This is a genomic window from Streptomyces sp. NEAU-YJ-81, from assembly GCF_017592595.1.
GTDB lineage: Bacteria > Actinomycetota > Actinomycetes > Streptomycetales > Streptomycetaceae > Streptomyces > Streptomyces hygroscopicus_B.
Window position 1 is genome coordinate 57,672 of the sequence record NZ_JAGFNO010000022.1, and the last position, 114,523, is coordinate 172,194.

The 114,523-nt window shown below is 72.2% G+C and carries 99 protein-coding genes, 2 pseudogenes and 1 riboswitch (2 of these 102 only partly in view); of the genes and pseudogenes, 59 read left to right on the forward strand and 42 right to left on the reverse strand.

Annotated features, from left to right (window positions below; genetic code table 11):
• Window positions 1–635, reverse strand: the 5' portion of a protein-coding gene (locus J5X86_RS34350; protein WP_208520599.1) for a toll/interleukin-1 receptor domain-containing protein. Its footprint begins 100 nt before the window's first position; 635 of the gene's 735 nt are visible here — the first part of the coding sequence; it begins with the start codon at window positions 633–635; its stop codon lies off the left edge, out of view.
• A gap of 15 nt (window positions 636–650) precedes the next feature.
• Window positions 651–1,940, reverse strand: coding sequence for a helix-turn-helix domain-containing protein (locus J5X86_RS34355; RefSeq protein WP_208520707.1), 1,290 nt, complete (start codon window positions 1,938–1,940; stop codon window positions 651–653).
• A 202-nt stretch (window positions 1,941–2,142) separates the two neighbouring features.
• Between J5X86_RS34355 and J5X86_RS34360 the strand changes: the two genes are divergently transcribed.
• Window positions 2,143–4,308, forward strand: coding sequence for a primosomal protein N' (locus J5X86_RS34360; protein ID WP_208520600.1), 2,166 nt, complete (start codon window positions 2,143–2,145; stop codon window positions 4,306–4,308).
• A gap of 475 nt (window positions 4,309–4,783) precedes the next feature.
• Here the strand turns inward: J5X86_RS34360 and J5X86_RS34365 are convergent, their stop codons facing one another.
• Window positions 4,784–5,296 carry a hypothetical protein gene (locus tag J5X86_RS34365; RefSeq protein WP_208520601.1) on the reverse strand — a complete coding sequence of 171 codons (513 nt, stop codon included), beginning with the start codon at window positions 5,294–5,296 and terminating at the stop codon, window positions 4,784–4,786.
• 283 nt (window positions 5,297–5,579) lie between these two features.
• On the opposite strand from J5X86_RS34365, the gene fmt reads away from it, so the two are divergent.
• The 3 genes from fmt to J5X86_RS34380 all read left to right on the forward strand — a co-directional run bounded on the left by fmt (window position 5,580) and on the right by J5X86_RS34380 (window position 10,143).
• Window positions 5,580–6,512, forward strand: a complete 933-nt coding sequence (fmt, locus tag J5X86_RS34370) for a methionyl-tRNA formyltransferase (protein ID WP_078639840.1) — start codon at window positions 5,580–5,582, stop codon at window positions 6,510–6,512.
• A gap of 100 nt (window positions 6,513–6,612) precedes the next feature.
• A complete protein-coding gene (locus J5X86_RS34375; RefSeq protein WP_208520602.1) occupies window positions 6,613–8,628 on the forward strand; it encodes an ABC transporter ATP-binding protein in 2,016 nt (671 codons plus the stop codon).
• Between the two features lie 45 nt (window positions 8,629–8,673).
• Complete coding sequence (locus tag J5X86_RS34380) at window positions 8,674–10,143, forward strand: RsmB/NOP family class I SAM-dependent RNA methyltransferase (RefSeq protein WP_208520603.1); 1,470 nt, start codon at window positions 8,674–8,676, stop codon at window positions 10,141–10,143.
• Between the two features lie 73 nt (window positions 10,144–10,216).
• On the opposite strand, the gene J5X86_RS34385 is transcribed toward J5X86_RS34380, so the two are convergent.
• Window positions 10,217–11,161, reverse strand: a complete 945-nt coding sequence (locus J5X86_RS34385) for a serine hydrolase (RefSeq protein WP_208520604.1) — start codon at window positions 11,159–11,161, stop codon at window positions 10,217–10,219.
• A gap of 197 nt (window positions 11,162–11,358) precedes the next feature.
• On the opposite strand from J5X86_RS34385, the gene rpe reads away from it, so the two are divergent.
• Complete coding sequence (gene rpe / locus J5X86_RS34390) at window positions 11,359–12,033, forward strand: ribulose-phosphate 3-epimerase (RefSeq protein ID WP_208520605.1); 675 nt, start codon at window positions 11,359–11,361, stop codon at window positions 12,031–12,033.
• Window positions 12,034–12,168: 135 nt separating this feature from the next.
• Window positions 12,169–13,158, forward strand: coding sequence for a sugar-binding transcriptional regulator (locus tag J5X86_RS34395; protein WP_203348700.1), 990 nt, complete (start codon window positions 12,169–12,171; stop codon window positions 13,156–13,158).
• 78 nt (window positions 13,159–13,236) lie between these two features.
• On the opposite strand, the gene J5X86_RS34400 is transcribed toward J5X86_RS34395, so the two are convergent.
• From J5X86_RS34400 to J5X86_RS34410, 3 genes are all read right to left on the reverse strand, one after another.
• Window positions 13,237–14,532 carry a lanthionine synthetase C family protein gene (locus J5X86_RS34400; RefSeq protein WP_243982178.1) on the reverse strand — a complete coding sequence of 432 codons (1,296 nt, stop codon included), beginning with the start codon at window positions 14,530–14,532 and terminating at the stop codon, window positions 13,237–13,239.
• A gap of 17 nt (window positions 14,533–14,549) precedes the next feature.
• On the reverse strand, window positions 14,550–17,690 hold the full coding sequence (locus J5X86_RS34405) for a lantibiotic dehydratase (RefSeq protein WP_208520607.1): 3,141 nt from the start codon (window positions 17,688–17,690) through the stop codon (window positions 14,550–14,552).
• Between the two features lie 101 nt (window positions 17,691–17,791).
• Window positions 17,792–17,950, reverse strand: coding sequence for an FDLD family class I lanthipeptide (locus J5X86_RS34410; protein WP_208520608.1), 159 nt, complete (start codon window positions 17,948–17,950; stop codon window positions 17,792–17,794).
• A gap of 476 nt (window positions 17,951–18,426) precedes the next feature.
• Here J5X86_RS34410 and J5X86_RS34415 point away from each other — a divergent pair, with 476 nt between their 5' ends.
• Complete coding sequence (locus tag J5X86_RS34415) at window positions 18,427–19,890, forward strand: GuaB1 family IMP dehydrogenase-related protein (RefSeq protein ID WP_208520609.1); 1,464 nt, start codon at window positions 18,427–18,429, stop codon at window positions 19,888–19,890.
• A 104-nt stretch (window positions 19,891–19,994) separates the two neighbouring features.
• Here J5X86_RS34415 and J5X86_RS34420 read toward each other — a convergent pair whose 3' ends face one another.
• Window positions 19,995–20,645 (reverse strand): DUF2637 domain-containing protein, encoded by a 651-nt coding sequence (locus J5X86_RS34420; protein WP_374229318.1) that lies wholly within the window; start codon window positions 20,643–20,645, stop codon window positions 19,995–19,997.
• Between the two features lie 107 nt (window positions 20,646–20,752).
• The gene (locus tag J5X86_RS34425; protein WP_208520611.1) at window positions 20,753–20,959 is read right to left on the reverse strand and encodes a hypothetical protein; all 207 of its coding nucleotides are present in this window, start codon (window positions 20,957–20,959) and stop codon (window positions 20,753–20,755) included.
• Window positions 20,960–21,258: 299 nt separating this feature from the next.
• On the opposite strand from J5X86_RS34425, the gene J5X86_RS34430 reads away from it, so the two are divergent.
• The 4 genes from J5X86_RS34430 to J5X86_RS34445 all read left to right on the forward strand — a co-directional run bounded on the left by J5X86_RS34430 (window position 21,259) and on the right by J5X86_RS34445 (window position 26,043).
• Entirely contained in the window at window positions 21,259–22,731 is a 1,473-nt protein-coding gene (locus J5X86_RS34430; protein ID WP_208520612.1) for an amino acid permease, read from the forward strand.
• A 10-nt stretch (window positions 22,732–22,741) separates the two neighbouring features.
• A complete protein-coding gene (locus tag J5X86_RS34435) occupies window positions 22,742–23,197 on the forward strand; it encodes an Lrp/AsnC family transcriptional regulator (protein ID WP_078639830.1) in 456 nt (151 codons plus the stop codon).
• A 254-nt stretch (window positions 23,198–23,451) separates the two neighbouring features.
• Window positions 23,452–24,252 carry a carbon-nitrogen hydrolase family protein gene (locus tag J5X86_RS34440; protein ID WP_208520613.1) on the forward strand — a complete coding sequence of 267 codons (801 nt, stop codon included), beginning with the start codon at window positions 23,452–23,454 and terminating at the stop codon, window positions 24,250–24,252.
• An 81-nt stretch (window positions 24,253–24,333) separates the two neighbouring features.
• Window positions 24,334–26,043 carry an NAD(P)/FAD-dependent oxidoreductase gene (locus J5X86_RS34445; protein ID WP_208520614.1) on the forward strand — a complete coding sequence of 570 codons (1,710 nt, stop codon included), beginning with the start codon at window positions 24,334–24,336 and terminating at the stop codon, window positions 26,041–26,043.
• A gap of 73 nt (window positions 26,044–26,116) precedes the next feature.
• On the opposite strand, the gene J5X86_RS34450 is transcribed toward J5X86_RS34445, so the two are convergent.
• The gene (locus J5X86_RS34450) at window positions 26,117–26,815 is read right to left on the reverse strand and encodes a DUF5995 family protein (protein WP_208520615.1); all 699 of its coding nucleotides are present in this window, start codon (window positions 26,813–26,815) and stop codon (window positions 26,117–26,119) included.
• Between the two features lie 89 nt (window positions 26,816–26,904).
• Window positions 26,905–27,789, reverse strand: a complete 885-nt coding sequence (locus J5X86_RS34455; RefSeq protein ID WP_208520616.1) for an NAD(P)-dependent oxidoreductase — start codon at window positions 27,787–27,789, stop codon at window positions 26,905–26,907.
• A gap of 129 nt (window positions 27,790–27,918) precedes the next feature.
• On the opposite strand from J5X86_RS34455, the gene J5X86_RS34460 reads away from it, so the two are divergent.
• Window positions 27,919–28,776, forward strand: coding sequence for a helix-turn-helix transcriptional regulator (locus J5X86_RS34460; RefSeq protein WP_208520617.1), 858 nt, complete (start codon window positions 27,919–27,921; stop codon window positions 28,774–28,776).
• A 12-nt stretch (window positions 28,777–28,788) separates the two neighbouring features.
• On the opposite strand, the gene J5X86_RS34465 is transcribed toward J5X86_RS34460, so the two are convergent.
• Window positions 28,789–30,171: a uracil-xanthine permease family protein gene (locus J5X86_RS34465; protein ID WP_208520618.1), complete on the reverse strand. Its 1,383-nt coding sequence runs from the start codon at window positions 30,169–30,171 to the stop codon at window positions 28,789–28,791.
• Window positions 30,172–30,292: 121 nt separating this feature from the next.
• On the reverse strand, window positions 30,293–31,339 hold the full coding sequence (locus J5X86_RS34470; RefSeq protein ID WP_208520619.1) for a LacI family DNA-binding transcriptional regulator: 1,047 nt from the start codon (window positions 31,337–31,339) through the stop codon (window positions 30,293–30,295).
• 128 nt (window positions 31,340–31,467) lie between these two features.
• Here J5X86_RS34470 and J5X86_RS34475 point away from each other — a divergent pair.
• Window positions 31,468–31,758, forward strand: a pseudogene (locus J5X86_RS34475) (SDR family oxidoreductase); the annotation flags it as partial.
• Between the two features lie 146 nt (window positions 31,759–31,904).
• Here J5X86_RS34475 and J5X86_RS34480 read toward each other — a convergent pair.
• The 7 genes from J5X86_RS34480 to J5X86_RS34510 all read right to left on the reverse strand — a co-directional run bounded on the left by J5X86_RS34480 (window position 31,905) and on the right by J5X86_RS34510 (window position 40,146).
• Window positions 31,905–32,753: a sugar phosphate isomerase/epimerase gene (locus J5X86_RS34480; RefSeq protein ID WP_208520620.1), complete on the reverse strand. Its 849-nt coding sequence runs from the start codon at window positions 32,751–32,753 to the stop codon at window positions 31,905–31,907.
• A gap of 143 nt (window positions 32,754–32,896) precedes the next feature.
• Window positions 32,897–33,796 (reverse strand): sugar phosphate isomerase/epimerase, encoded by a 900-nt coding sequence (locus J5X86_RS34485; protein WP_208520621.1) that lies wholly within the window; start codon window positions 33,794–33,796, stop codon window positions 32,897–32,899.
• Window positions 33,793–34,740, reverse strand: coding sequence for an NAD(P)-dependent oxidoreductase (locus tag J5X86_RS34490; RefSeq protein WP_208520622.1), 948 nt, complete (start codon window positions 34,738–34,740; stop codon window positions 33,793–33,795). The genes J5X86_RS34485 and J5X86_RS34490 overlap by 4 nt, the downstream gene beginning before the upstream one ends.
• Before the next feature lie 4 nt (window positions 34,741–34,744).
• Entirely contained in the window at window positions 34,745–35,962 is a 1,218-nt protein-coding gene (locus J5X86_RS34495; protein ID WP_208520623.1) for a Gfo/Idh/MocA family protein, read from the reverse strand.
• Window positions 35,959–36,768 (reverse strand): HpcH/HpaI aldolase/citrate lyase family protein, encoded by an 810-nt coding sequence (locus J5X86_RS34500; protein WP_208520624.1) that lies wholly within the window; start codon window positions 36,766–36,768, stop codon window positions 35,959–35,961. The genes J5X86_RS34495 and J5X86_RS34500 overlap by 4 nt, the downstream gene beginning before the upstream one ends.
• The gene (iolD, locus tag J5X86_RS34505) at window positions 36,765–38,729 is read right to left on the reverse strand and encodes a 3D-(3,5/4)-trihydroxycyclohexane-1,2-dione acylhydrolase (decyclizing) (protein WP_208520625.1); all 1,965 of its coding nucleotides are present in this window, start codon (window positions 38,727–38,729) and stop codon (window positions 36,765–36,767) included. Before iolD ends, J5X86_RS34500 begins: the two co-directional genes overlap by 4 nt.
• Window positions 38,730–38,772: 43 nt before the next feature.
• On the reverse strand, window positions 38,773–40,146 hold the full coding sequence (locus tag J5X86_RS34510) for an aldehyde dehydrogenase family protein (RefSeq protein WP_374229319.1): 1,374 nt from the start codon (window positions 40,144–40,146) through the stop codon (window positions 38,773–38,775).
• A gap of 366 nt (window positions 40,147–40,512) precedes the next feature.
• On the opposite strand from J5X86_RS34510, the pseudogene J5X86_RS34515 reads away from it, so the two are divergent.
• Window positions 40,513–41,419 (forward strand): annotated as a pseudogene (locus tag J5X86_RS34515) (2-hydroxy-3-oxopropionate reductase).
• A 104-nt stretch (window positions 41,420–41,523) separates the two neighbouring features.
• Here J5X86_RS34515 and J5X86_RS34520 read toward each other — a convergent pair.
• Window positions 41,524–42,399, reverse strand: a complete 876-nt coding sequence (locus J5X86_RS34520) for an isocitrate lyase/phosphoenolpyruvate mutase family protein (RefSeq protein ID WP_208520627.1) — start codon at window positions 42,397–42,399, stop codon at window positions 41,524–41,526.
• Between the two features lie 94 nt (window positions 42,400–42,493).
• Window positions 42,494–43,726: an MFS transporter gene (locus J5X86_RS34525; protein WP_208520628.1), complete on the reverse strand. Its 1,233-nt coding sequence runs from the start codon at window positions 43,724–43,726 to the stop codon at window positions 42,494–42,496.
• Window positions 43,727–43,838: 112 nt separating this feature from the next.
• On the opposite strand from J5X86_RS34525, the gene J5X86_RS34530 reads away from it, so the two are divergent.
• The 11 genes from J5X86_RS34530 to J5X86_RS34580 all read left to right on the forward strand — a co-directional run bounded on the left by J5X86_RS34530 (window position 43,839) and on the right by J5X86_RS34580 (window position 55,661).
• Window positions 43,839–45,065 (forward strand): ROK family transcriptional regulator, encoded by a 1,227-nt coding sequence (locus tag J5X86_RS34530; protein ID WP_208520629.1) that lies wholly within the window; start codon window positions 43,839–43,841, stop codon window positions 45,063–45,065.
• A 128-nt stretch (window positions 45,066–45,193) separates the two neighbouring features.
• The gene (locus tag J5X86_RS34535; protein ID WP_208520630.1) at window positions 45,194–46,498 is read left to right on the forward strand and encodes an alginate lyase family protein; all 1,305 of its coding nucleotides are present in this window, start codon (window positions 45,194–45,196) and stop codon (window positions 46,496–46,498) included.
• A gap of 684 nt (window positions 46,499–47,182) precedes the next feature.
• Window positions 47,183–47,313: riboswitch (FMN riboswitch) on the forward strand.
• 154 nt (window positions 47,314–47,467) lie between these two features.
• Window positions 47,468–48,577, forward strand: a complete 1,110-nt coding sequence (gene ribD, locus J5X86_RS34540; protein ID WP_208520631.1) for a bifunctional diaminohydroxyphosphoribosylaminopyrimidine deaminase/5-amino-6-(5-phosphoribosylamino)uracil reductase RibD — start codon at window positions 47,468–47,470, stop codon at window positions 48,575–48,577.
• Window position 48,578: 1 nt separating this feature from the next.
• Window positions 48,579–49,271, forward strand: coding sequence for a riboflavin synthase (locus J5X86_RS34545; RefSeq protein ID WP_208520632.1), 693 nt, complete (start codon window positions 48,579–48,581; stop codon window positions 49,269–49,271).
• Window positions 49,268–50,599, forward strand: a complete 1,332-nt coding sequence (locus tag J5X86_RS34550; RefSeq protein WP_243982179.1) for a bifunctional 3,4-dihydroxy-2-butanone-4-phosphate synthase/GTP cyclohydrolase II — start codon at window positions 49,268–49,270, stop codon at window positions 50,597–50,599. Before J5X86_RS34545 ends, J5X86_RS34550 begins: the two co-directional genes overlap by 4 nt.
• Before the next feature lie 62 nt (window positions 50,600–50,661).
• Window positions 50,662–51,147, forward strand: a complete 486-nt coding sequence (ribH, locus tag J5X86_RS34555) for a 6,7-dimethyl-8-ribityllumazine synthase (RefSeq protein WP_078639815.1) — start codon at window positions 50,662–50,664, stop codon at window positions 51,145–51,147.
• A 24-nt stretch (window positions 51,148–51,171) separates the two neighbouring features.
• On the forward strand, window positions 51,172–51,456 hold the full coding sequence (locus tag J5X86_RS34560) for a phosphoribosyl-ATP diphosphatase (RefSeq protein WP_043235886.1): 285 nt from the start codon (window positions 51,172–51,174) through the stop codon (window positions 51,454–51,456).
• Between the two features lie 48 nt (window positions 51,457–51,504).
• Window positions 51,505–52,353 (forward strand): ATP phosphoribosyltransferase, encoded by an 849-nt coding sequence (gene hisG, locus J5X86_RS34565; protein WP_208520633.1) that lies wholly within the window; start codon window positions 51,505–51,507, stop codon window positions 52,351–52,353.
• 58 nt (window positions 52,354–52,411) lie between these two features.
• Entirely contained in the window at window positions 52,412–52,867 is a 456-nt protein-coding gene (locus J5X86_RS34570; protein WP_208520634.1) for a PH domain-containing protein, read from the forward strand.
• A gap of 314 nt (window positions 52,868–53,181) precedes the next feature.
• The gene (locus tag J5X86_RS34575) at window positions 53,182–54,555 is read left to right on the forward strand and encodes a hemolysin family protein (protein ID WP_208520635.1); all 1,374 of its coding nucleotides are present in this window, start codon (window positions 53,182–53,184) and stop codon (window positions 54,553–54,555) included.
• The gene (locus J5X86_RS34580) at window positions 54,552–55,661 is read left to right on the forward strand and encodes a hemolysin family protein (protein WP_208520636.1); all 1,110 of its coding nucleotides are present in this window, start codon (window positions 54,552–54,554) and stop codon (window positions 55,659–55,661) included. Before J5X86_RS34575 ends, J5X86_RS34580 begins: the two co-directional genes overlap by 4 nt.
• Window positions 55,662–55,832: 171 nt before the next feature.
• On the opposite strand, the gene J5X86_RS34585 is transcribed toward J5X86_RS34580, so the two are convergent.
• Together J5X86_RS34585 and J5X86_RS34590 are read right to left on the reverse strand one after the other, a co-directional pair.
• Window positions 55,833–57,722: an AAA family ATPase gene (locus J5X86_RS34585; protein ID WP_208520637.1), complete on the reverse strand. Its 1,890-nt coding sequence runs from the start codon at window positions 57,720–57,722 to the stop codon at window positions 55,833–55,835.
• Window positions 57,723–58,121: 399 nt separating this feature from the next.
• Complete coding sequence (locus tag J5X86_RS34590; RefSeq protein ID WP_208520638.1) at window positions 58,122–58,751, reverse strand: uridine kinase; 630 nt, start codon at window positions 58,749–58,751, stop codon at window positions 58,122–58,124.
• Between the two features lie 172 nt (window positions 58,752–58,923).
• Here J5X86_RS34590 and J5X86_RS34595 point away from each other — a divergent pair, with 172 nt between their 5' ends.
• Complete coding sequence (locus J5X86_RS34595) at window positions 58,924–60,345, forward strand: peptidase C39 family protein (protein WP_208520639.1); 1,422 nt, start codon at window positions 58,924–58,926, stop codon at window positions 60,343–60,345.
• A gap of 57 nt (window positions 60,346–60,402) precedes the next feature.
• Here J5X86_RS34595 and rfbB read toward each other — a convergent pair whose 3' ends face one another.
• Complete coding sequence (gene rfbB / locus J5X86_RS34600) at window positions 60,403–61,392, reverse strand: dTDP-glucose 4,6-dehydratase (RefSeq protein ID WP_208520640.1); 990 nt, start codon at window positions 61,390–61,392, stop codon at window positions 60,403–60,405.
• Window positions 61,389–62,645, reverse strand: coding sequence for a helix-turn-helix domain-containing protein (locus tag J5X86_RS34605; RefSeq protein WP_208520641.1), 1,257 nt, complete (start codon window positions 62,643–62,645; stop codon window positions 61,389–61,391). The genes rfbB and J5X86_RS34605 overlap by 4 nt, the downstream gene beginning before the upstream one ends.
• Window positions 62,646–62,780: 135 nt before the next feature.
• On the opposite strand from J5X86_RS34605, the gene J5X86_RS34610 reads away from it, so the two are divergent.
• From J5X86_RS34610 to J5X86_RS34635, 6 genes are read left to right on the forward strand one after another with little or no spacing between them, the layout of a single operon-like run.
• Window positions 62,781–63,896 carry a radical SAM protein gene (locus J5X86_RS34610; protein WP_208520642.1) on the forward strand — a complete coding sequence of 372 codons (1,116 nt, stop codon included), beginning with the start codon at window positions 62,781–62,783 and terminating at the stop codon, window positions 63,894–63,896.
• On the forward strand, window positions 63,889–65,967 hold the full coding sequence (locus J5X86_RS34615) for an AMP-binding protein (protein ID WP_208520643.1): 2,079 nt from the start codon (window positions 63,889–63,891) through the stop codon (window positions 65,965–65,967). Before J5X86_RS34610 ends, J5X86_RS34615 begins: the two co-directional genes overlap by 8 nt.
• Window positions 65,964–66,680 carry an SDR family NAD(P)-dependent oxidoreductase gene (locus J5X86_RS34620; RefSeq protein WP_208520644.1) on the forward strand — a complete coding sequence of 239 codons (717 nt, stop codon included), beginning with the start codon at window positions 65,964–65,966 and terminating at the stop codon, window positions 66,678–66,680. The genes J5X86_RS34615 and J5X86_RS34620 overlap by 4 nt, the downstream gene beginning before the upstream one ends.
• A 36-nt stretch (window positions 66,681–66,716) precedes the next feature.
• Window positions 66,717–67,937, forward strand: a complete 1,221-nt coding sequence (locus J5X86_RS34625) for a DegT/DnrJ/EryC1/StrS family aminotransferase (protein ID WP_308124808.1) — start codon at window positions 66,717–66,719, stop codon at window positions 67,935–67,937.
• Window positions 67,934–68,983, forward strand: a complete 1,050-nt coding sequence (locus tag J5X86_RS34630) for a Gfo/Idh/MocA family protein (protein ID WP_208520645.1) — start codon at window positions 67,934–67,936, stop codon at window positions 68,981–68,983. Before J5X86_RS34625 ends, J5X86_RS34630 begins: the two co-directional genes overlap by 4 nt.
• Complete coding sequence (locus J5X86_RS34635; RefSeq protein ID WP_208520646.1) at window positions 68,980–69,927, forward strand: glycosyltransferase family 2 protein; 948 nt, start codon at window positions 68,980–68,982, stop codon at window positions 69,925–69,927. Before J5X86_RS34630 ends, J5X86_RS34635 begins: the two co-directional genes overlap by 4 nt.
• Here the strand turns inward: J5X86_RS34635 and J5X86_RS34640 are convergent.
• From J5X86_RS34640 to J5X86_RS34650, 3 genes are read right to left on the reverse strand one after another with little or no spacing between them, the layout of a single operon-like run.
• Window positions 69,903–70,565, reverse strand: a complete 663-nt coding sequence (locus J5X86_RS34640) for a PIG-L family deacetylase (RefSeq protein ID WP_208520647.1) — start codon at window positions 70,563–70,565, stop codon at window positions 69,903–69,905. The two genes, J5X86_RS34635 and J5X86_RS34640, sit on opposite strands and share 25 nt — an antisense overlap.
• A complete protein-coding gene (locus J5X86_RS34645; RefSeq protein WP_208520648.1) occupies window positions 70,565–70,993 on the reverse strand; it encodes a type II 3-dehydroquinate dehydratase in 429 nt (142 codons plus the stop codon). Before J5X86_RS34645 ends, J5X86_RS34640 begins: the two co-directional genes overlap by 1 nt.
• The gene (locus J5X86_RS34650; RefSeq protein ID WP_208520649.1) at window positions 70,986–71,669 is read right to left on the reverse strand and encodes an HAD family hydrolase; all 684 of its coding nucleotides are present in this window, start codon (window positions 71,667–71,669) and stop codon (window positions 70,986–70,988) included. Before J5X86_RS34650 ends, J5X86_RS34645 begins: the two co-directional genes overlap by 8 nt.
• A 107-nt stretch (window positions 71,670–71,776) precedes the next feature.
• On the opposite strand from J5X86_RS34650, the gene J5X86_RS34655 reads away from it, so the two are divergent.
• The 14 genes from J5X86_RS34655 (at window position 71,777) to J5X86_RS34720 (ending at window position 87,158) form a co-directional block, all read left to right on the forward strand.
• Window positions 71,777–73,327 carry an alkaline phosphatase family protein gene (locus J5X86_RS34655; protein WP_208520650.1) on the forward strand — a complete coding sequence of 517 codons (1,551 nt, stop codon included), beginning with the start codon at window positions 71,777–71,779 and terminating at the stop codon, window positions 73,325–73,327.
• Between the two features lie 165 nt (window positions 73,328–73,492).
• Window positions 73,493–73,759, forward strand: a complete 267-nt coding sequence (locus J5X86_RS34660; RefSeq protein ID WP_093466233.1) for an acyl carrier protein — start codon at window positions 73,493–73,495, stop codon at window positions 73,757–73,759.
• A 15-nt stretch (window positions 73,760–73,774) separates the two neighbouring features.
• A complete protein-coding gene (locus tag J5X86_RS34665) occupies window positions 73,775–76,072 on the forward strand; it encodes a beta-ketoacyl-[acyl-carrier-protein] synthase family protein (protein ID WP_208520651.1) in 2,298 nt (765 codons plus the stop codon).
• Complete coding sequence (locus J5X86_RS34670) at window positions 76,069–77,451, forward strand: alkaline phosphatase family protein (RefSeq protein ID WP_208520652.1); 1,383 nt, start codon at window positions 76,069–76,071, stop codon at window positions 77,449–77,451. Before J5X86_RS34665 ends, J5X86_RS34670 begins: the two co-directional genes overlap by 4 nt.
• Window positions 77,448–78,089: a hypothetical protein gene (locus tag J5X86_RS34675; RefSeq protein ID WP_208520653.1), complete on the forward strand. Its 642-nt coding sequence runs from the start codon at window positions 77,448–77,450 to the stop codon at window positions 78,087–78,089. The genes J5X86_RS34670 and J5X86_RS34675 overlap by 4 nt, the downstream gene beginning before the upstream one ends.
• Window positions 78,064–78,870, forward strand: coding sequence for a sulfate adenylyltransferase subunit CysD (gene cysD, locus J5X86_RS34680; RefSeq protein ID WP_208520654.1), 807 nt, complete (start codon window positions 78,064–78,066; stop codon window positions 78,868–78,870). The genes J5X86_RS34675 and cysD overlap by 26 nt, the downstream gene beginning before the upstream one ends.
• A 10-nt stretch (window positions 78,871–78,880) precedes the next feature.
• Entirely contained in the window at window positions 78,881–80,146 is a 1,266-nt protein-coding gene (locus J5X86_RS34685) for a GTP-binding protein (RefSeq protein ID WP_208520655.1), read from the forward strand.
• Window positions 80,143–81,486 carry an alkaline phosphatase family protein gene (locus tag J5X86_RS34690; RefSeq protein WP_208520656.1) on the forward strand — a complete coding sequence of 448 codons (1,344 nt, stop codon included), beginning with the start codon at window positions 80,143–80,145 and terminating at the stop codon, window positions 81,484–81,486. Before J5X86_RS34685 ends, J5X86_RS34690 begins: the two co-directional genes overlap by 4 nt.
• The gene (locus J5X86_RS34695; protein ID WP_208520657.1) at window positions 81,480–83,309 is read left to right on the forward strand and encodes a B12-binding domain-containing radical SAM protein; all 1,830 of its coding nucleotides are present in this window, start codon (window positions 81,480–81,482) and stop codon (window positions 83,307–83,309) included. The genes J5X86_RS34690 and J5X86_RS34695 overlap by 7 nt, the downstream gene beginning before the upstream one ends.
• Window positions 83,303–84,178 carry a hypothetical protein gene (locus J5X86_RS52110; protein ID WP_208520658.1) on the forward strand — a complete coding sequence of 292 codons (876 nt, stop codon included), beginning with the start codon at window positions 83,303–83,305 and terminating at the stop codon, window positions 84,176–84,178. Before J5X86_RS34695 ends, J5X86_RS52110 begins: the two co-directional genes overlap by 7 nt.
• Window positions 84,175–85,683, forward strand: a complete 1,509-nt coding sequence (locus J5X86_RS34705) for an MDR family MFS transporter (protein ID WP_208520659.1) — start codon at window positions 84,175–84,177, stop codon at window positions 85,681–85,683. The genes J5X86_RS52110 and J5X86_RS34705 overlap by 4 nt, the downstream gene beginning before the upstream one ends.
• Before the next feature lie 11 nt (window positions 85,684–85,694).
• On the forward strand, window positions 85,695–85,952 hold the full coding sequence (locus tag J5X86_RS34710; protein ID WP_059145788.1) for a helix-hairpin-helix domain-containing protein: 258 nt from the start codon (window positions 85,695–85,697) through the stop codon (window positions 85,950–85,952).
• Window positions 85,949–86,773, forward strand: coding sequence for a class I SAM-dependent methyltransferase (locus J5X86_RS34715; RefSeq protein ID WP_208520660.1), 825 nt, complete (start codon window positions 85,949–85,951; stop codon window positions 86,771–86,773). The genes J5X86_RS34710 and J5X86_RS34715 overlap by 4 nt, the downstream gene beginning before the upstream one ends.
• 37 nt (window positions 86,774–86,810) lie before the next feature.
• On the forward strand, window positions 86,811–87,158 hold the full coding sequence (locus tag J5X86_RS34720; protein WP_208520661.1) for an MmcQ/YjbR family DNA-binding protein: 348 nt from the start codon (window positions 86,811–86,813) through the stop codon (window positions 87,156–87,158).
• Window positions 87,159–87,189: 31 nt separating this feature from the next.
• Here the strand turns inward: J5X86_RS34720 and J5X86_RS34725 are convergent, their stop codons facing one another.
• Both J5X86_RS34725 and J5X86_RS34730 read right to left on the reverse strand, forming a co-directional pair.
• Window positions 87,190–87,963, reverse strand: coding sequence for a class I SAM-dependent methyltransferase (locus J5X86_RS34725; protein WP_208520662.1), 774 nt, complete (start codon window positions 87,961–87,963; stop codon window positions 87,190–87,192).
• 41 nt (window positions 87,964–88,004) lie between these two features.
• Window positions 88,005–88,763 carry an NAD(P)-dependent oxidoreductase gene (locus J5X86_RS34730; RefSeq protein WP_208520663.1) on the reverse strand — a complete coding sequence of 253 codons (759 nt, stop codon included), beginning with the start codon at window positions 88,761–88,763 and terminating at the stop codon, window positions 88,005–88,007.
• Between the two features lie 119 nt (window positions 88,764–88,882).
• Here J5X86_RS34730 and J5X86_RS34735 point away from each other — a divergent pair, with 119 nt between their 5' ends.
• Complete coding sequence (locus J5X86_RS34735; protein WP_208520664.1) at window positions 88,883–90,199, forward strand: nucleotide disphospho-sugar-binding domain-containing protein; 1,317 nt, start codon at window positions 88,883–88,885, stop codon at window positions 90,197–90,199.
• Window positions 90,200–90,235: 36 nt separating this feature from the next.
• Here J5X86_RS34735 and J5X86_RS34740 read toward each other — a convergent pair whose 3' ends face one another.
• A complete protein-coding gene (locus J5X86_RS34740; RefSeq protein ID WP_208520665.1) occupies window positions 90,236–91,579 on the reverse strand; it encodes a hypothetical protein in 1,344 nt (447 codons plus the stop codon).
• A 334-nt stretch (window positions 91,580–91,913) separates the two neighbouring features.
• Between J5X86_RS34740 and J5X86_RS34745 the strand changes: the two genes are divergently transcribed.
• Window positions 91,914–93,122 (forward strand): pyridoxal phosphate-dependent aminotransferase, encoded by a 1,209-nt coding sequence (locus J5X86_RS34745; protein ID WP_208520666.1) that lies wholly within the window; start codon window positions 91,914–91,916, stop codon window positions 93,120–93,122.
• 90 nt (window positions 93,123–93,212) lie between these two features.
• Here J5X86_RS34745 and J5X86_RS34750 read toward each other — a convergent pair whose 3' ends face one another.
• Complete coding sequence (locus J5X86_RS34750; RefSeq protein ID WP_059145793.1) at window positions 93,213–93,575, reverse strand: VOC family protein; 363 nt, start codon at window positions 93,573–93,575, stop codon at window positions 93,213–93,215.
• Window positions 93,576–94,026: 451 nt separating this feature from the next.
• Between J5X86_RS34750 and J5X86_RS34755 the strand changes: the two genes are divergently transcribed.
• The 3 genes from J5X86_RS34755 (at window position 94,027) to rfbA (ending at window position 96,250) form a co-directional block, all read left to right on the forward strand.
• Window positions 94,027–95,001, forward strand: coding sequence for a methyltransferase (locus J5X86_RS34755; protein WP_208520667.1), 975 nt, complete (start codon window positions 94,027–94,029; stop codon window positions 94,999–95,001).
• Window positions 95,002–95,006: 5 nt separating this feature from the next.
• Window positions 95,007–95,234 (forward strand): hypothetical protein, encoded by a 228-nt coding sequence (locus J5X86_RS34760; protein WP_208520668.1) that lies wholly within the window; start codon window positions 95,007–95,009, stop codon window positions 95,232–95,234.
• A 116-nt stretch (window positions 95,235–95,350) separates the two neighbouring features.
• A complete protein-coding gene (gene rfbA, locus J5X86_RS34765; RefSeq protein ID WP_208520669.1) occupies window positions 95,351–96,250 on the forward strand; it encodes a glucose-1-phosphate thymidylyltransferase RfbA in 900 nt (299 codons plus the stop codon).
• Between the two features lie 16 nt (window positions 96,251–96,266).
• On the opposite strand, the gene J5X86_RS34770 is transcribed toward rfbA, so the two are convergent.
• From J5X86_RS34770 to J5X86_RS34785, 4 genes are read right to left on the reverse strand one after another with little or no spacing between them, the layout of a single operon-like run.
• On the reverse strand, window positions 96,267–97,499 hold the full coding sequence (locus J5X86_RS34770) for an ABC transporter permease (protein ID WP_208520670.1): 1,233 nt from the start codon (window positions 97,497–97,499) through the stop codon (window positions 96,267–96,269).
• A complete protein-coding gene (locus J5X86_RS34775) occupies window positions 97,496–98,281 on the reverse strand; it encodes an ABC transporter ATP-binding protein (RefSeq protein WP_208520671.1) in 786 nt (261 codons plus the stop codon). The genes J5X86_RS34770 and J5X86_RS34775 overlap by 4 nt, the downstream gene beginning before the upstream one ends.
• Window positions 98,278–99,354 carry a peptidoglycan-binding protein gene (locus J5X86_RS34780; RefSeq protein ID WP_208520672.1) on the reverse strand — a complete coding sequence of 359 codons (1,077 nt, stop codon included), beginning with the start codon at window positions 99,352–99,354 and terminating at the stop codon, window positions 98,278–98,280. The genes J5X86_RS34775 and J5X86_RS34780 overlap by 4 nt, the downstream gene beginning before the upstream one ends.
• Window positions 99,351–100,004 (reverse strand): hypothetical protein, encoded by a 654-nt coding sequence (locus J5X86_RS34785; protein ID WP_208520673.1) that lies wholly within the window; start codon window positions 100,002–100,004, stop codon window positions 99,351–99,353. The genes J5X86_RS34780 and J5X86_RS34785 overlap by 4 nt, the downstream gene beginning before the upstream one ends.
• 133 nt (window positions 100,005–100,137) lie before the next feature.
• Here J5X86_RS34785 and J5X86_RS34790 point away from each other — a divergent pair, with 133 nt between their 5' ends.
• From J5X86_RS34790 to J5X86_RS34800, 3 genes are read left to right on the forward strand one after another with little or no spacing between them, the layout of a single operon-like run.
• A complete protein-coding gene (locus J5X86_RS34790; protein ID WP_208520674.1) occupies window positions 100,138–100,824 on the forward strand; it encodes a response regulator transcription factor in 687 nt (228 codons plus the stop codon).
• Window positions 100,821–102,308 (forward strand): HAMP domain-containing sensor histidine kinase, encoded by a 1,488-nt coding sequence (locus J5X86_RS34795; RefSeq protein ID WP_208520675.1) that lies wholly within the window; start codon window positions 100,821–100,823, stop codon window positions 102,306–102,308. Before J5X86_RS34790 ends, J5X86_RS34795 begins: the two co-directional genes overlap by 4 nt.
• Entirely contained in the window at window positions 102,305–102,802 is a 498-nt protein-coding gene (locus J5X86_RS34800; protein WP_208520676.1) for a hypothetical protein, read from the forward strand. The genes J5X86_RS34795 and J5X86_RS34800 overlap by 4 nt, the downstream gene beginning before the upstream one ends.
• 86 nt (window positions 102,803–102,888) lie before the next feature.
• Here the strand turns inward: J5X86_RS34800 and J5X86_RS34805 are convergent, their stop codons facing one another.
• Both J5X86_RS34805 and J5X86_RS34810 read right to left on the reverse strand, forming a co-directional pair.
• Window positions 102,889–103,521 carry an endonuclease gene (locus J5X86_RS34805; protein WP_208520709.1) on the reverse strand — a complete coding sequence of 211 codons (633 nt, stop codon included), beginning with the start codon at window positions 103,519–103,521 and terminating at the stop codon, window positions 102,889–102,891.
• A gap of 63 nt (window positions 103,522–103,584) precedes the next feature.
• Window positions 103,585–105,309, reverse strand: coding sequence for a CdaR family transcriptional regulator (locus J5X86_RS34810; protein WP_208520677.1), 1,725 nt, complete (start codon window positions 105,307–105,309; stop codon window positions 103,585–103,587).
• Window positions 105,310–106,018: 709 nt separating this feature from the next.
• Between J5X86_RS34810 and J5X86_RS34815 the strand changes: the two genes are divergently transcribed.
• Window positions 106,019–108,265, forward strand: a complete 2,247-nt coding sequence (locus J5X86_RS34815) for a bifunctional diguanylate cyclase/phosphodiesterase (RefSeq protein WP_243982180.1) — start codon at window positions 106,019–106,021, stop codon at window positions 108,263–108,265.
• 378 nt (window positions 108,266–108,643) lie between these two features.
• Here the strand turns inward: J5X86_RS34815 and J5X86_RS34820 are convergent, their stop codons facing one another.
• On the reverse strand, window positions 108,644–109,000 hold the full coding sequence (locus tag J5X86_RS34820; RefSeq protein WP_243982181.1) for a DUF779 domain-containing protein: 357 nt from the start codon (window positions 108,998–109,000) through the stop codon (window positions 108,644–108,646).
• A 141-nt stretch (window positions 109,001–109,141) separates the two neighbouring features.
• Entirely contained in the window at window positions 109,142–110,707 is a 1,566-nt protein-coding gene (locus tag J5X86_RS34825; RefSeq protein ID WP_208520712.1) for an FAD-dependent monooxygenase, read from the reverse strand.
• Between the two features lie 111 nt (window positions 110,708–110,818).
• Here J5X86_RS34825 and J5X86_RS34830 point away from each other — a divergent pair, with 111 nt between their 5' ends.
• The 3 genes from J5X86_RS34830 (at window position 110,819) to J5X86_RS34840 (ending at window position 112,413) form a co-directional block, all read left to right on the forward strand.
• A complete protein-coding gene (locus J5X86_RS34830; protein WP_208520678.1) occupies window positions 110,819–111,541 on the forward strand; it encodes a TetR/AcrR family transcriptional regulator C-terminal domain-containing protein in 723 nt (240 codons plus the stop codon).
• 87 nt (window positions 111,542–111,628) lie between these two features.
• Window positions 111,629–112,093 carry a hypothetical protein gene (locus J5X86_RS34835; RefSeq protein ID WP_014056315.1) on the forward strand — a complete coding sequence of 155 codons (465 nt, stop codon included), beginning with the start codon at window positions 111,629–111,631 and terminating at the stop codon, window positions 112,091–112,093.
• The gene (locus tag J5X86_RS34840; protein WP_078639757.1) at window positions 112,090–112,413 is read left to right on the forward strand and encodes a transcriptional regulator; all 324 of its coding nucleotides are present in this window, start codon (window positions 112,090–112,092) and stop codon (window positions 112,411–112,413) included. The genes J5X86_RS34835 and J5X86_RS34840 overlap by 4 nt, the downstream gene beginning before the upstream one ends.
• Window positions 112,414–112,422: 9 nt before the next feature.
• Here J5X86_RS34840 and J5X86_RS34845 read toward each other — a convergent pair whose 3' ends face one another.
• On the reverse strand, window positions 112,423–113,460 hold the full coding sequence (locus tag J5X86_RS34845) for a hypothetical protein (protein ID WP_208520713.1): 1,038 nt from the start codon (window positions 113,458–113,460) through the stop codon (window positions 112,423–112,425).
• A 539-nt stretch (window positions 113,461–113,999) separates the two neighbouring features.
• On the opposite strand from J5X86_RS34845, the gene J5X86_RS34850 reads away from it, so the two are divergent.
• A protein-coding gene (locus J5X86_RS34850; protein ID WP_208520679.1) for a MerR family transcriptional regulator crosses the window boundary here: on the forward strand, window positions 114,000–114,523 show its 5' portion. 433 nt of this gene lie beyond the right edge of the window; only the first 524 of its 957 coding nucleotides appear in the window; the start codon lies at window positions 114,000–114,002; its stop codon lies beyond the right edge, outside the window.

The window sequence follows — 114,523 nt, forward strand, 5'->3', positions numbered from 1 at the left end:
TTGAGCTGGATCCCGCTGCCCGTGTGGAGGGGGCCGTTGGACTCCTGGACGAATGTTCCGACCGTTCCGTGCACGGTGCCGATCCCGCCGCGCTGGTCGTGGTTGCCCCCACCGGGCTCCGGGGCCGCCTTCCGCGTCGGTGCCCGCTTGTCGAGGTCCGCCAGCCGCGGTACCTGTGTGACGAGCCGGTCGGCCAGTCGGTCGATGTCGGTCCCCGGGCTGCGTAACGAGAACCGTTCGTACTGGCACTCGGCCAGCTTCCGTAGCGGCGTCGGCAGCCGGCGCGGGTCGAGCTGCTCCATTTTCCGTCCCAGGAGGACCGGAACGACGAGCACCCCGTGGGCGAACGCCTCCTCGATCTCCCGCCGCACCCAGTCCTTGGGGTTGTTCAGCGCCCGGCGTTCCGGTCGGTCGCGCTCCGGCGCGTCAAGCCACAGCTCGCCTATGAGCGCGAGCAGGACACTGCTCCGCTGAACGCCGCTCAACATGGTGTCGATGTAGTTGGCGCCGGGACCGATGGACTTGGTGGCACGGAATACACTTTCGGTCCCGAATCGTGCCGAGAGCTTCTCGTCGAAGATGAAGGCGGCTTCCTTCCCGTCCTTGGTGCGGTAGTTGAGAAACACTTCTTCCATGGCGCTGGGCCCTTCCTAAGCAGCTGTGGCGGTCAGAACGGCGGACAGGTCCGGGCTGAGAGAGCGGACCGAGGCGTTTCGCGGATGGCGTCCCAGGACGCGGGCGAGACGGCGCAGGTCGGCTCCGATCGTCGCGGAGTGCACGAGCCCGACCGACCCGAGGAGGCCGCGTGTCAGCTCGCAGGCGTGGTCGATCTCCCCCGCCGTGGCATGGGCCAGAGCGAGCCGGACGCCGTACCGGGACCGGGAGCGCAGCGCGTGTCCCGCGAGCTTGGCCGTCTCCTGGCCCAGGGTCTCGGCGGCTTGCTGGGGCCGACCCAGCTCGTACAAGCACCAGCCGGTGAACATGGACACGACGTCGGTCAGCTGTGAGGTGCCGATCACCGGCGCGTCCTGCTCCCTGGCATCGAGGGCCAGCAGCTCACGGGCCTGATCCAAACTGCGCATACAGGCTCCGTAGTCTCCGGCCACGGCATGGCTCTGAGCCAGCTTCTGTGCGGCCAGGCCCTGGACACGCGGTGGTGCGTCGCTGTCCCGCGCGGCCTCGGCCAGCGCGATGGCCTTGGCCACGTCGCCTGCGAAGAGGCTGATCAGCGCGTGGCGGACGAGGCCGTACGTGGCGAGACCTTGGTCCTCGCACGCTGTGGCCAGTGCCACTGCCCGGTCGGTCCACCAGAGTGCGGCCTCGTCGTTCCCGGACTCCTGTGCCATCCAGCCCGTGTATTCGGCGTACCGGGACGCGAGTACCAGCAGCTCGCGGCGCGCGCGGGGGCCGGAACAGGAGGCCAACTGCTCCAGGGAATGGGTCTGGGCGATCAGCGACGGCAGCACCGCCCCTGGCCCCGCTGCCTGGCCGAGCTGCCGGAACTGGACGAATAACGCCTTGGAGGCGTCGACCAGGCTCATGCCGCCGGCCTCGGCCGACAGACGAATGCCATCGACTCCCATCGCGAGGAAGGAGGAAGCTCCCGCCGCGATGACCTGGCGGCGGTCCATCTGTTGGAAGGAGCTCGATCCGTTTTTGCCCAAGCGCATCAACCACACCTCACCGTCCTGGCTGGAATCCGGTACGGCGCGGGCTGCCGGAGCCTGGTTGGGCACCAGGTCGGCCAGCGCGCCTCCGGCCTTCAATTGCGTGTCACAGAGCCTGGCCAGCTCCGGTGTGGGGCGCTTGAGCCCCCGCTCCACCTTGCTCAGCTGGCCCTTGCTGTAGTGCACCAACTTGCTCAGCCGCTCCAGCGAAAGCTCCGCTGCGAGACGTCGCCTGCGTAGCTCTCGCCCGAACTCGTGCGACTGCTCCAGCACATCGACCTCCGTGACCGTCCACCGGAGCAGCCAGCGGCCATCGCGTGTCAGATTGCGGCCGGGCAGCACGATGGAACAAGGCGAAATGGGGGGTTTCCCGTTTCCTCTTGGCAGGGAAGTGCAATCGGCCCGGCCTGTCGAGATGGCCGAGCGGTGGCCGGACACCGCGTCCCTGTCGGTGGCTTCTGGTAGGACTGAAGCTGTGAGCAGGGACAACGAGCGGCCGAAGGATCCGGCGGAGGCGTCGGAAGGGGAGCAGCTCGCGCTCATTCGGGAGACCGTGCGCAAGGCCAAGGGGGAGCGGGCCAGGCCGCGGACCTGGCGGGGGGCCAAGCTGGCCGGGGAGCTGCCCGTGGCGCGGGTGCTGGTCGACAAGGGGCCGGTCCACCTCGACAAGCTGTGGGACTACGCGGTGCCGGCCGAGATGGACGCCGAGGCCCGGCCCGGGGTGCGGGTGCGGGTGCGGTTCGGGGCCGGGACGGGGAAGGTGCGCGAGGGGCGGCGCGAGGGCGGCGGGCTGCTCGACGGGTACATCATCGAGCGCGTCGCCGAGTCCGACTATCGGGGCCCGCTGGCCGCCCTCGCGCAGGTGGTCTCCCCGGAGCCGGTGCTGGGGCCGGGGCTGCTGGCGCTGTGCCGGGCGGTCGCCGACCGGTACGCCGGATCGCTCGCCGATGTGCTGCAGTTGGCCATGCCCAAGCGCAACGCCCGCGCCGAGGGCGAGCCGTCACCGCCGCCGCTGCCCCCGCCGGAGCCGCCCGCGCCCGGGAGCTGGGCGCGCTATCCGGCCGGGCCCGGGTTCCTGGAGGCGCTTGCCCGCGGTGACCGGCCGCGGGCCGTATGGACCGCGCTGCCCGGGCCGCACTGGCCCCGGGAGTGGGCCACCGCCGTGGCCGCCACACTCGCGTCCGGGCGCGGGGCGCTCGTCGTCGTCCCTGACGGGCGGACCGCCGAGCGGGTGGACGCGGCGCTCACGGAGGTGCTCGGCGGCCCGGGGCGGCATGTGCTGCTCACCGCCGACCTCGGACCCGAGGAGCGCTACCGCCGCTGGCTGGCGGTCAGCCGGGGCTCGATCCGGGCCGTGGTGGGCACCCGGGCGGCGATGTTCGCGCCGGTCCGGGACCTCGGGCTGGTGGGGATCTGGGACGACGGGGACCGCAGCCACAGCGACGACCGGCTGCCGCAGCCGCACGCGCGCGATGTGCTGCTGCTGCGCGCCGTCCATGAGAAGACGGGCTTTCTGCTGGGCGACCTGGGCCGCACCGTCGAGGCCGCCCAACTGGTGGAGAACGGCTGGGCCCGGCCGCTCGAGGCCGACCGCGAGCAGGTCCGCGCGGCCGCCCCGCTGATCCGTACGGTCGACGAGGGCGAGGTGGCCCGGGATATGGAGGCCCGTGCCGCCCGGCTGCCCACACTCGCCTGGCAGACCGTACGGGAGGCGCTGACCCGGGGCCCGGTGCTGGTGCAGGTGCCGCGCCGGGGCTATGTGCCGAAGCTGGCCTGTGAGCGCTGCCGGGAGCCCGCGCGCTGTGCGCACTGCTCGGGCCCGCTGGAGGCGCGGGACGCGGACCATCTGGTGTGCGGATGGTGCGGGCGGGACGAACCCGCCTGGCATTGCCGTGAATGCGGGGGCGTCCGGCTGCGGGCCTCCATAGTCGGCGCCCGGCGCACCGCCGAGGAGCTGGGCCGCGCCTTTCCGGCCGTGCCCGTGCGCACCTCCGGCCGTGACCATGTGCTGACGTCCGTCCCCGACCGTCCGGCGCTCGTCGTGAGCACGCCGGGCGCCGAGCCGGTCGCCGAGGGCGGTTACGCCGCGGCGCTGCTGCTCGACGGCTGGGCCCTGCTCGGCCGCCCCGACCTGCGCGCCGGTGAGGACGCGCTGCGCCACTGGCTGGAGGCGGCCTCGCTGGTCCGCGGCCACGGGGACGAGGGGAGTGACGGCCGGGGCGGCACCGTGGTGATCATGGCCGAGCCGACGCAGCGGCCCGTCCAGGCGCTGGTGCGCTGGGACCCGGCCGGGTATGCGGCGCGTGAGCTGGCCGAGCGGTCCCAGCTGGGCTTTCCGCCGATCTCACGGATGGCGGCGGTGACCGGCCCCGCGGAGGCGGTGGCCGAGCTGATCGCATCGGCCGGGCTGCCCGAGGGGGCCGAGACACTGGGCCCGGTCCCGCTGCCCCCGGCGCCTCCCGGACGTCCGCGCCGCCCCGGAGACCCGCCGCAGGGCGAGGTCTGGGAGCGCGCGCTGCTGCGGGTACGCCCCGGCCAGGGCAGCGCCCTCGCGGCGGCCCTCAAGGAGGCGAAGGCGGGCCGTTTGGCGAGGGGGGAGAAGGACCCCGCGGTGCGGGTGGATCCCCTGGATATCGGCTGACCTCGGCTGAGCCGGGTCTGGGCCTTGGCTGACCTCGGCCCCGGTCTGGGCGTTGGCCGACCTCGGCTGCTCCCCGGCCGGGGGTGCGCTCCGGGCGCCGCGGGGTGTCCGGGGGCCGCAGGGTCTCCGGGTGCTGGGGCTTACTGGCCGGGGGCGCCCTCCGGAGTGACCGGGTAAGCCGTAGGTGCCGTAGTGCCTCCGGGTGCCGCAGGCCGGGTGCTGGCGTCTTCCGGCGCTCGGTTCTTCTGGCCTGGGGCGCCCCCCGGCGGCAGCCAGGGCGAGTGGCAGGGTGCCGCAGAGTCTCCGGGTGCTTGGGCTTACTGGCCGGGGCGCCCCAGGGGGACGGGGCAAGCCGAAGGGCGCCGTAGAACATCCGGGGGCTTGGTTCTTCCGGCCGGGGGCACCCTCCCAGCGGTAGCTGGGGGAGGCTGAGGCGCCCCGGAGGCGAACCGAGCCTCAAAAAAAGGGGGTCCAGTCAGCCGTGGCGGGGGCTGGGGAAGGGGCTGGGGCGGGGGTCCTCGCGGAGGGACGGCGTCGACTGCGGCGGGACCGTGCGCGCGGCGGGCACCGAGGGTACGGCGGCGGGCTCGGCCGGGCGGCCCGGGGACGCTTCGCCGGCCTCGGGCGCGTTCTGCGCGGCGGCCCGGCGCGAGCCGTAACGGCGGTGCACCGCCTGCTTGGTGACGCCGAGCGCCGAGCCCACCGCGTCCCAGGAGAAGCCCAGCGAGCGGTCGAAGTCGACAGCGGCGGTGACCAGCGTCTCGACGCTGTCGCGCAGTTCCTGGGCGAGCCGCACGGTGGGGGCCGGAGCGCGTCCGTAGACCACGAAACCGGCGGACGGGCCGGTGCGCCGGGGGCGGTAGACATTGCCGAGTTGGGCGGTGAGCGTGCGCAGCGCGTCCACCTGCCGGCGGACCCGCTCGATGTCCCGGACCAGGAGGTGCAGGCTGGCCCGTGCCTGGGCGTCATGAGTTGCGTGGTCGGCCATGTACAAGCCTCTCGAACCGGCGTTGACGGGGGATGGGGGGTGAGGGGGACGGGAGGGGGCTGGTGCTGGATGGGGGAAGTCGAGCGGGCGGCGGGAAACGCATCGGGCCGCGGCAGCGGCCCGATGCGGTCAATCTGCCTTGACCAACGCGGCACCCGCCCGTCGGTCACGGTCCGGGGCGTGCGGGAGTCCGCCCGTACGCCCCCTCGGCCGGCGGACCATAGACTTCAGAGGCTGTTCGACGTTCCGCCGTATCCGCTGTGTGAGAGGTAGTTCGCCACCCATGAGGCTCGTGTTCGCCGGTACCCCCGAGGTCGCCCTGCCCGCTCTGGACGCGCTGATCGCGTCGGAGAAGCACGAGGTGGTGGCCGTGGTGACCCGTCCCGACGCGCCCGCCGGGCGCGGTCGCCGGATGGTGGCCAGCCCGGTCGCCGAGCGGGCCGAGGAGGCGGGTATCGAGGTGCTCAAGCCCGCCAGGCCGCGCGATCCGGAGTTCCTCGCCCGGCTCGGCGAGATCGCACCGGACTGCTGCCCGGTGGTGGCCTACGGCGCGTTGCTGCCCAAGGCGGCGCTGGAGATTCCTGCGCACGGCTGGGTCAATCTGCACTTCTCGCTGCTCCCCGCGTGGCGGGGCGCGGCACCCGTGCAGCACTCCGTGCTCGCGGGCGACGAGATGACCGGCGCCTCGACCTTCCAGATCGAGGAAGGGCTGGACTCCGGGCCGGTGTTCGGGGTGGTGACGGAGGAGGTGCGGGCCACCGATACCAGCGGCGATCTGCTGACCCGGCTCGCCTTCGCCGGTGCGGGGTTGCTCGAAGCGACGATGGACGGCATCGAGAACGGCACCCTGCTCCCGGTGCCGCAGCCGGCCGAGGGCATCTCGCTCGCCCCGAAGATCACCGTCGAGGACGCGGAGATCGACTGGACGGCGCCCGCGCTGCGCGTCGACCGGCTGGTGCGGGCGTGCACCCCCGCCCCGGGTGCGTGGACCACCTTCCGTGAGGAGCGGCTGAAGGTCGTCTCGGCGCGGCCGGTGGCGGACCGTACGGATCTGGAGCCCGGCCGGCTGGCCGCGACCAAGAAGGCCGTGTACGTGGGCACGGGCAGCCATGCCGTCGAGCTGACGTGGGTGCGGCCGCAGGGCAAGAAGCCGATGCTCGCGGCGGATTGGGCGCGTGGGGTGCGGATCGCGGAGGGCGAGCGGCTCGGGGCCTGAGCAGGGCTGAAAGGCGGCCATCGGGCGCGCCGGGGCGGCGGATGTTGACTTCAACCTAAGTTGAAGTCCTACGTTCCTCACGAGACCTCGGAGGTACGTGATGGACATCGAAGTGACCGCCTGGCATTCCCTGTATCAGGCGTCCAATGCCAGCGACGACCGGCGGCCCTTCTCCCGCGAGACACTGCGCCGTATCGGCGCCTTTGCCCGTCCGCACCGCCGTCGGCTGCAGCTGTTCCTGGTGCTGAGCACGGTCACGGCGGTGCTCGCGGTGGCGACGCCGCTGCTGGCCGGCCGGGTGGTGGACGCGATCGTCCACCATTCGGGACAGGACACGGTGCTCGGGCTGGCCGGGCTCATCGCCGCGATCGCCGTGGCGGAGGCGGCCCTCGGGCTGCTGACCCGCTGGCTGTCGGCGAACATCGGCGAGGGGCTGATCCTCGATCTGCGCACCTCCGTCTTCGACCACGTCCAGCGGATGCCGGTGGCGTTCTTCACCCGGACCCGCACCGGTGCGCTGGTCAGCCGGCTCAACAACGACGTCATCGGCGCGCAGCGGGCGTTCAGCGACACCCTCTCCGGGGTGGTCGGCAATATGGTGACGCTGCTGCTCACCCTGGTCGTCATGATCGGGATCTCGTGGCAGATCACCCTGCTGACGCTGGTGCTCCTCCCCGTTTTCCTGCTGCCCGCGCGCCGGGTGGGCGGACGGCTGGCGAAGCTGCGCCGCGAGGCGGCCGCGCACAACGCCGCGATGAGCACCCAGATGACCGAGCGCTTCTCCGCGCCCGGGGCCACCCTGGTCAAGCTCTTCGGCCGGCCCGCCGACGAGTCCGCCGAATTCGCCGCGCGGACCCGGCGGGTGCGGGACATCGGGGTGCGGACCGCGATGGTCCAGGTCTCCTTCGTGACCGCCCTGACCCTCGTCTCCGCCCTGGCCCTCGCCCTGGTCTACGGCCTCGGCGGCTGGTTCGCGCTGCACGGGCGGCTCGACCCCGGCGCCGTCGTCGCGCTCGCGCTGCTCCTCACCCGGCTGTACGCGCCGCTGACCGCGCTGGCCGGGGCGCGGGTCGAGGTCATGAGCGCGCTCGTCAGCTTCGAGCGGGTCTTCGAGGTGCTCGACCTCGAGCCGCTGATCAAGGAGAAGCCGGACGCTCGGGAGGTCCCCGACGGGCCCGTGTCCGTCGAGTTCGACCGCGTGGACTTCGGCTACCCGGCCGCGGACAAGGTCTCCCTCGCCTCCCTGGAGGAGGTCGCCACCCTGGACACCCGCGGTGGTGTCCAGGTCCTGCACCAGCTTTCCTTCCGGGCCGAACCGGGCCAGATGGTCGCGCTGGTGGGCTCATCCGGCGCCGGGAAGTCGACCATCGCGCAGCTACTGCCGAGGCTTTACGACGCCGATGGCGGCGCCGTACGGCTCTCCGGGGTGGACGTCCGCGATCTGACCGCCGATTCGATCCGCGCCACTCTCGGCATGGTCACGCAGGACGGCCATCTCTTCCATGACTCGATCCGCGCCAATCTGCTGCTGGCCCGGCCGGAGGCCACCGACGAGGAGCTGTGGGAAGTGCTGCGCCGGGCCCGGCTGGAGGGGCTGATCGCGTCCCTGCCGGACGGCTTGGAGACCGTCGTGGGCGAGCGCGGCTACCGGCTGTCCGGCGGTGAGCGCCAGCGGCTGACCATCGCCCGGCTGCTGCTGGCCCGGCCCCGGGTGGTGATCCTCGACGAGGCCACCGCGCATCTGGACTCCACTTCGGAGGCGGATGTGCAGGAGGCGCTCGGCGAGGCGCTGGAGGGGCGCACCGCGGTGGTGATCGCCCACCGGCTGTCCACAGTTCGGGCGGCGGATCTCATTCTCGTCGTCGAGGGCGGGCGGATCGTGGAGCGCGGTACGCACTCCGCGCTGCTGGCCGCCGGAGGGCGCTACGAGGAGCTGTACCGCACCCAGTTCGAGCAGCCGGCCGCGATGGGCGACGGATTCGCCGTGGACGGAGCGAGCGCACCCGGTATGGGCGCGACGGCGACGGCCGTGGACGCAGCGAGCGCACCCGGCACCAGCGCCAAGGTCACGGCCCTGGACGGCGGCCCCACGGCCGCCGGGGCCCCGGCGACGTAGGCTGGGTCCCTTCAAGCCCGATCCGTCCCCCGGAGCACATTTCCCGTGACCGACCAGCCCCGTCGTCGCCGTCCCCACGCCCCGAACCGGCCTGGCAAGCCCTACCGCCGCCCGCAGAAGGACCCCGTGCGGATCCTCGCCTTCGAGGCGCTGCGGGCGGTCGACGAACGGGACGCGTACGCCAACCTCGTTCTCCCGCCCCTGCTGCGCAAGGCGCGGGAGAGCGCGGAGGCCGGCGGGCCGCGGTTCGACGCCCGGGACGCGGCGCTCGCCACCGAGCTGGTCTACGGCACCCTGCGCCATCAGGGCACCTACGACGCGATCATCGCCGAATGCGTGGACCGCCCGCTGCGCGAGGTGGATCCGCCCGTGCTCGACGTGCTGAACCTCGGCGCCCATCAGCTACTGGGGACCCGTATCCCCACGCACGCCGCCGTCTCGGCGAGCGTCGAGCTGGCCCGGGTGGTGCTCGGCGACGGACGGGCCAAGTTCGTCAACGCCGTGCTGCGCAGGATCGCCGCCCACGACCTGGACGGCTGGCTGGAGCGGGTCGCCCCGCCCTACGACGAGGACCCCGAGGAGCATCTGGGCGTCCGCCACTCGCATCCGCGCTGGGTCGTCTCCGCCCTGTGGGACGCGCTCGGCGGCGGCAGCTCCGGGATCGAGGAGCTGCTGGCCGCCGACAACGAACGGCCCGAGGTCACCCTCGTCGCCCGGCCCGGCCGGTCCACGGCCGGGGAGCTGCTGGACGCCGTCGGCGAGGGGGCCGCGGTACCGGGCCGCTGGTCCCCGTACGCGGTGCGGCTCACCGAGGGCGGGGAGCCCGGGGCGCTGGAGGCGGTGCGCGAGGGGCGCGCCGGGGTCCAGGACGAGGGCAGCCAGTTGGTGGCCCTCGCGCTGGCGAACGCGCCGCTGGAGGGGGAGGACCGGCGCTGGCTGGACGGCTGCGCGGGCCCCGGCGGCAAGGCCGCGCTGCTCGCCGCGCTCGCCGCGGAGCGCGGCGCCGCGCTGCTGGCCGCCGAGAAGCAGCCGCACCGGGCCCGGCTGGTGGCCAGGGCCCTGGCGGGCAACCCCGGCCCGTACCAGGTGATCGCCGCGGACGGCACCCGGCCGCCGTGGCGGCCCGGCGCCTTCGACCGGGTGCTGGTGGATGTGCCGTGCACCGGGCTCGGTGCGCTGCGCCGCCGCCCCGAGGCGCGCTGGCGGCGCCGCCCCGAGGACCTCGACGGCTTCGCCCCGCTGCAGCGCGGGCTGCTGCGGGAGGCCCTGGCCTCGGCGCGGATCGGCGGCGTGGTCGGCTATGCGACCTGTTCCCCGCATCCGGCCGAGACCAGGGCCGTGGTCGAGGACGTCCTCAAGGGGCGTGGCGGCCCGGCCGTCTCCGCGGAGTGGATCGACGCCCGTCCGCTGCTGCCGGGGGTGCCCGAGCTGGGCGACGGCCCGGACATCCAACTGTGGCCGCACCGGCACGGTACGGACGCCATGTATCTGGCCCTGCTGCGCCGCACCGGCTGACCGCACCCGTTCATCACGCGGGTTCCCGGAGTGAGCGGCCCCGGGGCGTCGCACGGCCGCGGTGAGCGGCGCGTCAGTCCTTCGGGACCGCCGGAAGCGCTTCCTGCGGCCGGTCGGTCGGGGCGTAGACGGCGGCCGCGTGGGCGGTGGGGTCGAGGTCCTTGTGCACCGCGCGCGCCACCGCCTCGATGGTGGCCACGCCCGCCTTCATGGTGCGGTTGTCCTGGGTGAGCACGGTGAGGGTGTAGTCGTGGCCGCCGCCGGTGAAGGCGCCGATGCTGTGCACCCGCCAGCCGTGGGCGGACCGCTCCAGCCAGCCGTTCTTCACCTGGATCCGCACCCCGCCCGGGGCACCGGCCGGGGTGCCCCAGCGCTGTTCGCGGATGACCTTGCCCATCAGCGAGAGGATGTAGCGGCGGGAGGCGTCGGTCAGCACCGTGTTCGGGTGGGTGATCAGGTCCAGGAGCCGCTCCTGGTCGTTCGCGGTGATCCGGGTGAGGCCCCAGTAGCCGTTCTTGCCGGGCACGGTGGCGTCCATGCCCGCAGCCCGCAGGAACGCCTTGACCCGGGAGGCTTTGAGCTTCTTCCACAGCTTGCTGGTCGAGGCGTTGTCCGACTTGGTGATCATGGCCTTGGCGAGGGTCTTCTCGCTCTTGGTCAGCGGCCGGTGGTGCCGTTGCGCGTCCCACAGCAGCGTCCCCAGGACCGTCGCCTTCACCACGCTCGCGGAGTCGAACCGCTGGTTCGCGCGCAGGGTGCAGCGGGTGTGGGTGGCGTGGTCGCGGAGGCTGATCGCGGTGGTGCCGGACCGGCCGCGCAGCGCCGCGGCGATGTCCTTGGACAGCTTGCCGGCCAGCCCGGACTGGTGCGAGACGCAGACCGGCCGCGGTGCCGTGGCCGCGGCGGAGGCGGGCCCGGCCCCGGCGACCGGCGATACGACGACGGCCGCGGTCAGCGCCGCGCACACCGCGGTGCGGGGATGCCGGGATGGATGCCGGGGTATTCGATCGCTCGTCATGGTGGGTTGCCTGTTTGTACGTGATGTCTAGGGGTTTCATCCGACTTCTACATGGTCCTGGCTCCGTCGCCGTGCGTCGATCGGAGCGGTCGATCGCGGAGCGGTCGATCGGAGCGGAACCAAGTGATCACGGCGGTGCGGGCCGTTGCGATGATCCCGGCTCCATGGGCCGGCGCCGACCGTGGGAGGCTGGTGGCATGGCCTCGCAGATCAACCCCAGCATTCTGTCCGCAGACTTCTCCCGCCTCGCGGATGAGGCGAAGGCGGTCGAGGGTGCCGACTGGCTCCACGTCGACGTCATGGACAACCACTTCGTCCCCAACCTCACCCTCGGGGTTCCGGTGGTCGAGTCGCTGGGCAAGGCCACGGAAACCCCGCTGGACTGCCATCTCATGATCGACGACCCGGACCGCTGGGCGCCGCAGTACATCGAGGCGGGCGCCGGTTCCGTCACCTTCCATGTGGAGGCCGCTGCCGCGCCGGTGCGGCTGGCGCGCGAGATCCGGGCCAAGGGCGCGCGGGCCTCGATGGCGCTCAAGCCGGCCACGCCCATCGAGCCGTACGAGGATCTGCTGCCCGAGCTGGACATGCTGCTGGTGATGACCGTGGAACCCGGCTTCGGCGGCCAGGCGTTCCTCGACATCATGCTGCCGAAGATCCGCCGCACCCGGCAGCTCATCGACAAGCATGGACTCCAGATGTGGCTCCAGGTGGACGGCGGGGTCTCGGCCGCCACCATCGAGCGGTGCGCCGAGGCGGGCGCCGATGTGTTCGTGGCGGGCTCGGCCGTCTACGGCGCCGACGACCCGGCCAAGGCCGTACAGGCACTGCGCCAGCTCGCCGAGAAGGCAACCGGTACCCCCGGAACATGAGGCGACGTAGCTACCGGTCGGTGAACTCAAGGGTGAAGGGCGAACCAACTCCGCCGTTTCTGACAGGATGAACGGTGAGTCCGGACAGTGAATAGTGAGGAGACCGCGGTGTCGACGGGCCGTTCAGCCACGCGGATGGGACCCGCCGAACTGGTGCAGGCGGCGGCCATGGCGCGCCGCTTCTACCTCGAGGGCAAGTCCAAGATCCAGATCGCCGAGGAGTTCGGCGTCAGCCGCTTCAAGGTCGCGCGGGTGCTGGAGACGGCGCTCGAGCGCGATCTGGTGCGCATCGAGATCCGGGTTCCCGCCGAGCTCGACGCGGAGCGCTCCGACGCCCTGCGCGCCCGCTACGGGCTGCGCCACGCGGTCGTCGTGGAGTCGCCGGCCGACGCCGAGGCGGACACCCCGGACCCGGAGAACCTCGGCGAGGTCGCCGCGGACCTGCTGGGCGAGCTGGTGACCGAGGGGGATGTGCTGGGGCTGGCCTGGGGGCGGTCCACGATCCACATGGCGGCCGCGCTGCACCGGCTGCCCCCGTGCACCGTCGTCCAGCTCACCGGCGTGTACGACGCGGGCACGGCCGAGCGCGGCTCGGTCGAGGCGGTGCGCCGCGCCGCCGCCGTCTCGGGCGGGGAGGCGCACCCCATCTACGCGCCGATGCTGCTGCCGGACACGGCCACCGCGGACGCCCTGCGCGGCCAGACCGGTATCGCCCGCGCCTTCGAGTACTTCGACAAGGTCACCGTGGCCTGCGTCTCCATCGGCTCCTGGGAGGCCGGGATCTCCACGGTCTACGACATGCTGACCGAGAAGGAGCGGGCCCACTACGAGAGCCTGGGCGCCGCCGCCGAGATGTCGGCCCACCTCTTCGACGCCGAGGGCCGCCGCATCGGCCGCGACCTGGGCGAGCGCTGCATCACCGTGGAGGCCGACCGGCTGCGCCGGATCCCCGAGGTGGTGGCCATCGCCGGTGGCCGCCGTAAGGCCGAGGCGATCGGGGCGGTGCTGAGGTCCGGCCTGGTCACCAGCCTGGTCACGGACACCGCCGCCGCGGACTACCTGCTCGCCGAAACCACCCCCGCAGCCCACCCCGCCCTGGACCGCGCCGACCCGGACGGCGTGTAGCGGGCCGGTCGCGGCGGGCAAGGGGGAAACGGCGGGCAAGGGGGAAACGGCGAGCGGCCCGCCGCTCGCCGTATCGGATCACGCCAGAAGCAGGGCGGCGTCCCACGGCACCTCACCGTCGGCGGTTCCGGCGGGCGGCGTGCTCCGGCCGAGCAGGACGAGGGCGACGCCCGCCGCGCCCTCCAGGAACGTCGGCGCGTCCAGCGGCTCCGGCCGGAGGGGTAGCACCGGCGCGGTGGGAAAACCGAAGGCCGTGCCGGGGTCGAAGCGGGCGCACAGCCGCTCGGCGATCTCGTCCGCCCGCGCGGACAGCGACGCGTCGTCCAGCTCGTCGGCCATACGCCCGGTGATCCGGGCCAGCCCGGCGAGGCCGTGGCACAGTCCGGGATCGTCCAGCCCCCGCGGTCCGTCGGGGCGGGCGAAGACCGCCCTCATCGCCTCCGCCGCGGTATGCACCCACGCGTCCTCGCCCAGCGCGACTCCGGCGAGCTGCAGCGCGCGGGCGATTCCCGGAGCGCCGTAGCACCAGCTCGCGCGCCCCGGCCCCAGGGCGGGCCGGGTGGGCGCCACCTCCTGGTCGGCGGAGACCGTACCGGGCCATCCGGGGCCCGCGTCCGGGCCCTCCTGGCGCCAGCTCATCAGCCACCGGGCGATACGGCGGATGGCCGTGTCGTGGCCGGGGACGCGCAGCCCGCGCGTCCAGCACAGGGACAGCAGCGCGAGCGGCCCGGCGATGCCGTGGGCGAGGCCCAGATCGAGCACCCACTCCCGCCGCCGCGGGTCCACCGCGGCGGGCCACGGGGGGCTGAACCAGCCGGGTAGCGGCCCGGCCCCGGCCTTGACGGGCTCGGTGAGGGCGACGAGATACCGCAGCACGTCGTGGACGGCTTCGGGGTCGGACGGCTCGGCGAGGAAGTACCGGCCGAGGCCGGTCACACCGGAGACGACGTCGAAGTGTTCCCGGTCCGCCCCGGCGACACCGGATTCCATTCGCTCGTACTCGGCGTCGAGGACCGTTGCGAGGCGATGCCGCAGGGTCGCGTCCACTCGGCCCCGTACGGTGGCGTAGTCCCGGGGCGAGCGGGTGGCGTGCTTGGCGGCGAAGCCGAGACTGCCCAGGCCCGTGATCAGCCCGGGACCTCTGGCACCGGCGTACCCGGCCTCCGCCGCCAGCAGGGCGTGGACGGTCGGGCGCAGGCCCGGATCGTTCCTGCTCAGCTCGCTGAGGAACAGCGCCGCCCCCGAGGCACCCATGCCGAGCCCGGCAGCGGAAAAGTCCCCGGTGCCGGTGTTGGTGACGTGGTCGCGGATACGGGCGCCGATCTCGGCCACCACCGTGTCGGGATCCCACCGCCCGGCTGGTGCCGCCGTCATCCGAGATGTCTCCGTCGTCATCCGAGATGCCTCCGTCGTCCGTGGTCGGCCTGGGCGAGGCCACGCGCCACCGCCAGCGAACGGCCTTCGGAGGTGCGTGAGGTGCCGATCAGCCGGTTGTGGTGCATATGCAACACGCTCGCCAGCACCGATGGGTCGGCGGCCACGGAGGCATAGGCGCGCATGGCGGCCGCCCTGGCGTCGAGGGCGGTGAGCGCGGCGGCAGCGCCCTCGGCGGGGAACGTGGCCCGGAGCCCGCCGTCCAGCAGGCGGAGTGCCGCCGCGCGGCGTTCCCGGAAGTAGGCGTGGTGCTCCTCGTCCCGCGGGTCGCGCAGCCACCAGTCGGTCCACCGGTCGCCGTGGACCTGGCGGGTGAGGTCGAGGTAGTTGGCGGCGGCGAGCACCTGCGGCTCGACGCCGACCGCGTCGGCCGCCCGCAGGCGTAGCTGTTCGAGGGCGGCCACGCTGTCGTGGTGGAAGACCGTCTCGGCGGCCTCGATGGCCTCGTGGCCGCCGTAGCGAAGGGTTTCGGGTTCATAGCCGTCGATGACGAACGCCCCGGCCAGGCGCAGGTCGCGCAACTGCTCCACCCAGTCGAGGACGCCCGGTGTCAGCTCGCCGTGGAGCGTCGCGGGGTCGCCGTGGAAGCGCAGCCGCAGATGCGCTCCGGCCGGATCGGCGTAGCGGATGAAGAACCAGCGGTCCACCGCGGGCGGCAGAGCCGCCAGCAGCCGGGGCAGGTGCTCGGCCAGCACCTCGTCCTGGCGGTTGGCGTAGGTGTAGAGCCTGCCGTAGAGCCACTCGCGGCTGTGCCGCGGGACGGGCGGACCGACCGGGCGGATCCGCCGCGCCGGGGCCCGGACGGCCGGGGACTCGCCGGTCGCCGGGCGGGAGGGCAGCAGCGGTATCACCAGTTCGCTGCTGAACGCCCCCGAGTCGGTGGCGAGCCAGCCGTCGCCCGCCCCCGCGTCCTCGGGAGTCTCGTACGCCGTCACGTCCTTGCTCCGGCCGAGCTCGCGGCGCAGCACCATGCGGTGGAGCGGGGCGGTCAGGTCGAGCTCCACCCGGTGGTCGCCTCCGCCGACGGCGACCCGGTCGGGCACGTTCCAGCGCGCCCGCCAGCCGTCCAGACGGCGCTCCCACTCCGCGTCGGAGAGGGAGGAGTCGAACAGGCCGGGGTCGGTCAGCCGCCATCGGGCGGGGGCGAGGACCGTCCTGCCGAACCGGACGCGGGGCAGGTGAGGAAGGGTGGAGAGACGCCCCCATGTCCATACGCACGAAGGCCAGCTCCCCATCGTCGGCACCTCGCGCAGCAGACGGACCGCCGCGGGGGCGCGCCGCGGGTCGAGCATGGTCACAGCCCGCGGGTTGATCTCCTGTCCGGTCGAGGCGTCCACGAGATACAGCCGGTCCGGGTCTGCGGCCAGTGCGAGATCGCCCACGCCCCGCACGGCGGGCGAGGCGCGGTCCGCGAAGCAGCCCACCGCGACCCGCTCGGTCCAGAACGGCCGAACGCGGGCCACATTGGCGTCGCGCCCTCTCAGGGGCAGGAAGTCCAGGTGCGCCTGGAGCGCGCCGTCCCGGGCCGAGTCGGCGGCGGAACTGCGCGCCAACTCGCCTACCTCCTCCACGTCGTCGAGGAGGTAGGCGAACCGGCCGAAGAGCGCGCCCGGTGCCGGCGATCCCGTCGACGGGGAGAGCACGAGCGTGAAGTCGCCCTCGTCGAGGGATCGCCGCGAGGGGGCGGTCAGATGGGCGCAGAGTTCCAGCGCGGCCGGGGGCGGTGCTCCGGAGCCGCGCAGCCGGTCGAGCGCCGCGTCGTCGAGCACCACCTCGCGGTCGCCCGACGCGATCGCGGTGAGGGCCAGCTCGGCCAGGAACTCGTTCCGGGCCCGGTCGCGTTCGCTCGGCTCACCGGCTTCCGCCGTGCGCCGTTCGCTTTTGGGATGGTCGTAGCCGGCGGGCGGGCCCAGGCCGGTGTGCGGGTCGAGGACGTCGGCGAGCGGCACGGCCCGGCCGGTGCCGTAGCGTTCGACGAACGCGTCACGGTACTCCCGCAGCTCCGGCGTCGGCATCGTGTCGGGTGCGGCGAGACACAGCGCCGTGGCCGCGCGCTCCGCCTCCCGCAACACCTCCCGGTCCAGGGTGACTTCGGCGTCCAGCCGCATGTCGACCTGGACCGGCCGGTCATCGGCGCGCAGACCGCCCATCGCGTCCAGGGCCTTCTCCCAGCGGCCGAGCCCCGCGCCGAGGCGTTCCGCGCCGTATTCGTCCAGCAGGTCGCCGATGACGGCCAGTTCGCCTGCCCTGTCGGCCTGGCCCACGGACTTGAGGACCTCCACCGCGTACCGCAGCGGGTCCGTCTCGCCGAGCGGGGGGCGTAACTCGGTGAGGAGGAAGCCCTGGCGGACGAGTTCGACGAGAAGCCCCTCCTTGGCGGACACGGGGACGTTCGGGTACGCCTCGTCGAGGGTCTTCAGCAGGTCCCCGGCCGGGCAGGGGTGCCGGGTGGCGGCGAGGATGGTCCGCACGGCCGCCGTGTGGCGTACGGAGATCTCCTGGGCGGTCCGCCCATCGCGCTGCCGTTCGTCGGTGGCCGACTCATCGGAGCCGGCGGGGTCCTTCGCGTCGTAGCCGCAGGGGAGCACCCAGCGCTGCCCGCGTGCGAAGCCCAGGTCGTTCGCCACGACGCGCAGCGCCCGCAGTACCTCGAGGTCGCCCTCCCAGGCGGTGAGCACGCCGGTCAGCCAGCCGCCGTCCGGGCGCACCGCCTTGCGGTGCCGGGTGCCCAGCCGGATCCGGCAGCCCGCCTCGCCGAAGGACACCGGGGCGACGCCCGCCAGGAGTCCGAAGGGGGTGGCGCGGCTGGCGCCCCGCAGGACGTAGCGCGTCGCCGAGAGGGTGAGCTTGCGCAGGGCGCCGGATTTCATCGGCGCGCCCGCGCGCAGCGCCTCGACGGTGCGGTGCAGTGAGGGGCTGGAGACGGCGAGGGCCTCCTCGACCCGTTCGTCGGAGAGGAGCGCGTCGATGTACCGGCGGACCTGCTCGCGGTCGCGCGGGTCGAGGTGTGCGCGGGTCTCGGGGGCCGAGTGGGGAAGGAGGGGGACGCGGAGCATCCCGGTGGGCTCCGCGTGGAACATCGCGTGGTCTCCGGACATGGGGTCGTCTCTCCCGTTCACGCTCGGCACCGCCGAGAATTCCGCCGTCGGCGAGCCGCGCGGGGCCCGGGCTCGGCCCGGGCCCCGCGCGGTCCTGGCTACTAACAGGCCGGCGCGGCGACGGTGCACCAGAGGATGGACGCCGCGGGCGTGCCGGTGGAGGCGCTGTGCGCGGCCGTCGGCTCGTCGAGCTCGACACGCACGTCCAGGTCGAACTCCGACATCTCCTTGGCCGACTCGGCCGGTACGGCAACAGACATGGTCAACTCCTTCGGTAGAGGGGCGACGGCAGCCGTTCGCACCCAGTGCCGCTCATACACACCTCAGCGGATGGGGCATGCGCGGCTCCCGTTCGCGGTTGGCACGCGGGGCACTCGGTCGAGCGCCCCACCCGTCCTGTGTACGTGCACAGCCAGTGATTCCGGAACTTCGGAGAGCTAGATCTAAGGGTTGCCTCAGAAAGTCGCGGGCGGTGGAACGAACGGCCGTGATCGCGCTCTCTTACGGCTCCTGGCCGGGCCCCGACCGCTCGCGGACGCGCCCAGCAGTGCTCCGCCGTATGGGGTCACTCGCCCTCGGGCGGGCGCTCGGGTAACGTTTCGACGTAAGGCAGGTTGCCTGTCGGCACCGGAGCAGCCCCCGCAGCGCCTCTTTGGAGGACTCTACGAATGCGGGGGTGTTTTGTTGTGCCGCTGCGGGAGTGACCTGCGTCGTTTCGCGTGAAAATGTGAGACTCATGCGTTTCCTCGAGCCCGGTACGGGGCGCCACGTGGAATCTTCCCCGGTTCCCTACGACCTGACGTACGACGATGTGTTCATGGTGCCGAACCGCTCCGCGGTCGGCTCCCGCCAGGGGGTGGACCTGGCCTCACCCGACGGCACCGGCACCACCATTCCACTCGTCGTCGCCAACATGACCGCGATCGCCGGCCGCCGCATGGCCGAGACAGTCGCCCGTCGCGGTGGCCTCGTCGTCATTCCGCAGGACATCCCGATCGACGTCGTCACCGACGTGATCCGCTGGGTCAAGAGCCGCGATCTGGTGCTGGACACCCCGATCGTCCTCGCCCCGACCGGCACCGTCGCCGACGCGCTGTCGCTGCTGCCCAAGCGGGCACACGGCGCGGGCGTGGTGGTCGAGGACGGGCGTCCGGTGGGCGTGGTGACCGAGTCCGACCTGACCGGCGTGGACCGCTTCACCCAGCTGTCCGAGGTGATGTCGCGCGAGCTGATGGTGCTCGACGCCGACATCGACCCCCAGGAGGCGTTCAACCGCCTCGACGCCGCCCACCGCAAGCTCGCCCCCGCCGTCGACGCGGACGGGAAGCTGGCGGGCATCCTGACCCGCAAGGGCGCGCTGCGCGCGACGCTCTACAAGCCCGCGGTGGACGCGGGCGGCCGGCTGCGGATCGCGGGCGCCGTCGGGGTCAACGGCGATCTGGAGGGCCGTACGAAGGCGCTCCTGGACGCCGGGGTGGACGCCCTCGTCGTGGACACCGCCCACGGCCACCAGGAGTCGATGATCACCGCGCTCAAGGCGGTCCGCGGCCTGGGTCCGCGAGTGCCGGTGGTGGCGGGCAACGTGGTCGCCGCCGAGGGGGTGCGCGACCTCATCGAGGCCGGTGCCGACATCGTCAAGGTCGGCGTCGGGCCGGGCGCGATGTGCACCACCCGCATGATGACCGGCGTGGGCCGGCCGCAGTTCTCCGCGGTGCTGGAATGCGCCGCCGAGGCGCGGAAGTTCGGCAAGCACATCTGGGCGGACGGTGGCATCCGGCACCCCCGCGACGTCGCCATGGCGCTCGCGGCCGGGGCGTCCAACGTCATGGTCGGCTCCTGGTTCGCGGGGACGTACGAGTCGCCCGGCGACCTCCAGCACACCGCCGACGGCCGGCCGTACAAGGAGAGCTTCGGCATGGCGTCGGCACGCGCGGTGCGCAATCGCACCAGCGACGAGTCGGCGTACGAGCGGGCCCGCAAGGGATTGTTCGAGGAGGGGATCTCCACCTCGCGGATGTTCCTGGACCCGGCCCGGCCGGGAGTCGAGGACCTGATCGACTCGATCATCGCGGGCGTGCGCAGCTCCTGCACCTACGCGGGCGCCGGGTCGCTGGAGGAGTTCCACGAGCGGTCCGTGGTGGGTGTGCAGAGCGCCGCGGGCTACGCGGAGGGCAAGCCGCTCCACGCAAGCTGGGACTGAGGCTCAGGAGTTCGGCTCGCCCCGGAGGCGAACCGAGCCCCCGAACACCACAACCCCACTCGGCTCGGGTGAGTGGGGTTGTGGTGGTGTGTCGCGGCGGGGTCTCACCTCGCCACTCCGCGCTCGCCCCGGGTGCGGGGCAGCGCGTGGCGCGGCGGGCTGGTGAGGGTGATCTGCCGGACCAGCTGGTGGAACGAGACCAGCGCGGCGACCGGGGGAAGACCGGCCACGGCCATGCTGGGCGCGTTCCTCGGGGCGTGTGCGACGCACAGGAACACCGCGATGGTGGAGAAGAGCACCACCACGGCCCATGAGTGCGCCGCGCCCCGGCGGTGCAGGGCGGCCCGCAGCACCGACAGCGAGGCGACCAGCCAGGGTCCGTAGACCAGCAGGGGCCACCACGCCGCCATGGACTCCGAGGTGCTCGGGGAGGCCAGATAGCGCAGTGGGCGGTAGGAGATCATTCCGCCGAGCACGCTCAGCATGGCGACGATGACCGTGGTGACCGCCGCGAAGATCAGGCTGATCACATGCAGCCACGGCAGGGTCGGCAGCCGGAAGCGGACCCGGCGGCGCTTGCCGCGCCCCCGCACATGCGTGGGGGAGGGGGTGTGGAGGGGAGCGACCGGTCCGATGGGGCCGGTGGTGTGCACCGACTCCTCGGGGGAGGTCGTCTGGAGCAGCCGGGCCAGGTCTCCCTCCAGGTCCCAGCGGCCCTCGATGGTCTCCGGGTCGGGCAGGGGGAAAGGATTCATCTCATAATCGGCTGCCGCCTCGTACCGCTCCCCGGGAGGGGGCGCGGGGGCGTGCCGGTGGCCGGTGGGTGGGGGCCCGTAGCCGCCCGGCCTCGGCTCGGTGTACGTCATGCCTTGACGCCCGGTTCCGGCGTATCGGACCGCTGGAGGAAGTCCGTCTCGATCCGGCCCAGCGCCCGGATGAAGTCCTCCCAGACTCTCGCGCAGTATTCGAGCGGGTAGCGCTCGCTGTCACCCCCCTGGTCTCGGGGCCGGAACACGGGTTCGGCACTGAGCTGGGAGTGATCGGGTGGTTGCAGACTGTCAGTGGTCACGTCCCCACCAACGACCGCTAAAATGGTGCAGTATCGCGGCATTCGGGTGAAACGAGCGCTGACTCGCGCAGTGTCTCGCAACGATTCCCCGCCGAGCGCCCCCGCGCGCAACGTTGCCACGGGTATGCGCAACCATGGTCCATTACGGCCGTCGGCGGACGGCTCATAGGGTCTTGCGCTGACGTGGAGTGGCGGGGACCGACTGCTCGGCGATTCCCACCTGCGGGTTTGCTTTCGGGCACCCGTATGTCCGCAGTCGGTCGCCACCACCCGATGGCAGCGATTAAGGAGCCACCCCTGTGTTGGAGCACGGCGCAGCACCGCCCGCCACCCAGCAACCGGAACCAAACCCTCCGGTCGGCGGGCTGGGCGCCCGGCTGATGCGGCGCAAGCCGGTGGAGCGGCTGGTCGCCGAGGGCGGCCAGGGTGAGGGCGGCAGCCTGCGGCGCTCCATGGGCATGTGGCAGCTCACCATGATCAGCATTGGGGCCACCCTGGGCACCGGCATCTTCGTGGTGCTCGGCGAGGCCGTGCCGGACGCCGGTCCCGCGGTCATCGTGTCGTTCGTCATCGCCGGGCTCACCGCGCTGTTCTCCGCGCTGTCGTACGCCGAACTGGCGGGCACCATCCCCGTCTCCGGCTCCTCCTACTCCTACGCCTACGCCACGATGGGCGAGCTGATCGCCTGGGTCTGCGGCTGGTGTCTGATCCTGGAGTACGGCGTCTCGGTGGCGGCCGTCGCCGTCGGCTGGGGCGAGTACCTCAACGAACTGCTCGACGGCACCCTCGGCGTGACCATCCCCGACGCCCTGGCCGCCCCGCCCGGGGACGGCGGGATCTTCAATCTGCCCGCCCTGCTCGTGGTGCTGCTGGCCATGGCGTTCCTGCTGGGCGGCGCCAAGGAGAGCGCCCGCGCCAACACGGTCATGGTGGCGGTGAAGATCGCGGCGCTGATCCTCTTCTGCGCCGTCGCCTTCACCGGCATCCGGGCCGGCAACTACACCCCGTTCATGCCGCTGGGTATGGCGGGCGTCAGCGCCGCCGGCGCCACCCTCTTCTTCTCCTACATCGGCTTCGACGCCGCCTCCACGGCCGGTGAGGAGGCCAAGAACCCCCAGCGCGACCTGCCCCGCGCGATCATGCTCTCGCTGATCATCGTCACCGCGCTGTACTGCCTGGTCGCCGCGGTCGCGGTGGGTGCCCTGCCGTGGAAGAAGTTCTCGGGCTCCGAGGCCGCGCTCGCCTCGATCATGAAGGATGTCACCGGACAGGACGCCTGGGCCGTGCTGCTGGCCGCCGGAGCGGTCGTCGCGATCGCCTCCGTGGTGCTGACCGTGCTCTACGGCCAGACCCGCATCCTCTTCGCGATGTCCCGGGACGGGCTGGTGCCCAAGGTTTTCTCCACCGTCCACGCCAGGACTGGTGTGCCCCGCGCCAACACCGTGATCGTCTCGCTCTTCTGCGGGGTCCTGGCCGCCGCGATCCCGCTCGGCCAGCTCGCCGACGCCACCAGCATCGGCACCCTCTTCGCCTTCGCGCTGGTCAACATCGCCGTGATCGTGCTGCGCCGGACCCGGCCCGATATGCCCCGCACCTTCCGGGTGCCGCTGTCCCCGCTCTTCCCGGTGATCGGCTTCGCGCTGTGTCTGTGGATGATGGGCAGCCTGCAGTTCGTGACCTGGGTGGTCTTCGGCTGCTGGATGGCCGTCGGCCTTGTGCTGTACTTCGCATACGGCTTGCGCCGATCCCGACTGGCCACAGCAGAGAAGTGATTGCCCCCCAGTGCGACTGAATGATCTCGACGAACGCATCGTCCACGCCCTCGCCGAGGACGCCCGCCGCTCCTACGCCGACATCGGCGAGCTGGTCGGACTGTCCGCGCCCGCCGTCAAACGACGGGTGGACCGGCTGCGCGCGGAGGGAGCCATCACCGGCTTCACGGTGCGGGTCGACCCGGTGGCGCTGGGATGGGAGACCGAGGGCTTCATCGAGCTCTACTGCCGCCACAACACCTCGCCGGACGCCATCCGCCGGGGCCTGTCGCGCTATCCCGAGGTGGTGTCCGCGTCGACCGTCACCGGTGACGCGGACGCCGTCGTCCAGGTCTTCGCCTCCGATATGCGCCACTTCGAGCGGGTGCTGGAGCGGATCGCGGGGGAGCCGTTCGTGGAGCGCACCAAGTCCGTGCTGGTGCTCTCGCCCCTGCTGCGAAGGTTCAGCTCGGGGGCGCCGACGTAGGCGCTCCGCTGGGTGCGCAGTTCGGGGCGCCTGCCCTGAGCTGCTGTTGGTCGGCTGCCGCGCCGTCGTGGCTGGGCGCCCCGACGCGGCGGAGCCGCACAGCCCCGCGCCCCTGCGGGGCGTGCGCAATGAATCGACGCGCACCGATCCCCATGCGCCATGAATCGACGCCGGACGCAACGAAGCCGTCTTGTTGGGCGATCCGGAGGCAACGTACTGTTTTTATACCCGTACCCCTCCCCTCAAGGTCTGCCATGTCGCCGCTGCGCACCGCTCTGCTCCAGAACTCCGGTCACCCCGGCGATCCCGCCGGAAACCTCAAGGTCCTCGACGAGGCCGCCGCCGGCGCGGCCGCCGACGGGGCCGGGCTGCTGGTCACCGCGGAGATGTTCCTCACGGGATACGCGATTGGCGGCGGCGGCGTACGGGAGCTGGCCGAGCCCGCCGACGGGCCGAGCGGCCGGGCCGTGGCCGAGATCGCCGCGACGCACGGTCTCGCCATCCTCTACGGCTACCCCGAGAGCCACGCGGGCGCCGTGTACAACTCCGCACGGCTCGTGGGCGCGGACGGCACCGAGCTGGCCAACTACCGCAAGTCCCATCTCTACGGCTGCTTCGAGCGGGCGTCGTTCACCCCCGGTGAGACGCCCGTCGTCCAGGCCACCATCGGCGAGCTGACCGTCGGCATCCTGATCTGCTACGACGTGGAGTTCCCCGAGAACGTACGGGCCCATGCCCTGGCCGGGACCGATCTGCTGCTGGTGCCCACCGCGCAGATGCACCCCTTCGAGTTCGTCGCCGAATCCGTGATTCCGGTGCGGGCCTTCGAGAGCCAGATGTACATCGCGTACGTCAACCGCAGCGGCGTCGAGGGCGAGTTCGACTTCGTCGGCCTGAGCTGTCTGGCCGGGCCCGACGGCGCCACCTGTCTGCGCGCCGGCCGCGGCGAGGAACTCCTCCTCGGCGATGTCGCCCCCAAGCTGCTGACCACCTCGCGCCGGATCAACCCGTATCTGCGGGACCGCCGCCCCGGTCTGTACTCCTCCCTCGGCTGATCCGTCCTCACCTGATCAGTCCGGCCCCCTGCCGTACCCGAAACACGCTCTTCGCACCAACCAGCAAGGAATCCGTACCCCATGACGTCCACGGTGCCCACCGCCGTCCATGACGAGCAGGAAACGCGGGCCCATCAGGCCCTTCCGCCCATGACCATGTTCGGCCCGGACTTCCCCTACGCCTACGACGACTTCCTCGCCCACCCGGCGGGCTTGGGCCAGATACCCGCGACCGAGCACGGTGGCGAGGTCGCGGTCGTCGGCGGCGGTCTCTCCGGCCTCGTCACCGCGTACGAGCTGATGAAGATGGGCCTGAAGCCCGTGGTCTACGAGGCCGACCGGATCGGCGGACGGCTGCGCACCGTCGGCTTCGACGGCTGTGACGATTCGCTGACCGCCGAGATGGGCGCGATGCGCTTCCCGCCGTCCTCCACCGCCCTCCAGCACTACATCGACCTGGTGGGCCTGAAGACCCAGCCGTTCCCCAACCCGCTGGCCCCCGACACCCCCTCGACCGTCGTCGACCTCAAGGGCGAGTCCCACTACGCCCGCACCATCGACGATCTGCCGCCGGTCTACCGCGAGGTGGCCGACGCCTGGAACGCCTGCCTGGAGGAGGGGGCGGACTTCTCCGACATGAACCGCGCCATCCGCGAGCGGGACGTCCCCCGGATCCGGGAGATCTGGTCGCGGCTGGTCGAGAAGCTGGACAACCAGACCTTCTACGGCTTCCTGTGCGACTCCGCGTCCTTCACCTCCTTCCGGCACCGGGAGATCTTCGGCCAGGTCGGCTTCGGCACCGGCGGCTGGGACACCGACTTCCCCAACTCCATCCTGGAGATCCTGCGGGTCGTCTACACCGAGGCCGACGACCACCACCGCGGCATCGTCGGCGGCAGCCAGCAGCTTCCGCTGCGGCTGTGGGAGCGCGAGCCCGAGAAGATCGTCCACTGGCCCCAGGGCACCTCGCTGTCCTCGCTGCACGGCGGTGAGCCCCGCCCGGCCGTGACCCGGCTGCACCGGGCCGCGGGCGACCGCGTCGTGGTGACGGACGCGAGCGGCGACATCCGCTCGTACCAGGCGGTGGTCTTCACCGCGCAGTCCTGGATGCTGCTCTCCAAGATCGACTGCGATGACTCGCTCTTCCCGATCGACCACTGGACGGCGATCGAGCGCACCCACTACATGGAGTCCAGCAAGCTCTTCGTGCCGGTGGACCGGCCGTTCTGGCTGGACAAGGACGAGATCACCGGCCGGGACACGATGAGCATGACGCTCACCGACCGGATGACCCGCGGCACCTATCTGCTGGACGACGGCCCGGACCGGCCCGCCGTCATCTGCCTCTCCTACACCTGGTGCGACGACAGCCTCAAGTGGCTGCCGCTGTCGGCGAACGAGCGGATGGAGGTCATGCTCAAGTCGCTCTCGGAGATCTATCCGAACGTCGACATCCGCAAGCACATCATCGGCAGCCCGGTCACCGTGTCCTGGGAGAACGAGCCGTACTTCATGGGCGCGTTCAAGGCCAATCTGCCCGGCCACTACCGCTACCAGCGCCGGTTGTTCACCCACTTCATGCAGGACCGGCTGCCCGCCGACAAGCGGGGCATCTTCCTCGCGGGCGACGACATCTCCTGGACGGCGGGCTGGGCCGAGGGCGCCATCCAGACCGCGCTCAACGCCGTGTGGGGCGTGATGCACCGCTTCGGCGGCTCCACCGACCCGAAGAACCCCGGGCCGGGCGATCTGTACGACGAGATCGCGCCCGTGGAGCTCCCCGAGGACTGAGCCGGTCCCAGGGCTGTTACGCCGACGGCAGGTCGTCAGGCCGTCGGCGGGCCGCTACGTCGTCGGCGGGCCGTTACGCCGCCGGCAGAGGGGTGAGCAGAAAGCGCCCGACCAGACCCACGGTCGCGTCGACGCGCTCCGCGAACTCCTCCGCCAGTTCCGGCACCCCGCGCAGCCCCCACAGCGCGCGGAACGCCGCCCATGCGGCGTCCCGCGCCTTCTCCAGGCTCCAGGAGCCGACGAGATGGGTGAGCGGATCGGCCACGTCCAGCAGGTCGGGGCCGGGCATCAGCTCCTCCCGGATCCGCTCCTCCATCCCCGTGAGCAGCGCGCCGATCCGGTCGAAATCGCCCTCCAGGGCGTCCGGTTCGAGGTCCCGGGCCCGGCAGGTGTCCAGCAGCGCGAGCGCCAGGTCATGGCCGATATGGGCGTTGATCCCGGCAAGCGCGAACTGCACCGGGCGGACCGCCGGATGGCGCCGGAGCTGGAACAGGGGCCGCCAGCAGGCGGGCGGCCGCCCGCCCGTGACCACCGCGTCGACCGCCGCCAGATAGCGCTCGGCGAACCGCACGTCCAGCTCCTCGGTGGCGGACGGGTCGTGGAAATACCCGTCCGTGAGCCGGCGGCCGACCTCCTCGGTGACCGACAGATACACCCCGTTGAAGACCGCCACCCCATCCCTGGGCGGCAGCGCCGCGCCGAGCGCGCTCATGCGCGCCACGACGCTCTGCACGGTGCGCGGCGCGAGCCGCGTGGGCGTGGGCATCGTCATGGACGCCAGGGTGGCAGGCCGGACCGGGTGCGGTCCTGCCGTACGCCGCCGCTTCCCCTGGACGGTCTAACGCCCCGTCAACCGGCGTATCACAGCACTCCCGCGTCGCGCGCCGTCCAGATCGACGGATACAGCGGCCGCCAGCCCAGCTCATCGCGGAGCCGCAGGTTGGAGGTGATCCCGGACCAGGGGTCGTCGTCCGTCCGCCCGGTCATGCCCTCGGGCAGCGGCACACCGCCGATCCCGTGCAGTTCGACGACGGTCGCCGGGGCGTCGTCGACGATGTTGTACTTGCGGCCCGACACCGAGCCGCCGGCCGTGCCGCCCGGTGCGCGCAGCAGCCGCAGCAGCGCCTGCGTCGCATCCGCGTGGTGGACCATGGCGAGCCGCTGGCTCCCGGCCCAGTTTCCCGCGAGCGCCAGGAAGTTCGACACATGCGGATCGCCGTCCCCGTACACGAAGGCCAGGCTGCCGATCCGCAGATCGAGGCCGTGCTCGCGGTGCAGCGCCAGCAACTCCCGCTCCGCCTCCGCCTTCGAGGCGGGGTAGGCGCCCCACAGCAGACCGCCGGGCACGCTCTCGTCGTCCTCCGTGAACGGCCGGCCGCGTGAGGCGCCGTACACCAGATTGGTGCTGACCTGGAGGAACCGGCTCGTCCCGGCCTCGACCGCGGCCCGTCCGAGAGCGACCGCCGCGTCCCGGTTGACCGCCCACGCCTCCTCGTCCGGCACCCCGCGGAAGGCCGCCGCGATGTTGACCACCGCATGCACCCCCTCCATGGCCCTCCGCAGATCCTTCTCCTCGCGCAGATCGCCCACCGTGAGCTGCGCGCCCTGGGCCGCGAAGGGCGCACCGCGCTCCTCGTCGCGCACCAGCACCCGTACCTCGGTACCGGCCGCGGGCCGCTCCAGCAGCCGCTTGGTGAACCGCCGTCCCACCTGGCCGGTCGCACCCGTCACCAGAATCAAGGGCATCAGCATCCGCCTTTCGTCTCGTTCGCTCGGCCTCAGCCTGCGACGGCCTCGGCGGGGCCGGGAGAGACCTCCCCATCCAGGGATCGGCAGACCCTGGATACGCGACGCGGGCGCGGCGACCATGGGAGTGTGCATCGATCGGAACTCGCCGACTTCCTGCGCCGCTGCCGCGCCCGCCTCGGCCCCGCCGAGGTGGGCCTGACGCCCGGCCCCCGGCGCCGTACGCCCGGACTGCGCCGGGAGGAGGTGGCCCAGCTCGCGGGCATGTCACCGGACTACTACACCCGGCTGGAGCAGGCCCGCGGCCCGCGCCCGTCCCGCCAGATGCTGACCGCGCTGGCCCGGGCGCTGCGGCTCACCGACGACGAGCGCGACTATCTCTTCCACCTGGTGGGGGAGGAGCCGCCGCGCGACCGCAGTACCTCGGGGCATGTGCGGCCCGGTCTGCTCAGGGTGCTGGACCGGCTGTACGACACCCCGGCCCAAGTGATCACCGACTGGGGCGAGGTGCTGGCGCAGAACGCGATGGCGGCGGCGCTGGTCGGCGACATCACGGCCCGGCCGCCCGGCGACCGCAATATCGTCCGGAGCTTCTTCGCCCGGCCCGACGACACCTCCGGCGTCCCCGGGATCTTCCCGAGCGAGGAGCTAGCGGAGCACGCCCGGCTGCATGTGGCCACCCTCAGGGCCGTGCTCGCGGCGCGTCCCGACGACCCGGGCCCGGCGGCCCTGGTGGCCGAACTGCTGTCGGCCAGCGCGGAGTTCGCGGCGCTGTGGGAGGACCATGAGGTGGCCGTACGGCACTCCACGGTCAAGCGGTTCATCCACCCGGTGGTGGGCGCGATGGAGCTGGACTGCGAGGTCCTGCTGAGCTCGGAACACGCCCAGCGGCTGATCGTCCATACCGCCCGCCCCGGCACCGAGTCCGCCGAGCGGCTCGAACTGCTCCGGGTGCTGGGCCTGCAGGACCTCGCCCCGCAGGGGTGAGTCCGCCAGCGGTCAGGCCGGGCGGTCGTCGTCGTATCCGCTGGTGCCCGCGTCCAGCAGGGGCTCCTGTGGCTTCAGATGGGCCGGGGCCAGGGCGCGCAGGACGTGGTAGCCGAGCAGCACCACGATCGTGCCGAGCGCGATCCCGCCCAGCTCGAAGTTCTGGCCGATCTTCAGGCTGACGCCGCCGACGCCGATGATGACGCCCGCCGCGACCGGCACCAGATTGAGCGGATTGCGCAGGTCCACCTTGTTGTGCACCCAGATCTGCGCACCGAGCAGCCCGATCATGCCGTAGAGGATGACGGTGATCCCGCCCAGCACCCCGCCCGGCACGGCCGCCACCACCGCGCCGAACTTCGGGCACAGCCCGAAGAGCAGCGCGAAGCCCGCGGCGGCCCAGTACGCGGCGGTGGAGTACACCCGGGTGGCCGCCATGACCCCGATGTTCTCGGAGTACGTCGTATTGGCCGGGCCGCCGACCGATGTGGAGATCATGGTCGCCGCGCCGTCCGCGGCGATCGCCGTGCCCAGTTGGTCGTCGAGCGGATCGCCGATCATCTCGCCGACCGCCTTCACATGCCCGGCGTTCTCGGCGATCAGCGCGATCACGACCGGCAGCGCCACCAGCACCGCCGACCAGTGGAAGCTGGGCGCGTGCAGGGACGGCAGACCGATCCAGTCCGCCTTGCCCACACCGGACAGATCCAGCCGCCAGTGGTCGGTGACCCGTCCGCTGCCGTCGATCGAGTGGATCCTGCCGAAGACGCGGTCGAAGACCCAGGACACCGCATAGCCGAAGACCAGCCCCAGGAAGATCGCGATACGTGACCAGAAGCCCCGCAGACAGACCACCGCCGCCCCGGTGAGCAGCATCGTCAGCAGCGCGGTCCACTGATCGGCGGGCCAGTACGTACCGGCGGTCACCGGCGCGAGATTGAACCCGATCAGCATGACCACCGCGCCGGTCACCACCGGCGGCATCGCCGCGTGGATGATCCGGGCGCCGAATTTCCGCACCGCCAGACCGCTCAGCAGCAGCACCCCGCCGACCACCAGGATCGCCCCGGTGACGGCGGCGCTGCCGCCGCCCTGCGCCCTGATCGCGGCGGCCACGCCGACGAAGGACAGGCTGCACCCCAGATAGCTGGGGATCCGGCCGCGGGTCGCCAGCAGAAAGAGGATGGTCGCGACGCCGGACATCATGATCGCGAGGTTGGGGTCGAGCCCCATCAGCACCGGGGCGACGAAGCTGGCCCCGAACATGGCCACGACATGCTGTGCGCCGAGTCCCGCCGTCCTCGGCCATGACAGCCGCTCATCCGGCTTGACGACGGCGCCGGGGGCGGGGGTACGCCCATCACCGTGCAGGGTCCAGCGCACGCCGAGGCCCATGACTGCTCCACTTCATCGCTACGGGGAATTCGCAGCAATGTTAGTTGGCCGAAATTGTGCGCCGTGCAGCTATGTGGGGATGCCCTCGGTGACGTCCTTGCGCGAAGGCTCACAGCGGCTTTCAGGGAACGACCGGCACGGACGGAGCGCCTGGTGGCAGGTTGAACGGCGTGACCACCTGGATCGCCGAGGGCAGCGCGGGGCCGTCGTCGGGGAGTGCCTTGTGGGCGCGCATGATGATCTGGCAGGTGCGGCGCATGTCCTGGCGCAGGTCGTGGTGGAGGACCGCGGAGAGGCGGTGCTCGCGCAGCAGGCGGGTGTTGTCGTGGTCGAGGTCGTGGGCGATGAACACCGCGCACTCCCGCCCGAGCGTCTCGAAGGCGTGGAGGGTCGCGAGGTTGCCGCCGCCCACGGAGTAGACGGCGATGATGTCCTGGTCGCGCTTGAGTGCCTCGAGAACGAGGTCGTGCTGGGTGGCGTCGAGGCCGTCGCTGTCGGTGACCTCCACCAGGGAGCGTCTGGGCTCGGCGAGACGCATGGCGCTGCGGAAACCCATCTCGCGTTCCTCCTCGCCCCTGAAGGAACCGCGGCTGATAGTGGTGAGCACGTTGCCGGGCCGCTTGCCCAGCCACTGTCCGAGGAGGTAGGCGGCGGTGGTGCCCGCCGCGCGGTTGTCGATGCCGACGTACGCCAGGCGGGCGCTGTGGGGCAGGTCGGTCACCAGAGTGACGACCGGGATGCCGGCCGCGACCAGGCGGCCGACCGCGGCCGCGATCTCCGGCTCGTCGGGGGCCTTCAGTATCACGCCCTGCGAACCACGCTTCGCGATCTTGTCCAGGGTTGCGATCAGCTCCTCGGGAGGGCATGCCTCCCGGAAGTGGAAGCGCGAGCGCACGAGAGCGGGATGCAGGGAGGGCAGTTCGGCTTCGAGTGCGTCCCGTACCGCGGTGGAGAACCGCTCCGGAGTCTGCATCACGATGTCGATCATGAAGGTGCGGCCCCCGAGCCGGACCTGGCTCTGCTGGCGGTCCAGGTCCTTGATGGCCTCATGCACCTCCCTGATCGTGCTCTCCGTCACGTTGCCCCGCTCATTGAGGACGCGGTCGACCGTGGCCGTGCTCAGTCCGGCCTGGCGGGCGATTTCCCTGATCGGGTAGCGGTGTCGCATGACTGATCCCAAAAGCTGATGATGAATTTTTGATGCATTGATAAGCATTGAATGATGGGTTCGGGTTCTCAAGACTGGCAGAAACCCACGGACCGCGAAAGGCTCGGCCGAGCGGATTGAACAGAACGTCGCGCTCTACGGCAGCGATCGGCTCCGCTCTCGTCTTCACCGGCCGTCGGGCCGAGGCCGGCGAGAAGCTCGCCGAGGACACGGGCGGGCGCTTCGTGCGGGCGGACCTTCCCGATCCGGCGCAGGCGCGCAACAGCGCCGTACAGGCCGTGGACGCTCATGGGCGCATCGACTGCTTCGTCAACGCGGCGGGGCTGACGCGCAACGCGTCCCACGCGCACCGCTGGGACCGGATCCGGATCAACGGCCTCAACATCGGCTGGACGGACACCGAGGGCGAGGACGCCACACACCTTCGTCATGGACCGCTTCGCCGCCGCCTAGCGCGCCGAACTCACCGCCCCGTACGACTTGACGAGGTGCGCAGCTGGAAACGCAGCTGGAAACAGGGGTGGTGGGGACGACCGTTGGTCCGTCCCCACCACCCCTGCGGCATTTACCTCACCAGCGTCGCGGCAGTCCGGTACGCCGCTGCGGCGGCCTCCCGCACCGGCAGCGCACGGTGCGTGTCGGAGAGGATCTCCACACCCCAGGGGCCGGTCCAGCCGGCGGTACGGAGCGCGGTGATGATCCCCGGGAGGTCGAAAGAGCCCTCTCCGCACAGGCGACGGCGCCGGACAGTGTCCTCGAAAAGAGTGCCGACGACCTCGCTGTCGGCGTCGTTGAGCTCCACGCCCACGATCCGTGACCCGGGTACGACCGCCAGGTCGGCGGGTGGGGTGTGGGCGCGCTCGGTGTGCCAGACGTCGATGATGAGGCCACCCGCCGGGTGACCGGCGGTCTCGACGAGCCGGAGTCCGTCGTGCACGGTCTTGAGGTTGGACCAGGGCAGGAACTCGATCCCGAGCCGGGCGCCCACCCCGTCGGCCTGTGCCGCCAGCGTGGCGAACTCCTCGGCCCAGGTGTCGAGGTCCCAGGGCTCGTCCGCCACGTCGGGCCCGATCTTGAGGGTGCGTGCGCCGAGTGCCTCGATGGCGCTCAGGAGGCCGCTACGGACGGCGTCCGACGCGGCCCGCCGGGGTCCGTCGGCCCACCAGTCGGTCAGCAGCTCCAGCTCGATGTGGCTGATCCCGTTGTCCTCGAAGAGGGACCGGATGCCGGCGAGCCCGTATGCGCGCTCGGCCTCCACCAGGTCCGCGTACAGCAGCCCGAAGCCCGTGAACCCGGCGTCGCCCGCCGCTTCCGCACGTTCCCGCAGGCTCAGCGGACTGCGTTGGTCATCCTGATCGGGAGCGGCGTCGCCCGCAGTGGTCCAACACGTGGCCAGAAATTCGTCAGCGGTCATTTATATTTCCTGGATTCCTCGTGTTCGGAAAAAGGAGCCGGCACGCAACGAATGGCAATTCCAAGAACGGACAGCAGGTCGCCCCGGAATTCTTGGATGCCCCGCGCGTGCCGGTCAATCCCTCAGAAGACATCAAATACACATCAGGCCCGTGCAGGCGCGATACCACGCAGCACCGTGCGCAGATGCTCGGCGCTGGCCCACACATCGTCGACCGGCGCCTTTTCCTTGGGCTCCTCGGTCAGGATGGTGTCCTGTTCCAGGACGTACCAGCCGTCGTAGCCGCGTGCGCTGAGGTGGGCGACGATGGCCTGGACGTCCACGTCTCCCGCTCCCAGCGGGAGGTACATGCCCTTGCGTACGGCCTCGGTGTAACCGAGGTGTCCGGACTGGACCTTGGCGGCGAGGGAGGTGTCCACGTCCTTCATATGGGTGTGGGCGATCCGCTCGGGCGCCTGGCGGGTGAGCTCGGCCGGGTCGGTGCCGCCGATGAGCAGGTGCCCGGTGTCGAGGCAGAGCGAGATGGCCGAGTGCTCCAGGACGCGCCGGACCTCGTCGCCGTTCTCGATCATCGTGCCGACGTGCGGGTGCAGGACGGCACGTACGCCGCGTTCGGCGGCGAGCCGGGTCAGCCGGTCGAGGTTGGACAGCAGCAGCTTCCAGCCGTCGGCGTCGAGTTCGGGGCGGGAGTCGTAGCCGTCCTGGCCGGTGACGGCGGACAGGACGAGGACTTCCGCGTTCGAGGCGGCGTAGCTCTCCAGAAGCTGTTCGGTCTCGGGCAGCGGGTCGTGTCCGGGCACGTGCAGCAGCAGTGGGGTGAAGCCGCCGACCGCGTGGAGGTCATGGTGGGCGAGAACCCGGGCCATGGCGTCCGGCCGGCCGGGCAGGAAGCCTTCGGGGCCGATCTCGGTGGCGGACAGGCCGACTTCGCGCATCTCGTTCAGCACCCGCTCGGGCGTCAACTGGTAGCCCCAGCCGGGGACTTCGCATACGCCCCAGGAGATGGGCGCGCCGGCGATCCTGTTCAGAGGTGACGTGGTCATGCCGTGGCCTTTCGATGGTTCCAGTCGGGGTCGGCGAGCGCGGCCGGCGGGCGGCCCGCGAGGACGTCCGCGACACCGCGGGCGGCGTCGACGAAGGTCAGGGTCATCGCCCGGCGCGTCATGCCCATCAGATGGGGGGTGAGGACGACGTCGGGGTGGTCGAACAGCGGATGGTGACGGGCCGGCTCGGGGTCGAACACGTCCAGTCCGACGCCCGACAGCCGGCCCGACTCCAGGGCGGCCAGGGTGGCGTCCGGGTCGAGCAGGCCACCGCGGCCGCAGTTGACCAGGATCGCCCCCGGTTTGACGCGGGACAGCAGCCGCTTGTTCACGAGGTGCCGGGTGCCCTCGACAAGCGGCGTGTGCAGGGTGAGCACATCGCTCGACTCGGCCAGCTCACCGAGGTCGGCGCAGGCGAACTCCGGCGGTGGAGGGCTGAACGGGTCGTGGGCGAGCGTCCGCATGCCGAAGGCGGCGGCGAGTTCGCCCACTCGGCGGCCGATGCGGCCGTAGCCGACGATCCCGAGGGTGGCGCCGTCCAGGTCGCCGACCGGTACGGCGTTCCGCTCGGCCCAGCGGCCGTCCCGTACCAGGTCGGTCAGCGGTCTCAGCCGCTTGGTCAGGTGCAGGGCCATGGCGAAGACGCCCTCGGCCACGGCCCGGCTGCCGCTGCCCGGGGTGATGACCACGGGGATGCCACGGGCGGATGCCGCCGCCACGTCGACCAGGTCGACGCCGACACCGGTGCGGGCGATGACCCGCAGCCGTGGCGCCCGCCGAAGGAGGTCCTCGTCGACCCGCCGGTCGGCGCGGACGATGGCGCCCTCGGCGACCGCGAGGTCATCGGGCGTGGGATCGGTGACGAAGGTGACCCGCTCCCCGAGGACGGGGCCCACCGTGTCGGCATCGACGGGGCCCAGAGCCACTACGACGTGCTCGGACATACGATCAACTCCGCGCCGGATGACCGAAGGCCGCCCCCGGCACCGCGGGCACCGGCTGCCAGGAGCCGCTCGCCGCGGAGGCCGCCGCCGTCGCGATCACCTCGGCGACGGCGTGGGCGTCCTCGATCGTCGAGTTGTGGTGCTCGATGCCGGCCACGGCGGCCAGGAACTTCTTGGCCTCGATCACCTTGAGGTCGTCGTAGCCCATGCTGTTGCCGGGGCCGGGCTGGAAACTCGCGTAGTCGCCCATGTGGCCGTTGCCGAGCACGGTGGTGTAGCCCTGGTGCGGGCCACTGCGGCCGAGGGCGATGCGCAGCTCGTTCATGCGCTCGAAGTTCCAGGTGACCGAGCCGTCGGTGCCGTAGATCTCGAAACCGATGCCGCACTGCGGGCCGACGATGACGCGGGACGCCTCCAGGGTGCCGACGGCGCCGCCCCGGAAGCGGGCCAGGGCGGCGCTGTAGTCGTCGTTCTCCACGGCCGCCATCTCACCGTCCTCGATCACCGCGAAGTGCGTGCCCGAGCCCATGGGCAGAATCGGGCGCTCGGTGTAGACGGTGCTGGTGAGGGCGGAGACCTCGTCGATCGGGGCGACGACGTAGCTGACGAGGTCCACGACATGGCTCATCAGGTCGCCGAGCGCGCCGTGCCCGGCCAGGTCCCGCTTGAAGCGCCAGGACAGGGCGCCCTTGGGCTCGGAGGCGTAGCCGGAGAAGAAGGTGGCGCGCACGTTGGTGATACGGCCCAGGCGCCCCTCGGCGATCAGCTCGCGGGCCCGCTCCACGGCGGGGGCGTGCCGGTAGTTGTAGCCGATGGAGGTGACGACTCCCGCCGCGCGGGCCGCGGCGGCGACCTCGGCGGTCTCCTCGGCACCGCGCCCGACGGGCTTCTCGATCCAGAACGGCTTGCCGGCCTTCGCGGTGGCGATGCCGATCTCGTGGTGGAGGAGGTTGGGCGCGCAGATCGAGACGACCTCGACGTCCGGGTCGTCGAGGACGGCGCGGTAATCGGTTGTGGCCTTCGCGTAGCCGAGGACGTCACGGGCGTAGGCCGCGCGGTCCTCGGCTGTGTCGGCGGCGTGCACCAGGCGGGGCTTGATGCCCAGCTCGGGGTAGACGGACGGCAGGGCCTGGTAGGCGCGGCTGTGGAGCTTGCCCATCCAGCCGACGCTGATCAGTCCGACGCCGATCTCGCGTGCGGCGCCCGGGGTGGTGGGGGTCATGATCGTGTCTCCTGGGAGTCCGGGGAGTCCTGTGGCCGGGGCCGGGCCCGGCCGAGCGCGGCGGACAGGGCCGTCGCGAGCAGGGTCGAGTCGGAGCCGATGGCGATGAACGTCCAGCCCTCGGTCCGTTTCGCGGCCGCGGCCGCCCCGTCGGGGACGAGGAGTCCGCATGCCTTGCCATGCGCGGCAGCGGCCTCCCGGACGCGCTCCAGAGCTTCTCGATAGACCGGTGCGGTGAACTCGCCGGGCACACCGAGGTCGTGGCTGAGGTCACGGGGGCCGACGAACAGGACGTCGACGCCGTCCAGCGCCGCGATCGCCTCGACCTCCGCCAGGGCGCTCGCCGACTCGATCTGGACCACACAGAGGATCTCGCCCTCCCGGTCCAGAGCCCCGGCATCGAGTCCGAAGCGGCACGCCCGGTTGTAGGTGGCCACGCCCCGATCCCCCGCAGGCGGGTACCTCAAGTGCCGTAGCGCTTCCCGGACTTCGGCCACCGTGTCGAGGCGGGCCAGCATGATCCCGGCGGCGCCCAGGTCGAGGACGCGGCCGATGCGGATACGAGCCGCGGACTCCACCCGTACGACGGTCGGGACGCCGTAGGCCGCCGCCACGGGGACGGTCGCACGGGCCTGCTCCTCTCCCCCCGCACCGTGTTCGAGGTCGAGCAGCAGCCAGTCGGCCCCGGCGGCGGCGCACACCTCGGCCGTGACCGCGGAAGCGGTGCCCACGAAGGTGCCCAAGGTGACCGCACCGGACGCGAGCCGGGTGCGCAGTCGGCCGTGATCCAAGGGAGAGCGGCTCATCCGTACCACCTCTGGGACGCCAGACCCGCTTCGTACTCGCCGCGCAGCCGCGCGACCGCTTCCTGCTCGGAGACCTCGGCCGGGGCCACGTCCCACCACACACCGGCGCCGGGAAGGTCGGCGTGCGGGATCACGGGGACCACCAGGACGACGGGGCCGTCGTGGTCGCGGGTCTCGGCCAACGCGGTACGCACCTCGTCGGCGGTGGTGGCGCGGATCGCACGGGCCCCCAGGCCCGCCGCGGTCCGGACGAGGTCGACCTGGAGATAGTCGCCTTCCAGGCGGGCGGGCTTGCCGGAGCCGATCTCCAGGCCGCCGTCGCGGTAGCGGAACTCGTTGCCGAACTCCCGTCCGCTGCGCAGCATCTGGAGCCGGTGGATGACCTGGTAGCCGTGGTTCTCCGGGATCACGATCGTGACCGGGAGCCGCTCCTGGGCGGCCGTGACCAGCTCGGTCGGCGCCATGAGGAAGGTTCCGTCGCCCAGCAGGGACAGCACCCGCTTCGACGGGTCCGGCTCGGCGAAGCGGACACCGATCGCGGCGGGCAGCTCGTAGCCCATGCAGGAGAATCCGAACTCCAGGTGGGCGAACCGGCCTTCGGTGGCGTCCCACACCTTCAGCAGGTCGCCGGGCGGACCGCCGGCGGCGGCGATGATCGTGTCGCCGGACCGCGCGTGCTCCTGGAGCAGGCCGATCAACTGTCCCTGGCTGAGGACCGCGTCGGTGTCGCGTACGACATCGGAGTCCTCGGGCAGCGACGCGAAGTCGAAGGAGGCGTCCGGGTCGAGCGCGGCGGCGCGTTGCTCCTGCCACCGCTCGTCGAGGACGCGCACCCTCTCCTGCCAGCTGGCCGGGGTGGTGGTGCCGTTCGCCCGTACGGCGTCCGTCAGCGCGGCCAGCGCCCGCTGGGCATCGGCCACGATGCCGGTCGCGCCCAGGCGGCCCGCGTCGTTGACGTTGACGTTGATGCTCGCGAAGCGCACGTCCGGGTTGTGGAAGATGGAGTGCGAGGCGGTGGCGAAGTCCGTCAGACGCGAGCCCACGGTGAGCACGAAGTCGGCTTCCCGGGCAAGGGCGTTGACCACCGGAGTGCCCTCGAGGCCGATGCCGCCGAGCTGCCACCAGGCACGGCGCTGGATGGCGCCCTTGCCCGCGAATGTCTCCGCGACGGGGACGCCCGCCGCGTCGGCGAGTGCCTCCAACTCCTCGGTGGCACCCGAGTGCACGACCCCGCCACCGGCGATGATCAGCGGCTTCTCCGCCTCGGCGAGCATCCGCGCCACCGCCGCGACCTCGTCGGCGTCCGGCGCCGGGCGGCGGATCGGCCAGTCGCGCTCGGCGAAGAACTCCACCGGGTAGTCGTAGGCGTGGGACTGGATGTCCTGCGGGAGGGAGACGACGACCGCGCCGGTGTCGACATGGGTGAGGGCCCGCATCGCCGCGGGCAGCGCGGTCAGGAGCTGCTCCGGCCGGGTGATGCGGTCGAAGAAGCGGGAAACGGGCCGGAAGGCATCGTTCACCGAGGCGTCGGCCTCCACCGGGTGTTGCAACTGCTGGAGTACGGGCCCCTGGTGACGGGTCGCGTAGGTGTCGCCCGGCAGCAGCAGGACAGGCAGCCGGTTGACGGTGGCGAGGCCCGCCCCGGTCACCATGTTGAGCGCGCCCGGGCCGATGGAGGCGGTCACGGCGAGGGCGGCGTGCCGCTTGGTCGCCTTGCCGTAGGCCGTCGCGATGTGGACCAGTGCCTGCTCGTTACGGCCCTGGACGAAGGGGAGTCGGTCGCTGAGCTGGTCGAGGGCCTGGCCGAGGCCGGCCACGTTGCCGTGGCCGAAGATGCCCAGCGCGGCCGGTATGAGGCGGCGGCGGTGGCCGTCGGCCACGGAGTACTGCCGGGACAGGTAGGTGACGACGGCCTGGGCGACGGTGAGGCGCACCGTGCGCCGCTGCGTCCGGTCGGTCATGAGTCGGCTCCTGATCGGGGGTGGGTACGGGGACGCGGCCGGGTCACCAGGGGCGGCCGTGCAGGACGACGGTCTTGGCCTCGGTCATCTCGCTGACCGCGGCGCGGGGGCCTTCCTTGCCGTAACCGCTGCCCTTCAGACCGCCGTACGGCATGAGGTCGGCACGCCACAGAGGCGTCCAGTTGATGTGGACGGAACCGGCGTCGATCTCCCGGATGGCCCGGACCGCGCCGGCCACGTCGGAGGTGAAGATGCCGGCGCCGAGGCCGTAGGCGGTGCCGTTGGCCTGGGCGATGGCGGACTCCCAGTCGGCGGCCGGGCTGACGGCGACCGCCGGGCCGAACAACTCCTGCTGGCTGAAAGGGGAGTTGGGATCGACATCGGTCACGACGGCCGGGGTCACCACGGCACCGTCGCGCTCGCCACCGGTCAGGACGCGTGCGCCGTCCGCCCCGGCCTGTGCGATGGCCCGCTCCACCCGTTCCGCCTCGGCGGTCGTGATCAGGGAGCCCATGGTCGTGTCGGGGGACGACGGGTCCCCGGTCCGGATGGCCCGGACCTTGGGGACGAGGGCGTCGAGGAAGTCCGCGGTGATCTCGGGGTGCGTGATCACTCGCTGGACGGAGATGCACACCTGCCCGGCGTTGACGTAACCGCCCAACGCGACGGCACCGGCGGCCAGTTCGAGATCGGCGTCGGGCAGTACGACGACCGGGCAGGAGGCGCCCAGTTCGAGGGAGAGCTTCTTCACCCCGGCGACCCGCGCGATGTGCTCGCCGGTCTCCGTGGATCCGGTGAAGGAGATCTTCCGTACCCGGGGGTCGGTCACCAGGGCGTCCCCCAGCACCCCGCCGGAGCCGACGAGCACCGAGAGCACGCCCTCGGGAAGCCCGGCGTCCACGAAGCACTCGGCGAGCTCCAGCGCGGTCAGCGGTGTCGCGGTGGCCGGCTTGAGGACGACCGCGTTGCCCGCCGCGAGCGCGGGCGCCAATTTGTGGAGCACGAGCAGTGCGGGGTAGTTGAACGGCGTGATGGCCACCACGACCCCGCACGGCTGGCGCAGCGTGAAGCCCACCTTGTCCTGGCCGGTGCCGCCGTTGGCGTCCAACGGCAGCGTCTCACCGTAGAGCTGGGTGCCCTCGAAAGCCGCGAGACGGATCAGGTCCCCGGATCGCGACGCCTCGCCGGTGGCCTCGGTGATGGTCTTGCCCGATTCCGAGCTGATGGTCTGCGCGATCATGGCGGCCCGCTGGTCGGCGAGCTCCGCCGCACGCAGCAGGATCGTCATCCGCTCATGAGCGGGGGTACGCCGCCATACCCTGGCACCCCGCTCCGCCGCCGTCAGGGCCGCCTCGACGTCCTCGGGGCCGGCCACCCCCACGGTACCGACGGTCGAGCCGTCGAAGGGCGACGTCACATCCCGGGTCCGTCCCGACCCTGCCGACGCTTGCCACTGGCTTCCGATGAGTAGTTCCGCGGGCGCCATCGCCTTCTCCCTTCCGAAACCGTCAAGGCTGGTCCGTGACTCTCCGAGGAGTCCCGAAAGACCTCTCACAAGGTCGGAGAAGTACTGATCAGCCAACGGCCAGCCCGTTCACATGGCCGCAACGGTAGGCGGGCCGCGGGGCATTACTGAAGGGGTGGAACCCATCATTACCACGTCATTGAACCCATCATTTTTCCCTCATCGGTGCCGTCGGCGCGCTCACCCCGGGGTGGACCGTGCACGCTGTCGTAGCACCCCCTCCCGAACACTCGACGAGCAGAAGGAAGCGCAGACCACATGGCTACGTCAGCCGCCCAGTCCCGCACCATCGCCTTCATCGGCCTCGGCATCATGGGCTCTCCCATGGCAGCCAACCTCGTCCGGGCCGGGCACACTGTCATCGGATACAACCGGAGCCGTCCGGCGGTGGACCGCCTCGTCGGGGCGGGCGGCCAGGGGGCGGACAGCGCCGCCGCGGCAGTCGCCGACGCGGACGTGGTCATCACGATGCACCCCGCGGATCCGCAGGTCGCCGAGGTCGTGCTCGGTCCGGACGGCCTCCTGGCGCGCGTCCGCACCGGCACCCTCCTCATCGACATGAGCAGCGTCAGCCCACAGACAGCCGTCACGATCGCCGAGGCGGGCCGTGACAAGGACGTCCGCGTCCTGGACGCCCCCCGTGTCCGGTGGCGAGGCCGGCGCCATCGATGCCGTGCTGTCCATCATGGTCGGCGGCGACGCCGAGGACTTCGCCGACGCCGAACCGCTCCTGCGTGCTCTTGGGACGACCGTCGTCCACGTGGACCCGCACAGAGCGGGCCAGACCGTCAAGGCCGCCAACCAGCTCATCGTCGCGGCCAACATCCAGGCCCTGGCAGAGGCGGTCGTGTTCCTGGAGAAAGCGGGTGCCGACCTTCCCTCCGCACTGGAGGTCCTCGGCGGCGGGCTGGCGGGCTCCACCGTCCTCGCCCGGAAGAGGGACGCCATGCTGAACCGGGACTTCAGGCCCGGCTTCCGCATCGACCTGCACCACAAGGACATGGGCATCGTCACCGACGCCGCCCGGGCCGTCGGCGCCGTCCTCCCCCTGTGCTCCCTGACCGCCCAGCTGATGGCCTCCGCCCGCGCCAACGACGACGGTGCGCTGGACCACTCCGCCCTGCTGCGCGGCGTCGAACGGCTCTCGGGCCGAGCCGTGGACTGAGACCCGCGGAGGTGGCGGGCCCCAACGTCCGGCAGCGGTGGCGGTGCCGGATCGCACGCCGAGGCCCGTAACTGCTCCACTCGGCCGAAATATGCGCCGTGCGGCTATGCGGGGGTGCCCTCGGTGACGTCCTTGGTGAAGTCCTCGGCCAGCGACTGCGCCTGGGCGTAGGAGGGCAGGCCGGCGGTCTGACGGGCAGGGGCGGGGGCGTCGGGGTGGGCGATCGTCCAGGCCAGCTCGACGGCGCGGTCCAGGGCGGCCCGGAAGAGCAGCGAACCGCAGCTGATCCGCCGCACCCCGAGCTCCGCGAGCCGCTCATAGGTGTGGCGGCCGGGGGTGAAGAGGATGTTCAGCGGGGTTTCGCCGAGGTCGTCGGCCAGTGCGCCGATGTCGTACTCATCGGTGAGCGCGGGCACGAAGATCCCGTCCGCGCCCGCTTGCACATACGCCTCGATGCGCTCGGCGGTGGTGGACAGCGAGGGCGGGGTGCCGCCACCGATCGCGGCGAGCCAGTGGGTGTCGGTCCGCGCGTTCACGAACAGCCGCGGCACCCGCTCCTTAACGGCCGCGAGCACCGCGCACTGCCGGGCCAGGGGCGCGAGGGTGCCGTCGGGGCGGCCGTCCTCGATGTTCACGCCGACCACCCCGGCCCGGTCCAGCTCGGCCGCGAGCGCCGCCACCTCCTCGGGCCGCTCGCCGAACCCGCCCTCGATGTCGACGCTGACCAGCGCCGGGAGCCGGGCGATGCCGCGGGCGAGGGCGAGGGTCTCGTCGCGGGCGGCGCCCGTCGCGTCCGGCAGCCCGGCCGCCGCGGCCACCCCGAGGCTGGTGGTGCCGATGGCGGGGAAACCGCGCCGGACGAGGGCGGCGGCGGAGGCGTGGTCCCACGCGTTGGGCAGCAGCAGGGGCCGCTCGCCGTGGTGGAGCCGGTGGAAGGCGGTGCGGCGGTCGGGCGCCCGGGCGTCGCTCTTGTCGCTCATATCACCGACCGTAGGGCCGGATCGCTTCGGCGCTCACCGAACAGTGGCGCCGTCGGGGATCGGCGAGCTGTCCCGCCTCGCGCCCCCGCCCCCGTCAGGGAAGCGAGGCCCGGGAGGCAGACGGATCGGGGTGCGGGGCGGGGTCCGCGGCGTCCGTCTCCGCCGGGGTCCGCAGCACCCCCGCTCCCACCACCAGCCCCAGCGTCAACGTCGTGACCAGGCAGAACGAGATCGTCAGCGAGGTCAGGTCCGCGATCGAGCCCATCGCCGCCGGAGCGATCAGACCCGAGGTGTACGTGATCGTGGCGACGCCCGCGATGGCCTGGCTCGGGGCCGGGCCGCTGCGCCCGGCGGCGGCGAAGGCCAGGGGCACCACAACCGCGATGCCCAGGCCGATGAGGCCGAATCCGGCGATGGCGAGGCCGGCGCCGGGGGCGGTGACCACGAGTATGCCGCCGGCGGTGGCGAGGAGGCCGCCGGTTCGTACGGTCCGCACCGGCCCGAAGCGGCCCACCACCGCGTCCCCGATGAGCCGGGCACCGGCCATGGTGCAGGAGAAGGCGGTGGTGCAGGCGGCGGCGATACCGGGGGAGGAGTCCATGACATCGCGCAGATAGACCGCCGACCAGTCCAGGCTCGCCCCCTCGGCGAAGACCGCGCAGAAACCCACCGCGCCGATGATCAGTGCGGAGCGGGGCGGGAGGGCGAACCGCGGCGGCGGGTGCTCCTCGGGGGCGCTGCGCAGGTCGAGGACCCAGTGGCAGGCCACCGCGCCGAGCACCGTGAGGACCCCGGCGGCGATGCCGAGGTGGAGCCGGGCGTCGGCCTCGGCGTGCGCGGCGATCGTGCCCGCCGCCGAGCCGGTGAGCGCTCCCGCGCTCCACATGCCGTGCAGCCCGGACATGATGGAGCGGCCGAGGCGGTTCTCGACCTCCACACCGAGGGCGTTCATGGCGACGTCGGACGTCCCGGCCGTCGCCCCGAAGACGAAGAGCGCACCGCACAGCCAGACCAGACCCGGCGCCAGCGGGGGCAGCACCAGCCAGGCGGTCCACAGGGCGAGCAGTCCGCGCAGCGCCGCGCGGGCGCCGAAGCGATGGCTGATCCGCCCGGCCAGGGGCATCGCGACCGAGGCCCCGATGGCGGGAAAGGCGAGCGCGAGGCCGAGTTGACCAGCGCTGAGGTCCAGCCGCTCCTGGATCCAGGGGATACGGGTGGCGAAGTTGCCGGTCACCGCGCCGTGCACGGCGAACACCGCGGCCACGGCGATCCGCGCCCGCCGTACCGGGCGCATCTCGGACGCCCCCGCTTCCTTGAGCCTGCCCATACCTGTCGCACCCTCCCCGTTGCGCCGGCCCGTGCCGTGGTCCACGGGAAACTATCAGGAAGGGTCCCTGATAGATAGGGCTTTTCCCGTGGCCTTCTGGAAGGATCCCGGCATGACGTCGACGAGCGTGTCCGTGGCGGGCCGCACCGCCTCCCCGAGTACGGCGCGGGCCATCAACGACCGCCTCGCCCTGCATCTGCTCAAGGACGAGGGGCCGTTGACCGCGGGGCAGCTCAAGTCGCTGACCGGGCTGTCCCGTCCCACCATCGCGGACCTGGTCGAGCGGCTGCGGCAGACCGGGCTGGTGGCGATCGTGGGGGAGGCGGGCGCGGAGCGCCGGGGGCCCAACGCGCGGGTGTACGGGATCGTCGCCGAGAGCGCGCATGTGGCCGGGGTCGACGTCCGTACGGACAGCGTGGCCGTATGCGTGGCCGATCTGCTGGGCCGGACCAAGGCGGAGGAGTCACTTCCGGTGGCCCCGGACGGGGATCCGGTGCGTACCGTGGCGGCCGCGGTGGCCCTGGTGGAGCGGGCCGCCGAGCGGGCCGGGGCGGCGCGGTTGCACCACATCGGCATCGGGGTGCCCGGTCTCATCGACCCCGCCACCGGGGAGCTCAACTCCACCGGCGGGCTGCCCTCCTGGCACCGTGAGCTGGCCACCGCGCTCCACGCCGACCTCGCGGCACCGGTGCTGCTGGAGAACGAGGTCAATCTCGCGGCCGTCGCCGAACAGCGGATGGGCACGGTGCGGGACCGCGACACCTTCGTCCTGCTGTGGCTCGGCCACGGCATCGGCGCGGCCGTGGTGCTCGACCGGGTGCTGCGGCGCGGTGCGTCCGGCGGCACCGGGGAGATCGGCTTTCTGCCGGTGCCGGGCACCTCGGGGCTGCCCTCCGCCACCGGCTGCGACGGTGGGTTCCACTCCCTGGTGAGCAGCGGCGCGGTCTGCGAACTCGCCCAGGAGCACGGCCTGGAGGCCGCGGCGGGCGGCGAACGCGGGGCGGGGGCGGAGGGCTCCGGCGCGGCGGAGGCGGCGATCCGCGCGGCCCTCGACGCGGGGGAGCGCGGCGAGGCGTTCCTGGACGCGCTGGCGGCCCGTATCGCGCTGGGCGTCGCGGCGATCTGCGCGGTGCTCGACCCGGGGTGCGCGGTGCTCGGCGGTGAGGTCGGCCGGGCCGGGGGCGATGGGCTCGCCCGGCGGGTGGAGGACCATGTCGCCCGGCTGTCGCCGCTGCGGACGCGGGTGCGCGCGGGGGTCGTTGGCGGCGGCGGGGTGTTGCGGGGCGCCGTGCTGACGGCGCTGGACGCGGCGCAGAACGAGCTGTTCGGCGCCCCGTAGCCGTCGGTCACCCGCCCTCCTGGGGTGAGGACATTCCTGTGCGATCTCTTGTCGTGCCCATGGAGCCGCCCTACTCTGAGCCCGATCTCAAGTCTGAATAGCGTTCAGATATCTGATTGGAGTGCTCAATGGGTGCACCTCCAGCGGGACGCGGGCGGTTCGCCCGGGCGATCGTCACCGCCTCCGCCCTCCTGGCCGTCCTGGCGGTCTCCGCCGCCCCCTCCGCGCAGGGCGCCGAGCCCGCCCGGCATTCCGGCTCGGTGCCCCGGACGGTGGTGCTCGACGGGCCCCGGCTGTCCCTCACCAAGCTGAAACTGCAGCTAGGAGACCGGAATCTGCGGCGGACCGTACGCGATCTGACCGCCCAGGCCGACCAGTGGATGGAGCAGGGCCCCTGGACGGTCACCGACAAGGACCAGGTGCCGCCCAGCGGCGACAAACACGACTACTTCAGCCAGGCCCCCTACTGGTGGCCGAGCCAGCCCAAGACCGACGACAATCCGTACGGCTGCCCTTACGTTCAGAAGGATGGCCAACGGAACCCCGACGTGGACAAGATGACGGACCGTCCCGAGGTCGGCAAGGTCTTCGAATCCGCCTACGAGCTCTCCCTGGCCTGGTACTACACCGGTAAGCGGGCCTACGCCGAGCACGCCGCCGACATCCTGCGCACCTGGTTCGTCACCCCGGCGACCCGGATGAACCCGAGCCTGAACCACGCCCAGTTCATCCCCTGCATGTACGACGGCCGCTCGATCGGGATCATCGACTTCTCCCAGGGCTTCACCAGCCTCCTCGACGCCGCCGCCCTGCTCGACACCGGCGCCCCCGGCTGGTCCAAGAGCGATCACGAAGGCTTCCGGACCTGGAACAAGCAGTTCCTGGACTGGCTGGTGAACAGCGACTTCGGCAAGGAGGAAGGCGCCGCCGAGAACAACCACGGCACCTTCTACGACATGCAGGTCGCCGCCATCGCCACCGCCGTGGGCGACCGGGACCTCGCCCGCCAGGTGCTCCGCGACGCCCGCACCAAGCGCATCGACACCCAGATCGCGGCCGACGGCACGCAGCCCCAGGAACTCGAGCGCACCCGCAGCTTCCACTACTCGACGTTCAACCTCGTCGCGTACACGCGGATGGCCGCCATCGGCAAGCACGTCGGTGTGGACCTGTGGCACTACACCGGGCCCGGCGGTGCGAACCTCTTCAAGGCGGTCGACGTCCTGCTTCCGGCGGCCACCGGCGCCGCGCCCTGGCCGTATCCGGAGCTCGACCTCCGCGCCTACGCGGCGAGCGACATCGTCCACGCGGCGGCCGACGCCGGGGACCGCAAGGCCCGCGCGGCGGTGGACAAACTCCAGGCCCCGCCCGGCGGCGACCTGTGGGCCCTGCGGCCAGCGGTGGAGCAACTGGACAGCATCGCGCAGGGGTAGTGGGGCAACGGGTTTTCTCCCCCACCCCGCCCCTTCCCGAAACCGGGGGCAAGCCCCCGGCCCCCCGGGCCCCGGTTCGGGACCGGCGTGGATGCCGCGGAGTCCGTTGAGGCGCGGGCGCCCGACAGGCGGCAGGGGCGGGGGCTGGCCCGTGGCGGCCTTCGGGCCGCTGGTGGTGGTGGCGTCGGCCCGGGGTTGTCGGGGCCGGGGTTGTGCTCTTGGCCCAGGCAGGGGCTGTGATCGAGGGCAAGTCCCCGGCCCCCGTTCGGGACCGGTCTGGATGCGGCGGAGTCCGCCGAGACCCCGGCGTTCCACGGGTGGCAGGGGCGGGGGCGGGCCCGCGGCGGGCTTCGGGGCGCTGGTTGCGGAGGTGCTGGTCCGGGGTTGTCGGGGTCGGGGTTGTGCCCCCGGTTCGGGACTGGTCTGGATGCTGCGGAGTCCGGTGAGGCCCCGGTGCCCCGCGGGCGGCCGGGGTAGGTGTGGGCCCGCGTCCGGTGGGCGCCGCGGCCGCCGGTGGTGGACGCGTCGCCCCGGGGGTTGCCGGGGGGCGGGGGCTTGCCCCCGGTTCGGGAAGGGGCGGGGTGGGGGAACTACCCCCGGGCGGGGCGGGTGAGGGAGGCCACATTGGTCTTGCCTCCCACCTGCGCTGATGGCCATGGCACACTAGGGGCGTACCAGTGACGTCAGCGCACTCCGGGGTCGGTGAAAATCCGAACCGGCGGTTACAGTCCGCGACCCGTCCGCCGCCAGCGGCCGGTTGACCAGGTGAAATTCCTGGACCGACGGTGAAAGTCCGGATGGGAGGCAGTGCGCGGCGGTAGCGACATCACCGGTGCGCCGCCTCGGCGGTCCGTCCTTGCGTAGGTAGGGCGGGCCTTTTGCCGAACCTGGCGTGCCGGCGGCGGCGTTCCCGTTTCTTTGTCATCTCGACAGCCCCGGAGTCCGTGCCCGAAGAGGCAGGAGGACCCGGTGGCCACCGCAGCCGAAGCCCAAGCGATGCGCCATGCCGTCGCGCTCGCCGCCCGCGGCCTTGGCCACACCAGCCCCAACCCCGTCGTCGGGTGCGTCATCCTCGACGCCGGCGGCCGCGTCGTCGGCGAGGGCTGGCACCAGCGGGCCGGTGGTCCGCATGCCGAGGTCCACGCGCTGCGCGCGGCGGGGGAGCGGGCCCGTGGCGGCACCGCCCTCGTCACCCTCGAACCGTGTGACCACACCGGCCGCACCGGCCCCTGCTCCCAGGCTCTGATCGCCGCCGGGATCGCCCGCGTCCATTACGCCGTCGGCGACCCCACCGCACAGGCCCGGGGCGGCGCGGCGACCCTCGCCGCCGCCGGGGTGGAGGTCGATGCCGGGCTGCTGGCCGAGGAGGCCGAGGCGGTCAACGAGCCCTGGTTGACCGCGATGCGCCGCGGCCGCCCCTTCGTACTGTGGAAGTTCGCCGCGACCCTGGACGGCCGCAGCGCCGCCGCCGACGGCACCAGCCGGTGGATCACCTCCCCCGAGTCCCGCGCCGATGTGCACCGGTTGCGCGCGGAGGCCGACGCCGTCGTCGTCGGCTCCGGCACCCTGCGCGCCGACGACCCCCACCTGGCCGTACGGGACCGGGAGGGCGTCACCCAGCCGCTGCGGGTTGTCGTGGACACGGCCGCGACCATCAAGCCCGGCGCCCGGGTGCTGGACGACGCCGCGCCCACGCTGCTCGCCGTCGCCGAGGGCGCCAGTACCGCACATCTGCCCCGGCGGCCGGGCGTGGAGACCGTAAGGCTGCCGCGCGCGGACGGCGGCCTCGCGATCCCCGCCCTCCTGGCCGAGCTGCAGGGCCGCGGGGTGCGCTCCGTCCTGCTGGAGGGCGGGCCCACCCTCGCCGGCGCGTTCCTCGGCGCGGGCGCCGTCGACAAGGTCGTCGGCTATCTCGCTCCCGTCCTGCTCGGCGCGGGCCCCGCCGCCCTCGCCGACGCCGGAATCACCACCATCGCGCAGGCGTTGCGCCTCGAGACGGCCGACGTCACCCGGCTCGGCCCCGATCTGCGCGTCACCGCCGTTCCCGTCGCCCCCGCCCCCCTCGCCGAGGAGAACTGAAGTGTTCACCGGAATTGTCGAAGAACTGGGTGAGATCGTCGCCATCGAGCACTTGGGCGACGCGTCCCGCTTCCAGGTGCGCGGCCCCGTCGTCACCGAGGGGGCGAAGCACGGCGACTCCATCGCCGTCAACGGCGTCTGTCTCACCGTCGTCGACCTCATCGAGGACGCGGAGGGCACCCGGTTCAGCGCCGACGTCATGGCCGAGACCCTGGACCGCTCCAGCCTCGGCGCGCTCGACATCGGCTCCCGGGTCAACCTGGAGCGCCCCATGGCGCTGGGCGGACGGCTCGGCGGCCACATCGTGCAGGGCCATGTGGACGGCACCGGCGCCATCGTGGACCGCAAGCTCTCCGAGCACTGGGAGATCGTGAAGATCTCGCTGCCCGCCGAGCTGAGCCGCTATGTCGTCGAGAAGGGCTCCATCACGGTCGACGGCATCAGCCTGACCGTCGTCGACGCGGGCCCTGACTACTTCACCGTCAGCCTCATCCCGACGACCCTCGCGCTCACCACGCTCGGCGTCAAACAGGCCGGGGACCCGGTCAACCTCGAGGTGGACGTGCTCGCCAAGTACGTCGAACGGCTGCTGGGACGGGACAACGGCCCGCAGAACAACGGCCCGCAGGGCACCGGCTTGCTGGACAACGGCATGCGGAACAACGGAACGCAGGACAAGGAGGCCACAGCATGAGCGAGGCATACGCGGTCACCGAACCGCATCCGAGTGGCCCGGCCGCTCCCCTGCGAGCCGCGCACTGGCCCGACGAACTGGCCCTGGACCCCATCGAGCGGGCCATCGCCGACATCGCCGCGGGCCGCCCCGTCGTCGTCGTGGACGACGAGGACCGGGAGAACGAGGGCGACCTCGTCGCCGCCGCCGAGATGATCACCCCGGAGATCGTCGCGTTCATGATGAACGAGTGCCGGGGACTCATCTGCGCGCCCATGGAGAGCGCCGACCTCGACCGGCTCCGGCTTCCCCAGATGGTCGAAGAGAACACCGAGTCCATGCGGACCGCCTTCACCGTCTCGGTCGACGCCACCGCCGAACACGGCGTCAGCACCGGGATCTCCGCCGCCGACCGGGCCACCACCCTGCGGCTGCTGGCCGACCCGGGCACCGTCCCCGGCGACCTCGTGCGCCCCGGCCATATCTTCCCGCTGCGCGCCCGCCCCGGCGGTGTGCTCGCCCGCGACGGCCACACCGAGGCCGGGGTCGACCTGGCCCGGCTCGCCGGACTGCGCCCGGCGGCCGTGATCTGCGAGATCGCGGGGGAGGACGGCGTGATGCTGCGCCTGCCCGACCTGGTCGCGTTCGCCCGCAAGCACGACCTGGCCATCGTCTCCATCGCCGATCTGATCGCGTACCGCAAGCCCGCCGAGCCGCTTGTGCGGCGCGAGGCCGAGACCCGGCTGCCCACCGCCTTCGGCGACTTCCGGGCGTTCGGCTACCGCGCGTCCGACGGCGTGGAGCACATCGCGCTGGTCCAGGGCGAGATCGGGGACGGTGAGGACGTGCTGGTCCGCGTCCACTCCGAATGCCTCACCGGCGATGTCTTCCACTCGCTGCGCTGCGACTGCGGCCCCCAGTTGCACGCCGCGCTGGAGCGGGTCACCGCCGAGGGCCGTGGCATCGTCCTGTATCTGCGCGGCCACGAGGGGCGCGGCATCGGACTGCTGTCCAAGCTGCGCGCGTACGAGCTGCAGGAGCTGGGCCGGGACACCCTGGACGCCAATCTGGAGCTCGGCCTGCCCGCCGACGCGCGGGACTACGCCGCGGGCGCGGAGATCCTCGCCGACCTCGGCGTGCGCTCGCTGCGGCTGATGACCAACAACCCGGACAAGACCACGGGGCTGGTCCGGCACGGGCTGCGGGTCACCGGCCGGGAACCGATGCCCGTCCAGGCCGGGGAGCACAATCTCCGCTACCTGCGGACGAAGCGGGACCGGATGGGGCACGACCTGCCCTGGCTGGACGGCGACCGCGCCGAGCCCGTTTCCGCCTGCGGCAACCAGTGACCACCTCAAGTACCCCCATACACCAGCACACCAGCACATCAGCACAAGCACCGAGGAGAGACGTGAGCGGTAAGGGTGCCCCCGAACTGTCCGTGAAGAACTGCGGGGACCTGCGCGTCGCCGTCATCGCCGCACAGTGGCACGAGAAGGTGATGGACGGGCTGCTCGACGGCGCCCTGCGCGCCCTCGGAGAGCTGGGCATCGACGAGCCCACCGTGCTGCGGGTGCCGGGCAGCTTCGAGCTGCCGGTGGTCGCGAAGGTGCTCGCGGACCGCGGCTATGACGCGATCGTGGCCCTGGGCGTCGTCATCCGCGGCGGCACCCCGCATTTCGACTATGTGTGCCAGGGCGTCACCCAGGGGCTGACCCAGGTCAGCGTGGACACCGGCGTTCCCATCGGCTTCGGCGTGCTGACCTGCGACACCGAGGAGCAGGCCCTGGACCGGGCCGGGATCGCGGGCTCCAGCGAGGACAAGGGCCATGAGGCGGTCACCGCGGCCGTCGCCACCGCCACCACCCTGCGCTCGGTCGCCGAACCCTGGCGCTGAGGGGTGTCGCACGGCCCAAGTAGGATGACGGACACCATGCCCAAGAAGACGTTCGAGGAGCTCTTCACCGAGCTCCAGCAGAAGGCCGCCACGGCCGACCCCGCCACCTCCCGCACCGCCGAACTGGTCCACTCCGGTGTGCACGCCATCGGTAAGAAGGTCGTGGAGGAGGCCGCCGAGGTGTGGATGGCCGCCGAGTACGAAAGCGACGAGGCGACCGCCGAGGAGATCTCCCAGCTCCTGTACCACCTTCAGGTGATGATGGTCGCCAAGGGGCTGACCCTCGACGACGTCTACGCCCACCTCTGACACCCCCCGCCCACACCCTCACCCTCGCAACCGAAGGAAAGAGCACTCATGCTGCGCATCGCCGTCCCCAACAAGGGTTCACTGTCCGAGCCTGCGTCGGCGATGCTCCATGAGGCGGGCTACCGGCAGCGCAAGGACCGCCGGGAGCTGGTCCTCGTCGACGCGGAGAACGAGGTGGAGTTCTTCTTCCTCCGCCCCCGCGACATCGCCGTGTACGTGGGCTCCGGCCGGCTCGACATCGGCATCACCGGCCGCGATCTGCTGCTGGACTCCGGCTCCCAGGCCGAGGAGATCATGCAGCTCGGCTTCGCCGGGTCCACCTTCCGCTACGCCACCCGTCCCGGCACGGCGAAGAACGTCAGCGAGTTCGGCGGGATGACCGTGGCCACCTCCTTCGCCGGACTGGTCACCAAGCACCTCGCCGACAACGGGGTGGACGCCGCCGTGGTCCACCTCGACGGCGCCGTCGAGACCGCCATCCAGCTCGGTGTCGCCGAGATCATCGCGGATGTGGTCGAGACCGGCACCACCCTGCGCAACGCCGGGCTGGAGATCATCGGCGAGCCCATCCTGGAGTCCGAGGCGGTCGTCATCCGGCGCACCGGCGACCCCAGCGACGACCCCAAGGTCCAGCAGTTCCTCCGCCGCATGCAGGGCGTCCTGGTCGCCCGGCGCTACGTGATGATGGACTACGACATCCGGGTGGAGCAGGTGGAGCGCGCCGTCGCGCTCACCCCGGGCCTGGAATCGCCCACCGTCTCCCCGCTGCACCACGAGGGCTGGGTGGCGGTCCGCTCGATGGTCCCCGCCAAGGACGCCCAGCGGATCATGGACGAGCTCTACGACCTGGGGGCCCGGGCCATCCTCACCACGGGCATCCACGCCTGCCGCCTCTGACGGCTCGCCCCCGCCCCGCCTTCCCTCCCGTTCCTCCTCATCCGAGAGGCCGACCCACGTGTCCGCCGCCGCGCCCCCGCCCGCCCTGCCCGTCACCTTCCGGCCGACCAGGACCCGGGCCGTCCTGATGACCGTCGGCGTCGCCGTCCTGGTCGTCCTCACGGTCGTCGCCCTGCTGCTGGAGCGGCTGGGGCCGGGGGAGAGGGCCAGCTTCATCCTCACCGGACTGCTGTTCTTCGGGGTGCTGACGTTGCTCAGCCGACCCAAGGTGGTGGCCGAGGAGGACGGCGTGACCGTCGTCAACCTCACCACCAAGCGGCGGCTGGAGTGGGCGGAGGTGCTCCGGGTCAATCTGCGCCCCGGCGACCCGTGGGTCTACCTGGACCTCGCCGACGGCACCAGCCTGCCCGCGATGGGCATCCAGCCGGGCATCGCCAAGGCGCGGGCCATCAGCGACGCGCGGGCCCTGCGCGCCCTCGCCGAGCAACACGGCACGGGACGTGCCGTGGACTGATCCGCCCGGCCGGGCCGCCCGGCCCCAGCAGTGCTGAGCTGCCCCTTTACGTCCGTTTTCGCCCCTGCCGGGCGGGTCCCACCGAACCGGCCGGGAAACTGATCGGCACTCCAACGGCGTGAGGGGCCTGCCCGTCACGCCCCATCCTTGATTACCCTGTTGCCGGGGCCGAACGGTGCCCCACCCCGCCTCTCCTGTGCGCACGCACCGCGTGCGCCCCGGCGGGCTCCCCTGCGACCCGAGGAGTGACTCCCTCCGCAGATGGACGGATCGTCCTGTAGTACCTGCGCCGCCGCCGACCACAAGGCGGCGGCATGAGCACCACCCTGTCCCTCCTGCTGCTCTCCGCGGCACTTGTCCTGATCCTCGCCAACGGCTTCTTCGTGGCCGCCGAGTTCGGCCTGGTCACCGTCGAGCGGCCGGACGCCGAGCGGGCCGCCGACGAGGGCGACAAGCGCGCCCGTACCGTCGTCGAGGCGCTGCGCGAGCTGTCCTTCCAGCTCTCCGGCACCCAGCTCGGCATCACCATCACCTCGCTGATCGTCGGCATGCTCGCCGAGCCCGCGCTCGGCCATCTGCTGACCGGGCCGCTGGAGGCGGTCGGACTGCCGCACGGCGCCGTCCCCGGTGTCGCCGTCGTCCTCGGCATGCTGCTGGCCTCCGCGGTCCAGATGGTCATCGGTGAGCTGGTGCCCAAGAACTGGGCGGTCTCCCGGCCGCTGCAGGTCGCGCGCTTCGTCGCGGGCCCGCAGTACGCCTTCGCCCGCTTCTTCCGGCCCGTGATCGCCCTGCTCAACACCGTGGCCAACCGGCTGGTGCGGGCGCTGGGCGTCGAGCCCACCGAGGAGCTGGCCTCCGCCCGCACCCCCGGTGAGCTGGTCTCACTCGCCCGCCATTCGGCGCGGGCCGGCGCGATCGAGCAGGACACGGCGGATCTGTTCGTCCGCACCCTCTCCCTGGGCGAGCTGACCACCCAGCATGTGATGACCCCGCGGGTGCGGGTCAGCGCGCTGCACTCCTCGGCGACCGCCGTGGATGTGCTCAACCTCACCCGGGCCACCGGGCTGTCCCGCTTCCCCGTCTACCGCCACCGGCTGGACGAGGTCATCGGGATGGTGCACCTCAAGGACGCCCTCGCGGTGCCCGCGGGGGACCGGCTGCGCACCTCCGTCAGCCGGATCGCCCAGCCGCCGCTGCTGGTCCCCGAGACGCTGCCGGTCCAGCCGCTGCTGGAGCGGCTGCGCAGCGAACAGCCGATAGCCGTGGTCGTCGACGAATACGGCGGCACGGCCGGTGTGGTCACCCTGGAGGACATCGTCGAGGAGCTGGTCGGCGAGGTGCGCGACGAGCACGACGACGAGGCCTCGGAGACCCCGGACCTGGTGCAGGCCCTCACCGAGGACGGCCGCACCGCCTGGGACGCCGACGGCGGCTGCCGCGTCGACACCCTGCGCCGGATCGGCCTCGACGCGCCCGACGGGCCGTACGAGACCATGGCCGGGCTGGTCGCCGATCTGCTGGCGCGGATCCCCGTCCCCGGCGACACCGCCGAGCTGCCCGGCTGGAAGCTGGCCGTCCGGCAGGTCGGCCACCACCGGGCGGAGCTGGTGCGCATCGTCCGTACGAAGCCGGGTACGCCGCCGAAGGTGACTGCCGGCGCCGCGGCCGGGGAGGGGACCGGACGATGAGTGTGGTACAGCTTCTCTTCGCCGCCCTGCTGGTCCTCGCCAACGGCTTCTTCGTGGGCGCCGAGTTCGCCCTGGTCTCGGTGCGCCGCAGCCAGATCGAACCGCGCGCGGCCGAGGGCTCCGGGCGCGCCCGTACGGTGCTGACGGGCCTGGAGAACCTGCCGCAGATGATGGCGGCCGCGCAGTTCGGCATCACCATCTGCTCGCTGACGCTCGGCGCGGTCGCCGAGCCGACCGTCGCCCAGCTCCTGGAGCCGGTCTTCCACACCGTCCATCTGCCCGAGCAGTTGGTGCACCCCCTCGGCTACGCCATCGCGCTCGCCGTGGTCGTCTGCCTCCATCTGCTCATCGGCGAGATGGTGCCGAAGAACCTGGCCATGGCGGCGCCGGCCAAGACCGCGCTGTGGCTCGGCCCCGGGCTGGTCGGCTTCGCGCGGCTGTGCCGGCCGGTCACCGCGCTGCTGGGGGCGTGCGCCCGGCTGGTGCTGAGGCTGTTCCGGGTGGAGCCCAAGGACGAGGTCGAGGCCGTCTTCACCAGTGAGCAGCTGACCCATCTGGTCGAGGACTCCCGGCAGGCCGGGCTGATCGACCCCGGTGAGCACGAGCGGCTCGCGGACGCCCTGGAGCTGGGCAGCCGCCCGATCACCGACGTCCTCCTGGACCCGGCGGGCCTGGTCACCGTCGATCCCTCGGTCACCCCCCGGGAGATCGAGGAGCTGACCGTGCGCACCGGCTACTCGCGCTTTCCGGTGCGCGGCCCCGGCGGCGCCTTCATGGGCTATCTGCATGTGAAGGACGTCCTGGAGCTGGAGTTCCCGGAGCGGGCGGTGCCGCAGCGGGTCTGGCATCCGATCGAGACGCTCCGGCCGGAGCTGCCGCTGGACGACGCCCTGACCGCGATGCGCCGGGCCGCCTCCCATCTGGCGGCCGTCGCCGACGCGTCCGGCACGGTGCTGGGGCTGGTCGCCCTGGAGGACGTCCTGGAGAAGCTGGTCGGCGAGGTCCATGACCCCGCCCACCGCGGTGGGACCCGGGACCGGGTGGCCGAGCCCAGGGGCGAGGCTCCGGCCGCACTCTCCAAGGAGGAGCGGGCGATGGTCGGCTGACCGCGGCCGCGCTGCGGTTGCGCCTGCGGCGGGCCTTCCCCTACCCCGATGAAAACAGCCCCTCCAGGGGGCACCTCCCAGCGGTAGCTGGGGGAGCTTGAGGAGCGGGGTCCGGGGCGGAGCCCCGGTTCGGGAAGGGGCGGGCAGGGGAAGGCCCGCCGCAGGCGCTTGCTACCCCATGGGCGGGTCCTGAGGGTCGCGGTACATGGGACCGCGACCCGACAGGACCTCCCCGTACGCCTGCATCAGATCCGGCAGCCGCAGCGTCGCCAGGTCGTCGCGGGTCGGCGTGCCGCTCCAGCCGGAGAGCCGCAGATCCCGGTAGGCGCAGCTCTTCTCGTACAGCGTGCGAAGGAACCGGCCGTTCCCCAGCTCGTCGATCCAGCTCTGGTCCACCACATGGCCGCTGATGCTGCGCAGCTCCTCCACGGCCTCCTCGTCCCACACATCCCCGTTCTCCGCCGCCAGCACCTCACCGATGCGGGTGAGCTCCAGCGGGCGGTAGCTGGGGAAGTCGACGCGAGTGGTGAAGCGGGAGCCGAGGCCGGGGTTGGCGGCCAGCAGCCGGTCCATGCCCTCGGGGTAGCCGGCGAGGATCACCACGAGCCGGTCGCGGTTGTCCTCGGCGCGCTTGAGCAGCACCTGAAGCGCCTCGTCGCCGTACGCGTCGCCCTTGCTGTAGCCCGAGTTGGACAGGGAGTACGCCTCGTCGACGAAGAGCACCCCGCCGAGCGCCGAGTCGATCAGCTCATTGGCCTTCACCGCCGTCTGGCCGAGGTACTCGCCGACCAGATCGGCGCGCCCGGCCTCCACCAGATGGTCGCCGCCGAGCAGCCCGAGGGCGTAGAAGACCCGGCCGAGGATGCGGGCCACGGTGGTCTTGCCGGTGCCGGAGGGGCCGGAGAAGACGAAGTGCCGCTTGGGCGGCTGGACCGGCAGCCCCTGGCCGGCGCGCAGCCGCGCCATGTGGAGCTGCGCCGACAGCGCCCGTACCTGCCGCTTGACCGGCTCCAGGCCGACCATGCGCTCCAGCTCCTGCAGCGCGCTCTCCAGCAGCACCGGATCCGAGGGGCCGGGCTGGGAGGGCAGACCGGCTCGGGCGCGGGTGCCGCCCGCGCCGACCACGGCGGGGCCCATCAGCGGCGGGCCCTCGGGCCCCTCGGCCGCGGCCCGCGGATCGCGGCCGTCGGCGGGCAGCGTATCGGCGGGGTCGGCGGTGGTGTCCCGGCCGTCCGTGGCGTCCTGGCCACCGGCCCCGGCGAGCGAGACGGCGGCCAGATCCGCGGGCTCGTCCAGCCCGTCGGACTCGGCTATCGCCGCGAGCCGCGCCGAGGTGTCCATGAAGGTGGAGTCGATGCGGTGCACCGCGCGGTAGAGGGGGAGCGCGGCGGCGCTGCGCCCGGTGCCCTCATGTGCGCGGGCGAGCCAGTAGCGCAGCTCCTTGCGCTGGGGCTGTTCGCTGCGACAGCGCATTAAGGCGGCGGCGAGCAGCGGCTCGGCCTGGCTGTACATCTCCAGCCGGACCCGCGCCATCCCGGCGAACAGACCCGCCTCGATACCGAGGAACGGATCGTCCAGCAGCGGCTCGGTGTGGCGCACGAGCTGCTCCCAGTCCTTGACCAGATAGGCGCGGCAGGCGTGCAGAAAGCGGGCCTGCGGATCGGCCTCCACCGGAGGGCAGCCGGCCAGCGCCCGGTCCAGCTCGGGCACATGGCGGCCGTCGAGCCAGTGCGAGGCGTGGGCGAGCAGCAGGTCCCGGCTGGTCTCCAGCACCGGCTGGACCCACCAGCCCAGCCAATACCAGGAGTTGAGGGTGCGGCGGTGGCGGGCGCGCTGCTCGCCGAAGCGGTCGCGGTGCCGGTACATCCGCAGCAGCGCGGCCGCGGTGTCGGCCCGCAGCGCGTGCAGTCCGAGCCAGGCGTCGGCCATTCCGGGGTCGAGCCGCGTCGCGGCCCGGAACTCCTCCTCGGCCTGTGCGTACGCCCCCATCGTGTAGGCGTCGACGGCTCGCAGCCAGGCGAGGTCGGCTGGGGCGTGCGAACCTTGCGTGCCGAAATCCATCACGTCCCCCACAACCCCAGCCCCCGTGGATGCCGCAGGGGCGAATGCCCCTTTCGCATCGTACCTGCGCAGCCCGCATGGGCCGAGGGTGCCGCACTGTTGTTCGTTGCAATCACACAAGGCCGGGTAGGTGTGCGCGGGGGCGTGTAAGGGGCGCACAGGGCCCGGAACGGATCGTCACCCAGAGTGAGGGAGTGGCGGCGCAAAGCAGCGGAAAACCGGCACCAGACAGGACGAAGCCCCCGATCACGGGGGAACAACCGGGGGCTTCGCGTTGTGGGACGACTCGTACGAGTCGCACATTGAGAACGTAAGACCTGTATGGGCCCCAGGTCAAGCCGAGTTGGGGTATGCGTCATGCGCCGGGTGCGGGCGTCGGGCCCGGTCGGGAGCGCCGGTTCACGCTGTGTGAGGCCAGGGCGCGTCTCCGCCGCTCGCCGCGGGTCCCGGTAGCACCTCATACCCCTCCTTTCGCTGCAGAACCAACGTTCCGGCGTACGGGCGGGACGGGTCGGCGACGAAGTGCGCACGCTCGGCGGGCAGCCATCCGTCCCAGAATGCGGACAGCTCCGGGCCGTCCCGCAACTGTCCGCGCCGCCAGGAGTCCCGCTCCGGCAGATCCATCCACAACAGCCGCGCCAGCCGCGGGCGCACCGCCCGGCGGCCGCTGCCCACGCCCTCCAGCAGCACGACCGGCGCGGGATCCAGCCGCCGCCGGGTGGTGGCGAAGCGGCGCTCCACCCAGTCGTACGGGGCGTAGCGCGCGGCCGTGCCCCGGGCCAGCGGGGCGAGGACCTCGCTCCGCAGCCGCCCGGCCCAGCCGAAGAGCTCCTCATGGGTGGCGAAGTCGTCCGTGTGCAGCACGGGGGCACCGCCGAGCGCCTCGGCGAGCCGCCCGGCGAAGGTGGTCTTCCCGGAGCCGGCGTGACCGTCGACCGCGACCAGCCGGACCGGCCCGCAGGACGGCGGCAGCGCACGCAGGCGCCGCGCCAGCGCGTCCAGGCTGCCAACCGGTGGGTATGTTCGCATCGGGGACCACCATACGGCCCTTACGGCTCGTTCACTCCATTGGTTCACACCAATATTGATGGAGCGGGTACCGGGGGAATCACTGGCCTGAGACCACTTGCAGCGGCCATAGTTGTGCGACTGTCGCGCACCCGCCGCCCACTGGACTGGACGACGACTGGGGGAACCCCGCATGACCAGATCTGGATCCACGCCTCGCCGCTCCGTGCTCGCCGCCGCCCTCGGCGTCGCGGGCGCCGCCGCCGTCACCACGACAGCCGCGACCACCGGGACGGCCCGCCCGGCCGCCGCCGCGACACCGAGCTCGCAGGTCCCCGAGGCCGCCGCGGCCCCGGCGGGCCCGAAGGCCGCCCGGGTCGCTGAGTACCACGGCTGGAGCGGCCACGCCGACTGGCTGGCCGGTGCCGCCAAGGGCGTGCGCGCCGAGGCCGGGGCCCGCCCCGGCCTCGTGATCTCCCGCCCGCTGGGCAGCGTGGACTACACCGATCCGCACACCGGCACCAAGGCCGCCTGGGAGTACGCCACCTGGACCTCCCCGGTGCGCACGCTCTCCGTGCCCGCGACCGAGGCCATCGTCTCCTGGAACGCCCGCACCCCCGCCGGCACCTGGGTCCAGATCGAGCTCAAGGGCACCTACTCCGACGGCTCCGCGACCCCCTGGTACGTGATGGGCCGCTGGGCCTCCGACGACGGCGCCTCCTCCATCCGGCGCACCTCGGTGGACGACCAGAGCGACGACAAGAGCTCGGTGTGGACCGACACCTTCTCCATCGACGACCCGGCGAGCGGGCTGCGGCTGGCGAAGTACCAGGTGCGGCTGACCCTCTACCGCAAGCCCGGCAGCAAGCTCACCCCCACGGTGTGGCGGGTCGGCGCGATGGGCTCGGACGTCCCCGACCGGTTCGAGGTGCCCGCCTCCACGCCGAGCCTGGCCAAGGGGCGCGAACTGGGCGTACCGCGCTACTCGCAGGAGATCCACAAGGGCCAGTACCCGGAGTACGACAACGGCGGCGAGGCATGGTGCAGCCCCACCTCCTCGCAGATGATCATCGAGTACTGGGGCCGTAAGCCCTCCGCCGCGGACCTGTCCTGGGTCAACCCCGACTACGCCGATCCGCAGGTCTGCCACGCCGCCCGGGCCACCTTCGACTATCAGTACGACGGCTGCGGCAACTGGCCGTTCAACGCCGCCTACGCCGCCACCTACCACGATCTGCAGGGCGTGGTCACCCGGCTCGGCTCGCTCGCCGACGCCGAGAAGCTGATCGGCGCCGGCATTCCGGTGATCACCTCGCAGTCCTTCCTCAAGACGGAGCTGGACGGCGCGGGATACGGCACCTCGGGCCATCTGATGACCGTCATCGGCTTCACGGCGGACGGCGACGTCATCGCCAACGACCCGGCCTCGCCCAGCAACGACGCGGTCCGCCACGTCTACAAGCGCCGCCAGTGGGAGAACATCTGGCTGCGGACCAAGCGCTACGACGCGAACGGCAAGGTGGTCTCGGGCACCGGAGGCGTCTGCTACCTCTACTTCCCGGCCAAGCCCACCTCCGCCCAGCGCCGGGTGCTGGGCGAGTTCGGCATCCGCTGAGCGGGTGCTCGCCGAAGGGGACGCGTGCCGCCCGCCGCCGGGCGGCACGCGATCCGCTCACCGCGACGGGGCGGCCTTCTTCTTCAGCGGTTCCCACCAGGTGCGGTTGTCCTCGTACCACCGCACCGTCGCGGCCAGACCGTCCGGGAAGGAGATCCGCGGCTCGTAGCCCAGCTCCTTGCGGATCTTGCTGATGTCCAGGGAGTAGCGCAGGTCGTGGCCCTTGCGGTCCTCGACGTGCTCGACCATGTCCCAGCCCTGCCCGGTGGCCTCGAGGAGCATGCTGGTGAGCTCTTTGTTGGACACCTCGGTGCCGCCGCCTATGTGGTAGACCTCGCCCGCCTGGCCCTGGTCCAGCGCCAGGGCGATGCCGCGGCAGTGGTCGGACACATGCAACCAGTCGCGGACGTGGGAGCCGTCCCCGTACAGCGGGACCTTCCTGCCGTCCATCAAGTGGGTGACGAACAGCGGGATCATCTTCTCCGGGAAGTGGTACCAGCCGTAGTTGTTGGAGCAGCGGGTGACCACCACGTCCAGGCCGTGGGTGCGGTGGTAGGACAGGGTCAGCAGATCCGAACCGGCCTTGGAGGCGGAGTAGGGCGAGTTGGGGGCCGGCGGACAGTCCTCGGTCCATGATCCATCGGTGATGGAGCCGTACACCTCGTCCGTGGACACGTGCAGGAACCGGCTCACCCGGTGCGTGCGCGCCGCGTCCAGGAGGACGTGGGTGCCCAGCACATTGGTGGCGACGAACGGAGCCGAGCGCAGGATGGCGCGATCCACATGGGTCTCGGCGGCGAAGTGCACCACCACGTCGTGACCGGCCATGGCCCGGTCGACGGCCTCGGCGTCGCAGATGTCGCCCTGGACGAAGGAGTAGCCGGGGTGGCCGGCCACGGGGGCGAGATTGGCGAGGTTGCCCGAGTAGGTGAGCTTGTCGAACACGGTCACCGAGGCACCCTCGGAGACCGCCAGCTCGCCCGCGAGCAGGGCCCGCACGAACTGGGAACCGATGAAGCCGGCGCCACCGGTGACGAATATCCTCATGAGCGAAGCGTGTCGATGCGCTTCCAGACGCGGACGGCCAGTTCATAGGCGGTCAGTTCGTCGCAGAGGGCCGCGGTCCGGCGCAGCAACGCCTGCGCCTCCTCGGTACGGCCCAAGTCGGCCAGTGCCTCGGCCTGGATGAGGTTGGCGCGGACCAGATCGGGGCCGGTCAGCGGCGCGGAGCCCGCGCTGAGCCGGGGGTAGACCTCGACGACCTGGGCGGCGGCGCCCACGGCCAGTTCATAGCGGGCGCGCAGCGCGACGATCCGGGTGGTCTCGTCGGGGGCGTTGACCATGGGGCCGACCTGCTCGGCGGCCTGCAGCCACGGCAGCGCCGCGCCGGGGTCGCCGTCGTCCAGCAGGACGTTGCCGGCCGACCGCATGAACCGCAGCCAGTCGCGCACCGGAGTGTCGGGCGTGGTGAGCTGGGCGCGGGCCAGGTCTAGATGGTGGCGCGCGGCGGTGGCCATGCCGAGCTGGGAGTACGCGATGCTGGAGACCCAGTGGGCCCGGCCGCGCACGGGCGGCCGGTGGCCCTCGGCGAGCGAGAGCATCTCCTTGAGCAGCAGCTCGACCTGGCCGAGGTCGTTGAGCTCGCAGAGCACCGAGATCAGGATGCCGAGCAGCCGGACATGCTCGAACGCGCCGGTGAGCTTGGCCGGGCCGATCTCGCCCAGCGCCGTATAGGCCGACTTGCGCGCGTCCGTCAGCCGCCCGGTGTCGCGCTGCGCGGTGGCCAGCTCGGTGAACAGGACGACGCGCAGATGCGGATCGGTCTTGGCCCATTCCTGATCGGCGAGGCGCTCCAGCAGCGCCAGCCGGTCGGGCTGCCGCCCGGCCGACCGCAGCTCCTCCTGCAGCGCCAGACCGAGGTCGAACTGGAGGGCGGTCGTGCCGTGCTCGACCGCGGTGGTGTAGGCGGCCGCGAGCAGCTCGGCCGCGCGGGCGTGGTCGCCCAGCTCGGCGGCGCCGCGTGCGGCGGAGCGCGCGATGACCAGGTCGAGGCCGCCGGGCTCGGCGGAGGCGGCGGAAGACCCGCCGCGGCCGGTCAGCTCCTCCAGTGGCATCTGGAGCACCTCGGAGAGGTGGAGCACGAGGTCGAGTGTGGGGGAGCGCTGACCGGACTCCAGGAGGGAGATATAGCTGGCGGTCACGATGTCGCCAGCGAGTCGGCGTTGGGAGAAGCCCAACTCCTCGCGTCGCCGCCGGACACGCTGACCGAACTCTGGCTGCTGACTGTGTTCGGCTCTCATGGCTGTGACTATTGTAGCCGGGAACTCGCCCCCTGACCATCCTTTGACCTGCAGGTGATGGAGGCAGTTCGGCGTATTGACGATAGTCACCAACTAAAGTTAGCGTTTGGGCGTCCGCTGCCGGAAGGACGCGCCGTGATCGACACACTCCTCGGAAACGACCTGGTCATCAATGAGGACTCGTGCAACCTCAGCTGCACGTACTGCCTCACCGGCCAGAGCAACCTCAAGCAGTCGCACAACGCACAGCTCATATTCGGGCCGCCGACCCGGGACCGCTACGCCGAGGGCAGCCTCCTCGGGCGCCGCCTCCCGCTCATCGCCGGGCGCATCGACGACACGTTCCGCGCGCCGATGCTCAAGGTCACCGGCGGGGAGATCTTCCTGGTCGCCGGGATCATGGACTATCTGCGCGAGCAGGCCGCCCAGCACGAGGTGCTGATCGTCCAGACCAATGGGGTGCTGGTCCGCGAGGAGCACCTCGAGGAACTGCGCGGCTGGAAGAACGTCGTGCTTCAGGTGTCGCTGGACAGCCACCTGTTCTCCGGCAACTCACACCGGGTGCAGACCGAGTCGCTGCACGGCAAGGTGCTGCGCCGGATCGAGACGATCCTCGACAGCGGCCTGCCGGTGGAGATCTACGGCGTGCTGAACGACCGCAGCGCCCCCGAGGTGCCGGCGTTCGCCCGCTGGCTCGCGGACCGGGAGCGCCCGCCGACCTTCTTCCCGTTCCCGGTGCGGGGCCCCGACTCCGAGCGGTTCGCGATGCGGCCGGACCAGATCGTCCACATCGAGGAGCTGGTCGACCGCTACGACGAGCTGGCGGCGGTGCTGCCGCCCCGCCCCTACTTCGACCGGCTGCTGTCGTTCCTGCGGGAGGGCGAGCGGACCTTCCGCTGCCATCTGCCGCGCCTGGTCATCTCGACCTTCAGCGACGGCATGGTGACCCCGTGCCCGAACATCTGGTTCTCCAATATGGGCAACCTGCTGGAGGACGACCACGCCGAGTCGTTGCGGCGGGTCGGCGAGACCGGCCTGTACACCGCGCTGCTGGCCGAACGGCCCCGTCTCAACGCGTGCAAGGGCTGCTTCACGCCCTGGGACACGCTGTCGATGTACTTCGAGGACGAGATCACCCTCGACGAGCTGTGCCAGGCCCCCACCTACGCCCCGCCGGTGATCCGGGAGTTGATCGCCGAGCGCAAGCGCCTCTACAAGGAGGGGCGCGACGGGGTGAGCTGCGGTGGCTGACCTGGCGATCACCGCGGGCGGCCTCGACGGGCTCGACGGCGTCGAGCCCGCGACGACCGTCGCGCTCGCCGGAGCGAACGGTGGCCCGTGGCTCGCGGCCTACCGGACGCTGATCGACGCCGGGGCCGTGGTGCTGCTTCTCGACCGCGACGCGCCGCCCGCCGAGCACCGCAGACTCCTGGACGCGGCCGGCGGCGGACGCCTCGTGGTCGTGGACGGCGACCGCGTCACGGTCACCGGCGCCCCCGCGCCTTCGGGCCACCCGCCGGGCACCGTACTGCTGCCCAGCTCGGGAACGACCGGCGCGCCCAAGCTGGTCCCGCGCTCGACGGAATCCCTGCGCGCGGAGGGGCGCCGGCACGCGCGGTACGCGGGCCTGGGCGCCGATGACACGCTGCTGGTGCCGCTGCACCTGTGGCACGCCTACGCGCTCGGCTGGGCCCACGCCGCGTTCGAGGCCGAGTGCACGATCGCCGCGGTCCCGCCCAATGCGCTCGGCCGGTGCGCGGAGCACATCGCCGCCGGGGCGACCGTGCTCGCGCTCGTCCCGACCGTCGCGCGCCTGCTCGCGCAGCGCACCGGCCGAGCGGTGCCGGACAACGCGCTGCGCCTGGCCATGGTCGGCGCGGGGCCGGTCGACGCGGCGCTGGAGAAGCGATTCACCGCCGCGTTCGGGATCGGCCTGGCGCGCAACTACGGCTCCACCGAGACCGGGGCGCTGTTCAGCGGCGCGCCCGGCAGCCCGCCCGGCAGCGTCGGGTTCCCGCTGGACGGCGTGGAATTCCGCGTCGTCGCCCCGGACGGCGCCGATATGCGGCCCGGTGCGCAGGGCGAGTTGCTGGTGCGGGTGGACGGCGGGGCGTGGCATCCCATGGGCGACCTGGCCTCCTACGACCCCGCCGCCGGGCTCCGGCTGTTGGGCCGCCGCACGCGTGCCATCCGGCGCGGGGACCGGTGGATCGCGCCGGAGGAGATCGAGGCCGCGCTGTGCCGCCACCCCGACATCGCCGACGCCCGCGTCTACCCCGTCCGGCACGGCACCTCGGTCGCGCTTCAGGCCGAGGTGGTGCATGTGCGCGGCCCGGGCGCGGACGTCTCCGGCCTCGGCGAGCACGCGAAGGCGCTGCTCGGCCCGCAGAAGGTCCCCGACCGTGTCCGGTGCGTCGGCGAGGTGCCGCGCGGCCGGGTCGGCAAACCCCTTCCGCCGCGTGCGCTCGCCCTGGCGGGCCGGGCCGCCTTGGTCGCCGCCGCCACCTCCTACAAGCGCAGTGAGCTGCTCTTCACACTGGTGGACCTCGGCATCGTCGAGGCGCTCGGCGAAGGAGCGAGCACCGCGCCGGAACTGGCGGCGCGGCTGGGGCTGGACGAGGCGGCCTCCGCCGAGTTGCTGCGCGCCGCCGAGGATGCCGGGCTGCTGTGCCCCGAGGATCCCGTCCCCACCGCAGGCGATGGGACCGATGGCGCGGATACGGGGTTGGTCGCGCTGGAGGCGGAGCTGTCGCGGTCGTGGGTGACCCGTGAGGCCCTGGCGGAGGTCGTCCGGTCCGGGGCCGTGCGGCGCCCGTTCGACCGCGAGGGGCCCTCCGAGCGGCTGCGCGAGGTCTACGAGACGGCCCTGCACGGCGAGGCCGCGCACCGCCGCGCCCGCAGCGGCCTGGCGCTGGCCCGCTTCGCCGTAGGCCAAAGACTCCTGGAGGTCTCCGCCGGGCCCGGTGTCTACCGCCGGGTCGCCGGTGAGGGCACCTACGCCGGGCGCGGACCGCTCCCCGACGGGGTCTTCGACCTGGTGGTGCTCGCCAACGCGATCCACGGTCCGGCGGCCGACCTGCGTGCCGTCGCCGAGCGGCTGGCCCCCGGCGGGCGGCTGCTGGTGGACGACGTGTTCCTGGACGCGCCCGAGGGCGTCCCTCCGGAGACGCGGCTGGACTGGCTCACCCACGGCGGTACCGCCTGGCCCACCGAGGCGGCGGCGACCGCCGGCCTGGCCGCCGCCGGGCTGACCGTCCAGCGGACCCTGCACCTCGGCCGCCCCGCCTGCACGCTGCTGCTCGCCGCCCGGGAGCGGCCGTGACCGATTCGCCCGTGGCGCTGGTGACCGGCGCGAGCGGCCTGCTCGGTGCCGCGATCTGCCACGCCCTCGCCGACGCGGGCATGACCGTCCTGCCCTTATGCCACCAGGGCATGGACCGGGCGGCCGAGCTCGCCGCGAAGATCGGCGCGCTCGAACCCGTCCGGGCCGACCTGACCGACCCGGCCGCCGCGATGGGCCGGATCAGGGAGCGCGGGGTCGTGCCCGGCGTCCTGGTGTGCGCCCACGGCAGGACGCTGCGGCGCTCCGTCCTGACCCCCGGCGACGACGACGGCCTGTGGGACCTCAACGTCCACTCGGTGACCCGGCTGGCCGGGCTCGTCGGCAAGGGCATGCTGCGGCAGCGGGGCGGCCGGATCGTGCTGGTCGGATCCCGCGCCGGAAGCGTCGGGATGCCCGGCCAGGCCGAGTACGCGGCCACCAAGGCCGCGCTGTCGGCGTGGGCGGCGTCGGCCGCCTGGGACTTCGGCCGCTTCGGCGTCACCGTCAACGTCGTGGCGCCCGGCGCCGTCCAGCCCGGCCCCGGCTCCTCGCTCTACACGGAGGAGGAGAACCGCGCCGTCACCGAGCGCATCGCGCTGCGCCGCCTCGCCACGCCGGAGGAGGTCGCCGACGCGGTGGCCTTCCTGGCCGGGCCGCGCTCCGGCTACATCACCGGGCAGACGCTGCTGGTGGACGGAGCCGCGCGATGGTGACGTCCGGACGCACTCCTGCGACGAAAGGACTCTGACGTGACCCTCGACCCGACAGCCGCGCCCCCGGCCCCCGTCCGCCGGATCGACCCCGACGACCTGCCGCCGTGGCCCCAGCACGACCACACGGAGCGCGCGGCCCTGGACCGTGTCCTGGCGCAGGGACAGTGGTGGCGGGCGGCGGGCACCGAGAACGAGGACTTCGAGCGCGAGTTCGCCGCGTACAACGGCGCGCCGCGCGCGCTCGCGGTGACCAACGGCACCGCCGCGCTCGAACTGGCGCTCCGGCTGCATGGCATCGGGCCCGGCGACGAGGTCGTGGTGCCCGCGTTCACCTTCATCAGCACCTCGCTGGCGGTGCAGAACGTGGGCGCGATCCCCGTACCGGCGGACGTGGACCCCGAAACCTACTGCCTGACGCCCGAAGCCGTCCGTGCCGCGCTGACCCCGGCGACCCGCGCGGTCATCCCCGTCCATATGGCCGGCCACCTCGCCGATATGCACGGGCTGGGGGACCTCGCCGCCGAACAGGGCCTGGCGCTCATCCAGGACGCCGCACACGCCCAGGGCGGGGTGTGGGACGGGACACTGGTCGGCGCGTTCCCCACGGTCGCCTGCTACAGCTTCCAGAACGGCAAGCTGATGACCGCCGGGGAGGGCGGGGCGCTGACCCTGCCCGACGAGAAGACGTACGAGCAGGCGTACCTGATGCACACCTGCGGGCGGCCCCGCGGCGACACCACCTACCAGCACATGACGGGCGGCTCCAACTACCGCGTCAGCGAGTTCACGGCGGCGATCCTGCGCGCCCAACTCGCCCGCCTGGCCGGGCAGACGCGGATCCGGGAGCAGCGTGCCGCCCTGCTCGACGCGCTGCTGGCGGACGTGGCCGGGCTGCGCCTTCAGGCTCGCGACCCGCGGATGGACGTCAACCCGCACTACATGTACCTGGTGGCCCTCGACCCGTCGGCGGGCCGGGCGGCGCGCGACGCGCTGGTGGACGAGCTGAAGGCGGCGGGCGTCCCGGCGTGCGTCAACTTCCCGCCCGTCTACCGCACCGCGTCCTTCCAGGCGGGCCCGGTGCCCACGACGCTCGTACCGGAGCTGGCCGAGCGGTGCGCGGTGGCGGAGGACCTGGGCGCGCACGGCCTGTGGATCCACCACCGGGTGCTGCTGGCCGAACCACAGGTGGTGGAGCGCGTGGCCACCGTGGTCGCCGCCCTGGCCGCGCGGGCCACCGACGCCGTGGTGACGCGGTGACCGCTGCGCTGAGGGTGGGCCTGCTCGGATACGGCTGGGTCAACCGGACGGTCTGGCTGCCGCGGATCCGCCGCCATCCGCGCCTGGAACTGGCGGCCGTCCACGACCCGGAGGCCGCCGGTGCTCCGGCGGCCACGTCCTGGGCCGGTTTCCTGGACGCCCGTCCCGACGTGGTCGTGATCGGCACCCCCAACCACACCCACGCCGCGCTGGCCTCCGCCGTGCTGGAGCGCGGAATACCCGTGGTGGTGGAGAAGCCGCTGTGCCTGAGCCGCGCGGAGTTCGACACGCTGGCCGAGCGGGCGCGCGGAGTCGGGCTGCTGGTCAGCCGGGCCGCCGTGCGCCGTGAGGACGTGCGGCGCCTGGCCGGCGCTCTGCCGCCCGGGCCGCTGACCGTACGGGCGAGCTGGCTGCGCGCGGGCGGGGTGCCGCGCCCCGGCTCGTGGTTCACCGGCCGCGCCACGGCGGGCGGTGGAGCCCTGCTCGACCTCGGCTGGCATCTGGCCGACGTGGCGCTCGGGCTGCTGGGCCGGCCCCGGCTCGTCACGGTGGCGGCCGAACTGCGCACGCCGGCGGGCGAGCACGCCGTGCACACCCCCGGGCGGGCCACTTGGCGTGGCGACGGAGCCGGTACGGGTCCGGTGGACGTCGAGGTGGACGGCACGGTCCGCGCCGAGTTCGAGGGCGGGGCCCGGCTGGTGCTGCGGGCGGCCTGGGAGAGCGAGGTCGCCACCGACCGCACCCGGTTCGTCGTCGAGGGCGGCGGCGAGCACCGGGTGCTGACCGGGACGTTCGGGTTCAGCCCGAACCGGGTGGCCGAGCCGGCGCTGACCGCGTGGGGCCCCGACTCCTACCGCCGCGTCACCTTGCCGGACCCGGTCGGACGGGAGTACGACGCTCAGGTGGAGGCCATCGCCGACTTCGCCTCCGGGACCCTGGACTGGGAGGCGGAGCTGACCGAGTCCGCCGCCGTGGTGGACCTGCTGGAGGCCGCCTACCGGGCGGCGGGCCGTCCGCTGGCCCTGCGGGAGGGCACAGCCGTATGAACGGGCCGAGCGGAAGGAACGGACCGGGGGTCAGGAGCGGACCGGATGCCAGGAGCGGACCGGGCATCAGGAACCGACCGGGCGTCGAGAACGGACCGGGCGTCGAGAACCGACCGGGCATCAGCAACGGGCCAAGCGTCAGCAATGGGCTGAGCGTCGTCATCCCGACAAAGGACAAGCCGGAGTCGCTGCGCGCCACCCTGGCGTGTCTGCTGGCCGATGGACCGCCCTCGGCGGAGATCGTCCTCGTCAACGACGGCGACGGCCCTGTGGCCGCCCCGGCAAACGCGCCGGTCCGCGTCGTCGAGGGGCCGCGCCAAGGCCGCGCCGCCGCCCGGAACACCGGTGCGCGAGCGGCCGGTGGCTCCCGCCTGCTGTTCGTGGACGACGACATCCTCACCGGCCCCGGCTTCCTGTCCGCGCACGCCGCCCACGGCACCGGGCCCGGCTTCGTCCACGGTCCGCTGATGGAATTCCCCGCCGCCCGCCGCTGGCTGGCGGCCCATGGCCCCGACCCGGTCGCGGCGGCGGCCGTGCTGAACGGAGGCGAGCGGCTGGTCCGTAACAACCTGGAGGCCGCCGTGCTGGCCGTGGCCGCCGGGACGGTCCCGGCCCGGCTGGGCTGGCTGGCCTGCGTGGGCGCCAACCTGTCGCTGTCGCGGACGGCGTTCGACCAGGCGGGCGGGTTCGACGAGGGCTTCGGCACCCGCTGGGGCTGTGAGGACCTGGAACTGGGGGTGCGGCTGCTGGCGGCGGGGCACCGGCCCACGGTGGACCGGGCCGCGCCCGGCGTCCACCTCACCCACGCCCGCCCCGACCGCTGGGAGCAGCACGAAGTCACCCACCAGCGGTTCGCCTCGCTCCACGACACCGCCGAGGTCCGCGCCCTGCCGCTGCTGCTGACGGGGAGTCCGGCCGCCTACTTCACCGCCGCGGAGTCCTGAGCGGCCAGGCGGTGCTCCCGCCACACCGCCGGGGTGCGGGCGTGCCCGGCCAGCGCCCGGCCGAACCGCAGCGGTCCGCCGAACATCTCCGTCACCTGGGACCGGTAGGCGAGAGCACCGCGCAGCCAGGCGGAGAAGTCGGCCCGGTGCTCGGTGACCTCCATGCCGGGCCCGCCCGCCGGGGGCGGCCGATAGGGGAACTCGGCGTAGTACGCGACCTGGACGGCGGTCCCGGCCGTCGCGCGCTCGGCGGCGACACGCGCGATGACATGGTCCACGTGGGTGCGTCTCGCGAGGGGAAGCAGCAGCAGGTCTGCCTCGCGCAGATACGGGGCCAGCGCGGCCGCGACCGCCTCGGCCGTCCCCGCGTCGTCGGGGTGCACGGCGCGGCGGCGCGACAGCGGCCCCGGATAACGGTTCTCGCGATGCACGGCGTCGGGGAAGCCGAGGCCGACCGCCCTGACCGGCCAAGCGGCCAGCGCGGCGGCGTCCTCGGCGCGGCGGACGGCGGCCGTGGGACCGCTGTCGAAGACGGTGACCACGGTGAGAGCGCCGGGGTCTGCCGCCCACGCGCCGAACATCCCGCCGCAGGACCACACGGCGTCATCCGGATGCGGGCTCACCACGACGCGGCGCATCAGCCCTCGATCTTGGCCAGCAGCGCCAGCGCCGCGACCCGGTACCCGTCGGCGCCCAGGCCCGCGATGACGCCCGAGGCCAGCGGCGAGAGCACCGAGTGGTGCCGGAACTCCTCGCGGGCCCACACATTCGACAGGTGGACCTCGATCCACGGGGCGGGGAAGCTCTCCAGCGCGTCGCGCAGACTCCACCCGGCCATCATCAGCGCACCCGGGTTGACGATGGCGCCCGCGCAGTCGCCGGCGGCGTGCACGGCGCGCACCAGCGCCCCCTCACATTCGTCCTGCACGGCCCGCACGGTGTGGCCGGGGACGGCCTTACGGACCATCTCCACGATCCCGGCGAGCGTCGTGGTGCCGTAGATCTCCGGGCGACGCCGGCCGAGTTGAGCCAGATTCGGGCCGTTGAGCAGCAGCAGCTCAGTCATCGTGGGCTCCTGGGGACGTCTCCCGTACGGGGGAGGGCAGGCCGAACACGGCGAGCAGGTCGAGGGCGGTCCCCGCGTAGTGGTCGGGGCCTTCGGCGCGCAGCGTCTCCGGGGCGGTCTGCCCCCAGCCCGCCGCGACCACATTGGCGCCCGCGGCCCGGCCGGAGCGCACGTCCAGCACGCTGTCGCCGACGAAGAACGCCCGCGCCGCGTCAGGGGCGTCGGGCAGTGCGGCGAGCGCGGTCAGCACGATCTCCGGATCGGGCTTGGGCCGCGTCACCTGGTCGCTGCCGATCACGACGTCCAGGCGGTGGGCGATCCCGGCCGCGGTGAGCGCCTGCATGGCGCGTTCGTACGTCTTACCGGTCGCGACGGCGGTCGGCACCCCGGCCGAGGCGAGCGTGGCCAGCACCACGGGGATGCCCGGGTGCGCGGTGACCAGCTCGATATGGCGGGTGCTCTCGGCCGCGTAGACCGCCGCCAATTCGGTGGGCAGGCGCAGGGCATCGAGGATCCGGGGCAGCGGCGCGCCCATATGGGCCAGGAACGTGGTGAACGGCGGATCGCCCGGCCGTCCGGCGGCCCTCCAGGTGGCGGCGAAGGCGCGGCGCATGTTCTCGGTGGTGTCGAGCAGGACGCCGTCCAGGTCGAAGACGACAGCGGAGGTAGCGCTCATGACCTCGATGATTGCGAGCATGATGACCAAAGTCAATGAGGATGTTTGACTTTAGTTGTCAGGCTGCATACCGTGGCTCCACAAGCGGTGAGCAGGGGGGACCGACCATGCCGCATACCGCACCACCCAAAGCCGTCGTGCTCGGCATCGACGGGGGCAGCCTCGACCTGATCGAGCCGCTGGTCGCCGAGGGCGCGCTGCCGGTGCTCGGGAGGCTGCTCGCCGACAGCGCACACGGCCCGACCACCACCACCTGGCCGGCGCACACCGCGCCCGGGTGGAGCACGTTCGTCACCGCGCGCCGCCCCGGCGGCCACGGCATCTACCAATTCTTCGACACCCAGGACCCGGTCTACGGGGACCGCCTGGTCGGCACCGGCGACTACGGCTGCGACACCGCCTGGGAGTGGTTCGCCCGGCAGGGGTGGAGCGTCGGGCTCGTCAATGTGCCGATGTCCCACCCGCCCCGCGAGGTCCCCGGCTACCAGCTCACCTGGCCGCTGGCGCGGACCCTGCGCTACAGCGAACCGCCGGGCCTGCTGGGGGAGCTGGCCCGGGCGGGCGCGGGCTTCAAGGCCGACATCGCCGCGATGTTCCGGGGCGACCTGTCCTACGCGGAGGCCGCCGTCGAGCACGTCAGGGCGCGCGGCCGGACGATCCAGTACGTGCTGCGTGAGCGCCCGGTCGACGTCTTCATGGCGGTCATCACCGAGATCGACCGCATCTGCCACCACTACTGGCATTTCGCCGATGCCTGCCACGACCGCCACACCACCCCCGACCGCCAGGAGTGGGCCGACGCGATCCGCGCCACCTACGTCGCGATCGACGAGGTGTTCGGCGAGATCCTCGACGCGGTGGGCGACGAGACGCCCGTACTGCTGCTGTCGGACCACGGATTCGGGCCGGGCCGCTACAACATCGCCGTCAACGCCGTCCTCGCCGAGGCCGGGCTGCTGGCCACCCGGCCCGCCGCCACCCCGCCCGCCGCGGGTGATGGCCTTGCCGACTGGTTCCGGGCCGACGGCCGCGAGGTGGACTTCACCCGCACCCGCGCCTACATGCCCACGCCCGGCTGCTACGCGGTCAACGTCAACCTCGCGGGCCGCCAGCGCGACGGCATGGTGACCGACCCGGGCCCCGTCCTCGCGGAGGCCGCCGAGCTGCTGCTGGGGCTGCGCGCCCCCGACACCGGCGAACCGGTCTTCGCCGCCGCGCTGCCGCGCGCGGACGCCTACCCGGGCCCGATGACGCACGCGGCCCCCGATCTGCTGCTCATCCCCGCCGACGAGGGCGTGCTGGCGAGCCCGGCGATCAGCGGCCCGCTGTGGCGGCCCAGCGAACAGACCGGCATGCACCGCTACCTGGGGATGTGGGCGCTGCGCGGGACGAGCCTTACGCCCGGCCGCCGCACCGCGCCCGTCGCGCTCGCCGATCTGATGCCCACGCTGCTGGAGGAGGCCGGCCTCACCTTCCCGGCCGCCGTCCATGGCCGCCCGCTCCAGTGGGACGGCTGGGACGGCGCCGACGGTGGACGCGCCTTCCTCGCCCCCGGGCGGACCGCTTCCGCGGTGGCGTCCGGGGGAGCCGAGGAAACGGCGCGGCTGAGCGAAGAGGACCTGACCGCCAAGGCGCTCGGCGCCATGGGCTACCTGTGAGACAGCGACCAATCCGGTGACAGCGACCAATCCGGCGACCGCGGCCACTCCGCGCATGTCCATCAGCGACCAGGGCGCCCCGGAGGGCCGGACGGCCACTCCTTCGAGCCACGACTGGCACAACATCCGGCCCTCCCGGGCCGCCCGACAACGTACGGAGGTCTGATGAACGACACCAAGGACCGTCTGCGCCGCGTGCTGGTGGAATCACTGCGGCTGGATCTCGCCCCGGAGGCGGTGCCCGACACGGGCCTGCGCGAGGCGGTCGGCATCGACTCGGTGATGGGGCTGGAGTTCCTCATCTGGGTGGAGAACGAGTTCGGCATACAGATCCAGGACGAAGACCTCAGCGTCGAGCTGGTCGACTCGCTCGACACGCTCGCCGCCTACGTGGACGAGCGCGCGGCGCAGACCGCCGCCGCCCGGGATTGACGGGGGGCGAGAAGCGTGAGCTTCCCGGTGGTCATCACGGGCATGGGCGCGGTCACCGTATTCGGCGACGGCTGCACCGCGCTGTTCGAGGCGCTGCGCAAGGGCGAGTCGGGCCTGCACGAGCTGCGCGGCATCGCGGTCGCACGCGGCAAGAACCGCTCGGCTCAGATCGAGGACCCACGCCGGACGGGCCCCTGGCGGCTGTCGGACATGGCCGTGGACGCCGCCCGCGAGGCGCTCGCGCAGTCGGGCGGGCCCGCGCCGGGCGTCACCGGCCTGTACGTGGGCACGACCGGAGGTGACAACCGGGCGCTGGAGGACCGCTGGGAGGACTTCCTGGCCGCCCGCCGGGCGCTGGCGGCCGGGGCCGAGCCACAGGTGGACGACGAGCTCGCCGAGGCGATGGTGCGGTTCCCGATCGGGGTGCTCGCCGATGTGCTGGCGCACCGGCTCGGCATCGAGGGGCCCCGCTACGCGGTGACGAACGCGTGCGCGTCCGGCACCACCGCGACCGCCATGGCGCTGCTGGCGCTGCGTCAGGGCACCGTGGACCGGGCCGTGGTGGTCGGCGCCGACCACCTCAAGGCCACCTCCTACTGGGGGGCGGAGCGCGCCGGGTTCGTCGGGCACGATCTGCGCCCCTTCCACGCGGACCGGGACGGCAGCGTCCTCGGGGACGGGGCCGGGGCGCTGGTCCTGGAGCGCGCCACCGACGTGGCCGCGCGCGGCGGCACACCGCTGGCCGGGCTCGCGGGCTGGGCCATCACCTGCGACGACAACCCGCATGCGATCATCCCGCCGGAGGACGGCGCGTCCAACGCGGAGGCGGTCCGGCTGGCCCTGGCCGACGCCGGGCTCTCGCCGGAGGACGTCGACTACTTCAACGCGCATGGCACCGGGACCCCGTTGATCGACCGGCTGGAGACCGCCTCGGCGAAGCTGGTCTTCGGCGACCGGGCGGGCCAGGTCGCGATCAGCAGCACCAAGTCGATCGTCGGGCACCTGGCCGCCGCGTCCCCGATCATCGAGGCGATCGCGACCGTGTACTGCCTCACCGAGCAGTGGGTGCACCCCACGGCCAAGCTCGACCGGATCGACCCGGCGCTCACCTTGGACTACGTCCCGCTGCGCGGCCGGCCGCAGCGGATCCGCGCCGCGGTGTCCAACTCGCTGGGCGGCGGCGGCACCAACGCCGTCCTGGCGTTCCGCCCGCAGGACTCCGCCCCAGCCGCGCAGGAGATGCTCGAGCCCGTCCCTGACGCCTTCGAGCCCGTTTCCGACGTGGTGGTGACCGGGACCGGCGCGGTGAGCAGGCTCGGCGACGGTTCGGACGCCCTGGAGGCCGCCTACGGTCCCAACGCCGCACCCGGGCGGACCCGCCCCTTCTCCGTGCTGGACCACATCGACGCGGCGGCGGGCTACCAGTACCTCAGCCGCTCGGCACAGCTCGGGTTCGGCGCGGCGGCGCAGGCGATGGCCGACGCGGGCCTGCCCGTACCCCTGCCCGCCGAAGGGCCGCTCGCCGGCCGCCGGGTGGCGGTGGTCATGGGCACGGCCGTCGGGGGCTTGAGCGCGATGGCCGAGACGCTGTGCCCGCACCTGTCCGCCGACCCGACGCGGATCACCCCGTCGATGTCGCTGGACCACGGGCCGCAGCTCGCCGCGACCCTGGTGTGCCGGGCCGCCGGTGTCACCGGCCCGATGGTCACCCTGATCAGCGGACCGGCCGCCGGTCTGCAGGCGGTGGAGGTCGGCCGGGCGCTGCTGGCGGCCGGGGCCTGCGACATCGTGATCGCGGGCGGCGGCGACGCGGGCGACGCCCCCACCCGCGACGCGGCGCGGCTGCTGGCGAGCCGTCAGGGACGGGCCGGGGAGGAGCCGACGGACAGCGCGGCATGCGTGGTGCTGGAGCGCGCCGACGGAGCGCGCGAGCGCGGCGCGCCGGTGCGCGCGGTCGTCACGGGTTGCGCGAGCTGGTCGGAGCCCCAGGCACCGGACCGGACCGACGCGGCGGCGGGCGCGCTGACCCGCTGTCTGACGGCGGTCGGCGCGGACGGCGCCGACCGGCCGCACCTCTCGTACCACGTGGGCAAGGGCAATCTGTCCGACACCGGCGAGGTCAAGCTGCTCGCCTCCGGCTTCCAGCCCGAGGCGCTCGGCGGCGCGCTGGCCGCCGGGCCGCTGCTGGCCGTCGTCGCGGCGGTCGCGCGGGTCGCCGTCGAGCCCGGCGCGGCCGCGATCGTGTCCACCGTCGCGCCGGGCGGCTCCGCCGCCGCGCTGCGGCTGGCCGGCCCGGACGGGGGGCGCGGATGAGCGCCCGGGCACGGGCGATCGTCCTGATCACCGAGGGGGCGTGCCCGGAGCTGATCGACCGGTGGGGCCCGGAGCGGCTGCCGCATCTGCACCGGTTACGTGCGCTGGGTGCGAGCGGGCCGCTGCGCTCGGACTTCGTCCCCTACGAGGCGCCCGGGCTGTTCAGCGCGTTCACCGGATTCGCGCCCGACGAGCACGGGTGCTTCTCCTACTGGGACGTACACGCACCCGACTACCGGCCGGTCGTGCTCGACGGCTCCGCCGCCCGCCGCCCGTTCCTGTGGCGGCGGCCGGAGCTGACGGGCCGCCGGGTCGCGCTGGTGAACCTGTTCGGCACCCATCCGGTGGAGCCGGTCGACGGGTACTGCCTCAGCTATCCGATGCGGGCCACCGTGCAAGCCTGCCATCCGCGGAATCTGCCGGTGCTGCTGGCCCGCGAGGGTGTGCGGCCGGTGCACGACGTCACCGTCTGGTTCACCGGCGGCCCGAAGGAGCCCTTCGTCGCCGGTGTCCTGAACGCCGACCGGCAGCGCGCCGACGCGGCCCTGGCGATGCTGGACGGCCGGGTCGGCGACCGCCCCGACCTGACCGTCCTCAACCTCACCGCCATCGACCGGCTCTCGCACGTGTACTGGCAGGAGACCGAGCCGGGCAGCCCGGTCCCCGAGGCCGACCAGGCGGTGCTGCGCGCCTACCAACTGGCCGACCGGGTGCTGGGCGAGCTGCTGGAGCGGCTCGACGACCACACCAGCCTGCTGGCGTTCTCCGAGATCGGATTCGGGCCCCTGCGCTCCTACCGGTCGGTCAACGACGTGCTGGCGGCGGCCGGGCTGCTCACCCTCGGCCCGGACGGCACGCCCGACTGGTCGCGGACGACCGCGTTCGAGGCGGTGCAGGGCGCACAGGGCGTCAACCTCAACCTCGCGGGCCGCTACCGGGACGGCGCCGTCCGCCCCGCGGACCGCGCCCGGGTACTGGCCGATGTCGCCGCCGTCCTGGAGGAGCACATCAACCCGGCGACCGGCACGCGGTTCCTCGCCCGCGCGATCCCGCGCGAGGAGTTGCACGCCGGCCCGGCCACCGACGCCGCCCCCGACCTCGTACTCGACCCGGCCGACTGGCGGTATCTGCCGCTGGGCGACCCGTTCTGGTCCGGCCGCACCAACCGGATGCTGCAGAGCGGCTGGCACCGGCGCGACTCCTACTGGGCCGGGGCGGGCGCGGCGTTCACCGCCGGGCGCGGCGGCCCGGCGCGGCCGCTGGACGTCGCGCCGACGCTGCTGGCGATGCTCGGCCTGGACCCCGCCCCCGACCTGCCCGGCACGGCCTTGACCGCCCCCGCCCCCGCGCTCCGACCGGCCCCGGCGGGTGCCTCATGACCAGCACCCTCCTGCCCCTGGCGGTGACGCTCGACGCCGATGGCGGCGCATGCGTCGCGGGCCTCGACCTGGACGGCCGCTGGATCCGCCCCGAGCCCGTCACCGCCGAGCAGGTGGGCCCTGAGGGGCCGTACGCGTTCTTCCACCCCGTCCGGATCGGCCTCGGCCCGAGCCCCGAGCCGGACGCCCGGCCCGAGGACCGTGCCGTCGTAGCGCCTCCCCGGCCCGCCGGCCCGGCCCTCGACCCCGCGATGCGCGAGCGCCTGCTGAAGGACACCGCCGACGCGACCGTGGAGAAGGCGTTCGCGGGCGAGCGCAGCGCCGGTCTGGTGCCCGCCGATGTGCGCCGGATCTACGAACGGCGCTCCACCGGCGGCCGGTCCTTCCTGCGGCTGGAGTTCACCGACGCCTCCGGTGCGGAGCACGACTGGATCGTGCGCGACGCGCGGCTGGTCCGCGCGTTCCCGGCGCCGCTGGAGGGGCCGCTGCCCGACCTGGCGGGGTCCTGCTTTCTGTCCATCGGCCTGACCAAGCCGAACGGCCGGTTCCCCGGACGGTTCCGGGGCTGTCATCCCCTCGTGGTGGGGGTTCTTTCCGAAAGGGGTGACGTGAGTGCCTTCGGCGCTGCGCGACCTTGAGAACGACACGGTGCAGGTGCTGCGCGAGGTGCGCGGCAGGTTCACCAACCCGGCCCTGCTGTGGTCGATGGGCAAGGACTCGACCACGCTCCTGTGGCTGGTCCGCAAGGCGTTCTTCGGGGACGTGCCCTTCCCCGTCATCCACATCGACACCTCCTACAAGTTCCGGCAGATGTACGAGTTCCGCGACCGCTGGTCGCGGGAGTGGGGCCTGGACCTGCGGGTGCACCGCAACGAGAAGGCGCTGGCGGCCGGGATGGGCCCGACCGCCGCGACCAAGCTCGAATGCTGCACGGCCCTGAAGACCAACGCCCTCCAAGAGGCCCTGGAGGCCGGTGGACACGACGCGGTGCTGCTCGGCATCCGCGGTGACGAGCACGGGGTGCGCGCCAAGGAGCGGGTCTTCAGCCCGCGGGACCGGTCCTTCGGCTGGGACTACCGCAACCAGCCGGCCGAATTCTGGGACCTGCGGCAGGCCGCGGTGGACGAGGGCGGCCATATGCGCGTCCACCCGATGCTCTCCTGGCGGGAGATCGACATCTGGGAGTACGTGCAACAGGAGGGCATCCCCGTCCCCGATCTGTACTTCGCGGACGACGGGAACCGGTACCGGTCGATCGGCTGCGAGTGCTGCTGCTCGCCGGTGCGCAGCGACGCCGGGACGGTCACCGACGTGGTCATCGAGGTCCGCCGCTCCCGCGAAGGCGAGCGCGCGGGCCGGGCGCAGGACAAGGAAGACGCGGCGGCGATGGAGAAGCTCCGCGCCCTCGGATACATGTGAGGCGGCATCAGTGACGACACCCGTACTGCCCGAGGGGGGACCGACCCCCGCAGCCACCGCCCGTGACGCCGACACCCTGCGCGTGGCGTTCGTGGGGGAGGTGGACCACGGCAAGTCCACCTTGCTCGGCCGGCTCCTGCTGGACACCGGCAGCGTCACGACCGACCGGCTGGAGGTGCCCGTCGCGGACGGTGGGCTGGCGTTCCTGCTCGACGGGCTGACCGAGGAGCGCGCCGACCTGTTCACCCTCGACACCGCCAGCGCCGTCCTGGAGACCGGAAGCCGCCGGTACGTGCTGATCGACGTGCCCGGCCACGCCGAACTGCTCGTCAACATGGCGACCGGGGCGTCCCGCGCGGAGGCCGCCGTGATCGTGGTGGACTGCCGCGAGCGCGCCGCCGAGCAGACCCGGAGGCATATGCGGGTCCTGGCGATGATGGGTGTCACCGCCGTCGTCTGCGCCATCACCAAGATGGACCTCGCCGACTGGGCGGAAGCGGAGTTCCACACCGCCGCCCGGCAGGTGGCCGCGCTCGCCGACGAGATCGGCCTGACGCTGGTGGCCGCCGTCCCGGTCAGCGCGATGACCGGTGACAACGTCACCGCCGCCGGCACCCGGCTGCCTTGGTACGACGGCCGTCCCCTGCTCGACACGCTCGCCGACCTGACCCCCTGGGGCGATGGCGGCGCGCCGCTGCGGGTCGAGGCCCAGGACGTCGTCGAAGGCCGGGTGCTGGCCCGTGTGCTCAGCGGTGAACTGCGCATCGGGGACCGGCTCGTCGCACCCGGCGAGGACGCCCGCACCGCCCTGCGCATCGAGCGCTTCGGGGAGCCGCCCCAGGAGTCGGCCGCCACGGGCGACAACATCGGGCTGGTGCTGTCCGGGCCGCCCTGTGCGCCGGGCACCCTGCTGGCGCCCTCCGACCGGCGGCCGCTGCGCGGCGACCGGTGGCGGGTCCGCGTGCTGTGCACCGCCGAGGACGGGTTCGCCGAGGGCGCCCGGTGCACGCTGCGCCGGGCCGGCGCCGACCTGACCGGCCGCATCGCCCGGGTGGAGCGCCACTGGGACAGCGCCCGGCGCGCCCCGGCCGCGACCGACCGGGGCCCGGTGCGGTTCAGCGAGGTCGCCGAGCTGACCGTGCTGCTCGACCGGCCCGCCGACGGCGACGACGTACGGGTGTGCGCGCCGCTGGGCCGCTTCATGCTCACCGACGGCTCCGTCCGCATCCTCGGCCTGGGCATCGTGGACGAGATCGCGGGGGAGGACCGGCGATGAGCGCGATGGTGATCGGGCTGGACGGCGTCCCGTACTGGCTGCTGCGCGACCTGGCCGACCAGGGCGTCATGCCGAAGACCGCGGGCCTGCTTCCGCAGGGGAGCCTGCGCGCGATGAGCGCGCCCGTCCCGGAGATCAGCTCCACGTCCTGGGCCAGCTTCCTCACCGGGACCGACCCGGGCACCCACGGCATCTACGGATTCGTGGACCTGCGGCCCGGCACCTACCGCACGTACTTCCCGGGCTACGGCCATCTGAAGGCCCCGCCGCTGTGGGAGGCGGTCGACCGCGACGGCGGCCGCAGCGTGATCATGAACGTGCCGGGCACCTACCCCGCGCCGCCGCTGCGCGGCACGCTGGTGTCCGGCTTCGTGGCCCCCGACTTCGACCGGGCCGTGTACCCGCCCGAGCTGCGCGGGCCGCTGCGCGCCCTGGACTACCAGCTCGACGTCGAGGTCGGCGAGGTGACCGCCGACCCGGACGGGTTCCTGGACCGGGCGGAGGCCGCCCTCGCCGCCCGCCGCGCCGCCTTCGCCCACGTCCTGTCCGGCGGCTGGGACCTGGCGGTGTGCGTCCTCACCGAAACCGACCGCGTCCACCACTTCCTGTGGAGTTCGCTCACCGACCCCGCCGCCCGGCTCCACGGGCGCGTCCTCGACTTCTACCGAAGGGTCGACGAGGCCGTGGCGGAGCTGGCCGACCGCGCCGGGGACGGCGCGCTGTTCCTCGCCAGCGACCACGGCTTCGGCCCGGCGCATACGCAGTTCTATCTGAACGCCTGGCTGCGGCGGGCCGGGTACCTCGCGCTGCCGCCCGGCGCCGAGTCCCTGGAGGAGATCGACGAGCACACCCGGGCGTTCGCGCTCGACCCCGGCCGTATCTACCTCAACACCGCCGACCGATTCCCCCGCGGCGGACCCCACACCGACCCCGGCGAACTCACCGCGCGGCTGCTCGCCCTGCGGCTCACCGAGGACGGCCGGATCGCCGAGGGCGGCCCCGGAACCCCCGTCGTCTCCGAGGTGCTCTCCGGGCCGAACACCTACGCCGGGCCGTACGCGGACGACGCCCCCGACCTGGTCGTGATGCCCGCCCCCGGCGTACAGATCCGGGGGGCGTGGGCCACCGACCAGATCACCGGGGACGGCCCGCTGACCGGCACCCACACCCGCCCGGACGCCACCTTCTGGTGCCGGGGCGACCAGGGCACCGACCCCCTGCACATGCGAGACGTGGCGCCGACCGTCCTGGCCTCCCTGGGCATCGACCCGCCACCCGGAACCGAGGGCACCGACGTGCGGGTCATGCGGCCTGGGAACGAGGAGGACATCCGATGCTGACGTCTGGGAAAGAGCTCGGGCTCGCACCCCGGGAGAAGCCGGGACACTTCGAGATAGCGCTCGACGCGAGGATCACCGACCCGGCCGCGTTCCGGGTCAGCTTCGTGATCCTGCTCGACGGCGACCTGGTGATGTCCCCCGAGCACCTCGGCGTCGCCTATATGGCCGCGACGCTGCGCGCGGCGGGCTTCTCCTGCGAGATCCGCGAGGCCGAGCACGGCCGCCACCAGGAGGTCGTGGACGCCATCGCGGCCTACGCCCCCGGCCTGGTGTGCTTCACGCTGATGAGCCTGAACGTGCCGAGCTGCGTGGAGTTCTGCGCGGCCCTGCGCAAGGAGATGCCCGAGGTGGTCATCGCCTGCGGCGGCCCCGCCGGGACGTTCACCGGCACCGATGTGCTGCGGGTCAACCCGCACGCCGACATCGTCGCGGTCGGCGAGGGCGAGCCCATCATCCTGGACCTCGCCCAGCGGCTCGCCCTCGGCGAGGACATCGCCGGCTGCCCCGGCATCGGCTACCGCGACGCCGACGGCGGATACCGGCAGAACCCGGCCCGCCCGCTCGTCCACAACCTGGAGGTGCTGCCGTACCCGGTCCGCGATCAGCTCATCGCCCACGGCAACAAGCTCGAATACGTCCGGGTCAGCACCAGCCGGGGCTGCGTCGCCCGCTGCACCTTCTGCTCGGCCCCCAACCTCGGCAACCGCGTCCAGACGGGCAAGGCATGGCGCGGGGTCGGCCCCGACTACGTACTGGACGAGGTGGAACAGCTCGTCCGCGACCACCGGTTCCGCACCTTCGACTTCATCGACTCCACCTTCGAGGACCCCGACGGCGGCCGGGTCGGCAAAAAACGTGTCCGCGCCATCGCCGAGGGCATCCTCGACCGCGGTCTCGACATCTACTACAACGTCTGCATGCGCGCCGAGAACTGGTCCGACTCCGCCGAGGACCACGACCTGCTCGACCTGCTCGTCCGCAGCGGCCTGGAGAAGGTCAACGTCGGCATCGAATCCGGCGTCCCCGAAGAGCTGCTGCTGTGGGAGAAGCGCGCCACCGTCGAGGACAACATCAGCATCATCCGGCTGCTGCGCGAGCACGGCATCTATCTGGCCATGGGGTTCATTCCGTTCCACCCCTACGCCACGGTGGAGACCCTGACCCAGAACGCCGACTTCCTGCGCGAGCACGCCGGGCACAACCTGCGCCGTCTCACCGAGCGGCTGGAGGTCTACCCGGGCACGTCCATCGCCCGCAAGCTGGCGGACGACGGCCTGCTCGGCCACGCTTACGAGGACAATCTCGATCCCTACGACTACCGCCACAGCGATGAGCGCGTCGAGCGGCTCGCCGTCCACTTCGCCTCGCTCTACAACGACGAGGACTACCACAAGCGCGGCGTCATCACCGACCAGTCGGCGGTGTTCGAGTTCGAGACGTTCAACGTCGTCGTGCAGACCTTCGTCTCCCGGCTCTACCGCCGCTTCCACGCCCTTCCGGGGGCGATGGAGGTCCTGGAGCGGTTCAAGGACTTCCTGCACGAGACCCGCCAGGACATGGGGCGGCAGAACCACGAGTTCTTCATGGAGAACCTCGACGACGTCCTGACCGACCGCCTGGACCCCGTCAAGCGCCGCCGCCAACTGGAGCAGATCGAGGCCCGTTTCCGCTCCTGCATCGACCGCATCCGCGCCGAGCAGCTCCGCGTCGGGATGCGGCTGCACCGCTTCGGCGCGGACGTCACCGCCATCAGCTCCAGCCTCCCGCCGGTGACCCCCGGCGGCGCGCCCCGCTCGTACAACGGGGGTGCCCCCACGTGGTGACCCACCGGACCGCCGACGTCGCGGTCTGCACGCTGCGCACGCACACGCTGCCCGCGCGGCTGGCCGGCCATCCCCGGGTGGCGGTCGCGGCCCCGCTGGCCACCGCCAACCTGGGGATCGAGGAGCTCGTCCGGGGCGCCCTCGCCCGTCCGGCGGTCCGGCATCTGGTGGTGTGCGGGCACGACTCCCGGCTGTTCCACCCCGGCCAGAGCCTGCTGGCGCTGGCCGCGCACGGCACCGCCCCGGACGGCACCATCATCGGCGCGCACGGCCATCGGGCCCATCTCCCCAACCTGCGGCCGCCCGTCGTGGCCGCCTTCCGCCGCCGGATCGCTGTCCACGACCTGCGCGGCCAGGACGACCCGGCCGCCGTGCTGGCCGCCGTCGACGCCCTGCCCCGCCACGCCGACGACGCGGACGGGGCGGGCGATGTGAATGGCCCGGACTGTGCGGCCGGTGTCCTGGGGGAGGAACTGGCGGCCAGCACGGCCCGGTTGGTGCCGCTGGCCGCGGTCGGCCGGGTCCGTCCGATCGCCTCGGCCGGAGCCGGCTGTTTCGTCATCTCCCTCGACCGCCCGGCCGGCCGGATCGTGCTCCGGCACTACGGCGACGACCTGGCGAGCGGGCACGAACTGCGCAGCCGCAGCGCGACCGCCCTCACCCTCGCGGCGGTCGCCCACGGGCTCACCGACGACCCCGCCCACGCGGGCTACCTGGGCGGTGAACTGGCCAAAGCCGAGACCGCGCTGCGGCTGGGCCTCGCCTACGTCCAGGACCGCCCGCTCGACTCCCGGTCCGCCGATCCGGTCCCTTCCCCCCGCTGGGCCGGCCCGGTGACCGCCGAACCCCCCAAGGGAGTAGCCCTGTGACCGCTGAAACGACGGCGCCCGCCCCGGCGGCGGCCCCCCCAAGCCTCAGCCGTCGGCTGTGGGTCTTCGGCGGCATCCTTCTCGGGATGCTGCTGTCCACCCTGGACCAGTCCGTCGTCGCCGCGGCGCTGCCGAGCGTCGTGCACGACGTGGGCGGGCTCGAGCACTTCGCCTGGGTGTTCACCGGGTACGGGCTCACGCTCAGCATCACCACCATCGTCGGCGGCAAGCTCGGCGACCTGTTCGGCCACCGCCTGGTGTACCTCGGCGGCGTCGTGGTGTTCATCGCCGGGTCGATGCTGTGCGGACTGGCCGGAAGCATGAGCCAGTTGATCGCCTTCCGGGTGATCCAGGGGATTGGCGGCGGCGCGCTGGTGGTCGCCTCCTTCTCACTCATCGGCCAGTTGTTCGAGCCCGCCGAGCGCGCCAAGTACGCCGGGTACTCCACCAGCGTGTTCGCCGTCGCCAGCGTCGCGGGCCCGCTCGTCGGCGGCGTCGTCACCGACGCCATCGGCTGGCGCTGGGTGTTCTACGTCAATCTGCCGCTCGGCCTGGTCACCCTCGCCGTGGTGGCGTTCCTGCTGCCGACCGCGGCCACCCGCGCCCGACCGAAGATCGACTACACAGGTGCGGCGCTGCTGGCGGCCCTGTCGGTCTGCGTGGCGCTGCTGGCGGGGCGCGTCGGCAGCCTGGACGCGGTGCTGTCCACGCGCGGTATCGCGCTGATCGTCGCGATCGTCCTGCTCATCCCCGCGTGGATCGTGGTGGAGCGGCGCGCGGCCGAACCGATGATCCCGCTCACCCTGTTCCGCAACTCCACCTTCGTCCTGTCGAACACGATCACCATGCTGGCCGGGTTCGCGATCCTCGCCACCGTCAACTTCCTGCCGCTCTTCCTGCAGGCCGCCTCGGGCGCGTCGGCCGTCACCTCCGGTCTGCTGCTGATCCCGATGATGTTCGGCCTGCTCGTCGCCTCCACCCTGGTCGGCCGCCGGATCGCCGAGACCAAGAAGTACCGCTGGTTCCCGGTGGCCAGCATGGCCGTCGCGGCGCTGGCGTCGTATCTGCTGTCCACCATGGACGCGGACACGCCCTGGCCGCTCGTGGTGGTCTACTCGGTGCTGCTCGGCGTCGGCTCCGGCCTGTCGATGCAGGTGTTCATGGTGGCCGTGCAGAGCTGCGCACCGCCCGCCCAGATCGGTGCGGTGACCGCGACGGTCACCTACGCGCGGCTGGTCGGGGCCTCCTTCGGGATCTCGGCGTTCGGCGCGGTGTTCTCGGCGCGGCTGGCCACCGAACTGCCCCGGCACGTGCCCGGGGACAGCGCCCAGTCCATGACGAACCTGACCGCCGACGCGCTCGACAAGCTCCCCGGCGACCTGCGGCATGGCTTCACCGAGGCGTACGCCGACTCGCTGGGCACCGTCTTCTTCATCGCGGTGCCCGTTCTGCTGCTCGCTCTCGTACTGTCGCTCGCGATGCGCGACCGCGCGTTGGGAGAGTGAGGAGCAGCCCTATGGAGAGCGACCTGAGGCAGATCCCCGGCGTCGGCAAGGCCGTCGAGGGCGACCTGCACGGCATGGGCATCCACCGCGTCGAGGAACTCGTCGGGCAGGACCCCGAGGAACTGTACGACCGGCTGATGCTCGAACAGGGGGCCTACGTGGACCGCTGCATGCTCTACGTCTTCCGGTGCGCCGTCTACTACGCCGAGGGCGGCAGGGAGCCGGAGAAGCTCCGTTGGTGGAACTGGAAGGACTCGAAGACACCATGACCGTGATATCCGCCGTGCCCACCCTCCCGGTGGGCGCGCTGTTCAGCCAGACCCGCCGCGAGTTCGCCTCCTGGTATTCGCGGCTGTGGGGGCCGCTGGGGGCGCTCGCCACCGGCGTCTCCCGGCCCCGCGCGGGAGAGAGGGTCCTGGACGCCTGCTGCGGCTCCGGCGCGTCGGCCCTGCCCGCCGCCCGCGCCGTCGGTGCCGCCGGCCATGTCGACGCCGTCGACATGGCCGGCGCCCTGCTGGACCAGGGCCGGGCCGAGGCGGACCGGCAAGGGCTCGCCCAGCTGCGGTTCCACCGCGGCGATGTCACCGCATGGCGAGCGGACGCCCCCTACGACCTCGTCCAGTGCTGCTACGGCGTGTTCTTCTTCCCCGACATGGACGCCGGGACCCGGCACCTGGTGGACCTGCTGCGCCCCGGCGGCCGGATAGCCCTCAGCACCTGGGTCGGCGGCGGGATGGACAGCATGGTCCGCCGCGCACGCGAGGCCGCCTCCGCGGTCCGCCCGCTGCCCGCAGCGCCCACCGCCCCCGACCCGCGCACCCGAGTGGACTCGGCCGATGGGCTCGCCGCCTGGCTGCGCTCGTTCGGCCTCGTGGACGTCGCGGTGCACCGGGTCGACTACCGCGTCCCGCTGCTCGGCGACGACGCCTGGATGTTCCTGCTCGGCGCCGCGCCCCGCCGCTTTGTGCTCGGCATGGACGAACAACAGCTCGGCCGCGTCCGGGACCGGCTGCACGCCGACATGGCAGCCGCCGGCCACTCCCACCTCGACGCCAGCAGCTTCATCGCCGTCGGCGTCCGGCCGCGATAGCCGTCCGGATGCCACCGCCCGTGGATAGGCTCGCACCGTGAAACCCGACGACGTCACCGCGCACTGCCTCGCCCTGCCCGGCGCGGGCGAGGACTTCCCCTTCGGCGACACGCCGGCCGTCTACCGCGTCGGCGGCAAGATCTTCGCCCTCCTCAGCGAGGGCGCGGTACCGCCTCGCGTCAGCGTGAAGCTGCCGCCCGACGAGGTCCTCGCGATGCGCGCCCAGCACCCGGACACCGTGCTGCCCGGCTACCACCTCAACAAGCGACACTGGGTCACCGTGCTGCTGAGCGGGGGCCTGGAGGCCGAAGAGGTGCGCGAACTGCTCGGGCAGTCCTACGAGATCGTGGTGGCGTCGCTGCCCCGCCGGCTGCGCCCGGCCTGACCGTCCGTTCGCCCCGCCCGGCGCTTCGGGCTCACTCGCCCCACTTCAGGTAGATCACGGGTTGCTCGCGGAAGGGGAGCTGCCGCAGCGTCATATGGTCGAGGCCGAGGGTCTCGCGGATCGCGGCGGTCACCCCGGGCCACCGGGGATGCCCGAGTTCATCGAAGGCCACGATGCTGCCCTTGACGAGATGGGGACGGATCGCCTGGAGCACCTCACGCGTCGGCTCGTACAGGTCGAGATCGAAGAAGGCCATCCCGATGACCGTCTCCGGATTCTCCGCCAGATAACGCGGGACCGTTTCCCGGACGTCTCCCTGGACCACGAAGGTCCGCTGGACATGCGGAATGGGGTCGCCCGCCTCGTGTGCGGCGAGCACCTCACGCAGGTGGTCCACCTCGTTGTCGGGGACGGCGAACCTGCCGACGGCCGCGCTCGGGCTCACCTGGTCGATCTCGGAGAGGTCGGGAAATCCGGTGAAGGTGTCGAAACCGATGATCCGGCGGTAGGAGTTGTACGGCTCGTGCAGGCCGCGCAGCGCGGCGAGGGTGGCGAGATGGCGGCCGTGCAGCACACCGAACTCCATGATCACGCCGGGGATCCCGGGGAGCATCCGGTACAGCGCGTCCATCGTCAGCAGATCCGCGAGCTGATGGCGGCGGAGGTACACCGGGAGATTGTCGATCAGATACACAGGCGGAATCGGCGTCTCGGTCAGCAGTTTCGTGAGCCGCTCCCGCACCTCCTTCTCCTGCGCCGACTCGTGGGGCAGGAGCCGCGGGTTCTTGTGCTCGACATCGGTCATGCGGTCTTCCTCTCTCGGCGCACGGCCGAGTTCCATGAACGTCATCCCTTGGCTGTTCCGACCGCGGCGTATTCCCAGACGTATTTGTCGAGGACTCGTCGGTAGTAGTTCTCGTCGCCGGTCCAGGCCATCTCCGGCACCAGTGCGTGCAGTCTGGCGGTGGACACCGGTTGGCTCACGGCGTCGCTGACGTAGGAGCGGACCGCCCGGACGCCCAGCTCCGCTTCGATGTGGTCCACGAGCAGCTCGATGGGCACCGCCGTGCCGGAGGCGACGTTGACGACGGTGCGGCCGACGCCCGCGGTGAGCAGCCGGTCCATGACCGTGACCAGGTCGGTGACGTCGAGGAGATCCCGCCGTGCGCCCCGGTAGAGCCGGACCGCCCCGGAGCGGATCTGTCGCACCATGGCCGGCACCAGCAGATGGGCCGGTTGCGCCGGACCGACGACATGGGCGAGCCGCAGCACGAGGTGGTCGATGGAGGACGCGGCCAGGACCGCTTCCAGCGCCAGGTTGTGCCTGCCATAGGCGGTCGAGGGGAACACGGGCCCGTCCTCCCGGCCCGCCTCGCCGGGCACCGCGTACATGGCCGACGACGCCGTGGAGAAGAACACCAGCTTCTCCCGCCGCCGCTCGCAGCGCCGCACCAGTTCGTACAGGCGCGCGGCCTCCCTGGCGAAGTCGGCTTCGGGGATTCCGGCGGCGAACGACACCCCGAAGGCGGCCACCACCACTCCGGGATGGGACGCCGCCATGGGCGCGAGGTTCCTGGCGAGGAAGCCGCTTCCGACGATGTCCATGGGGCTCCTTCCTCACGGTGACCAGTTCCCGCTCACTGTTCCCAAGGGTGTTGACTCAAAGATACCGTGCAGTTGACTTTAGTCAACAACGACTCGATACTGAGACCCAGGGTGCTGCCGTGACTGAAGTCGCCGTTGCGAGAGGAACCTGGCGAGTGACAGAGAATCACCATGCGTCTGAGCCATCCCCGTCAGCCGTCGCGATCCCGTCCTCCGGCAGCGCCCGAGCGCCGGCCGGTAAGCGCGTCCTCTTCGTCCTCTGGGACGGCGGGGGCAACGTCGGGACGTCGCTGCTGTTCGTCCGCGACCTGATCGCCCGGCAGGCCGCGGTCACGGTAGTGAGCAACCCCTCCGTCAGGGACCGGGCCGAAGCCACCGGCGCGGCGTTCCGCGAGTTCCACCACTCACCGCTCCATGACCCTCGCACACCGGAGGGCGACCTCCTGAGGATCGGCGAGGCCACTTCTCCCGCGCACGCCGCGCAGTTGATCAGAGACCGGGTGATGTACGGACCCGCGTCACAGATGTGCCAGGACGTGACCGACGCGGCTCGGGACACCCATGCGCAGGTGGTGGTGGCCGACTATGTGTTGCCCGGAGCGCTCATGGCGGCCGAGCACCTCGGACTGCCACGGATCGTGTTCATGAACGCGATCTATCCGATGTCCGTCGGCGAACCCTCGCACGAGACGATGCGCAACGGGCCCTTCGTTCCGCTGTTCGAGCGCATGACCAAGAAGGCGCTTCCGGCCTTGAACGATGTGCGTGTCCGCTGGGGGCTGGCGCCGCTGAGTGCCGCAAGGGATCAGTACACGCGGGCGGACCGGTGCATGGTGGCGACCTTTCCCACGGTGGACCCGGCGGCGGAATCGGTTCCCGAGGGCGTCCATTACGTGGGTCCGGGGTTCGCGCCACCACAAGAGCGGGCGGATGAGACGGGCGATACTCGCCGTGTTCTGATCAGCCTGTCGACCACACTGCATTCCGCTCAGCCGAAGCTGGTGCGTTCGCTCCTGGAGGCCGCCGAGGGAATCGACGCGGAATTCCATTTCATCGGGGGAGTCGTCCAGGATGAAGAACTGCCGGGAAATGTCAGCGCGTCGGGATATCGGCCCATCGAGGAGCTGCTCCCTGAAAGCTCCGTCCTGGTGACGCTGGGCGGTCATGGCACCTTCGTACGGGGCCTGGCCTTTGGGGTCCCCATGCTGGTGATCCCCTTTGAGCAGGACGCGTTCAACAACGCGCGCCGGGCAGCGGATTTGGGCGCGGGCCGTCACCTTCGACTCGATGCGTCCGTACCTGCTCTCAGGGAGGAACTCCAGCGCCTGCTCACGGACGGCAGCTACCGGCTGGCCGCGAAAGACGTCGCCGGCCGGCTTCGCCGCGAATACCGGCCGGAGGCCGCCGCCCGGATCATCGCCGAACTCGTCCCCTGAGCGGAACTCGTCGACTGAGCGGAACTGGTCGCCTGATCAGTTCAGGAAGCAGCTCTGTGAGAGCGCGGTGTCAGGCGCCTGGTGGTTCACTCCGTCGGACGCCGCGCTCGTGCCGTCCGGTGCGGGCAGGCCGGAGGCCCGGTGGCTGGCGTAGTCGCCCGGGCCGTAGAGGAACAGCAGGGGCGCCTTGGCGGGGTCGGCGTTCTGCACCCGCATCCGGATGCGCTCCAGCTCACCCGCGATGATTTCCTCGCGGCGGCGCGGCGAGGACGCCCGCTGGATCCGCGCCCTGAGGTCGGCCAGGAAACCCTGACGCGCCAGGGTGTCGGGGGAGGAGCCGACGGCCGCGGAGGTTTCGCCGTCCGTCACCGAGGCCCAGTGCACCAGGGGCCGGCGCGACCAGGAATCCGGCTGGAGATAGGGCAGTAGCGCCGTGACCAGTTCGCCCGCCGACCAGCTCATCCGGTGGATCTTGTGGTTTCCCGGGTCGCGGGTGTTGAGGATGCTGAGCGTGAGAACGCCGCCGCCGTCCGCGGGGGCGGGAGCGTGGGCGAGCATCGCCAGCAGCCGCCCGATCGCGGTCACCTCACATATATAGGCGCCGTTCTCATTGGTCAGCGGGACGGCCTCCGGGCCGGTCTGGATGCGGCCGCGCCCGTCGAGCGGGGAGAGGTCGGCGATGTGCTGACCGACCGAGAGGGTGTTCGGCGTCGCGCAGAGCACCTGGCCCATCCCGGGGGTGGGCTGCGAGGCGTCCACGCGGCGGAGCGGGACACAGCCCGTCCCGAGGAACAGATCGATCAGCCGCCCCGTGGGCACGGACGGAATCACCGGACGCACCTCGCCGCGCAGCCGATCCACGAATCGGTCGCCGAGCTTGCGGTAGTTCAGGGAGAAGTCGAACGCGAGCCGCCCGCCCACCGCGTGATACAGGGCCAGCGCGGCGGGAGGCAGGAACTCCTCGGGGTTTCCGGTGATTTTGGAGTGCATGCGCCGCGCCGCCGCGCGCCCGATGCCGTGGACCATCTTGCCGTCGAAGATCGACAGTGAGAAGGTCACCGACCCCGGACCGGCTGTCGGCAGCGCATGCAGCCGTTCGGCAACGGCCTGCGCGAAGCGCAGATCGGATTCTCCCTCCGCGCTGAGTCCCTCGGGCGGCGTGAGCAGTGTGCGCTCGCTGAAGGGGTCGTAGATCCCCGACCCGAACCAGGCGTTGGTCCCATCCGAGCAGAGCGGGACACCTACGGTAACGACGCAGGACCAGCCGGCGGCGACCGCGTCCGCGAGCGCCTCGGCGGTCGCCTCGGGGTCCCGCTCCGAGCCGATTGAGGGGAACGGGCCGGCCAAAGCGGCCTCCGCCCCCGATTCCTGTTCCGACACGCCCGCATCCCCCCTGCACCTTGGCGGACATCGAGAGGCCGCCTTCCGAAACACCGACGACGCTGGCAGGCGGATGTGGCGACTCTAGGCCGCGTGATTAACTAAAGTCAAGGCGCGGGAGGGGTGGCGCGGCCCTTGGCCGGGACCCCTCCCGGCGGTCCCGGATAATCTTCCGAGGCAAACCGAACAAACGTTGACAATCACTATAGTCATCGAATCTTATGGTCTGAGTTGGGCCGGGCGGCAGCCGCCCGGCCGGCGGTGTCGGGAGCCGCATGCGAGCCGCGGCGCTCCGCACCCGCATCCGGTCATCGCCCACCGCCGAGAGGTCAGCATGAAGGCCCTGTCCCGCCACGCCACAGCCATCCGCCCGTCCCCCACCCTGTCGCTGAACGCACGGCTCAACGAACGCGTACGCGCGGGCGAGCGGGTGCTGAACCTCTGCGTCGGAGAGCCCGACTTCGCCATGCCGGAGGGCGGTCGCACCGCCGCGCTGCACGCCCTCGCGGCCGGTGTCGACCGCTACACCGATGTCGCCGGCCTGCCCGAGTTGCGCGCCCGCATCCAGCGCAAGCTCCACGAGCAGAACGGCCTGGACGTCGGGCCGGACCAGATCGTGGTGTCGGCCGGGGCCAAGCACGCGCTGTACAACGCGTTCTTCGTGCTGTGCGAGGAGGGCGACGAGGTGGTCGTCCCGGCTCCCTACTGGGTGACCTACCCCGAGCAGGTGCGGGCGGTCGGCGCGACTCCCGTGATCGTGCCCACCCACGCCGACACCGCGTACAAGCTCACCGCCGCACGGCTCGAGGAGGCCGTCACCGCGCGCACCAAGGCCGTCGTCCTCAACAGCCCCGGCAACCCGACCGGCGCGACCTACACCGAGCGGGAGCTGGCCGAACTCGCCGCGGTCGTCGAGCGGTACGACCTGTATGTGGTCGAGGACCTCATCTACGAGCACTTCTTCTACGAGGAGGGCACCGCGCCCAGCATGACGGCGTTCCCCGCCCTCCGGGAGCGCACCGTGCTGGTCAACGGGGTGTCCAAGTCGTGCGCGATGACGGGCTGGCGGGTCGGCTACACGGTGGCGTCCCCCGCGATCAGCGCCCTCGTCCGGCGCATCCAGAGCCAGTGCACCTCGAACGTGGCCGCCGTCGCGCAGCACGCGGCGCTCGGCGCGCTCGACGACGTGCCGTGGCGGCGGCTGGCCGGGTATCGCGAGCGGCGCGACGCCGCCCATGCTCAGCTGACCGCGATCGACGGCATCGAATGCCTGCTGCCGACCGGGGCGTTCTACCTCTTCCCGGATATCTCCCGCCTCCTCGGCGGCGACCACGGCGGACGGCCACTGGCCACGGCCGACGACTTCTGCGACCGGCTCCTGGAAGCCACCGGTGTCGGCCTTGTCCCCGGGACCGCCTTCGGTGCGCCCGGACATGTCCGCATCACGTACGCGACCGACCCGGCGGTGGTCGCGGAGGGGCTGGAGCGGCTGGGAGCGTTCGCCCGCGAGATCCGTCGTATGGCCGTCAGTTCGCGGGTCTGACCCACCGCCCCGGGCCGTGCGACGCCGGGGCCGGGCGGCGCGGCACCCGCCGCCCGGCCACCTGCGGCCGACGCCCGGCCCGGGGTGCGGTCACGCGGCCTGGAAGTGCGGGTTGTAGATGAGGCCGATCAGATCGCCGGTGGGGTTGCGCACGACCGCGACCTCGATGCCGCCGCCGACCTCGCGGCAGGACGAGCGGGACTCACAGCCCGCGGCGAGCAACTGCGCCTCGGCGTCGGACACGTCGTCCACGCCCCAGTAGACGATCGGGCCTTCGTCGGGGTCGCCGTCGGGGTCGAGCGCGAGTTCGTAGCCGCCGACGTCGTATCCGACATAGAACGGCTCGTCGAAGTAGGGCTCATGACCGAGGGTCGAGTTCCACCAGAGCTTGGCGGCCTCCAGGTCGCGCGCCGGGTAGACAACCGTTCGAAGCCCCAGAAACTTCACACTCACCGGAATACTCCTTCGATCGATTCGGCCAGTCAATGTTCTGGCGGAGCGACGATAGCGTAAAACCGCCTGGGATCGGTACCGGAGAAAGCGCGGTCATCGCCTGATGGTGGGCGTTACCCGCGATCTCGACCTGCCGTAAATCGAGGTAATGTCGAGCGCCGCGGCCCCGGCTTTCCAAAGATTTGAACCTTCTTTCGGAAGCGGAACTTTCGATTCCAGTGGGGCGCTGAGCTGGGCGGCATCCCGGGGAAGCCCTTTCTTGTCGGAGCACAGACATAACGCTGGAACGGCCCGGCCGGGTGCCGATCTCCTGTCGATCTCCAGTCGACATCCAAGACCTTGACATGGATTTTTATGTGATACAGACTCTGCCCTGTAGTTACGGGGGACTACGGGGGAGGCTGGCATTCACACGCTGGATGAGTTGGTCCGTGCCAGAAAGATTCTGGCCATGATCGAAGCCGCGGACGAGCTGGGGTTGCTCACGGAACTCGCGCGAGAACCGCTGACTCCGACCGAGATCGCCGACCGGGCCAAGATTGACCGGACCATGGCATATAATTTCCTCACCGTTCTGGTATGGAATGGAATTCTCACCCGGAATGGTGATCACTTCGCACTCGACGAGGCCCTCCACACCGAGGTGACGAGCGGGGCGCTGCCCCTGCTGCGCATCGAGGGATGGGCCACCCGAGACCATCTGAACGCCACCGGTATCGTCGCCGCGCTGCGCGGGCACCGCCGCCCGCCGGAGATCGACGACCGCTACGTGGGCGCGCTGGCCGAGGCCATGCTGCGCGGCGCCCGGGCCAGCGCACCACACCTGGCCCGGCTGCCGCTGTGGCGCGACCGCGCCCACCTGGCCGACTTGGCGGGCGGCAGCGGTGGCTACGCCATCCTGCTGTGCCGGATGTATCCGCATCTCAGAGCCACGGTGTACGACCGCCGGGAGATGCTGGAGCACACCGCCCGCGCGGTGGCGGACGCCGGGCTGGACGGCCGGATCGCGCTGGAGCCATGGGAGTTGCGCGGCGACCCCGTCCCGGCGGGGCACGACTGCGCGCTGCTGTCCCACGTCCTGCACCTGCTCGACGCCTGCGCGCGGGCAGAGCTGCTGGGCCGGGTCCGGGCGGCGTTGACGGAAGGCGACCCGGTCGTGGTGCACGACTTCCTGCCCGGTACGGCACCGGGCGCGCCGTCGCCGGAGGAGGCCGCCTCCGCGATCGACTGGCTTGCGAACGGCTCGGGCTTCCTGCCGGGCCCGGACGAGCTCGGCGCGGAGATGGCGACCGCCGGAATCTCCGTGCGCAGCGTCACGCCGATCGCCGCCACCCGCACGGCCGTTGTGTCCGCGGCCTGCACGCTCGGCCTGCCGGGCCGCCATTCGAGCCCCAACGGCTCCGCGGAACGGAAGGCCCGACGTTGAGCGACGTGACGAAAGAACTGGACACGTCCAGAGAACTTGACGCCTCCAGAGAACGGGAGGCCGCCGAGGAATCGGACGCCTCCTGGGCCCGCCCGGACGCCACATGGGACAGCCCGGCCGCCGCCGAGTCCCCGGACGACTACCTGGAGAGGCTGCTCCGCAGCCTGGACGACCGCCGATCCGAGCCGAGCCAGTGCGACGGCTTCGCCCTCTGCGGCGACTGGCCCTGGTAGCCCCTGGTAGTGGAGACGGGGCGTGCGGAGAGTTCTCACGCCCCCGTCGCATCACCGCGAGTCCGGCCCGGCTCGGCTGCGATCAAGAGTTCGGCGATCATAGGTAGTGGCACTCCATGCGCGGCATCATTCTCGCCGGTGGTACCGGCTCACGGCTCTGGCCGATCACCAAAGCGGTGTCCAAGCAACTCATGCCTGTCTATGACAAGCCGATGGTCTATTATCCGCTGTCGACGCTGGTTCTGGCCGGGATTCGAGAGATCCTGGTGATCAGCACACCGGAGGACCAGCCGGCCTTCCGGCGCCTGCTCGGCGATGGCTCCCAATGGGGACTCGAACTCGCTTATGCGTCCCAGCCCAAGCCCGAAGGGCTGGCTCAGGCGTTCATTCTCGGCGAGGAATTCATCGGTGAGCGGTCCGTCGCCCTGATCCTGGGCGACAATATTTTCCATGGCACCGGACTGGGAACGCAGCTACGGAACAATACCTGCGTCCAGGGTGCCCGGGTGTTCGCTTATCCGGTTTCCGACCCCAGAGCATACGGTGTGGTCGACTTCGACGAGGAGGGCAAGGTCCGTTCCATCGAGGAGAAACCGGCCAAGCCCAAGTCCCGTTACGCCGTTCCGGGACTGTATTTCTACGACAATCGAGTCGTGAAGATCGCTAAGGAATTGAAGCCCAGCGCCCGTGGTGAGCTTGAAATCACCGGAGTGAATTCAGCCTATCTGGACCAGGGCGATCTGCAGGTCACGGTGCTGGACCGGGGCACCGCATGGCTGGACACGGGCACCTTCGGGTCGCTGGTCGAGGCCGCCGAGTTCGTCCGGGTACTGGAACAGCGCCAGGGTTTGAAGGTGGGGTGTGTGGAGGAGGCGGCCTGGCGGACCGGGTTCATCGACGCCACTCAGGTCCAGAAGCTGGCGGAGCCACTGGTCAAGAGCGGTTACGGCACGTACCTCCTGGATCTGCTGGACGCGGAGGATGAGTACGCCGCCCTGAGCGGGAGCGTCAAGTAGTGAAACGGTGAGGCGTTCAGGAGGCGTTGAGCGCCACGGTGGGGTGGAGACGTGCGGCGCGGATGGCGGGGTAGAGCCCCGCGAGCATGCCGATGCCCAGCGTGGCGCCGAAGCCACCGGCCGGGGCCCAGGGCGGGATGACCGTCGTCCAGCCCTGGGCCAGGGCGAACGCCCAGGTCGCCACCGCGCCCAGCGCCACCCCCACCAGTCCGCCGAGCGCCGACAACAGCAAGGACTCGGTGAGGAACTGAAGCCGGATGGCACCGCGGGTGGCCCCGATCGCCCGCCGCAGACCGATCTCCTGGCGGCGTTCCAGCACCGAGATGACCATGGTGTTGGCCACCCCGACCCCGCCCACCAGGAGCGCCACGGCCCCGAGCCCGAGCATCAGCGCCGTCAGCCCCTCGTCGGTGGTCGCCTTCGCCTCCAGGGCGTCCGAGGGCCGTGAGACCTTGACGGTGCCCTCATGGCCGGGGTTGACACTCCGGCCCAGCACCGCCGCCACATCCTCCACCGACGCATCCGTGGAGCGCTCGAAGACGGTGGTGGGGTGGCCGTTGAAGCCGAAGTACCGTTCGGCGGCCGGGAATCCGACCATCGCCACCCGGTCCAGCGTGGGCACCAGCTCGACCGGCCGGAGAATGCCCACGACCACCACATAGCGGTCATTGAGCATGATCTTCTCGCCGGGACCGGTGACCCCGAGCCGCTTCGCGGCGATCGAACCGAGCACGGTCACCGGCAGCCGCTCATTGGCGGAGTTCAGCCAGATGCCCCGGTCCACCTCGGCGCCGAGCGCTTCCAGCAGATCGGGCCGGGCGGCCTGGGTGGTGACCCCGGCCGTCCGCTCCTCCGGCACCACATCGCTGCGCCGGATACGGGCGTCCACCTCGCCGGTCGCCGTGGCGTGCCGCACCGGGCCGATGCGTTCGACCATCGAGACGGCGTTCTTGGGCAGGACGACATCGTTCCCCAGCGTGTCCTCCCCGGCCTCGGCGGTGAGCAGATTGGTGCCCAGCCGGTCCAGCCGGGCCATCAGATCGGCCCGGCTGGAGGTGGAAAGACCCACCACCGCCACCATCGTGGCGATGCCGATCGCGATACCGAGGGCGGACAGCACCACCCGGGCCCGGCGCGCCCGCAGCCCGACGGCGCCCACGCGGAGGATGTCACCGGCGGCCAGCCGGGAGGGCTTCAGCCTGCGCCCGCCCCCGGACGTCCGTGCTGCCGCGGTCTTCCGGTCGGTCATGACCTCACCTCGCGGATGGGGGAGTTGTGGGTGGCGGTGTCGGCGATCGGGGAGCCGGGCCGGGCGTCAGCCGTACGGGCCCCAGGCGTCCCGGAGTCCGCGACGACCTCGCCGTCACGGAAGCGGACCCGCCGTGGCAGCGCGTCGGCGATCTCGTGGTCATGGGTGATGACACACACCGTCGTGCCCGCCGCGTTCAGCTCCCGCAGCAGCTCCAGCACGATCTGCCCCGACGCCGAGTCGAGCGCGCCGGTCGGCTCGTCCGCGAGCAGCAGTTCGGGCTCGCCGACCAGCGCCCGTGCGATGGCCACGCGCTGCTTCTCACCGCCGGACAGCTCATGCGGCCGGTGGTCCAGCCGGTGGCCGAGGCGCACCCGCTCCAGCGCCGTACGGGCCAGCGCCCTGCGCTCGCGCGCGCCCACCCCCGCGTACAGCAGCCCGTCCGCCACGTTGTCCACCGCGTCCCGTCCGGGTGAGAGGTGGAAGTGCTGGAAGACAAAGCCGATGTGACGGGCGCGGAGGGCGGACAGCTGGGCGTCGGAGAGCGTGTTCACATCGTGGCCGGCCACCCGGACCGTGCCCGTGGTGGGACGGTCCAGGGTGCCGATGATGTTCAGCATGGTCGACTTCCCGGAGCCGGACGGGCCGACGATCGCCAGGAGTTCACCGGAGTCCACGGTCAGGTCCACCCCGCGCAGGGCGTGGACCTCGCCCGGATAGGTCTTGGTGGCGTCCACCAGCTCGATCACGGCCGCCGGGCGGTGCGGTGCGGTGGCGGTCACTGCTCGGCCACTCCCACCGTCATGCCCTCGCGCAGTCCGGCCCCGCTGACCTCGATCCGCCCGTCGGCCGTCATCCCGGTGTCGACCCGCACCAGCCGGGTGGTGTCGCCCTTGACCAGCTCCAGTCCGTAGCCGCCGTGCTCACCGCGCAGCGCCACCACCGCCTCGACCGGGACGGCCAGCACGTTCTCGTGGCTCTCGCTGACGAACGTCACGTTCACCGTCGCCTTGCCGTCCTCCTCGGAGGTGGCCGAACGGCCGCCGTCCAGGGTCACCTCCACGGTGATGCCGTCCCGTGCCGCGCCCGAGGGATCGTCCTCGGAGGGCTCCGGGCGGACGGTGCCGGACACCGCGCCGCGCTCGGTCCGTCCGCTGGGCAGCGTCACCTTCACCGTGGTGCCCTTGGCGGTGAGGGACACATCCTGCTGGTCCAGCTCCGCCCTGACCACCGGCTTGGTGGAGGCGACGGTGAGCACCGGCGTGTCCGGGCCCACCTGATCCGCGGCCGCGGCGTCCGCGGAGACGACCTTCACCCGGTCGGGCTGGAAGACCACGTCCCCCTGGCCCACGGTGCCGGTGGGGGTGCGGTTGAGCGACTTCTGCCAGCTCTTGACCGCGGCCTTGGTCGCCGCGTCGTAGCGCGGATCGATGTACAGCCCGGAGCCGAACCCCAAGTCCCGTAGATTCCGCTCCAGTTGAAGGACATCGGAGCCGCGGTCCCCGGGCTTCATCTCGCGGAACATCGGGATCTGCCCGTACAGCAGGGTGACCGGCTTGTCGTTCAGCTCGTACAGCGCCTGCCCTTGGGCGACCGTGCTGCCCGCGTCGGCCGCCACGGTCACCGTGCCGTCGACGGCGGAGGACACCTTGCGCCGCTGGGCGTAGTCGAGCTGTCCGTCGACGGTCTTGCTCCGGACCAGATCGGTACGGACGATCCTGGCCGTGGCGGGGGGCCGGTCACCTTCCCGGGACGACGCGCCCGCCCCGTCCCCGCCGCCGAGCACCAGGGCGGCGGCCCCGGTCGCGGCGGCGGCGACGGTGCCACCCGCGATCCACGCGGTACGACGCCTCACTGCATACCGTCCAGACCGTCGAGCAACTTGTCCTTGCACGCCTCACGGGCCTGCTTGTACACCGAGGACTCGGGGTCGACACGAGGGTTCGTCGGGTCCGGTTCACCGCCGGGTATCGCGTTGCCCGCGGACATGGTGGGGTTCTGGAACTCCGATACGCCGTGGTCCCGCATGCAGGTGGCGTGCGCGAGCATGGACTCGTAGTCCTTCTGCGCGTCCCGCTCGGGTTCGAGCGCCATCGCCCTCCGCAACTCGTCGGCACAGGCTCCGTCCTTGCCGCCCTTGGTCACCTCGCCCGTGCCGGTGGGGTCCTCGAGTTCGTTGATCTTGTCCCAGTCGAGATGGCCGCTGAGCTTGGGGTCGGGGAAGTCCTTGGCCCCGCCCTTGGCGCGCATACAGCGCACATAGTCCGTCTGCGCGTCGTAGAAGGCGCTCTTGCCCTTGGCGGAGCCGCCACCGGAATCCTTCGAGGCGCCGCCGGTGTCCTTCGAATCGCCGGTCCCCTCGCCCGGGGCGGAGGCCACCCCCTCCACCCTGGTGGCCGATTCGCCGTCACCTCCGCAGCCCACCGCGAGGGCCAGTACGGGCAGCGCGGCGAGGGCGGCCAGCGTGCGCCGGAAGGCGGCGCGGGACGTGGTGTGGTGTGTCATGCCGATCACCTTCCGGCGATCACATGATGGCCCGTCCATGAGCACATGATGGATGTGTAACAAAGCCCGCCCGCCTTCGATTCACCGGCCTGACCAGCGGATTCCGGAGATTTCCTGGGTCATAATCGGCCGCATGCCGCATGTACTGCTCATCGAGGACGACGCCTCCGTACGCGATGGAATGGAGCTCGTGCTGCGCCGCCACGGCTATCAGGTGTCGGTCGCCGCCACCGGCGAAGAGGCCCTCGCGCTGCTCGACGCCCCCGCGGCGACGGCCGTCGAACTCGCGGTGCTCGATCTGATGCTGCCCGGTATGGACGGCTTCGAGGTCTGCCGCCGGATCCGGGCCCGCTCCACCATGCCCGTGATCATGCTGACCGCCCGCGGCGACGATCCGGACATCGTCGGCGGTCTGGCGGCCGGAGCCGACGACTACGTGGTCAAGCCGGTCACCGCGCCCGTACTGGAGGCGCGGATCAAGGCGGCGCTGCGGCGCGCCGACCCCGTACCGCGGCGGCCCGGCGAGGTTCACGCCGGTCTGGTCATCGACCGGGCGGGGCTGACCGTCAGCCGCGACGGCACCCCCGTCCCGCTGCCGCCGACCGAACTGCGGCTGCTGCTGGAGCTGTCCGCCTCCCCGGGCCGGGTCTTCAGCCGTGAGCAGCTACTCGCCTCGGTGTGGGACCACTCCTTCCTCGGGGACTCACGGCTGGTCGACGCCGCGGTCGGACGGCTGCGCGCGAAGATCGAGGAGGTGCCCGCCCGGCCCCGCTACATCCAGACGGTGCGCGGCTTCGGCTACCGGTTCGGTCCGATATGAAGCGCTTCCGGCCGCGCCTGGGCGGGCTGCGCGCCCGGCTCGTCATCGCCTTCGTCCTCGTCGCGCTGATCAGCACGGTCACCGCCACCGCGCTCGCCTACCGCGAATCCCGCACCGCCGTACTCGCCCGCACCCAGGACGCCTTCCAGACCGACGTCCGCGACCGCGTCGACAGCGTCGCCCCCGACTTCGACATGCCCCCCGACGTCCGCACGCTGACCGCCATGGCCGACTCGGTCTCCTCCGGGCTCTCCGGCGCCCCGCTCGTCGTCACCCGCTACCACGACCTCACCGCGTCCTCCGACGGCCTGGCGGACCGTACCCGGATCACCCCCGAACTGCGCGCCTCGGTCCGCTCCTCGGGCCGGACCCGCTTCCAGCGCGTGGAGTACCGGGGCCGGCCGTATCTGGTGGTCGGCACCCCCGTCACCTACGAGGGCGGCCGGGTCTCCGGGCTCGAGGTGTTCGCCGTCACCTCCCTGCTGGCGGAGCAGGAGCACACCGACGCCCTGCTGGACTCGGTGCGCGGCGGACTGCCCCCGGTGCTCGGCCTCGCCGCGGTGCTCGCCCTGCTCGCCGCCAGGACCGTGCTGCGGCCGGTGCGCGAGCTGGGGCGGGCCACCCGGCGGCTGGCCGACGGCGACCTCGACTCACGGGCGGAGGTCAAGGGACGTGATGAACTCGCCCGTCTCGCGGCCGACTTCAACACCACGGCCGACGCGTTGCGGGCTTCCGTGACCGGCCTGCGCGACCAGGAGGCCAGGGCGCGCCGGTTCGTCGCCGATGTCTCGCACGAGCTGCGCACCCCGCTGACCGCCATGACGATGGTGACGACCGTGCTCGACGAGGACGCGGCCCAGCTGCCCTCGGACGCCGCCCGCGCCGCCCGTACCGTCAGCGACGAGACGGCGCGGCTGGCCCGGCTGGTGGAGGACCTGATGGAGATGTCCCGCTTCGACTCCGGCGCGGCCCGGCTCGACGCGGCCGAGACCGACCTCGCGCGGACCCTCCGCGGCACGCTGGAACTGCGCGGCTGGACCGGTCAGGTGGAGGCGCGGCTCCCGGAGGGGATACGGGCGGTGGTGGACCGGCGGCGGGTGGACGTGGCCGTGGCCAATCTCGTGGGCAACGCGCTCCGGCACGGTGAGCCGCCGGTGACGGTGACACTGTCCGCCGCCGCGGACGGGGTGACGGTGGAGGTCACCGACCGGGGGCCGGGGCTGCCGCCCGACGCCCTCGACCAGGTCTTCGACCGCTTCTACAAGGCGGACCGCGCCCGGACCCGCTCGGAGGGCAGCGGTCTCGGCACCGCCATCGCGCTGGAGAACGCCCGGCTGCACGGCGGCACGATCGAGGCGGCCAACCGGCCCGCCGAGGAGGGCGGCGGAGCCGTGTTCACCCTGCGGCTGCCCCGCCACCCGTGGCAACCCGGCGGGCAGGACGGTGCCGGACGGGAAACGGCGGCGGGCGGAGGGGTGCGATGAGCCGCCTCCGTACGGTGGCAGGGGCCCTGGTCCTCGCCCTGGTGACGGCCGGCTGCGGGGTGCGGCCCACGGGGGTGGTGGACGGGGGCGAGCCCGCCCACGGGCTCACCAAGGATCTGCGGATCTACTACGTCCGCGGCTCCGGGCTCCAGGGCGTCACCCGCCCCGATATCTCCCTCCAGGGACTCGACGGTGTCCTCAAGCTGCTCGCCGACATGCCGGCCTGGGCCGAGGAGCGGGGGCTCGTCAACCTCGTCCAGCTCGGTTCGTACTGGACCAGTGGCACGGGCCACCGGATCACCCTCCACTCGCCCGGCGCCTCCTTCGACAGCCCACGCGACCGGCTGCCCAACGGCCAGCTCGTGTGCACCCTCGCCCGCGCCCAGTCCTTCCTGCACCGGGCCGAGGCCATCCGGCCCGACGACGTCCGGGTCTCCCTGAACGACGGCGAGCGGACCTACGGCCCCTACCAGTGCTCGCAGTTCCTCACCTGAACGCGCCACGCGGAAGCTGAAGGCGTCACGTGGCGGCTGAGCGCGTCACGTGGCGGTTGAACCCGTCACGTTGGCGACTGAACGCGTCACGCGGCGGCGCGCACCTCCCGGGCGGCGTCGGCGTGGAGCGCGACGCGGACCAGGGCCGCGGCCAGCCGGGGAAGGTCCTTCTGGGCCACCAGCCGCCCCAGCGCCCTCGCGCTCTTCGGCAGCCCGACGCGCTCGGCGCCCTCCAGCGCCTTGCGGTCGAAGTACGGGGCGAACTCGGGCCAGACGCCCTGCACCTCGCGCAGGAAGATGTTCACCCCGGCGGGCCCGATGCCCTTGATCTCCGGCAGCAGCTTCTTCGGGTCCCCGGCCTCGCGCATCCGCCGCAGATCGCCCCCGTACTCGCGGTTCACCAGCTCGGCCGCCTCACCCAGCTGGGTGGCGGTCCGCTCGTCGTAACGCCGGTAGCCGCCCTCGCCCAGCGCGTCGACCCGCTGCTGCCAGGTGGCCTCCGCCATCCGCCGCGGGTCGCGCATCCCGGCGTCGAAGAGGGCGCGGGCGGCGGCGACGGCGATATCGGAGCTGATCCGCGCGGACAGCAGATGCGCGAGTACGAGGAGCTGGTAGAGCGGGCCGGGGGTGTTGCGGAGCTTGATCCCGGCCTGGGTGGCGAAGGTCGTGCCCTGCTGGTCGAGCAGGGTGCGCGCCACGCTCTCGTTCTTGTCGCCCATTGCCCATCCCGCCTCGTCGTGTGGTGCCGTCGCGTCGGTCACGGGTGCCCGGTGGCGCTCCGCTCACTCGGGGCCGCTGCGCATGACCTTCCAAATGCGGGTGGCGACCTGGAGGTTGAGCCTGCTGTCCACGTCCGCCAGGTTGCTTCCGCTGATCTCGCGGATGCGCTGCAGCCGGTAGCGCAGGGTCGAGCGGTGGATCACGAGTGCCAAGGCCGTCTCGCTGTAGTTGCCGCCGCGGTCGAAGTACTGGGAGAGGGTCTCCACCAGGTCCGTGTGGTGCAGGGCGTCGTAGTCCATCAGCGGGCCCAGCCACTCCCGGACGAACCGCTCGACCTCCCGGTGGTCGCTCCCGGTGCGCAGGATCCGGTACAGCCCCAGATCGTCGTAGAACGTCATGCCGCTCGCGCTGTTGGAACGGCGGCGTACCTCCAGCGCCCGCAGTGCCTCCTGGTACGAGCGGGGCACCTCGTGCGGGGTGTCGCAGGAGGCGCCCACCCCGATCGCCCCGCTGTCCGTGCCGAGCTCACGGCTCAGCGCCGAGTGCAGCGACCGCTCGCCCGGTGCGCTCTGCGCCACCAGGACCGCCGCGTCCGAGCGCAGGGCGGGCAGGATCCGCAGGCCCATGCCCGCGGCCGCCCGGCTCACGGACTTGAGGAACACATCGTCGGCCGGGCGGTCGCTCCAGCGCACCACGATCACATGGTGCGGACCGTGCAGATCGTGGCCGACCGCCTCCGCGCGGGCGTACGCACTGGTGTCGTCCGCGCCCGAGAGCAGATCGTCGACCAGCTCCCGCCGCAGCCGCAGCTCCACCTCGGCCAGCTCGCGCAGATGGGCCAGCTCAAGGCCCAGCGAGGTTGCGGCGTGGTCCAGCTTGCGAACGGCCCGCTCATCGGCCCGGCCCTCCGGGTCCACCAGGAACAGCACGCCCAGCACCTCGCCGCGCGGATCCGCCACCGCGACCAGCCGGTCCCGCACCCGCACCGGAAGCGCCCGGCGGGCGGCCTCCCGCAGCAGCTCCTCGCGCTGCGCCGGATCGGGCTTGGGGTAGGGGTCCGGGCGGCCGGGGCCCGCCCACGCCCGGAGGTTGCCGAACCGGTCCTCGGCGGCGGCCGGCAGCCCGGTGATCCGGTACAGCGTCCGGACGATCCCGTCCTCGCCGTCGCCGTGGGCGGCCGAGCGGGTGAGGGCGTCATGCACCTCCCGGAGCTGCGAGAGATCGGTCAGCGAGGCGTCCAGCCGCCGCCGTATCGCCTCCCGCTCGTCCCATGCCCGGCGCAGTTCCAGGGCCTGGGCGCGCTCACGGCGGTGCGCGGCGGCGGCGGACAGGGCCGCGGCGGTCTGCCGTACGAGCAGGGTGAGCAGCAGCCGTTCGTCCTCGCCGGGCCGGTCGCGGTAGCTCACGACCAGGGCGCCGTGCAGGCCGTCCGGCGTATGGGGACCGCCTGGCTCGGGTTGCCCACCTGGTTCGCGCAGCCCGAATGCCCAGCCCCAGGCCCGCCGGGGGAGTCGCACCGGCCCGTCCCGTCCGGCCAGCTCCCTCACCTGCGCGTCCAGGGCCTCGGTGGCTCGCCGGCCGTCGTGCGGACAACGGACCAGGCCCTCGCCGAGCCGTAGGTATCCCGCCTCGGCGCGGCCGGTCCCGACCGCGCTGACCTGGGCCATCGCCCGGCGAAGTATCTCTGCCCCGTCGCTCCCGTCGCTCCCGTCGATCCCGTCGAAGCTGGTGAACAGGGTCAGACAGCGGTGCAGCAGCAGATCGTGGGCGACACCTGGTGGGGCCATTGGGTCACTCCGTGCGTCCTCATGTGTCCTGTGCGTCCTCATGCCTTCTCGAGATGCCTTCTCGAGATGCCTTCTCGAGGAGATCCGCCCGGGCGAGTACCCACTTCATGGCAATTCACCGCATGAGGGTGAAAACGGTGCACGGATTTCGATCTCCTGGGCGCAGTGGACGGGCGCGGAGGGGGAGCGGACGGGCCGGGAGGACGTGTGTCCCGTCTCCTCGCCCGGTGTGACGGCGGAGCGCGCGGACGTGATGGATTTCCCAATTCGACTGTCCGCGGGCAAGATTGGCGGCGCGTCAGAGGGCGGATCCTGAAGGGTTCAGCGGAGCCGCTTTCAATGGCCCGCCCTCTGGAGGGTCGAGGTCAGCGCGGGGATCGGGCCGCTGGCAGATGCCGGTGACAGGTGCCCGGTATCCTCCGGCGGCGCACGTCTCCATGAGCAGATCCGGATTGAAGTTTTCCGTTTTTCCTTTCCTCAGCGAACGGTTGATCAGTAATCTCGCCTCAGCAGCGGGTTGCCGTGCCGCTCTTCGTCGTGCTCAACTTCCCCGAGGACGCGGACGACCCGAGGGCGGCCCCGGAAGCCGGAAGAGGGCGAAGGAAGTGCAGGACGTGGACTGGCGGCCGGAGGGCATCGACGCCACAGGCGAGGACGCGGCATGCGACAGGGACACAGCCCATGGCGGCTGCCCCGGGGAGCGCGCGATATGACCTCCGAATCGGGCGGGCCGAGATGTGACCGCGGCGCCGGGGACGCCGCCGGGCACCTCGCCCTCACGGAGAACGATGAGCTGAGGCGGTTCGCGGGCATCTGGTGCCGGGCCGTCCACCCGCTGGCGGCCACGACGATGACCCCCGACGAGTTCGAGGTCTATCTGCTGCCGCTGGCCCACCGGTTGAGCGCCGCCCTGCGCGGCTCTCCCTTCGACACCGAGGCGGCGTACGCGGTCGGGGCCGCGCTGGTGAACGCCCAGTGCACCGAGCCCGAAGCGCTGCCCGCCATCCTGGGCGTCATCGACGCGCACCTGGTGTCCTGCTCGGCACCCGCCGGGCCGCCCTCTGCCGCGCCGTCCGCCGAACTGCCCGCCGCGCCCGGCCACGAGCCCCTGGCCGAGGAGGAGGCGCGCGCCCGCTGTGTGCGGCTGCAGCACGCCCTCGCCGCCGGGTTCGTCCGCGAGCTGCGCAAGTGCGAGCGCGATGAGCAGGAGGCCATCTCGCGGGCCGCGCTGGCCGCCCGGACCGAGGCCGAGAAGGCGCTGCACGCGAGCGAGGCCAAGTTCCAGGCCGTCTTCGAGGGCGCGGTCATCGGCGTGGGCATCGCCGGACTCGACGGCGAGGTGCTCGTCGTCAACGACGCCATGGCCCGGATGTTCGGCGGGATGGACTTCTTCCGCCCCGGCCGCAACGTCACCGAGTTCGTCCACCCCGACGACGTGCCGGGTGCCCATGAGCTCTACCGCGAGCTGGTCAACGGGGAGCGCGACCACTTCCGCATCGAGAAGCCGCACTACCGCGACGACGGCAGCGAGCTGTGGACCAATCTCACGGTCACCCTGCTGCGCGACTCCAGCGGCGCCCCGCAGTACCAGCTCGCCCTCGCCGAGGACATCACCGAGCACCGGCAGCTACGCGAGCGGCTGCGCTACGAGGCCACCCACGACGAGCTGACCGGACTGCCCAACCGCACCCTGTTCCTGGAGCGGCTGGACCAGGTGCTGGCCGCCGGGGCGGACGCCGAGCGGTTCGGCGTGTGCTATCTGGACCTGGACGGCTTCAAGGCCGTCAACGACAGCCTCGGGCACGCCGCCGGCGACCGGATGCTCAAGGCCGTCGCCAAGCGCCTCCAGGACTGTGTGAAAACTCCCGCCGAGCTGATCGCCCGGGTCGGCGGCGATGAGTTCCTCGCCCTGGTCACCGGCCCCGCGGCGCAGGCCGACGGCGCCGGGCTGGCCCGCCGGATGCTCGCCGCGCTCGCCGAACCCGTCCGGGTCGAGGGCCGTGAGCTGCGGGTACGGGCCAGTATCGGCGTGGTCGACGGCCGGGCCGGGGAGATCGGCCGGGCCGAGGTGCTGCGCAGCGCCGACATCACGATGTACCGGGCCAAGGCCGCGGGCGGCAATCGCTATGAGATCGCGGACGCCGACTCCAACGCCCGGGTGATCGCCCGCCACAGCCTCACCAACGGGCTGCCCTCCGCCCTGGAGAAGGGCGAGTTCTTCATCGAGTACCAGCCGCTGGTACGGCTCACCGACGGCACCGTGCGCGGTGCGGAGGCGCTCGTACGCTGGCTGCATCCGGTGCACGGCGTACTCGGCCCCGACCAGTTCATCCCGCTCGCCGAGGATACCGGGCTGATCGTCCCGCTCGGCCGCTGGGTGCTGGAACAGGCCGCCCGGCAGGCGCGGGAGTGGCGTGACGCCGACGAGGACGACGGCGAGCCGCTGCGCGTCAACGTCAATCTCTCGCCGTGCCAGCTGAGCCACCCCACGCTGGTCTCCGACACGGTGGCGGTCCTGGAGAACGCCGGGCTGTGCCCCAGCGCGCTGTGCCTGGAGGTCACCGAGAACGACCTCATCGGCGCCGACGAGAGCGCCCTGCGGCCCCTGCGACAACTCGCCGACCTCGGCGTGGACATCGCCCTGGACGACTTCGGCACCGGCTACTCCAACCTGTCGTACCTGCGCCGTCTCCCGGTCTCCACGCTCAAGCTGGACCGTTCCTTCACCCGGGGCATGCAGCGCGCCCCGGCCGATCCGGTCGACGTCAAGATCGTCGAGGGCATCGTCTCGCTCGCCCATACGCTGGATCTCGCGGTGACGGTCGAGGGCGTGGAGACGGCCGTACAGGCCGAGCATCTGCGGGGGCTGGGCTGTGACACCGCCCAGGGCTGGTACTACGCTCGCCCGGGCCCGCCCGAGCGACTGCACACCCTGGCGCTGGCCGACGCGAGCTGAGGCCGCGAGAAGGCGACGCGCACCGCCCCGCCGGCGCCGTGCGCCGCGCGGGTGATGTGACACGTGGGCGATGCGCCTGATGTGACACGTGGGCGATGCGCCTGATGTGACACGTGGGCGATGCGCCTGATGTGCCGCGCGGGCGATGCGCCGCGTAGGCGATGTGACGCGGGTGACGCGCCACCCAGAGGATGTGCCTGCCAGGTGATGTGCCGCGTAGGCGATGCGTCGTGCAGGTGACGCGCCACGGCGGGGACGTTCCACGTGGGCGATGCGCCGTGCGGGCCACGTGCCGCGCAGGTGACGTGCCGCGCAGACGCCGCGCCCCGCAGGCGACGTGCCGCGCAGGCCACGCCCCCGGCAAACGCCGCGCCGCGCTCAGCTCGCCGCGTCGTCCAGCAGCCGTGAGCGGATCAGGAAGCGCACACCCTCCGGTGCCTCCAGGAAGAAGCCGCTGCCGCGCCCCGGCACCACGTCCACCGTGAGATGCGTATGCGCCCACCGCTCGAACTGCGAGGCCGACATCCAGAAGCCCACCGGCTCCTCGACCCCGTCCACCTCCAGCTCCGCGAGCAGCACATCCGACCCACCCGTACGGAACTCGCCGAGCGGATAACACATCGGCGCGCTGCCGTCACAGCAGCCGCCCGACTGGTGGAACATCAACGGGCCGTGCTCCGCTCGCAGTTGGCGGATCAGCTCGGCCGCGGCCGGGGTCAGCGCGATACGTTCCATGGGCGATCCCTCTCCGATCATGCTCACCGAGCGGTCAGGGGCCAAGCCCAGCGAACCCCCCGCCACGTTGCGAGAACGTTGCCCCCGGCGTCCCGCAACCGGGCCTGTCCGGGACGCGTTCGTCAGCCGAACGAAAGGGGATCACCCCACCGGCTCCACCGCCTCGTGTTCTGGTGAGGACGTCGGCGCGCCGGTCCATCGGTGCAGGGCGGCTTCGAGGCCGGTGACGGCGGCGAGGCCGGTGGTGTCGGAGGCCCAGGCAGCGACCCCGTCCGGGCGTACCAACACCCCGGTCGGCGTCGCGTGGCCGTCGGTCACGCTGCTCACCCGCCCGGCCCAGGCCGCGGCGCGGCGGGCGAACGTGCCGTCCGGAGTGCGGTCGAGCAGCAGGAACCCGCCGCCGTGACCGTGGTCGACCAGCCGGGAGCCGTCCCTCAGCCGCAGGTCGGGGACGTACCGGCCGATCAGCGGATGGTCGCCGGGCAGGTCGACGCACTGTGTGATCCCGGAGATCTTCTTGACCGCGTAGGTCGCGCCGTCCCGCGTGCTCAGCAGATCGGCGACGACCTCTCGGAGCGCGGCCGACTTGGCGTCCCCGCGCATCACCCCGATCTGCGCCCGCGTCCAGTCCAGCACCCAGGCGCCGAGGGGACGACGCTCGGCGTCGTAGGTGTCGAGCAGCCCTTCGGGTGCCCATCCGGCGACCACGGCGCCGAGCTTCCAGCCGAGGTTCATCGCGTCGCCGACCCCGAGATTGAGCCCCTGGCCGCCGAACGGCGAGTGCACATGCGCGGCGTCGCCGGCCAGCAGCACCCGCCCCGACCAATAGGTGGCGGCCTGGCGGGCGTTGTCGCTCCAGCGGGTCGCGGCGCCGCGCAGCGCGGTCAGCGTGACGTCGGTGCCCGAGACCCGGCGCAGACTGGTCTGCACCTCCTCGAGGGTGACCGGCACCGAGCGGTCGGCGGGAGGGCCGTCGAACTCCACGGTGACCACCCGACCGGGCTGCGGACCGTAGCGGTACGCCCCCCGGGTCGACCAAACCCATCCGTCGGCGAGCATCGAAGGGTAGGCGATGTCGGCGACCGCCAGGTGTCCGGTGAGTTCGGGGTCGGTGCCGGGGAAGTCGATGCCCGCGAGACGGCGTACGGCGCTGCGCCCGCCGTCGCACCCGACCAGCCACCCGGTGCGCACCGGGCCCGCGGTGGTGCCGACGAGCACGCCGTCGCCGGTGTCTTCGAGCGCGGTGACCTCCACCCCGCGACACACCGGTATGCCGAGTCGCGCGACATGGCCGGCCAGCAACTCCTCCAGCTCAGGCTGCGGCACCAGCCTGCCTCCGTCGACCGCGGTGTGCGCGGCGAGGTCGGGATCGGACCAGTCCACGAGGTCGGCGTCGAGGATCATTCCGGCGAAATGCCCGGTGAACCGCGACCCGGGCGCGCGTCGGCCGCCACCGGGCGGCTGGTCGTCGGCCGTACGGGCGAACGACCCCACCCGCTCCAGCATCTCCCGCTGCACCTGTTCGGCGGCGGGCAGCAGGCCGCGGCGGTCGAGCGCCTCGGCCGTCGGCACGTTGATCGCCCCCGCCTTCATCGCCTCGCTCGGCTCGGCCAGCCGCTCAAGTATCTGCACCGTCGCCCCGGAGAGCGCCAGCTCCGCGGCGAGCACGAGGCCCACCGGCCCGGCTCCGACCACGGTCACGTCCACGTCCTGGTTCACATTCACGTCCTGGTTCACCTTCACGTCCTGGTTCACCTTCACTGTCACGAACAGTGTTCTATGCACGAACGATGTTCGTGTCAAGCTATGATGGGTCGGGTGAACCCGAGAGAGCGACGCGCGGCGCGCCATCAGCAGCCGACCCCCGATGCCGAAGCCGCCTCCAGGCCGAGGCGCCGCAAGGCCCCGATCACCGTGGAGCAGGTGATCGACACCGCGATGGATGTCGTCGCCACGGAGGGCTACGAGGCGTTGACCATGCGCCGGCTGGCCGGCGCGCTCGAGACCGGACCCGCCTCGCTCTACGCCCATGTGGTCAACAAGGCCGACCTCGACGAGCTGCTCATCGGGCGGCTGTGTGCCGAGCTCGTACTGCCCGAGGCCGACCCCGCGGCCTGGCGGGACCAGATCCGCGGCGTATGCGCCCAGATGCGCGACCAGTACCTGAAGTACCCCGGAATCTCCCGCGCCGCGCTAGCCATGGCCCCCACCGACCTCGAGATCGTGCGCGTCGGCGAAGGAATGCTGGCGATCCTGCTCGCCGGTGGCGTCGCCCCGCAGGCCGCGGCCTGGGCCATCGACGCCCTCCTGCTGTACGTGGCCGCCTACTGCCTCGAGGTGTCGATCGCGCGCCGGCGATCAACGCAGGATGACGCCGCCTGGGTCCTCGACCGCGCCGAACTGCTGCGCCGGTTCACCTCCCTGCCTGCCGAGACCTTCCCCCACACCACCCGCCACGCCGCCGAGCTCACCGCAGGTGAGGGCCACGACCGGTTCGACTTCACGCTCGCCCTGATGATCGACGGCCTGGAGTGCCGCTAGCTGCCAGGCGCCCCGCACCGCACCTCTTGACTTTCCTGCAAGGAAAGTAGGACGATGACTTTCCTAATAGGAAAGTGAGGTCTCGTCATGGAGAACATCGCTCCTGAGCAGGCCGGCGCCGCACTGGGCGTGGTCGACCGGGCCCAACGCCAGGTGGCCGAGGAAGTCGGCTTGCCCCGCGGCTACTGGTGGGCAATGGCGGGCGGCTGGCTTCTGTTGGGCGTACTCGGCAACGTGCTGCCGCAGTGGCTGGCCGGGATCGCGACCGTGGCCTTTGGCATCGGTCACGGATGGCTCGCCTCCCGTCTGCTCGACGGCCGTCGGCGCACGGATCGGCTGCAGGTGAGCGCCGCGGTCGCCGGTCACCGCATCCCGCTGGTCGTGGTCGGCATGCTGCTCGGCCTCATCGGCGCCACTGTCCTCGTGGCGCTCGCGCTCGATGCCGACGGCGCCGCCCACGCCGGCATCTGGGCGGCGGCGCTGATCGCGGCCGTCGTCGGGTTCGGTGGACCGGAAATCCTGCGTGTTCTGCGTCGTTGGGCGCGGGCATGACGAAGGCGCGGTTCGATGAGCTGATCCATCCCAGCACCCGTCTGTCGCTGGTGGCGACACTGGCCGCCGCCGACTGGGCCGAGTTCGCCTTCCTCAAGGACCGGCTGGGGATGTCCGACTCGGCACTGTCCAAGCAGCTCGCGACCCTCGAAGAGGCCGGGTATGTCGCCACGGAACGACGCCTCAGCGGCAGCCGCCGCAAGGTGCGCGCTCGGCTGACACCCACCGGCCGGGACGCCTTCAACGGCCACGTCGCCGCACTGCGTGAAATCGTCGCCGACGCCGCAAGTCCGGCCGAAGGGCCGGCGACTCGCTCATGACATGGGCGCCTATCCGCCGATCTCGGGATTGCTCGCCATGATGTCCTCGGCGGTCTGCCAGAGGCGGGGCAGGAACCGGGTGACCTCCCCGGCGCGGTGGAGGATGTCTTCGGTCGAGCTGATGCCGAGGTCGTCGACGGCCGCGTGGAACGCGGGGGCGAGGGCGCGGTGCAGCTCGGGGGCGTCCGCGGCCAGGATCGTATGACAGCGGGCGAAGGTCGCGATGATCCAGAAGACGGCTTCGTGGTGGTCGCCGCGGTCGATGAGCTCCTGGCTGCCGTTGATCGCGATCGGCCGTGCGGGCGGGGTGATGTCACTGCTGAAGAGGAACGGGGTCGTCGCGACCTCGGCGGTGGCGTCGAACACTGTGGTGAGTTCACGCAGATGGTGCTGGATGCGCCGGGCGGACAGGTTCCGGCAGCCGAGGAGGTCCAGCAGCTCCGGATAGCGGCCGAGGTGCCCGTAGTCGGTGAGGACCTCACGAGCGGCCAGGTAGCGCAGGCGCACGGTGGGGTTGCGCAGGGCGGCGACCAGAAGCACATGGGTGGTCACGCCGGTGGGGAACAGCCAGGACAGCACCTGTTCGTGAAACGGCGCCGAGGCGTCAATCGCCGCGAGCCGGGTTTCGATCCGGTGGCGGGCGTCCTGGCATCGGCGGCGAACCCAGGGCCGCGCCGCGAAGTGGCCCGCGACATGTGCCTGCAGTGTGCGCAGGTGCCCGGTGGGATCATCGATGATCGCGTCGGTGCGGAAGCTGCCGGCCAAGTGATAGGAGGCGAGGACGTCGTCGGCGGAGACGAGCTGCGACCAGGGCAGGTAGCTGACTTCCAGCAGCGTGTCGCGGTAACGGAGCTTGCCCGGCTTGGCGGGCGGTGCGTCCGCGGCGGTGATGACGACGATGTCGATATCAGAGGAGGGCGGCAACTCGGCGTCGTCCGGGAGCCCGACCGTTGAGCCGCTGAAATACGCCCCGCGAAAGACCACATCGGAGCGGGCATGCCGGGCAACCCATTCCGCCGCGATGGAACGTCCCGCCCCCAGCTTCACCACGCATCCCCTCTGCCGACGAGCGCATGAGCTTCATTGTCCCCGTACGCTGCGGCCGCACCCGGCAAATCCGTCGTGTTCACCGGTCTGAGCGCCTTCCCGCTCACCCCGATCCCCGGCAGCGAAAGCATCGATGAGAAGTCGTACGGCCGGCACCGCCGAACTGCTCGCGGAGTGAACCCGCCCGGTTTCCGGCAGCCGGGGCCCGGCGATCACGCGGCCGCCGCAGCGCACTGATTCCCGCACACCCGTTGACGTTGCCCCAGGGGGCAAGGCTCAGCGTCCAGCCATCGCGCTGATCCACCGCCACCCGCGTCCCCAGCGGCACGACCGACGACGGCCTGCCCAACGACGGGCACCGTGGTGTTCCCGCTGCTGAACGCGGCCGCGTCCGAGATCTGCCCGATCACGGCGTTGCTCACCGTGAACCCGCCCGTGATGCCCTGCGCGTCCTGGCGGGCCGGATCGAGCGAGCGGGCCGGACCGGCGCTTGACCTTACCCCTGAGGGCAAGGTCTAGCGTTGATTGAGGTGAACGGCATGAAGATCAGTGAACTCGCACGTCGGGCCGGTGTGACGACCAAGGCAGTGCGCTACTACGAATCGCTGGGGTTGATCACACCCGAGCGCCTTTCCAACGGCTACCGGAACTACACCGAGGACGATGTGCGCCTTGTGCGTGAGATCAGGACTCTCCACCGGCTGGGGATCCCCGTCGAGCGCACCCGGCCGTTCCTGGAGTGCCTGGCCGCCGGACGCCCGTATGCCGACGACTGCCCGGCCTCGCTGGCGAGCTATCGGGAGGCCATCGACGAGCTCACCGAGCGCATCGAGGCGCTGACCGTCCGCCGCGCGACGCTGATCGGCAACCTCAATGCCGCCGCCCACCGAGGCAGCAGCGTCGGATCACCCGAGGAGACCGGAAGGGGAAGCGATGAGTACCTGACCCTGCCCGCGGACCTGCCCGTCCCCGAGGACGACGGCGCCGCGGATCATCTGCCCGGCACCAAGGTGCCGCGAATCGTCCTGCGGAACACGGCGGACAAGGCGATCCGGCTGGACGC

Bases quoted from the DNA above. Each gene is read 5' to 3' on its own strand.
- J5X86_RS34365 (WP_208520601.1), bottom strand. From the start codon at position 5,296: ATGGCCGACCACGCAACTCATGACGCCCAGGCACGGGCCAGCCTGCAC.
- fmt (WP_078639840.1), top strand. From the start codon at position 5,580: ATGAGGCTCGTGTTCGCCGGTACCCCCGAGGTCGCCCTGCCCGCTCTG.
- J5X86_RS34375 (WP_208520602.1), top strand. From the start codon at position 6,613: ATGGACATCGAAGTGACCGCCTGGCATTCCCTGTATCAGGCGTCCAAT.
- J5X86_RS34385 (WP_208520604.1), bottom strand. From the start codon at position 11,161: ATGACGAGCGATCGAATACCCCGGCATCCATCCCGGCATCCCCGCACC.
- rpe (WP_208520605.1), top strand. From the start codon at position 11,359: ATGGCCTCGCAGATCAACCCCAGCATTCTGTCCGCAGACTTCTCCCGC.
- J5X86_RS34395 (WP_203348700.1), top strand. From the start codon at position 12,169: ATGGGACCCGCCGAACTGGTGCAGGCGGCGGCCATGGCGCGCCGCTTC.
- J5X86_RS34400 (WP_243982178.1), bottom strand. From the start codon at position 14,532: ATGACGGCGGCACCAGCCGGGCGGTGGGATCCCGACACGGTGGTGGCC.
- J5X86_RS34405 (WP_208520607.1), bottom strand. From the start codon at position 17,690: ATGTCCGGAGACCACGCGATGTTCCACGCGGAGCCCACCGGGATGCTC.
- J5X86_RS34410 (WP_208520608.1), bottom strand. From the start codon at position 17,950: ATGTCTGTTGCCGTACCGGCCGAGTCGGCCAAGGAGATGTCGGAGTTC.
- J5X86_RS34415 (WP_208520609.1), top strand. From the start codon at position 18,427: ATGCGTTTCCTCGAGCCCGGTACGGGGCGCCACGTGGAATCTTCCCCG.
- J5X86_RS34420 (WP_374229318.1), bottom strand. From the start codon at position 20,645: ATGAATCCTTTCCCCCTGCCCGACCCGGAGACCATCGAGGGCCGCTGG.
- J5X86_RS34440 (WP_208520613.1), top strand. From the start codon at position 23,452: ATGTCGCCGCTGCGCACCGCTCTGCTCCAGAACTCCGGTCACCCCGGC.
- J5X86_RS34445 (WP_208520614.1), top strand. From the start codon at position 24,334: ATGACGTCCACGGTGCCCACCGCCGTCCATGACGAGCAGGAAACGCGG.
- J5X86_RS34450 (WP_208520615.1), bottom strand. From the start codon at position 26,815: ATGACGATGCCCACGCCCACGCGGCTCGCGCCGCGCACCGTGCAGAGC.
- J5X86_RS34455 (WP_208520616.1), bottom strand. From the start codon at position 27,789: ATGCCCTTGATTCTGGTGACGGGTGCGACCGGCCAGGTGGGACGGCGG.
- J5X86_RS34465 (WP_208520618.1), bottom strand. From the start codon at position 30,171: ATGGGCCTCGGCGTGCGCTGGACCCTGCACGGTGATGGGCGTACCCCC.
- J5X86_RS34470 (WP_208520619.1), bottom strand. From the start codon at position 31,339: ATGCGACACCGCTACCCGATCAGGGAAATCGCCCGCCAGGCCGGACTG.
- J5X86_RS34480 (WP_208520620.1), bottom strand. From the start codon at position 32,753: ATGACCGCTGACGAATTTCTGGCCACGTGTTGGACCACTGCGGGCGAC.
- J5X86_RS34485 (WP_208520621.1), bottom strand. From the start codon at position 33,796: ATGACCACGTCACCTCTGAACAGGATCGCCGGCGCGCCCATCTCCTGG.
- J5X86_RS34490 (WP_208520622.1), bottom strand. From the start codon at position 34,740: ATGTCCGAGCACGTCGTAGTGGCTCTGGGCCCCGTCGATGCCGACACG.
- J5X86_RS34495 (WP_208520623.1), bottom strand. From the start codon at position 35,962: ATGACCCCCACCACCCCGGGCGCCGCACGCGAGATCGGCGTCGGACTG.
- J5X86_RS34500 (WP_208520624.1), bottom strand. From the start codon at position 36,768: ATGAGCCGCTCTCCCTTGGATCACGGCCGACTGCGCACCCGGCTCGCG.
- iolD (WP_208520625.1), bottom strand. From the start codon at position 38,729: ATGACCGACCGGACGCAGCGGCGCACGGTGCGCCTCACCGTCGCCCAG.
- J5X86_RS34520 (WP_208520627.1), bottom strand. From the start codon at position 42,399: ATGAGCGACAAGAGCGACGCCCGGGCGCCCGACCGCCGCACCGCCTTC.
- J5X86_RS34525 (WP_208520628.1), bottom strand. From the start codon at position 43,726: ATGGGCAGGCTCAAGGAAGCGGGGGCGTCCGAGATGCGCCCGGTACGG.
- J5X86_RS34530 (WP_208520629.1), top strand. From the start codon at position 43,839: ATGACGTCGACGAGCGTGTCCGTGGCGGGCCGCACCGCCTCCCCGAGT.
- J5X86_RS34535 (WP_208520630.1), top strand. From the start codon at position 45,194: ATGGGTGCACCTCCAGCGGGACGCGGGCGGTTCGCCCGGGCGATCGTC.
- J5X86_RS34550 (WP_243982179.1), top strand. From the start codon at position 49,268: ATGAGCGAGGCATACGCGGTCACCGAACCGCATCCGAGTGGCCCGGCC.
- J5X86_RS34560 (WP_043235886.1), top strand. From the start codon at position 51,172: ATGACGGACACCATGCCCAAGAAGACGTTCGAGGAGCTCTTCACCGAG.
- hisG (WP_208520633.1), top strand. From the start codon at position 51,505: ATGCTGCGCATCGCCGTCCCCAACAAGGGTTCACTGTCCGAGCCTGCG.
- J5X86_RS34575 (WP_208520635.1), top strand. From the start codon at position 53,182: ATGAGCACCACCCTGTCCCTCCTGCTGCTCTCCGCGGCACTTGTCCTG.
- J5X86_RS34580 (WP_208520636.1), top strand. From the start codon at position 54,552: ATGAGTGTGGTACAGCTTCTCTTCGCCGCCCTGCTGGTCCTCGCCAAC.
- J5X86_RS34585 (WP_208520637.1), bottom strand. From the start codon at position 57,722: ATGGATTTCGGCACGCAAGGTTCGCACGCCCCAGCCGACCTCGCCTGG.
- J5X86_RS34590 (WP_208520638.1), bottom strand. From the start codon at position 58,751: ATGCGAACATACCCACCGGTTGGCAGCCTGGACGCGCTGGCGCGGCGC.
- J5X86_RS34595 (WP_208520639.1), top strand. From the start codon at position 58,924: ATGACCAGATCTGGATCCACGCCTCGCCGCTCCGTGCTCGCCGCCGCC.
- rfbB (WP_208520640.1), bottom strand. From the start codon at position 61,392: ATGAGGATATTCGTCACCGGTGGCGCCGGCTTCATCGGTTCCCAGTTC.
- J5X86_RS34605 (WP_208520641.1), bottom strand. From the start codon at position 62,645: ATGAGAGCCGAACACAGTCAGCAGCCAGAGTTCGGTCAGCGTGTCCGG.
- J5X86_RS34635 (WP_208520646.1), top strand. From the start codon at position 68,980: ATGAACGGGCCGAGCGGAAGGAACGGACCGGGGGTCAGGAGCGGACCG.
- J5X86_RS34640 (WP_208520647.1), bottom strand. From the start codon at position 70,565: ATGCGCCGCGTCGTGGTGAGCCCGCATCCGGATGACGCCGTGTGGTCC.
- J5X86_RS34645 (WP_208520648.1), bottom strand. From the start codon at position 70,993: ATGACTGAGCTGCTGCTGCTCAACGGCCCGAATCTGGCTCAACTCGGC.
- J5X86_RS34650 (WP_208520649.1), bottom strand. From the start codon at position 71,669: ATGAGCGCTACCTCCGCTGTCGTCTTCGACCTGGACGGCGTCCTGCTC.
- J5X86_RS34655 (WP_208520650.1), top strand. From the start codon at position 71,777: ATGCCGCATACCGCACCACCCAAAGCCGTCGTGCTCGGCATCGACGGG.
- J5X86_RS34660 (WP_093466233.1), top strand. From the start codon at position 73,493: ATGAACGACACCAAGGACCGTCTGCGCCGCGTGCTGGTGGAATCACTG.
- J5X86_RS34670 (WP_208520652.1), top strand. From the start codon at position 76,069: ATGAGCGCCCGGGCACGGGCGATCGTCCTGATCACCGAGGGGGCGTGC.
- J5X86_RS34675 (WP_208520653.1), top strand. From the start codon at position 77,448: ATGACCAGCACCCTCCTGCCCCTGGCGGTGACGCTCGACGCCGATGGC.
- J5X86_RS34690 (WP_208520656.1), top strand. From the start codon at position 80,143: ATGAGCGCGATGGTGATCGGGCTGGACGGCGTCCCGTACTGGCTGCTG.
- J5X86_RS34695 (WP_208520657.1), top strand. From the start codon at position 81,480: ATGCTGACGTCTGGGAAAGAGCTCGGGCTCGCACCCCGGGAGAAGCCG.
- J5X86_RS34710 (WP_059145788.1), top strand. From the start codon at position 85,695: ATGGAGAGCGACCTGAGGCAGATCCCCGGCGTCGGCAAGGCCGTCGAG.
- J5X86_RS34715 (WP_208520660.1), top strand. From the start codon at position 85,949: ATGACCGTGATATCCGCCGTGCCCACCCTCCCGGTGGGCGCGCTGTTC.
- J5X86_RS34725 (WP_208520662.1), bottom strand. From the start codon at position 87,963: ATGACCGATGTCGAGCACAAGAACCCGCGGCTCCTGCCCCACGAGTCG.
- J5X86_RS34730 (WP_208520663.1), bottom strand. From the start codon at position 88,763: ATGGACATCGTCGGAAGCGGCTTCCTCGCCAGGAACCTCGCGCCCATG.
- J5X86_RS34745 (WP_208520666.1), top strand. From the start codon at position 91,914: ATGAAGGCCCTGTCCCGCCACGCCACAGCCATCCGCCCGTCCCCCACC.
- J5X86_RS34755 (WP_208520667.1), top strand. From the start codon at position 94,027: ATGATCGAAGCCGCGGACGAGCTGGGGTTGCTCACGGAACTCGCGCGA.
- rfbA (WP_208520669.1), top strand. From the start codon at position 95,351: ATGCGCGGCATCATTCTCGCCGGTGGTACCGGCTCACGGCTCTGGCCG.
- J5X86_RS34770 (WP_208520670.1), bottom strand. From the start codon at position 97,499: ATGACCGACCGGAAGACCGCGGCAGCACGGACGTCCGGGGGCGGGCGC.
- J5X86_RS34785 (WP_208520673.1), bottom strand. From the start codon at position 100,004: ATGACACACCACACCACGTCCCGCGCCGCCTTCCGGCGCACGCTGGCC.
- J5X86_RS34790 (WP_208520674.1), top strand. From the start codon at position 100,138: ATGCCGCATGTACTGCTCATCGAGGACGACGCCTCCGTACGCGATGGA.
- J5X86_RS34795 (WP_208520675.1), top strand. From the start codon at position 100,821: ATGAAGCGCTTCCGGCCGCGCCTGGGCGGGCTGCGCGCCCGGCTCGTC.
- J5X86_RS34800 (WP_208520676.1), top strand. From the start codon at position 102,305: ATGAGCCGCCTCCGTACGGTGGCAGGGGCCCTGGTCCTCGCCCTGGTG.
- J5X86_RS34805 (WP_208520709.1), bottom strand. From the start codon at position 103,521: ATGGGCGACAAGAACGAGAGCGTGGCGCGCACCCTGCTCGACCAGCAG.
- J5X86_RS34810 (WP_208520677.1), bottom strand. From the start codon at position 105,309: ATGGCCCCACCAGGTGTCGCCCACGATCTGCTGCTGCACCGCTGTCTG.
- J5X86_RS34815 (WP_243982180.1), top strand. From the start codon at position 106,019: ATGACCTCCGAATCGGGCGGGCCGAGATGTGACCGCGGCGCCGGGGAC.
- J5X86_RS34820 (WP_243982181.1), bottom strand. From the start codon at position 109,000: ATGGAACGTATCGCGCTGACCCCGGCCGCGGCCGAGCTGATCCGCCAA.
- J5X86_RS34835 (WP_014056315.1), top strand. From the start codon at position 111,629: ATGGAGAACATCGCTCCTGAGCAGGCCGGCGCCGCACTGGGCGTGGTC.
- J5X86_RS34840 (WP_078639757.1), top strand. From the start codon at position 112,090: ATGACGAAGGCGCGGTTCGATGAGCTGATCCATCCCAGCACCCGTCTG.